This window comes from Aeromonas finlandensis (assembly GCF_000764645.1).
Classification (GTDB): domain Bacteria; phylum Pseudomonadota; class Gammaproteobacteria; order Enterobacterales; family Aeromonadaceae; genus Aeromonas; species Aeromonas finlandensis.
Genome location: NZ_JRGK01000286.1, coordinates 57672 through 169984 on the forward strand (window position 1 = coordinate 57672; position 112313 = coordinate 169984).

The following is a 112313-nucleotide window of genomic DNA, read 5'->3' on the forward strand; positions in this document are numbered from 1 at the left end:
CTTCCCATTCGTTCAGGGGATAAAGCAGCAGACAGGGATGGGCAATATCGATGGTGCAGACCAGCTGGCCGTCGCTTTCATCGCGCAGCCAATCACGGAATTTGGTCGGAATAGCCAGCCGCCCTTTACTGTCCAGGCTGATGGCATGAGCGCCACGCAACAAATTGCAGTCCCTGAAGGTGAGTGAGCAGGCAGATTGCCCCTCTAAAAACCACTTTGATCCACTTTTCCCCACCTTGAAGTTTAAGGACGTGCAGGGGGCTTTTCAAGCAAGTAGATCGGAGAGAGGGAACATATTGACGCAGCATTTGCATACTGCGGATTGAGTGGGTTGATTTTTCAAGAGTTATTGGTGACGCACCAAAAGACGATTAATAAAAATGGCGTCTGTAAGCAGTCACTATCTGGGCGATATGATGAAACGGAACAATACCACTGCACAGAGCAGAATACTGACGCATATCACTGGATAGATGATGTAACCATCTTTCGAACGACGGGCGCGCAGAGATACCAGCTGACAGAGCAACAGATTGTAAATAATCAGCAAAAAAGTCAGCAAAATATTGGTGGTAAATGTCAGCTCGTGAGCATACCCGATGTACAGTCCCATCAGAATGAAATTGGCGAGTATCAGATACAGCAAAAATTTCTGAATCGCTTTACCCGCATTTGGGCTCTTCTTTACTCGTGTTATCATGCTTGTTACGTCCTAGATTACACATGAAAAAGACGACATTAAATTCAAAAAACTGTTGAGATATATCATGTTTTTATTATTGATTAACCTTCATTCAACAATTGCACCATGACCCGGCTCATTGTCTCGCTTTTGAGCGGGATGTTAGTGATATCAACATCTTGTAATGCTTATCACAGTTATCACTGGCAAGCTGGTTTCCCTATTCCAATTCAGGGGAAAGGGGCCGAACTGGTCAGTCAACAACAGCAATTTTTGCTCAATCAGCGCTCCTATCTGCAGCAACGACTCGCGGAGACACAACCTGTCATACGGTGGGTCGCAGAGCAGGTACATGAACGCAAGCTCCCACCTTTACTCGCCTTCGTCCCCTTGCTGGAAAGCAGCTATCGGCTGGATGTGGTCTCTTCCGCTGGTGCTGCCGGCCCTTGGCAGCTTATGCCAGACACCGCGACCCGATTTGCCATTCCCATCACCCGAGAGTTTGATGGCCGTTATTCACTGCCGTTGGCAACGAATGCAGCACTCTCCTATCTGGCATGGCTGCACCGTTTTTTTGGCGAAGATTGGCTACTGGCATTGGCCGCCTATAACGCAGGTGAAGGGCGAGTACTCAATGCCGTATTAAAAGCAGGCACACGTAATATATGGGAACTGGATCTTCCAGCTGAAACCCGGTTTTACGTAGCCCGCTTTATTGCTCTCGCCAAGATGTTCGATATGGCGGATTACTATCGGTTTCAGCTGCCGCCCTGGCGAAGCGGCAATGAATTGAAAATATATACCCATCCAGATGGCTGCTCACTGCAGGCTTGGGCTCAGACCACCGGGGTATCAATGAATGAGGCCAGTCGCTGGAATCCTGCCTGGCAATTGCCAACGGCCAAGGGGATAACCAATTGTCCGATCGTCTACAGCAAGAGCCCGGCTCCCACCGCGAGCCAGAAACGGGAGGCAACCGTCATTGTCAAAGCGGTCTCGCTGGACAGCCTGCATGACCCCCTGTTGCTGAAAGCGGCCAAGGGACTGGATATGAGTCGCGGCGAGATCAGGCTGGAACGCTTGCCCGATCCTCTTGGGATAGAGCAGAAGCGACCACTGATTGCGGTGCCATGACACAGTGGCACCGACGGCTCAATGCTGGAGCCAAATAAACCCCTCCCTCATCAAGCCAGCAAGCACCGTAGAAACAGCGATGCAGATCTATGGCACGACTAATACGAATCCGTGGTGAGAGCGTCACTGTATCGGGTAACACAGAGCGAGTTGGCGCAAGAAAAGCTGCGCCACCCACCCGCTCTCCTGGAGCACTGCACGGCCAATAATCTTGTCAAACAGCAACCCGGAAATCAGCAATCTGGCGCGATATCACCACGTTGTGACTCAAGCAGAGTAGTAACATCATGCAGATATCAGCGCAGCACCTGCTGCGCGGACATTGTGCGAGCTATGCTCAGGCAACTCGATCTCGGCGCTGTCCATGAGAAATCATCTAGTTGGCATGAGCAGTAACTACATGCTTTTGAGAGCTGAACAATTGTTCCAGATTGCTTTCAGCCTGAGTCGTCATAATCAGCAATTCAATACGTCGATTACGGCTGCCTTGTGGATTCTGGGTATCTTCCAGCATGGTATCGGCCATCGCGACAACCTGCCCAACCCGTTCAGGCGGCATGCCCCCCGCCAACAATACTCGCCTTGCCATCATGGCGCGCTCTGACGAGAGTTCCCAGTTGCTGTAGTTGTCACCGGCAAACGGTGTGCTATCGGTATGACCAGAAATCATGACCCGATTCTCTATGCGCTGAAATATGGGGGCCAACGCCATCAACATGTTACGGAAAAAAGGGCTGACCCGGACGCTTCCACGACTATACATCTCCCGATCCGCATCATCACGGATAAGGATCCGCAACCCCTGCGGGACGATTTGAATTTCCAGGTTATTCTTCGCCTGTATCTGCTCCGCAAGATGGTCGATGAATGCGGCCAACTGCTTCATCTGGCCCTCACCTTCAAGCTTGCCGATCAACAACTGTTCATACCCGCCTCCTGGACCGTCAGAAATAATGCTCTGATTGCGATCCAGACGCTTTGACGTCATTTGGCGCCACTGGCCGAACTTGGGATCCAGCTCATCGATAACCGAGGGATTACCACCCAAATCGATGGGATAGGGGCTATTGTGAACATCAAACGGGTTAACTGCACTGTCCATAATGCGGTAGTCACGCAAGCGACTGGCCACGACTTCACGCTCCTCCTGATTGGAGACAGCAAAAATCCATAGCACCATGAATAAAGCCATCATGGCCAAAGCGAAGTCTGCAAACGCAACTTTCCATGCACCGCTCCCTTTGGCGCCACTACTGCGGCGCGGCTGGCGTTTGACAATAATCTGTTCGTGATTGCGCATTACACCGCCCTATTGGTCACCCAATCCTCCAGTTGAAGGAAGCTTGGTTTAACATCCGGCTCCAGCATCTTACGACCTGAGTCGACAGCCAGCAGAGGTGTCTTGCCACGCGACTGGGAAATCAGGATCGACTTGATACACATCAACAGACCGATACGACGCTTGACCATCTCTTCCATGGCATTACTGATAGGATCCAGCACGCAGTAGCAGAGGAAAATACCGATAAAGGTCCCGACCATGGCTGCAGCCACCTGCAAACCGATATTGCCCAGGGGCCCATCCAAATGCTGCATGGTGATGATGATCCCCATCACCGCAGCCAGAATACCAAAGCCAGGACAGGCCTCTGCGGTCTTGTGCATGGCATAAGCAGGCTTGAGCATGTCCTCTTCAATGGCCATGATCTCCTGCTCCAGCAAGGTATCCAGTTCATGGGGTGTGATCTTGCCCATCCCGAGCAGGCGCATGTTATCGATAATGAAGCCAAGCAGCAGGGGAGCTTCCGAGATCTGGGGGTGCATCATAAAGATCGAGCTCCGCTGGGGATCCTCGATATGCTCATCGAGCGCCTTCATGCCCTTTTTGCGAGACTCTTCCAGCAGTTGATGCATCAAAGTCAGCAGCTCGCGATAGACCGCTCTCTCTTCTTTGTTCGAGTTGAAGCAAATCTTTATCTGCTGCCACATTTCATGCATCACCTCTTTCGAGTTGCCCAGAAACATGGAACCCATTGCCGCACCAATAATGATGAACAACTCGGCAGGCTGCCATAACGCAACCAACCGCCCGCCCGCCATCATAAAGCCGCCCAGCACACATATAAAAATGACGCCGATGCCAATCTGTTTTTGCATGAATGTTCCCGCACGATAGAAGAGGAGTCACCAATAAAGGTGAAGCACTACTATATGAAATCGACCAATCGCAGCTTTAGCTGAAGCACACACTGTTTGTGCAACTGACAAACCCTGGATTCGGTTAATCCGAGCACCAGCGCGATCTCCTTCATGTTGAGTTCTTGCTGGTAGTAGAGGGAGAGCAATAACTGCTCGCGTTTATCCAGAGTCGCCAACACCTTGCTGATGGTCATCGCCATATCGATATCATCAGACTCGATTGTTGGTGCCTTGCCGCCATTTTCCAGCCACTCTTCCAGACTCTGCAAAGCTTCAGCCTGGCTGGCGTAGGCAAGCTGGCGGACCTCTCCCACTGAGCAGTCGAGCGCTACCGCAAGCTCCTGCTCTGTCGGGGCCCGCCCCAGACGATTATGCAGCTCACGCTGTGCCTGGTTATGGCCATGCACCTGCTGTCGCAGCTGACGGGGACGCCAATCCATACGACGCAGCTCATCGAGCATGGCGCCACGGACCCGCTTGAAGGCATAGCTTTCAAACTGGGCATCAGGCTCGCTGCCATATCGACGCCAAGCCTCCAGCAGCCCCATCATCCCCACCTGCTCCATATCCTCCTGATCAAAACAGGCACTGACCTGGCTACGCAGGTGACAGGCAGCCCGTTTCACCAGGGGCAGGTAGCGAGTGAGAATGGCCTGTTCACCCGTACGGGGGATGGGTGGCGAATCCACGAACTCTTGAGATTTCCAAGCAGAATCAGTCATATCGTGGCTACTGTACCAACACCTTGGTGATCAGCACTTCGTCCAGAGAGGGCTTGTAGCCATATCCCTGCACTGTGCTGACCAGCTTGTCACGCAACGAGACCTGCAACGTGGAAATACTCTGCAGCTCGACCTTTACATCATCGTGAGAACGATGACTGAAATATTGCACCATGGCATTGCGAAGCAGCGGAGTCAGCTCATCCAGCTTGGCAAGCTGCGCAGGGTTGTAGGTGACCAGTGCCAGCTCCAACACCAGATAATGGGGCTGATCTCCCCCTTCCAGGCTGATCACGAAGCGCTCCATCGGTTTGAACAGCGGGGTACTGCTCAGCTCAGACTTGGGTTCTGCCCACCCGAGCCCGACCTCAATCACATCTCGTTTCAACCAGGCGCCGTATGCCAGCACCACCAGCAGGCACAGGGCAATGACGACAACCATCAACCACTTCATGACTCGCCACATAATGTAAAACCACTCTCGCTATAACGGGTTAAAAATCAGACTAGGGTATTGAGCCAGTCGTGCACGCTATCCCACGCTGGATCACTCTCATCCTGCCACTGGCGCCGACCAGCCAGGATCTTCTCCTGCTGCCAGCGCTCCTGTTGCCCCTGTTCACTGCCCTGCCCCACATTCACCTCAACACCCCCGGCATGATGGGGAGCAAGGCTCATGCGCAAACGCTCCATTGACTGGATCAGCGCATCGCGCACAGCCGGATTGGTCACATTGAGCTGAACATTGAGCCGATCTCCGTCCAGTTTGACGGTCAACTCCAGCCGCCCCAACTCTGGCGGATCCAGCCGAATGTGGGCCTGCTTCACTTGCTGGTTAACCTGCAGCTCCACTTTGTCTCGCAGCAGGCTCACTAACTGCTCTCCCCACTGGGTCTGGTTATCTGACAACCTGACTGGTGCCCACTGATAATCGACAGGACGATTTAGCTGGGGAGAGAGTGACCCGACTGCCAGTTGGCGACCATCCGGCAGCTTGTTTTCCGCCACAGCGGAATCGAGCGCGACATTGCCAACCTCCAAACCGGAGCCCGCCGCAGGCAAACTGAATCGGCCCGGCAATGCACCGGCTTGACCACTGGCGTTGGCAAGCACCATCGCGAATGCCTGTTCTGAAGCAGAAAATGTTACCTCGCGAGGCGACATAACCTCTGGTCCAGCTAATGGCGTAGTGGCCCCCATGAACACCCGAAGAGAAAGGGACAATTTGCTATCCGCCGCCACCTGTTGGCCGCTGATGTCGCTCTCCGTCCAGGGATGACCATTGTTTACACGAAAGCCCTGACTCTCCATGCCCTCCCCCCTTGCAAAGAGGGGGAACATGTTAGTGAACGCCTGTAGCTGCTCAGTCACATCGCTCTCTACCAACTGGCTCTCGCCGTCTTCATCCAGCTCGGCCGAATCTGCAGGAAGCGCAGGCAACGGCACCGCAACCAGCGGCTCCACAACCTCATCAAGTGGTTGATATAGCTCACCTTCACCACCAGCCTTGCCCGTGAGGCGATTGCGGGCGCCAACATCGGCAGTGTGCAGCCCATCAACACCGGAAAATTGAATCAATCCCATTTCTGCACCTCACCATAAGCGGTCAATCCTTCGCGGATCCCTGCAAGCTGCTGCCACTCCAGCTTGCGGGTTTCGGTCTCCTGCTCGCAGAGCAGCAACGCCTGCCTATACAACACGCGAGCCTTCTCTCTCACTGGTTGCAATGCCATCCAGAGTTGAGGGTTCTGGCGCACCTGAGAGACAAAGCGCGAGAAACGTCCATCGGTCAAGCGGACGGCATCCCATTGACCGGCCTGCGCCTGTTGCAACAACAGCGTCCCCAAGCCCAATAACTGACGCTGGCGAGTTTGCAGTTCGGTCTCACGCAACACGGGAGCAATGACTGGCATGACGAACCTCACAAAGAAAATGGACCAGCTCACAAGCAAGGAGTGGGCCAGACAAATAGTTCTTAAATTTCAATGAATAGAGGGGAAGTGACGTCTGGGAGGAGGAAAATCTACTTCCGCATTAACGAGGGTGGCGCGCCATTGCTTCCCACCCCTCTTTCAGCTCTTGCAGAATTTTGCGGACTTCGGTAAACCCTTCAACATTATTGGAAACGCTGATCTCAAACATCTTCTGACCACAGTAGTCATAGAGGCGATGCAGATTTGCTGCCAGCTCGCCCCCCTTATCCATATCAAGCGCGCTATCCAGCCCCCCGAGAATCTGCAAACACTTGTTGATAGCCAACCCTTTACGCTCAAACTGTCTGGCCAGAATATGCCCTTCCGCTCGAGCTATCTCATCCAGCAAACCATCCATCAACATCAATACAAGCTGATATGGATCGGCGCTGGCGGCCTTGGCCTGAGTGGCAGCAAATTGATAGGCATCGTAACCATCTTGTTGTTCAAACATGGGATTTAACTTCCAAAGGTAGGATGCAGCCCCAGGTCACGGGTTAGAGTTCACCCATGCGCTGCATCATCTGTTGCATCGTGGTAAATTGATTAAGGTAACGCTTATATCCAGCGTCCATCTTGCGTTCCAGTGCATCCATTCGTTCGTTGATTCGCTTTTGGCTGGAGTCAAGAGTGCTCTTGCGAGTTTTAAACACGCCGTCACGTTTGGTGTAAGGATCGAGGCTGTTACTCATTCGCTTGAGCAGACCATCATCCCCCAACAGGGCCTTGCCAAGCAATTCGGGGTCCTTATCCAGTGCCGTGTTAAAACTGGTTTCGTTAAACGACAATTTCCCCGTCTTGTCGCTCTTGATGCCGATGCTACTCAATGAAAGACCATTTGGCAGATCACGTACCTTGTTGCCCAGCAAGCTCTTGAGGATACGCACACTACTATCAGAAGAGAGCGCCCCCGGAGACTGCGGGTCACTGGAAGTCATATTGCCGATGTCAGTGAGCAATTCGTTATAGCTGTCGACAAATTTTTTCAGCGAGCCGGTCACGGCCTCTTTGTCCTGGTCGACAACAACTTGTAGCGGTGCATCGCCCTGTTTTTGAGCCTTGGTGAGCTGCAGGGTCAACCCTTCAACCACGTTTTCAAGTTTATTGCTGGCAGAGACAATCGTGAGTGGATTATCTCCCCCCATTTTGAGCCTCGCATCCTGGGCGTTGGTAATATCTGTTTTACCTGCCAACGCCGAGCCCAACATATTGGAAGCATCGCCTGAATAGGAGAGGGTAATGGCATTTTCAATACCGGTATTCTTGCTGGTCAGCACCAGATTGACCTTGCCATCGGTTCGTACCAGGGTCGCATTTACACCCAGATTGGCCTTGTCATTATTTATATGACTGACCAAATCTTTAATTGTTGAGCCTGCAGGTAAACTGCTCATATCAACGGCCATGGTTTTTCCCTTGACCGTAAAAGACAAGCTCCCATCGGTCGGCAATTGGGCTGACTCACTATCAAGCGGAATACCTATCTGGTGTGCCTGTGCCAACTGCTCAACAAAAAAACTGTACTGCCCGGAGCTGGCTTTGCCATTACTGGTCACTGTCATCAACCCCTCTTGCGAGGTGGTCGCTTTCTGGGCTTGCAGGTTAGAGGCCTTGTTCAAATCCTTGAGCATGGTCTGAAAGGTCGACAGCTTGCCATTGAGCGTACTGAACGCACTTTGCTGCCCCTTAATACTGTCCATCTGCTTTTTCAATAACGTATCTATGTTCTTGCGCTCTAGAGCAACAATCTTCGACGCCATGCTGGCTGGATCGATCTGCATCAAATTATCCTTATCAAACTAATTCGAGATGCCAGTTGGCAAATACACCTCGCGATATTTGCCGACTGACATGAGGAGAAGGCTGCCGGGAGGGCAGCCTTCAGGGCATTAATTAACGCAGCAGGGAAGTCACCATGCCGGTCATCTGGTTGGAGTTAGTCAACACGGACATACCAGCTTGCATCAGCATCTGGTTTTTGGTCATGTTGGTGCTCTCCTGAGCGAAGTCGGCATCCATGATGCGGCCATTGGCCATATCGGTGTTCTCTTTCATATTGGAGAGGTTGCTGATGGTGTGCTCCAGACGGTTGATATTGGCACCGAAGGCAGAGCGCAGAGATCCAATCTGGTCAATCAAGCTAGTAGTTGCGGTAATAGCGGCAGATGCCTTGGCTTGATCTGCAATACCAGCAGCAATGGCTGGAGCCGCGATACCGGTAGTTCCAGGAACTGCTTTAGCACCTGGAGTAGCAGAGGGAGTTGAAGCACCGGTCAATTTTTTCATACCGCCTGCTACATCGACTTGCAGCTTCTCAGCCGCAGAGCCACCGATCTGGAATGTCACTTTATCTTCGAAAGCACCGCCCTTAAGCAGTTTTTGGCCACCAAAAGTAGTGTTAGCAACAATGTTACCCAGCTCTTTAGTCAGCTCTTTGAACTCGGCATCCATGGCCTTACGATCGTCGACAGAAGCGGTTCCGTTAGCGGACTGGGTTGCCAAGTCTTTCATGCGCATGGAAATGTTGGTCATCTCCTCCATGGCACCTTCTGCAGTCTGCATCATGGAGATAGCGTCTTGTGAATTGCGCATACCAACAGCTTGACCACGAGATTGCGCCTGCAGACGAGTCGCCATTTGCAAACCGGCGGCATCGTCGGCTGCAGAGTTGATACGCAGACCGGTGCCCAGACGCTGCATGGCTGTGCTCAGCATCTTGTTGGTAGAGTTCAGCTGGCTCTGGGTGGTCAGAGAGGCAAAGTTGGTATGAATAGAAAGACCCATTTTTTCGTTCCTCGTTCATGTAGATATGGCCGGTAGGCCACGTTTATTTCGGCAGAATGAGAAAACGACCCTGAACACGGAAAAATTAAATCCACGCCGCTCTTTTTATTATTTGTTCAGCTGATTGGCACCTATTTTGCTAAATGACGCAGGCATCTGCGCCAACATAACAAAGCAAGGAGAAGGAATGCCCATCACCCACCTAACCCCCCGTTACTATCAACAATTCGCCTGTATTGGCGGTGATTGCGAAGACAACTGCTGTCATGGCTGGAGCATCTCTATAGATAAACAGAGTCTGCGTAACTATCTCGGGCATGCCGACCCATCCCTGAAAAAACTGGCCGCAACGCATATCCGCAAGATCCGCAAAAGTGACACGCAATGGGGAGAGATCAAGCTGGATGAACAGGGAGCCTGCCCTTTCCTCGATCAAGGTGGACTATGCGTGATCCACGCCAAAGCTGGCCCTGATGCACTGAGCCAGACCTGTCAGACTTATCCGCGCACCTCCTATCATCAAGAGCAAGAGCTCAGACACACCCTGACACTCTCATGCCCGGAAGTCGTTCGCTGCGTACTGCTCGACCCCCGTGCCATGGAGATAGCCCTGGAACAGAAAAGAGGGCACAACACGGCAGCTCCGCTTCCGCCAACACACAATCAGTTACAACAGCTGGCACTGCACATCACACTGAATCGTGATTTACCTGTGGAGCAACGGCTCTGGATTATAGGAATGCTGGTTCATCGGAACCCCGAGCCGATTTCCCATGAGGCGTTTCTGAATCAGCTGGCAAGCATTGCGGATACAGGGGGACTGGCTCCCCATTTTGAACAGCTGCCTTACTTACCCGACCTCCATTGGTGGGGATTACGGGCCATGAGCCATCTGCTGCGCAGCGAACAATCGAGCAAAAAGCGTGGTTATCTCGCCATGGAAAAATGTATGGAGCGGGTTTATCGCCACTTCGATGGAGAATGCGATCACGACAAAGTGACCGATCTTTACCGTGAATGGCAAGACAAATGGGAACCCTGGCTGGCGAACCATCCTCATGTGCTGGATAACTACCTTCTCTACTGGCTCTATCACCACGGTTTTCCGCAACAAGGCCGTCCCCCTGCGGAAGCTTATCTGCTGCTGGTTGCCGACTTCTTCTTGCTACGGGCCTATCTCTGCCTGTTAACCATTGAAGGTGAAGAGCCAGACGAGACAAAAATCGTCTCTCTGTTCTATAGCTACCATGCGCGACGACTGCACTCACGTGACTTTACCCGAGTCTTGCACGAGAGCCTCAGCGCAACGGGCTTGAACAGCGATATCTCGCTGTACGCCCTGCTACGCAATAAAAATTAAACAGAAAAACAAAACGCCTTCTGGGATCAGAAGGCGTTTTCATGCCACGCAACAAGATCTTGAATCAGGCACAACCCGCTCATGCCAGCAGGGCGACAACCCCCTGCCGAGTCACATTCGCCTGTGCCAACAACCCGGACATGGTCCCCATATATCCCCCCTGTTGCAACTGAGCAGAGAGCGATGACCGTAGTCGTTGCAGCTCTTCCTGTTCCAGGTTTTGACTGCGGGCCTTGACCCTGTCCAACTGTTTAACCATCTTCTGACGAAACTGTTTCAGATCCCGCACGGACTGTTCAATCTCGCCAAGTACCCGTTTAAGTCGTTGACGCTCCTGAGGAATCTCCCCTTTGCCAATCCCTTCAGCCAGTTGAGTCAGCTGACCGGCTCTCGGCTTGAACTGCACTGGGACCGGATTCCCTGCCGGCACTCGGATCCCTTCTCCACGTAGCAGCACCGGCTCATCCAGTTTGCGACGATAAGGCTCCGCCACCGACAGCTCCAGCTTGCCAAGTTCATCCAGGCGAGCCTGGATATGCTCTTTGCCCAACGCCTGATCCAGTCTGGCAACCACCTCACCCTCCCGAGCACCGGCCGGAAGCGTCACTTCCACTGCACTGCTACTCTGGGGAAAACAGAACACCAACCGCTCGCTGCTGCTCTTGGCACTCAACAGATCCAGATGCTCGGCGCTAAAGTGGGCACGCATCTCATGCGCTGATACGAGTAGCTTGGGTTTCAGCTCGGGCGTCAGCGGGCCTTTGGGCTGAACAACATGCTCTTCAAGCATCTTGAGACGATTGGCGACATCAACACCAGCCTGATCACGCTGCCCCAACTGCCGTTCGAGACGTTTCAGCTCACCCCAAACCTGATTGAGCGCCAGCTCACCGCCCTGAGCATGGGCGATACGCTGCTGGGCCACCCCAATCAACGCCCACCGATCCATCCGGATAATATTGGGATGGCGTTCATTCTGCTTATTCGCAGTTGGAGTATGAGTCTGTGCGGCAGCTCTCCCCTGTAACTTGAGTTGTGCCTGTGACTCGGCGACACCTCCAAGACGAGTCTGCTGGATCTGCATCATCACGCTCCTCATCCTTACTGCATGTAGTTGAACAAACTAAGCGAATTAACCTTGGCGAAGGTCTGCTGCTGTATCTGCAGAGCCATCAGCACATGAGATTGCCGGGTCGCCGCTTCCGCATAATCCAGCGACTCTATCTGGTTGCTCACTTCCTGGCTATAAATGCTCTTTTCTGCATGCCCTTCATCCACCTGATCGAGCAAGTTGATACGAGCGCCGATAGAACTCACCATCTGACTGATGTTGTCCTGCAAGGTGGCGTGGCGATCAAGCATGGCGCGCGCCAGATCCGCTGCATTCGATGCCGCAGTGTCAATTGCAGCGACCATGCTATCGAGTTGCTTGAAATAATCATCCGGGGCCAAAAACAACTGATCAGCAGTCTGGTTCAAAGCAACGGTTACCCCGTTGGCAATACTGACCTCACGCACCAGATTATCCCCCTTGTAGACGTAATCACCTGCGGTCGTCTTCTCCAATGCGGGCTGATCCACCTTGCTACCGCTAAACAGGCTGGACCCGTTTTCATTACGAGCATTGGCAAGGTCCAGCAAACCATCCTTGATAATCGCGACCTCACTTGACACCGCCTTGCGATCATCATCTGACAGGGAACCATTTGCGGCTGTCTGGGTCAGCTCACGCAGCCGCATCATCATATTGGTCATGGTATCCAGCTGCACTTCACCTTGAGAGAGCTGGCTCTTGGCATTGGCAATATTTTTCTGATACTGCTCCATGGCCACCTGCTCTTTCTTCAGCCCGAGCAGGCGCACACTCCCCACCGGATCATCAGAGGGTTGAAGCATGCGCTTGTTGGTGGAGATCTGGCGCTCGAGGCGGGCATACTCACCAAAACCATGTTGTAGGTTGTCGAGCATACTGAGTTGAATCTGGTTGGTACTGATGCGCATAGTCGCTCCGTCAGAACATGTTCAGGATGGAATTGAAAAGTTGCTCAGAGGCGCTGATCACCTTGGCATTGGCCTGATAGGCCTTGGTGTAGGCCATGATCTTGACCCCCTCCTCATCGGTATTGACGCCACTGATACTGCTCAACTTGGCAGCCAGCTGATTCTCCATATTGGCATCTGCCAACATGGTCGCCTTGGACTGCCCACTCTGTACCGCGATCCGGCCAAACAGGGCGCCATATGCCGTGCTCTGGCTATCTTTGAGGGTAATCATCTCCCGCAAATTGCGATTGTCGCCTTTCCCGCCACTGCCCTGTGCAAAGGCGAGATGATCACCGGTAAAGCCATTGGCAATTTTCAAGGTACCGGCAGGATTGAGCGGGTCGTAGCTGAACAGCTGTTTACCCTGATCACCATTCAGATCAATGCCACCAGCCTGCTTGCCATTGAAATCGTCAGCCAGCTTCTTTGCCATCTGGTTGAGTTCGCTGCGCATGGGACGCAGCACATTGGCGCGATAATCCATCACTCCGGCCAGCCCCCCGCCATGCAGCGCAGGGACTTCGAAGGATTGCGGGCCGAAACTCAGGTGGATTTTATCGCCAGCCAGTGAAAGGGTACTGCTGCTCCCGGCCAGCACCAGCGGCTGACCCTGAGGCAAGCTGAGCGAGAACGAACCATCTCTCTGCCTGTTAACCCGCACTTCCATAAAGGTTGAAAGATCGCGCACCACTTGCTCAAGGCCGTCTTCCAGCGCGGAAATATTGACCTCCTTGGCGGCCTGTTCGCTGATTTGGGTATTGAGTTCGGCGACCTGTTTCAGATAGCTGTTGACCTGAGCAATCGTACTGCTCATTTGCTCGTCGATCTGGCTCTCCTGAGTCAGCAGGCTCTCGTCCAACTGACTAAAACGGTTCGCCAGCGCGCCAGCTGAGCTAACGATCTGGCTGCGCTGTGCCGAAGTCTCCGGACTATCGAGTGCCGCACTCAGTGAGGCGAACAAGCTGTCCAGCCCGGTGGTGATTTTCATCGACTCGCTACCCAGCAACTGCTCGGTGGTATTGATGTACTGATGGAAAGCGTATGACGCACCGGTATCCGAACGGCTACGCCAGTGCTGTGACACCAGGTAGTCGTCCGTGATCCTGCGAATACCTGTTACCTCTACCCCCATTCCATTATCCAGACGGCCAAGACCGGACAGACTGCCCATCATGGCCTCCTGACAGCTGTAACCTACGGTATTGACGTTGGCGATATTCTGGGCAGTCAGATTTAATGCGATCTGGGCTGCATTGAGCCCACTGGCGCCGATATTGAGCATTGACATCAGTCAACCTTCTTCATTTTTACCGAATTGAGAGGCTGGCTAAAGGCAGCCAGGGTATGTGGCTCTGAAGCGACCACCCCATCCGGATTCTTTAATGAAGGGGCCAGCTGGTTGACCATCTGCTCACGCAGTCCGATACCGCCCCGCTTGACCATACTCATCGCCAGCTGGCTGTCATACATGTCGCGATAGAGCTCCTGCCCCTTGATAAGCTTGTCATCTTCATCTTGCAGCGCATCGGTGGCTGAACGCATGTGTTTAAGCACGGTTTGCAAAAAGCTCACCTCGAACTGACCAGCGACCGCATCGAGTGCGGCTCGCTGATCCGGGTTGCTTTTGATTTGCTGCAATTCATTGAGATCCTGATAAAAACCAGGGTCAGAGCTAATTCTGGTCATGATGCTCCTTAGATAACTACCAGCTCACCCTCAAGGGCACCGGCCTCATTGAGCGCTTGCAAGATGGCCATGACATCGTCGGGCGTTGCCCCTAGCGAGTTGACAGCCTTGACGATCACTTCCAGAGAGGTGCCATCAGGCCATACAAACATGTTGTTTTGTTCCCGATCGACCTGGATCTCGGATTTGGGTGTCGTGGTGGTCTGCCCATTGGAGAACGCATTGGGCTGACTGACCGTCTGGCTCTCGCCAATCGTCACCGTCAAACTGCCATGACTGACCGCCGCCTTGTGGACTTTGACCCCCTGCCCCATCACCACCGTGCCGGTTCGACTGTTGAAGACCACTTTCGGACGCTCCTGACCCGGGTCGACCTTGATATCTTCCAGCAGGGCCATAAACGCGATGCGCTGGCTCTCGTCTTTGGGGGCTGCAATCTGGATCCGCCCAGCACTCACCGCTCTGGCGACCGGCCCCAACTGGTGGTTGATCGCACGCTCGGCATTGCGGGCCGTCTTGAAGTTGGGTTGATGCAGATTGAGCGTCACTTCCGGTTTGTCGGCGAAATTGCTGCTCACTTCCCGTTCAATGGTGCCGCCATTGGGGATAATGCCGGCTGTCGGCACGTTAATCGTGACCGATGAACCGGATTGGCCTTCCGCCTTCACCCCGGCGACGACCAGATTGCCCTGCGCCACGGCATAGACTTCGCCGTCGATACCACGCAGGGGGGTCAACAGCAAAGAACCGCCACGCAGGCTCTTGGCATCACCGATAGAGGTCACGGTAACATCAAGCAACTGCCCCTTGCCTGCCAGCGCGGGCAACGTGGCCTGGACTGAGACAGCCGCTACGTTCTTGAGCTTGGGATCGAGATCGTCGGGCAACTGCACACCGAACTGCTTGAGCATGTTGGCCATGGATTGACCGGTAAATTTGACCTGGCTCTTGTCCCCCGTACCGGAGAGACCGACCACCAGACCATAACCGACCAACTGGTTGGTTCTCAGTCCCTGCACATCGGCAATATCCAGCAGGGCTCGCTTGGCCGGTGCCGCAGCCTGGCTAAACCAGGGCAGGCAAAGGCAAAGCAGGGTGATAAACCATCTGTTCATGTGAATCCTCAAAATGGCGCAAATGCCGAGCTAAAGAAGCGGCCCAGCCACCCCATCTGGTTGCTGTCGGCAAGGGCACCGCGACCGGCATAGGTAATACGGGCATCGGCGATACGCTGAGACGAGATGCGGTTGCTCTGGTCGATATCGTCAACCCGCACCATCCCCCCCAGACGAATGTATTCATCCCCCTGATTGAGGCGGATCCATTTCTCGCCGCGGATCGCCAACACGCCGTTGGGCATCACCTCCGCCACTGTCACAGTAATGGAACCCGCCAGGGTATTCTGCTGACTGGAGGTCGCCCCTCCATCAAAATCCCGATCGGCACTGAGGCTTGCGCCCCAATCGGGGCGCAGTTTGCCGCCAATGGAAGGGGCGGGCACACTCATGCTGCTGTTCTTGCTCATGCTGGTATTGGCTTTCTTGCTCGACTGGGTGCGCTCTTCGAGCACCACAGTCAGAATGTCGCCAATACGATAGGCACGCCGATCCTGAAACAGGGTCATCATGTAGCTACCCCGATAGAGGCCGCCATCTTCCCCCTGGGTGGTCGCAGTCACCTTGGGACGTGATGGCGCCCACTTCTCATCGCCAGGCTCGGGAACTTGCAGCTCATAGGTGGCACAGCCGCCCAGCAGCAGTACCAACCAGATATAACGCAACATCGACTTCATCATCACAGAGCCTGAGTGACAAACTTGAGCATCTGATCCGCGGCAGAGACGACCTTGGCATTCATCTCGTACGCCCGCTGGGTGGTGATCATGTCCACCATCTCCTCGACCACATTGACGTTGGAGCTCTCCAGCGTGAATTGCTTGATGGCCCCCATCGCCTCTTCTCCCGGCACCCCCTCAATCGCTTCACCGGACGCACCGGTGGCGCGGTAAAGGTTGCCACCGAGCGCTTCGAGACCGGCCGGGTTGGCAAAGTTGGTCAGGGTAATGCGACCCAACTCTACGTTCTCCTGTTGCCCCGGCAGAGAGGCACTGACCGTGCCATCGGTACCGATAGAGATCTTGGTGGCGTTATCCGGGATCTGGATCTGCGGGACCATGGGCAAACCATCGGCGTTCACCATCTGCCCCTCGGCATTGCGGTGCCATTGGCCATTACGGGTGTAGGCAGTCTCACCGTCCGGACGTTCGACACCGAAGAAACCGGCACCGACCACCGCCATATCCAGTTCCTGGTTGGTGTTCTGGAATTGACCGGAAGTGAAGACCTTTTGGGTTCCCACCACCCGCACACCATTACCCATCTGAATGCCGATCGGCGCCAGGTTCTGCTGATCCTGCTGGGCGCCCGGCTGGCGCTGCACCTGATAGAAGAGATCTTCAAACGCCACCCGATCACGCTTGAAGCCGACCGTGTTGACGTTAGCCAAGTTGTTGGAAATGCTGGCCATCTTGGCATCTTGTGCCGACAGACCTGTTTTACTGACCCATAAAGCTGCGTGCATTGTTTTGTTCCATCTTCGTTTATCAAGCCTCATCCCCAAGGGAGAGGACAGGCACCGGACATCTGCCCGATGCCTTCAATATCAAGCCTGACCGGAGATCAGCTTGGCACCCTGGCGAGCCTGATCATCAGCGGCTTTCATCAGCTTGACCTGCAATTCGAAATTGCGGCTCAATGACATGCTGCTGACCAGTTCATCAACCGCATTGACGTTGGCCCCCTCCAGAAATCCGGAGGCCATCACCACCTGTTCACTCGCCTCGGCATCACCACCCTGACGCTTCCGGAACAGGCCATCCTGGCCTTTGACCAGCTCGGCCGGCTCCGGATTAACCAGTTTCAGGCGGCCAACCTCCAGACGAGCACCACCACCGGGAGGGGTAATGCTCAGGGTGCCATCCTTCCCAAAACTGATGTCACGATAAGCAGGCAACACCAGCTCGCCACCTTCCCCCAGCACCGGCCGACCATTGAGGGTCAGCAGCCCGTCGGCATCGGCCTCCAGGTTCCCCGCTCGGGTATAGGCCTCTTTGCCATCCGCAGTCTGCACGGTCAGAAAGCCTTCGCCACGGATTGCTACATCCAGCTTGCGGCCGGTCTGCATCAGGGGGCCCGCCTTGAAGTTGGTGCCCGCCATCTCCTCCTTGGCCATCACCCGGCTCTGATAACCATCCCCGCGGAGGGCGTAAGCAGAGACCCGCTCAAAATCAGCCCGAAATCCGGTGGTATTGACGTTGGCCAGGTTATTCGCCCGAATCTGCTGGGCCATCAGGGTATGCTGCGCCCCGGACATTGCGGTGTAGATAAGCTTTTCCACGGGTTACCCTTAGAAGGAGTTGAACAGAACCTGGGTCATCTTGTCGGCCGAGCTGATGGTCTTGGCATTGGCCTGATAGTTGCGTTGGGAGGTCATCAGGCTCACCAGCTCACCGGTCAGGTCAACGTTGGAACTCTCGTAAGCCCCCGCGGTCAGCTTGCCCATGGTGCCCGTCCCCGGCGCGCCCAGTACCGGCTGGCCGGAGCTGAAGGATTGCTGCCAGGTTGTGTTGTTGGCCTGCAGCAAACCATTGGGGTTGGCAAAGTTGGCCATGACCACCTGCCCCTGCAACAGACTCTGACCATTGGTGAAAGTGGCATAGACACCGCCATCAGCATCAACACGGGCACCAGTCAAATCGCCTGCGGTATAACCGTTGGACTGGTTGCGAGTCGCATTGAAATCGGCGGCGTACTGGCTGACCTGGCTCATATCCAGTTGCAACGCAATCGGAGAGGCGCCAGCAGGCGTCAGAGCCAATGTCGCCGGAATCGTGGAGCCTGCGCTATCCAGTTGGCCATTAGGGGTGAACTTCATTTCGACACCGCCTGCGGGTGTCACATCCGTGCCATTAAAGCTGTAGTGAACCCCCCAGGTGTTGGCCCCTTTTTTCACAAAATACTGGGAAACGGTATGTTCAGTCCCGAGTGAGTCGTAGACCTTGCTGGACTGTGAATAGCTGAAGGTATCCGGCTTGTTCGCATCAAACGTCGAGGCCGGGGGGATGACGCTGGCATCAGCTTTAAGGTTGGCGACAAACTCCAGCTTGTCGGATGCTTTTGCTGGCAGGCTCCCCGCCTTGATCTGGATATCGCCAACCACACCGGACTGCAGCTTGCCTGCATCATTGGTGGTGTAACCCTGCAGCCGTGTACCGCCCGAAGTGGTCAGGTAGTTGGCGTTATCACGCTGGAACATACCTGCACGGGTATAGGAGGTCTGGCCGCTGCCATCTTTCAGCACAAAGAAACCGCTGCCTGAAATCGCCAGATCCAGCCCGCGCCCGGTGCGCATCATGTCCCCGTTGCGATCAAAATTCTGGGAGATGTTGTTCATCTCCACCCCGCCTGCCTGACCACCACCATAAATTGCAGCAAATTCGGCGCGGCTGGATTTGAAGCCTGCGGTGCTGGCGTTGGCCACGTTGTTACTGATAACGCTCAATTCCTGGTTTACGGCGCGCAGGCCGCTCAATCCGATATTGAAAGACACAGTGTCGCTCCTCTCTGATTTACACTGATTTGCCGAACTGGATTGCACTGAACAGCGGGACATCGCCCACGCCAGCAACCTGCAGCATGATTTCACCCGTACCGGGCAGGGCCACACGTTCCACCTTGCTCGCTACATAATTTTTGGTCGCCACCGGGGTCTTGCCTGTCGACGCCTTGACCTCGAAGCTGTATTCCCCGGCAGGAAGGGGGGGCAGCTCATAATCCAGCGATTCCCCCTGGCTTTCCCCCCAGCTCTGGCTGGCCACCAGCACGCCATGCTGGTCATACACCTTGAGATCAACCTGCTCCGCCACACCTTGCAGCTCGATTTGACCGCGGATTTTCTGCTCTTGCTGCTGCGTGAGGGTTTTGCTCGGCACCATGACCTCTTTGTCAACCAGTGCGGTACTCTGCAACACCTGCTGGGTGTCCATCTTGTTGTTGGTCTGGAGCTGAATCTTTTTCAGCCCCTCTACCCCTTCCACCATGCTGAACTGGGCAAGCTGGGCCACGTATTGGGCGCCATCAAGAGGGTTGGTGGGATCCTGGTTCTGGATCTGCGCCACCATCATCTGCAGGAATTCATTGCGCAACTGCATGCCACCATTCTGGTTGCCCTCCGCCCCCTGAGTCGCCCCCTTGTCATTGCTGGCGATCCTGGGATCAGTAGCTGCCTGAGCGGTTCCACGAGCCGTATCCAGGCTGCTGATCTGCGGCAAACTCATGACTTAGACCCCCTGACCAAGGCGCAACAAACCTTGCTGCATGCTGTTGATCCGGTTGATCACTTCCACCGAGGTCTCAAAACCGCGGGAAGCACTCATCATGTCAGCCATCTCTTCCACCGCATTGACGTTGGAGTAGTAGACAAAGCCATCCTGATCGGCCATCGGGTTGGTCGGCTCCAGCCGTTTCTCGACCTGGCGATCGGACTGCACGATGCCTGCGACTTGTACCGATGCAGCTCCGAGGCCATCGGCATCCTGAATATTCTGATAGAGGGTGGAAAAGACCGGCTTGATGGCACGGAAAGCGGCATCTTCACTGGCGGCAGCGCTATCCACGTTGGCCAGGTTGGAAGCAACTGTATCCAGCCGCACTGTCTGGGCTCGCATTGCGCTGCCCGCGATGTCATAAATCTTGTTAAACGACATGATTAACGGCCCTCGATCGCCTTGGCGATCCCGGTAAGTTTCATATTGAGGAAGGTGAGGCTGGTCTGGAAATCAGTGGCATTGTTGGCAAACTTGCCCTGCTCTACACCCAGCTCAGCCGTGTTGCCATCCATGGATACCTGATAAGGAATGCGATACAGGGGGTGACGTATATCATCACGCATAGCTCCCTGGCTGATGGCCTGACTCTCGTCCCCGGCGGCAACTTGCTGCGCGACACGCCCCAGAATCGTCTTATAATCGACGTCCCGGGCCAAATAGCCCGGTGTATCCACGTTAGCCAGATTTCCCGCCAGAATACGTGCCCGTTCAGCCCTGACATCCAGGGCATAAGGGTGTACCCCGAGGGCGCTGTCAAATGAGATACTCATGCTTCATCCTTTATCTATCACTCAGACCGAGATGTTCCTTATCAAGACTCATGCCAATCATGAAAATGCCTAATTTCAAACAGTTACAACACATCACTCCCCTCAAAACAGCGAGGAGTGAGGAAGTACGACTTCCTGTGTGGAAATTGGCCGGTGCGCTTTGGTTGCTATCAGGTGGGCTGGCTCATGGCACGCCACAAGCACCCAGCGCCATACTGGAACAGTTGCTGGAACAGGATGCCCGCCAGAGTCTTGATGACTACATGCAGCAACAGGGATGGCCTGCGACAACCGGCGAGTTTCGCGTCTGGCTTGCCCCTGCGGCCGACCACCTCCCCCCCTGTGCGTCAAGCAACCTCTCGCTACAGGCTGGTGGCCAATATCGACAACCCTGGGGACGCCGTCCCTATCTCATCGAGTGCGCAGATCCCGCCTGGCAGGTGCGGGGGCGGGTTGAAGTGTCATTGCTATTGCCGGTCTGGGTTGCCGCACGAGATATCGCGAAGGGCCACGCCATCGGCGCCAGCGACCTGATAGAAAAAGAGGTGGATGTCAGCCGCATACAACGCGGATTCATCCCGAGCAATCGATCCCTGCGGGGACATAAAAGCAATCGGCATCTGAGAACTGGACAGCTCATCGGTGAGCTTGATTTGCAGAAGAGCTGGTCGGTCAAACAGGGGGAGGGTGTGCTTATCCGCGCCGGGGAAGGTGAGTTCTCCGCGACGACCCGGGGTGAAGCACTCGAAAATGGTGGAATAGGTGACGGGATCAGAGTTAAAAATCTTAGCTCTGGCAAACAGATTCAGGCATGGGTGATTGATACCGGGGAAGTTGAAACCCGTTTTTGAGCACGGACCGCAATATGATTCAAGTTGACCAAATCTTGGGTCGCTTGTCATATAAGTAGACCATCAGGAATAAACGTTATGAAAATTACCCGTACTGACTCTCTCTATATCCAGAACCAGCCAGGTCGCAAGCAGGACGCGGCGACCAAGCAAACCGCCAAGCCGGCACCGCAAGCTGATGCCTTGATCAGCGGCACGGCCCAGTCAGTTGCCAAAGCGCGCAGCCAGCTGGCAGTGACCCCGGATGTCGACATGGACAAGGTCAACGAGATCCGCAAAGCCATCCGCGAAGGCTCGCTGGCGATCGATCTGGATGCGCTGGGCCAAGCCATTCTGGATACGCATCGCCGATGAGTGGGGGTGCCAAAGCCACCGTCAAGGCATTGCTCCTCGGTATCCAGCAGGATAACAGTCACTATACAGAGCTCACCGCATTGCTGCTTCGCCAGCATGCGCTGCTGGCCAGCCATGATGTCGATGGTCTGCAAGTCCATAACGAACAGCAGACCGCGCTGATGGCCAAGGTGACACAACAGGCAAAATTGCGTTGCCATCAACTGCAGGCATTGGGACTCAAACCCGATGAGAAGGGGATGGCAACCCTGATTGCCAAGTTGCCACTCCCCCTGCGCACCACCGTGGCCAACCAGTGGCAACAGCTTGAACAGCTGCTGCACCAGTGTCTGCGCCAGAATGAGTTCAATGGTCGCCTGCTGGCTGGCCAGATAGAGACCATTCACTCACTGCTGGGACAAGATTCGGGTTATCGCGACCCGAACAGCATCACGGATTAACCCTCACCATCCCCTTACTCTCTGCTGGTCAAGTGGCGCAAGCTGGCCAGCTCGTCCATCTGTCGCTGATCCCGCCGTTCCTGCAGTTGACGAGCCAGACCATCACGTCTGGCCAGCAAGAGTTCCAACCCCTTGACCCGTCCAAACTGCCGGACCAGCTCCCCTTCATGGCGCTCAAGGTCCAGTCTGGCCAACGCCGATTGCTGCACCTGATGGGAGAGCAAACGGCGCAACTGGCCATCCATCTTTTGCTTGTTCTGCCATAGCAACGGATGAAACTGGTCGGAACCGGGCCGCAGCGAGGCGATGACATCCTGCAATTTTTGCGCGCGTTGCTCTTCCCGCAACGCCAGCTCCCGCAAGCGCTGACGCTCCGAGCCAAGACTCTCAAGCGCTTCCTGTTGCAACCCCAGATAAGACTTCAGCATAACGAATCCTTACCCCTGCCCCAGCACCTGCTTGAGACCGACCATTACCTGTTCAAAGGCCATCTCTTCATGCAACCCCTGCTGCAAGAACGCAGCAATCCCCGGATAACGCTGAACAGCTTCATCCATCTGCGGGTCAGCCCCCGGCTGATAACCCCCCAGCGGCAACAACTCCCGTACCTGCTGGTAGCGCCCCCACAACTGGCGCAACGTCACCGCCAACTGTTGCCATTCGGCAGGCACGACCTGTGGCATGACCCGACTCACCGAGGCTCCGATATCGATAGCGGGATAGTGCCCCTCTTCCGCCAGACGGCGGGTCAATACGATATGACCATCGAGAATGGCGCGCGCCGCATCGACCACCGGATCCTGCTGATCATCCCCTTCCGCCAGCACGGTATAAAAGGCACTCAGGCTGCCATCCGGATGTGTGCCGTTACCGGCACGTTCCACCAGCTGGGTCAGCATGCTGAATACCGAGGGCGGATAGCCCCTGGTCGCCGGGGGCTCACCGATGGCAAGCGCAATTTCACGCTGTGCCTGGGCATAACGGGTCAGGGAATCCATCAGCAACAGCACATCCTGCCCCTGCTCACGGAAATACTCGGCAATCCGGTGGCATAGCTGGGCGGCTCGTAATCGCATCAGCGGCGATTGATCGGCAGGCGCCGCAATGACCACGGCGCGAGCCAGACCTTCGGCACCCAGACTGTGTTCGATGAATTCGCGCACCTCACGGCCCCGCTCACCAATCAGACCCACCACCACAATCTGGGCGGCGGTATTACGGGTCATCATGCCGAGCAACATACTCTTGCCGACACCCGAGCCAGCAAACAGGCCCAAACGCTGACCCTTGCCGACCGTCAGCAGACCATTGATGGCGCGGATACCCACATCCAGTGGCTCACGTACCGGGGTTCGCAACAGGGGATTTGGCGGAAGCGCAAACAGAGGCACGCTGTCACCGGCCTCCGGTAACGGCCGCCCGTCGAGCGGCTGCAGCAACCCATCGAGCACCCGCCCCAAAAGATGGGGGCCGATCCGAACCGTCTCTTCACCATCGATCGGTTCAACCTGTGCGCCAGCATAGAGTCCGCTCATCGGCTGCAGCGGCATCAGGTAAGAGATATCCCGGTTAAAACCGACTACCTCGGCCAGCAGGGGGGCGCCACCTGCCGTGCTGACACGGCAACGTTGCCCCATCACCAGCTGGCAACCGACAACCTCCAGGGTCAGGCCGGTCACTCGCACCAACCTGCCATAACGACGAAACGCGGGCAACTCATCCAGATTGTCCAGCGCACTGGTCAGTGCCTGCTGCAGGGCATCATGCATCTTGTAGCACTTCCAGTGAACTGTTGAGCTGTTCGATACAGGTTGCCAAGCGGGCGCTGGTATTCACCTCGACCACTGCCGCACTGGTTTCGATGCGGGCATCGCCCACCCCGAGCGCAGCATCAACTTGCAATGGCCACCCTTCACAGCGAGTGACCCCCTGCTCGGCAAGCCGTTGCTTGTCCTCTTCGTTGAGGTAGATAACCAACGCTTCCGATTCGGCAGGCAGAGTGGCCAGTGCCTGCTCGACCTGATGCAACACTTGCTGTGGGTTAAGGGTGAACTCCGCCATGATGACCCGTTTGGCCACCTGCGCCACCAGTTGGGCCAGCAACTCCTTCTGCTGAACCATCCGGGCCCGACTCAGCGATTCCCACTGCGCCTGCAGCTTGGCAAACGGTGCCATCGCCTGCTCAAAGGCTGCTCGCCCCTCCGCAAGACCCTGAGCAAAACCGCGGGTTTGTCCCTGCTGCAATCCGGTACTCTCCCCCTCCTGCAGACCGCTGCTCAATCCCTGCTGATAACCGGACTGATAGCCTTCATCATGTCCCTGCTCCAGTCCCTGCTGGTAACCATATTCAAACTGTTCCTGCTGACTCTGGGCCTCTTCCCCACTCTGACCCAGAGCAGGGAAACGGTATAGTCGGGGCACGCCAGGCACCAATTTACGCACATTGTGACTCATACGTGCCTCCTGTTAGCTGACGGTGGGCTCTTCGAACAACTGGAACTCGATCTCGCCCTGCTGCACCATTTCGCGCACCAGTTGCATGACCTCTTCTCGCGCCTGCTCGACCTTGCGTAAAGAGACGCTGCCCTTGTCCTGGATCTGTTCGTCCAGAGCCTGAGCCATCCGCTTTGGCATGGCGCCCATAATAACTTTGCGGAAACTGGTGTCGGTGTTCTTGAGGGCCAACGCCAGCAGTTCGCCTGGCAGCTCCTGCACCAGCCGCCGCAGGGTCTCGTCGGGCTGACGACGCAGCGCCATGAAGTCGAACATATTCTTCTCTATCTTCTGCGCGACCTCATCATCGTGTTCGCGCAGCAGTGAAAGCATCTGCTCTTTGTCACCCTGATAGCGGTTGAGGATATCGGCCACCTGTCGCACCCCGTCCACCTTGGCACCTGATTGATCCGCCACATAGGCGAGACAACGCTCCAGTGTCAACCTGAGCTCTCCCAGCACATGTTCACTGACACTGCTGAGGCCAGCGACGCGCACCAACAGATCGTCATGCACCGAACCGGGCAACGCATCAAGCACGGCAGACGCCGTCTGGGGAGGCAAAAATGCCAGCAGCACAGCCTGCATCTGGGGATGCTCATTGCGGAAGAAGCGGGCCAATACATCGGCAGGGACCCATTGCAAACGCTGGATATCCTGGCTCATCACATCGCCATACAGGCTGTCGAGCAGACTGCGGGAGAGCCGTTGACCCAACGCAAGATCCAGCGTCTGTTCCAGATACTCCCGCGAAGCACTGCCAATCCCGCTCTGCTCGCGGTATTGATTGAAAAACTGTTGCAACGTCCATTTCGCCTCGATCGCACTGACCCCCGAGAGGACAGCCATCTGGGAGATCAACCGCTGCACCTCGTCGCGGGAGAGCTTTTGCATCACCTTGGCAGCAGACTCGGTCCCCATGCTCAGCAGCAAAATGGCGGCCTTTTCAAGGTTGTCGATCTCGATATCGACGGCACTCTGATTCATGTTAACGCTGTTCATTGCTGCTCACCCACGCTCTGACAACCTCCGCCACCCGGGCGGTATCTTTTTCAACCAGCAACTGCAAATGCTTGAGTTGCACCTCCAGTTCAGATCCCGGCTCTGGCAGTGATGCCATATCCAGCGAAGAGAACTGTGGCTCTGCCCTGTTATCCGCCCGGATCAGGCCATTTGACAGTGCTGCAGCCAGATGAGTGTCATCGTCACTACGAATGGACAACCCAACCGTCGGCTCCAGCTCTTCATCCGCCTCATTGACTTCCATATCCGGCTGTTGCTGGGTACGGACCAAATGTTTCACCAACGGACGAATACCGAAGAAGACCAGCGTCAGGCCAAGCAAACCGCCGACCAGATAACGCAAGGAGTCTTGCCAGTACGTGCTTTCCCACCAGCCGGATTCGGGTGCAACTACCGGTACCGCGCCATTGAAATCAAAGGCCTGCAGACTGAGCTGATCCCCGCGCGTCTCGTCGAAACCGACCGCACGCTCCACCATCTGACGGATCTGTGCCAGTTGCTCGGCACTCCAGCCACCTTTGGGCGCTATCTGCTGGTTCAGCAGAATGGACACGTTAATTCGCTCCAAACGTCCCTGTTGGTAACGGGTGTGCACTATGGTGCGACTGTTTTCGTATTGCTTGCTGGCCTCCTGACGCTCGGTGCGAGTGTCATTGTGTTGTGAGACTTCGTTACCTTTGGCTGTACCGGCCTTTTCATCCGTTGGCGCCGTCTCGGGCGGACGGTTGGAGAGCGCACCTGGGATCCCCATCGCCAACGCATCGACCGTCTTGTCCGATTTGTTTGACTCACTAGTCACCACACCCTGCGGATCAAGCTGCTGCTGGGTCTCTTCAACGGCGTTGAAGTTAACGTCTGCCGCAATCTGCACCTTGAAATTGGGACTGCCCAGCATGGGGTAGAGCATGTCGTTGGCACGCTGGCGGATGTATTGCTCCAGCTTGCGGACATACTCCATCTGCTGGACGCTCTGCTTGCCAAAGCCTGCCTTGTCACCCAATTCGGCGCTCAGCAGCTGACCGGCTTGATCCACCACAGTGACGGCACCGGGCTTCATCCCCGAAATGCTGCCCGCGACCAGATTGGCGATCGCCTCGACCTGGCCTGTCTCGATGGATTGGCCCGGTTGCAGGTCGAGCATCACTGACGCACTGGGTTTCTCCTCATCGCGCCCCACAAACAAGGTGCGTTTCGGGATAGCCAAATGGACGCGGGCACTGCGCACCGCATCCAGCGCGATGATCGTTCTGGCCAATTCACCTTCCAGGGCATGGCGATAACGTGCCCCTTCCATAAATTCGCTGGTGCCCAAGCCGGTTACGTTGTCCAGACCTTCCAGGCCGGATGGCATGGCGGCACGCACACCTCGTGCGGCCAGCGCCATTCGCACATGAGCCAGCTGACTCTCTGGCACCAACACCTGACCGGTGCTCTTTTCCAAACGGAAAGGCACCTGCTCCTTCTCCAGCAACTCCATGATGTTGGCGGTATCGTATAGCTCCTGCTTGCCATACAAGGGGACATAGTTTTTGCTAGAGGTCCACAGGATCACCACAATGGTGCCAGCGACAATCGCCGCCAATAGAGCAATCGTCAGGATCGATTTGTTGTCACGGGACAGAGTGCGCCAGTTGCGCAGCCCCTCCTGAAATTTGATCTTGAGCGAATCGGAGGCAGTCCCCTGATGGGATGTTACAAGTTCAGTCATCAGTTACCTCAGAGCGGCATGCGCATGATGTCGTCAAAACCGGTCATCAGCTTGTTGCGCACCTGCATCAAGGCTGAAAAACTCAGGCCCGCTTTCTGACTCGCCACCATGGCGCCCACCAGATCGTCACTCTGCCCGGCATCGACGGATGCCATCATTTTTGAGGCAATATTCTGCTGTTCATTTACGCGCCCGACCACATCGTGCATGGCATCTGAAAACGATGCTTCCGATACATCGCTATTGGATTCGATAGAAGGAGTCTGACTGGCGACACGTTGCATCTCCTGCATCTGTTGCAGTAGCGCCACCTGAGATGGCATCATTTGAATCTTCACTATATTGTCCCTATGCTTGAATCTGCTGTTCAATGTCAATGCCGTTCTCACGCATCGCCGCAAGCTTGTAACGCAATGCTCGGGTCGTCATGCCCAAAGCATCGGCTGTACGGGTACGATGGCCACGAAAGCGGCGCAAGGTCTCTAATACAAATTGGAATTCGGCATTCCGACGGGTTTCACTTAACCCCTCAGGAACATGCCATGCGTCTAATGTCACAGTTTCTGGCTCAATGATACAATGCGGTAACATCAAATCGACGGCTTGAATATGCAAACCACGCGCCATAATTAATGAGCGTTGAATGACATTATCAAGTTCTCGCACATTTCCTGGCCACTCATACGACAACAATAACTGACAGGCACGCTCACTCAGGCGATAACCCGGCTGGGATGCATAGCGCTCAATAAAGTAGGTGGCCAGGGGAATGATATCGTCAGGCCGTTCACGCAGGGCTGGCCAGCTCACTGGTAATACATCGAGACGATAGAAAAGATCTTCCCTAAATAGGCCATCAGCGACCAATCTGCGCAGATCTTTATTACTGGCAGCAATGATTCTGACATCTAGAAAAATAGTTTGATTACTGCCAAGGCGCTCAACTTCTTTCTCCTGCAAAACCCTTAATAATTTTGCTTGAAGGTTCAAAGGGAGCTCAGATATTTCATCCAGCAACAGGGTTCCCCCCTGTGCCAATTCAAACTTGCCCGGTTGGGCGGAGGCAGCTCCGGTAAAGGCGCCTTTATTGTGGCCAAAAAGAATCGACTCCAGCATGGCTTCTGGAATAGCTGCACAGTTAATAGCCACAAATGGCTTTTCTGCCCTGGCTGACATGTCATGAATATAACGTGCCAACCGCTCTTTACCGGTACCGGATTCCCCACCAATGAGAATGGTGGCAGACGTTTTAGCCGCTCGTCGAGCCAACTGCAACACCTGCAGACTCATGGGAGAAACGGCGATCAAATTGGGGATCGCCTGACGAAGGCGCAAGGCACCACGCACCGTATCCAGCAGTTGCTGCTGGCCGAAAGGTTTAACAATATAGTCGATGGCGCCGGCACACATCGCCTCCGCAGCAATCTCGGCCTGATGCTCATTGACCATAATGACACAATCGAGCCCATCAAACTCACGTAAAATACGTGGCCCAAGCTCAGTCATTGAATCCATATCAAGCAAAATCAAATTTATATTATTGCCTGCAATAATATTCCTTGATTGTTTGACTGAATTCACACTGGATACATAATAGCCCTCTTCCGATAGAATGGTTTTGATATTATTATCATCAGCCGTCGTAGGCTGCATCAATAATATATGTGGAGTAATACTATGACTACACAACCCGTGAGTTGTATTTATAGGTAATCCAGAAAACATAGGAATCTGACACCTGCGACTGTGGATAAAACAATCAATCGATCAATGTGAAGAGTCAGAATCATGAACGCTATACAAGATCGCACTGAATCAACAGTGCGATCCTATATCGATGTTGTAACAAGGATATGTCTAAATACACCTTGGTAACCCCGCTATCATTAGCTTTCCCGCTTTTAGACCGGAGGCTTTGCGTCCTGACTTTTCAGTTCAGTTTGCCATTATCATGTGATAGTCCATCTCTGGACGGCACGACCAAATTTTACAATTGGTCGTTGAATACACACTCATTGTTATAAACAATATTATTGACTTAACACTGCGTCAATAATAGTCACATCATATAATATCTATTCGGCAATTCAAGCGGAAGTGCGGAAAAAACACTTCCATTCAGGATATATATTCACAGTAATTAACCGAGTGTACCAATCACCTCCACCCGTAACTCTTCGGGAATTTCATTATATGAGAGAACTTTGAGACCCTTTGCAAATGATCGAGCATAACGAGCCATCAACGGCCTTAGCTGCGGCATGACGACCAGAACCGGTGCATTACCCATCTGCTGCAACTGTTCCTTCACCAGCGGCATATTCTGCTGCAATTGAGCCAGCAGTTGCGGATCGACAGGGAAGCTATCCAGCTGGATCTTTCCTTGCTGCTGCGACTGATTCATCGCGGCCAATAGCGTCTGCTCGAGTCGATCATCCAGCGTAAATGTGGCTAACACATCGCGATTGCCAATCGCCTGCCGGACAATCTGTCGCTTCAAGGCACAGCGGATATCGGATGCCAGCAATACCGGATCTTTGGTCAACTCGCTCGCATCCAGCAGCGTCGTTGCAATGGTACGTATATCCGTCAGACTGACCTGATCCTTGAGCAATTGGCGAAAAACTCTCAATTGCTGGATCTGGGTCAATGCCAGATTGAGCTCTTCAGCAAGTCGAGGCGACTGACTGGCCAGATATTGGCCCAGCTTGCCAACCTCATCATGACCAAATAGGGCATCAAGTTGTTCACGCAACAACTTGCTGGCGTGAGTGGCAATCACGGTGGCCGAGTCCACCACCGAATAGCCGAGGTTCAGCGCTTTGGCCTTGTGCTCGGGGGAAATCCAGACCGCACTCATGCCGTAGGCGGGATCCTGGGTCAACTCGCCATCCAGTACCCCATAGGTTTCACCACTGCTGATCGCCATCAAACGCTGACAATCCACATTCCCCATGGCCAAAGCAACCCCGGACAACTTGATCCGGTACTGATCCGGCTGTAACTGCAGATTGTCGCGCACCCGGATCTCGGGCAGCAGAAAACCATACTGCTCAGAGAGGGTTTTGCGGATCCCCCGTACCCGGGCAAGCAATTCTGCACCTTTATCCGCTTCAGCCAGTGGTACCAGACGATAACCCAGCTCAATGGCGACCGTGTCTACCGGCGGCAAGTCCTGCCACTCCAGACCCTGCGGTTCAGGCTGAATCATTTGGCGAGTCAGCTCTTGTGCAGCATCCAGATCCGGCGCATTCACTGCTCGCTTACTGACACTCCAACCGGTCCAGGCCAGCACGGCAGCGAAACTGAGGAACGCCAACATCGGCATGCCGGGTACCAGACCCAGGATCAGCATGATGGCTGCCGAGGTATAGATGACACGAGGTGATGCCAGGATCTGCTGGCCAACCTGATCCGCCATCTCCCCCTCATCACTGACCCGAGTCACGATGATAGCGGCAGCTGTCGACATCAGCAGGGACGGGATCTGGGCAACCAGACCATCACCAATGGTCAGCAGGGCATAGCGCTGGAATGCTTCGGCGACGGGCAAGGCATGCTGGAAGATACCAATGGCCAAACCACCCACCAGGTTGATGATCAGCACCAACAGGCCCGCGATGGCATCACCACGAACGAACTTGGAGGCGCCGTCCATCGCGCCATAGAAGTCCGCTTCTCGCGCGATCTCCTCACGACGGGCACGGGCTTGATGTTGATCCATGGTGCCGGCATTCAAATCGGCATCGATGGCCATCTGTTTGCCAGGCATGGCATCCAGGGTGAAGCGGGCGGATACTTCCGAAATGCGTTCACCACCCTTGGTGATCACCACAAAGTTGATGACCATCAGGATCACGAAGACCACCAGACCGACGACATAGTTGCCACCGATCACCACCTCACCGAATGCCTGAATCACCTTACCGGCCGCTTCATGCCCTTCGTGACCATGCAACAACACCACTCGGGTCGAGGCCACGTTCAGCGACAAACGCATCAAGGTTGCGACCAGCAACACGGTAGGGAATACGGAAAAATCGAGCGGTCTGCGGGCCGAGACGGATACCAGCAATACCAGCACCGCCAACACGATGTTGAAGGTAAATAGCGCATCCAGCAGCCAACCGGGCAGAGGCAGGATCATCATGGCCAGAATGGCCAATAACATCAGCGGAATTGCGGTATAGGATTGGGTTAATACACGCCAGTTCACAACTTACCTCTCAGGTTGACGTAACTCGGGCGGGACATATAACGGAGCAAGAGGGGTTGGTTTCCTCCCCTGCCCTGCCTCATACGCCCTTAACTGCAATACATGGTTCAATACATAGGCTACCGCCGTGTACAGCCCTGCGGGAACTTCCTGATCCACCTTGGTCGAGTGATAGATGGCTCGCGTCAATTCAGGCAAGCTCATCACCATCTTGTCATGCTGCTTGGCAACCTGACGGATCCGTTCGGCCATGCTGTCGACCCCCTTGGCAATGACAAAGGGGGCATTGGCACGGGCCGCATCATATTTTATGGCCACCGCATAATGGGTCGGGTTCACGATGATCACATCGGCCTGCGGCACCCGCAGTTCGATGCGAGCCCGAGCCAACATCCCCTGAACCTGGCGGATCCTGGCCTTGATCTCGGGACGACCTTCGCTGTTCTTGTGCTCATCCTTGACCTCCTGCTTGGTCATTCTGAGCTGCTTGTTGAGCGACCAACGCTGATAAGGCACATCAAGGACGGCAATCAGCATCTGCACGCTCCCCAGCAGGATGAATGCCTGGGAGAGGATCCGTAGCGCCTGTTCGAGGGCCGCCTGAGGTGGCATCCGGTTCATCATCAGCAAGACGGGCCACTGATGATCCAACAACAACGCCAGCGTGCCGCCAATCAGCACCACTTTGAGCAGTGATTTCAGCAACTCCATCAGGCTACTCTTGGAGAACATGCGACCGAGTCCCTTCAGAGGGTTCATCTTCTCGCCACTGGGCAGCAGCTTTTTCCAGGTCAGCGCCATTCCACCAGGCACAATGCTGAGCAACACCAGTATCAGGGCCAGAAACCCGAACAGGGGCAACAGCACCCACAGCATGTTTATCAGGGCTTCACCCAGCCAGTGGAGCATCATTTGCGGATCACGGGCACCTTGCCAGTCAAAGCGCGAAGGACGCTTCATCAACTCGGCAAAAAACTGACCAAATCCTGGCACCATCCACTGCATCACCAATCCACCAAGCAGTAACAGACCGGCAGAACTGAGCTCTTTTGAACGGGCTATCTGCCCCTCATCTCTCGCTTTCTGCCGTTTCTGACTGGAGGCCTCTTCGGTTTTGTCCTGCGCACTGTGTTGACTCATGCCGGGGTCAAGGCTCGTAGTTGTTCAAGAACATGGGTCACCAGATCCAGATAACGGGAGGGCACACCACTGATAGAGAGCGCCATGGTGAGCAACCCCAGCAACAGGGTCATGGGAAAACCAAGGGAGAAGATATTGAGCGACGGGGCGGTCCGGTTCATTACCCCAAAGGTAAGGTTAACCATCAACATGGCAACAACGGCAGGCAGCGTCAGCAACAGTGCTGCCCCTATCGACCAGCCAAACAATCCAATAACACCGTTCATATCGAGCAAGTTCAGAGATGAGCCCGGCGGCCAGCTACGCAGGCTCTGCACCAGAATGTCCAGTACCACCAGGTGGCCATTCAGACCCAGAAAGAGCAACGCACAAAACACCATCATCACCTGGCTAATGATGGGGGCGGAATCGCCATTGACCGGATCATTCATCACCGCCATCGCCAGCCCCATCTGCATGGAAAGGATCTGCCCTGCCGTGGTCATCACCATATAGAGCAGTTGCACACAAAGACCAAACAACAACCCGAACATCAGTTGCTCGACGGCCAATATCAATGCCCCGGCACTAAAGGGATCGACTACCGGCATATCTTTCATCATGGGAGCAAGCAGCAGGCTGATAATAAAGGCCAGCATCAGGCGGACTTGTGCAGGAACCCGCGAATCCCCAAACACCGGCATCACCCAAAAGGCCATACCAATACGGATAAAGGGCCACCACCACTGTCCCAACCAGGCGGTCAGGTCGGCAGCACTGAGGGACAACAGCGAATTCATCCGATCAGCCCGGGAATTTTTAAAAAGAGATCCTGAAACAGTGTGGTGATTTGCGACAACAGCCAGTTACCCGTAAAGATCAGCGTCATCAAGGTCACGATAAAACGGGGGAGAAAGCTGAGTGTCTGCTCCTGGATCTGGGTGGCGGCCTGAAAAATACTGACCACCAAGCCCACAATAAGGCCCGGCACAATCAGCACCGAGACCATGGTCACCACCAGATTGACCGCACCACCGACCAAGGCAACGCTCTGTTCCGGGGTCATATCAGCCTCCTCCACCGAAGCTGGCGGCCAGAGTACCTACCGTCATCGACCAGCCATCTACCAGCACAAACACCATCAGTTTGAAGGGTAACGAGATGATCAAGGGAGATAGCATCATCATCCCCATCGCCATCAAGACGCTGGCGACCACCAGATCGATCACCAGAAAGGGGATAAACAGCATAAAACCGATCTGAAAAGCGGTATTCAACTCACTGAGTACAAACGCCGGCAATAACACACCAAAAGGAACATCTTCCTTGGCGACGGTTGTCGGTTCACCAGCAATGCGCAACATCTGCTCCAGATCCGGCTCTCGGGTCTGGGCCAACATAAAGGTTCGCAGTGGTTTTTCTGCCCGGGCAATCCCTTCTGACAGGGTTATCTTGTCCTGGTCATAAGGAACAAATGCATTCTGGTACATATCCGTCCAGACCGGACGCATGATCACCATGGTGAGGATCAGGCTGATGCCGATCAACACCCGGTTGGGAGGGCTCTGCTGCAAGCCAAGGGCCTGCCTCAATATGGCCAGTACGATGATGATCCGGGTAAAGCTGGTCATCATCAACAGCAGGGTCGGAAGCAGACCAAGCAGGGTCATGAAGAAGAGGATCTGCAACTTGATGTTGTAATCCTCTCCCCCCGCCGCACCCGGTGAAACCGAGAACAGGGTCATGTCCGCGCCCCAGCCGGGGAGCGAAAATAACAGCAGCGTCAGCAGCAGATAACGCATCAGTCGTCCATGCCACCCAGCAGATTGGTATCAATCACATCAACCAGACGCAGGCCATATTTACCGTTGACGACAACGACCTCCCCCTTGGCAAGCAGGCGACCATTGACCCGTACGTCCAGCGGTTCGCCCGCCAACTTGTCCAGCTCAATCACAGCCCCCTCTTCCACTCGCATCAAATCGCCGAGGGGGACTTCGGTGCTGGCCACTTCCAGCGTTACCTTGACTGGGATCTGGCGGAAAAAGGAGAGATCCCGCTGCTTGCTGCTACTGGTAGGAGCCATATAGTCTGCCGCGCTGGGCATGCTGATGTCGTCACCAAACAGTTGATCCAGTCCATCCAGATCCAGCGGATCATTCATATTGTGTTCGTTCATGATTCGATTTACTCCTCTACAACCGTCGCAACCTGATAGACCAGGCTGCCTTTGTGTTCTGCGATTCGTCCACTGAAGCAGGGACGGCTGCCAACCAATGCGGGTACCACTTCAGGAAGGTCCAGTGACAACACGTCCCCCACCTGGAGACACTCCAGATCGGCCAGCGTCATGGGCAGCTGTCCCATGACTACGCGCAAGCGCACAGGGATATGGGCCAAAACCTGCTCCAGCTGACCTGCCGGCAAGCTATGAATCACCGGAGAAATGGACTCCTCGGGAGGAAGCAGCCACATCTGCCACTGATGGGTACAGTGACCGGCCTGCAAGGTGGCGACAGTGGTCCACAGTTGACCTGCAGCCAGGGAATCCTGCGGCACGACATGCAACTGCCACTTCAAATCCCCCAACCCGAGGCTGGCCGACCAAATATCAACCTGATACTGGCAAAGCCGTAACAACAATCGTTGCTCGGTATCGCTCAGCCCTTTGCCAGACTGAACGGGGTCCTCTTTTTGCTGCAAAGTGCCGCCAAAAAAGAGGACTGCCAGGCGATAGATAACCAGAGGTGCGATCGAGAAATAGACGGCACCCTGTGGTTCCAGTGGCGATCTCGCCTCTACCCAGATATGGCTTTCGGCAACCTCAGCCAAACTGGAAGAAGCAAACTCGCCATAGTTCAGTTCGCAGTCAGCACTGTTGAATAGCTGCGCCATACAACTTGCAGCCTGCTGGAAAAATGTACTCAACTGGCTGTTAACCTGCTTCAAGCGGGCTTGATTAACCCGGTCGCAGCCTAACAGGTCATAATGAGGTAGGGTTCTGCCCCGCTCTGCATTGAGCAGCCGGGAAGGTGTGAGCATTGCGCTGCTTGATGACATTAAAAATCTACCTTAACCATTTCATCTCGCCTTACTGCTACGGGGACTCTCATCAGGCCAGCAGTGTGATAGATACAGACAGTCCAGCCGAGCTATAGCGACCAAGAAGGGTTAGAACTTTATTACAAATTCCAGAAAGCCGTTATGTAGGGCATTTAGGCGTAAAAAATAAAAATCCCGGTGCCGTTAGGCACCGGGATTTTGGCGTGATGAGTCACGCGGAATGAGGTCGGAGTCGGCCTGTAAGCCGGGTTCTGTACCGGGTTGCCCCGGGTAGCAATCATTCCTCTAGGCCAGCAATCGCTCGCTGGCTCAAGCAACCTACCCGCCCCCAACGCGGGCCGCGCCAATAGGGGCCTATTTGGTCTTGCTTCGGGTGGAGTTTACCGTGCCACGAACTGTTGCCAGTCGCGCGGTGCGCTCTTACCGCACCCTTTCACCCTTACCTGATCCCTTGCGGGCCATCGGCGGTCTGCTCTCTGTTGCACTGGTCGTGGGCTCACGCCCCCCAGGCGTTACCTGGCACCCTGCCCTATGAAGCCCGGACTTTCCTCCCCTCCGCCCGTCTGTCCCGAGGGACACAACGACGAAGCAGCGATTGCCCAGCCAACTCCGAGGCGCAGATTATAGCCTTGCGATATGTACGGGGTAAACCGGCAATTCCTGTTTACAGCCATTTATCTTGCTTCGCCCCCCAATTTACGGGCTTAACGCTCGTAACAACAGGAGATTGTGCTGGCCAAAAAGCAGTCAGCAGACCAATTTAACCGATTAATAGTGCTCGAGACCGTATTTGTAGAGGGCATTCTTCTTCACGCCGTGGATCTCGGCAGTCAGGGCTGCCGCTTTTTTCAGTGGCAACTCGGTCACCAGCAGTCCCAGGGTACGGATTGCCTCGGCTGGCAGCGCCTCTTCATCTTTAGAGGCGCCAGCCACCACCAACACAATCTCGCCGCGGCAGCGGTTGTCATCTTCACCGAGCCAAGTCAGCATTTCAGAGGCTGGCAAGCCGTGGATCGACTCAAAGGTCTTGGTCAGTTCGCGGCACACTACCACCTGACGCTCGCCGAGAATGCGAGCAATCGCTTCTACCGTATCCTGCACCCGGCGTGGCGATTCGTAGAACACCAGCGAGCGGGTATCTTCGATCACCGCTTGCAGCCGATCGTCACGGCCTTTGCTCTTGGCGGGCAGGAAGCCTTCAAACGCAAAACGATCGGTGGGTAGACCGGCCGCGCTCAAGGCAGTAATAGCGGCGCAGGGGCCAGGCAGCGGCACGACCTTGACCCCGGCCTCACGACAGCGGGTGACCAAGTGATAACCGGGATCGCTGATGAGCGGGGTGCCAGCATCGGAGACCAACGCGACACTCTTGCCCTCTTTTATCCGGCCGATCAGCACGTCAGCCTTCTGCTGCTCGTTGTGATCGTGCAGGGCGAAGGTCGGCACCGAGATTTGGTAGTGGCTGAGCAGGATACCGGTATGACGGGTATCTTCGGCTGCCACCAGATCGACACTGCGTAAAATGTCCAATGCACGCTGGGTGATGTCCGCCAAATTGCCGATCGGAGTGGGGACTATATACAGGGTTGGGATGTCACTCATGGGATCTCCGAGTGCCCCGACAATTGTGTCGCCATATTGGCCCGTTTACACTATGGGGAACTTCAACACTGGTCGGGGAATGAACTTGAACCGGGTTACAAAGCAGCTAAGTGTATCACGACTCTTCGGCATCATACTCGCGGCAGTACTGCTCGCCGCCTGTGCGTCGGAGCCCAATCAACCGTCAGGGCAGTCAGGCATGCCCTCTGCGTTCTCCAATCTGACCAAGAATGCCCAGTGGTATCTTGAGCAGGTGGACCCGGCCAAGCCGGCCGAAGCCTTTACCTGGCAGATGCTGGCGGCACGCAGCTATCTGGCGCTGGGCCAGGCCAAACCGGCCTCGGCACTGTTCCAGCAACTGCAGAAGCAGGCCAAGGACCCCGCCCAGAAGGCGCAGCTGCAACTGCTGCAAGCCCATCTGTTGCTGGCACAGGGCCACGCCAATCAGGCACTGATCCTGCTGGAAGGCAAACCCGAGGTGGTGCTGGATGCCGATACCCAGAAGGATTGGTATCGCCAGCGCGTCGTGCTGCAGCTCGATATCAACAACAAGTTTGGCGCAGCCAAGTCGTTGATTGCACTGGAGCCCTACCTCAATCAAAGCGAACAGGCCACCAACCATCAGCAGATCTGGTCGCTGCTCAAAAGCATGACCCCCTCCACCCTGCAAGCGCTGGAAGAGGCGCCGGCCCCTGACGTGACTACCGGCTGGTTGCGACTGGCGGCACTGGTCAACGAGTTTGGCGCCCAACCGAACCTGCTGGCCCGTCAGCTGGCTGGCTGGAAGCGCGACTTCCCCAACCATCCGGCCCAGAAAGATATGCCGGCAGGATTGGGCGATCTCGCGACCACCACTACCGGCACCTCGGTACAGCAGATTGCGGTGCTACTCCCTCTCTCCGGCAATCTGGAGCCACAAGGTGCCGCCATCCGCAACGGTATGCTGATGTCCTATAAGGAGAATCAGGGGCAATTTACCCTGAACTTCTACGATACCCAGAGCAAGTCGACCGGCGATCTTTACAAGCAGGCCATTCAGGAAGGGGCGGACATGATCATCGGCCCGCTGCTGAAAGACCGGGTCGAGGAGCTGCTCAAGGCCAATCCGACTGTGCCGGTGCTGGCGCTCAACGAGCTGGACAAGCCGATCGTCAACGACACCACCTACTACTTCTCTCTCTCTGCCGCTGCCGATGCCGCGCAGGCAGCCCAGCATCTTTACGCTCAGGGCTACCGCAAACCGCTGCTGATCGCCGCCCAAGGGCGGATCGGTTACAGCAGCATCAAGGCGTTCGAGCAGAGCTGGGCCACCCTGAGTCAGGAGAAGCCGGTCGTTGCCACCTTCGGTGCCCGCAACGAAGTACAGGGGATGGTCAAAAACGCCCTGAGCGGCCGCTCTACCGCCCGTGCTGGCGAGGTGGTGCAACTCTCTGATGCCGCACCGCGCAGCATAGATGCCGTTTATGTGGTGGCCAACAGCCTGGAAACCCGGATGATCAAACCCTACGTGGATGTCTCGGTCAATCCGATGGGCAGCCTGCCCATCTACACCAGCTCCCGTGGCTACGACAGCGCCGCCACCGAGGTCGCCTCCGAGCTCAACGGCATGCATATCGCCGACATGCCGCTGCTGCTTGGCGGCTACGAGAAGCAGCGCGAGCAGATTACCCTGCTCTGGCCACAGACCCAGGGTGACCTGCTGCGTCTGTTTGCCATGGGCTATGATGCCGTCAGCCTGGCTGAGAACCTGCAGCAGATGCGCAAGGTGGGTGGCATGCAGCAAGCTGGCATGAGCGGTCAGCTGAGCGTTGATGCCCAGGGCAATATTGTGCGGATGCTGAGCTGGGGCACTTACCAGAACGGCAAGCTGGTCGATGAGAACGCCGTTCAGCAACTGGAGGAGCCCTCCAATGAAGGAACTATGGAAACGGATGCGCCAGCAGTTGCCGAGCCTGTTCCCCTCACCAACGAGCAAGGGACAGCACTTTGAACAAGTCGCTGAACGCTGGTTGCAGGCCCAGGGCCTGCAACCGGTAGCTCGCAACTACCGCTGTCGTGGCGGCGAGATAGATCTCATCATGCACCAGGGCCAGACCCTGGTGTTTGTTGAGGTGCGCTACCGGGCCACCGGCAGCCATGGCGGGGCCGCCAGCTCGGTCACCCGCAGCAAACAGCACAAGATCATGCTGGCAGCGCGCCACTATTTGAAGCAACATGCCATCAACGAGGCCCATCAGGCCTGCCGATTCGATGTGATTGCGTTCGAGGGTGACCAGCCAGCCTGGATCCAGAACGCATTTTAAGAGGACCCTATGACTGACCGCATCAAAGAGAACTACACCGAAAGCATCCAGACCAAGATAGCCGCCGCCGAGGCGCTGCCGGATGCCATCCATACTGCAGCACAGATGATCACCATTTGCCTGCTCAATGGCCACAAGGTGCTGGCATGCGGTAACGGTCCTTCTGCCGCACTGGCGCAACTGTTCATCTCCGAGCTGGTCAACTGCTACGAGACCCAGCGCCCCTCCCTACCGGGCCTGGCGCTAACCGCCGATATGGCGACCATCAGCGCCATCGCCACCGACCACGGTTTTGAAGAGGTCTATGCCAAGCAGATCCGCGCACTGGGCCAGCCTGGTGACATCCTGGTGGTCATCACCACTTCCGGCCACAGCCGCAGCCTGATCAAGGCCGCTGAAGCTGCCCTCTCCCGTGACATGACCATCGTGGTGCTAAGCGGGGGGGACGGTGGCGAAATGGCGGGTCTGTTAGGTCCGAACGATGTCGAAATCCGCGTGCCATCCGCCCGCCGGCCTCGCATTCTGGAAGTGAACCTGTTGACCCTGCACTGCCTGTGTGATCTCATCGACCAGACACTTTTCCCGCAACAGGAAGATTGAAACCATGAACAAGCATATCCTCATTCTTGGCCTGCTGGCCGGCTCCCTGCTGCTGCAAGGCTGTGCAGCCGTAGTGGTAGGCGGAGCGGCCGGTACAGCCAAGGTTTCCGGCGACCGCCGTACCATGAGCGCCCAGTGGGACGATCAGGCCATCGAGCTGAAAGCCGCCAATTTGCTCGCTGACAACAAGCCACTCAGCGCTGCCAGCAAAATCAGCGTCTACAGCAACAACGGCCGGGTACTGCTGGTTGGCCAGACCCCCGCTGATGTCTACAAGCTGGAAGCTGGCAAAATTGTCGGGCGCATCGAAGGGGTCCGCCACGTCTATAACGAATTGCGCATCGGACAACCAGCCAGTTTCACCACCCGCAGCAATGACTCCTGGATCACCTCCAAGGTGAAAGCAGATATGTTCGGTACCAAGAACTTCGACAGCGCCAAGGTCAAGGTCGTTACCGAAAACAGTGAAGTGTTCCTGATCGGTCTGGTGACTCGTCAAGAAGGCGATCAGGCAGTGGAGATTGCCCGCCACGTCGATGGCGTGAAACGTGTTATCAAGGCCTTCGAGTTCGCCCAGAACTAGGTCAATCGGCATAAAAAAACGCAGCCAATCGGCTGCGTTTTTTTATTTGATCACTTTCAGGTTCGGACGACCGCTGGGACGCGGTGGTTCCGGCTCTGGCTCCACCGGCGCCTCGGCCTGCTCCAGCCAAATGTCATAACCGGGCTCAGGCGGGAACATGGTGCCCACGCCGTTCTCCCGGGCATGAATGGCCAAGACGGCCGCCATCGGGATATAGACCTGCTGGGAGACACCGCCAAAGCGGGCACTGAAGCTGATGGCTTCATTATCCATGTGAAATTGCATCACGGCACGGGGCGCGATGTTGAGCACAATCTGGCCATCCTGGGCAAACTGCATTGGCACCATCACATGGGGAATGTTGACGTTGACCACAAGATGGGGGGTCAGATCGTTGTCCAGCAGCCAGTCAAAGAACGCCCGTAACAAGTACGGGCGGCTCGGGGTCATTGTCGGTTCCATGCTCATACGCCAGCACGGATCTCGCGCTCGGCTTCGGTCAGGGAAGCCTGGAAGGATTCGCGCTCGAACAGACGAACCATGTAGGCCTTCAGCTCTTTGGCGCCACGACCGGTCAGGTCGATGCCAAGGCTCGGCAAACGCCACAACAGCGGGGCCATGTAGCAATCCACCAGACCGAACTCTTCGCTCATGAAATAGGGCATTTCACCGAAGATCGGCGCGATGGCCAGCAGGTTGTCACGCAGTTCGTTGCGCGCCGCTTCAGCATCGGTACCGGCCATGATCTTGTCGGCCAGCGAGTACCAATCCAGCTCGATGCGATGCATCATCAGACGGCTATTACCACGGGCAACCGGATAAACAGGCATCAGGGGCGGATGCGGGAAGCGCTCGTCCAGATACTCCATGATGATGCGTGAGGTATAGAGTGCCAGCTCACGATCCACCAGGGTCGGTACAGAGTTGTACGGGTTCAGCTCGGCCAGCTCATCCGGCAGATTGGCTGGGTCAACCTGGCAGATATCCACGCTAACACCCTTCTCCGCCAGGACAATACGCACCTGATGGCTGAACATATCGTTGGCACCGGAAAACAGCGTCATTACCGAACGCTTATTGGCAGCTACAGCCATTGAACCCTCCCGTCATAAAAAAGCAGAAACGGCAATGAAGCATCTTGGTCTTCATTGCCGTGCATTATATTACCCGGATCTGGTCGCTTAGTGAACGTCGCGCCAGAATTCCTTCTTCAACAGCACAGTGAAGATGAAGAAGATCACGATGAATCCAAGCACCCAGAAGCCCATGCGTTCACGCTCCTGTTGTACCGGTTCAGCCGAGTAGACCAAGAAGTTTACCAGATCCAGCACCGTCTGATCATACTCTTCGTTATTCATTTCACCATTGCCGTCAGATTTGATGCTGACAACCTGCTGGGTTTCCACCCCATCGACAGTATGAGTAGCAAACTCGGCACGCGGGGTTCCCTGCAGCGGCTCCAGTACATGGGGCATACCCACTGACGGGAACACCACGTTATTCACGCCGAATGGGCGGGTCGGATCCACATAAAACGAACGCAGATAGGTATAAATCCAGTCTGCACCACGCACACGGGCAACCAGCGTCAAGTCGGGAGGCGGCGCACCAAACCACTTGGCTGCATCCTTGTCATGTACCGAGTTCTCCATCAGATCGCCGATTTTGGCGCCATTGACGATCAGATTGGCAGACATCAGATCGGCCGGGATCCCCAGATCCTCAGCCACCCGGTTGTAACGCTGGTATTGGGTGCTGTGGCAACCAAAGCAGTAGTTCATGAAGGTGGTAGCACCACGCTGCAGGGACGCTTTGTCATTCTGGTCATAGTTGGCTTTGTCCAGATGCACGGCTCCGGTATTGGCAAACACCAGAGATGGCAGCAGGGTCAGCACTGCGAATATTATTCTTTTCATTTAAATGTCACCCTCTCCGGCAGCGGCTTGGTGCTTTCGTTCTTGCTATAGAAGAACAGCAGGACAAAGAACCCGAAATAACCCAAGGTACAGATCTGGGCAATCAGCGTCAGTGTCGGCGTCGATGGCAGCACCCCGAGGATCCCCAAGATGATGAAGCAGACCACAAACTGGGCAATGTTCAGCTTGTGCAGCGCACTGCGATAGCGAACCGAACGCACCTTGCAGCGATCCAGCCAAGGCAGCAGAAACAGCACAACGATGGAAAGCCCCATCATGATGACACCCAGCAACTTGTCGGGTACTGCACGCAGAATGGCGTAGAAGGGGGTGAAGTACCACACTGGCGCAATGTGTGCCGGTGTCTTCAGGCCGTTGGCCACTTCAAAGTTCGGCTTCTCGAGGAAGTAACCCCACATGTCCGGCTTGAAGAAGATGATGGCGCAGAACAAGAACAGGAAGCCCGCCACACCGATCATGTCCTTGACGGTGAAATAAGGGTGGAACGCCACCGCATCCAGCGGCCATCCGTTTTCGTCCTTGTGCTTCTTGATGTCGATACCATCCGGGTTGTTGGAGCCCACTTCATGCAGCGCAAGGATGTGCATGGCAACCAGCATCACCAGCACCAGCGGCAGCGCGATGACGTGCAGCGCGAAGAAGCGGTTCAGAGTCGCACCGGAGATCACATAGTCACCACGGATCCACAGGGTCAGATCGTCACCGATAACCGGAATCGCACCGAACAGCGAAATAATGACCTGAGCCCCCCAGAAGGACATCTGGCCCCAGGGCAGCAAATAGCCCATAAAAGCCTCAGCCATCAGCACCAGGAAAATCAGCATGCCGAAGATCCAGAGCAGCTCACGGGGCTTCTGATAGGAGCCATAGATCATGCCGCGGAACATGTGCATGTAGACCACGATGAAGAAGGCTGACGCGCCGGTGGAGTGCATGTAGCGCAGCAGCCAACCGTACTCGACATCCCGCATGATGTACTCCACAGAGGCAAATGCACCTTCGGCGGAGGGGTTGTAGTTCATGGTCAGCCAGATGCCGGTGATAATCTGGTTAACCAGCACCAACATGGCCAGCGAGCCGAAGAAGTACCAGAAGTTCAGGTTTTTCGGTGCCGGGTACTTGGCCATGTGGTCGTTGTACATGGCAGTGAGCGGGAAGCGATAGTCGATCCAGCCCATCAGTTTACTCAACATGGTCAGGCCTCCTTGCCATCGGCACCGACCAGAATGGTGGTGTCGCTAAGATATTGGTACGGCGGAATGACCAGGTTCAAAGGTGCTGGCACGCCCTGAAACACACGACCAGCCATGTCGAACTTGGAACCATGGCACGGGCAGAAGAAGCCGGATGTGACCCCCTGAACCTGCTCGCCAAAGTTGTCCGGCAAATAAGATGGCGAACAGCCCAAATGGGTACAAATACCGACCGCGACAAAGATCTCTGGTTTGATCGATCTGTAGCCGTTATGGGCATAATCGGGCTGTTGTGGCTCTTCAGATGAGGGATCCCGCAGCTTGTCATCATGTGTAGCCAGAGCATCCAGCGTCTGCTTGGTGCGCTTCACCACCCAGACAGGTTTGCCTCGCCACTCGACACGGATGAGCTGACCCGGTTCCAACTTGCTGATATCGACTTCAACCGGAGCACCGGCTGCTTTGGCCTTGGCACTCGGATTCCATGACTTTATAAACGGCACTGCGGTAAACGCAGCTCCTACCCCACCAACGGCAACCGTTGACCAGGTAAGAAATCTGCGGCGACCGGTATCAACTGGCGCATTGCTCATCCAAAAACTCTCCCATGTGGACTCCGCACATTCTTATAGTGTCCCTGTTCCCCATTTTTCCCGTGACAACAGCGGCGGAAGCTGGATTTACAATTGCCACAGAAAACAGGGGAAATTTTAAAGAAAAGATAACAACTTGACAAGAAAGAGAGGCGAGCAATGAAAACAATAAAGATACAATTTTTTGTCTTTTGTGACGCGTGGTTAGCATTGATGTCGGTAATGTTACCAATAAAAAAAGCCTGGCAGTTGCCAGGCTTTTTTGACACTCGAAAGAGTGAGTACAGAAAGCGAATTAACGCTTGGAGTACTGCGGACGCTTACGAGCTTTGTGCAGACCGACTTTCTTACGCTCAACCTTACGGGCATCACGAGTAACAAAGCCAGCTTTACGCAGTTCGGAACGCAGGGTTTCGTCGTACTGCATCAGAGCACGAGTAATACCGTGGCGGATCGCACCAGCTTGACCGGAGATGCCACCACCGTTAACGGTGATGTACAGGTCCAGTTTCTCGGTCATCTCAACCAGTTCCAGCGGCTGACGAACTACCATACGGGCAGTCGGACGGCCGAAGTACTGCTCCAGGGAGCGCTGGTTGATTACGATTTTACCGCTACCCGCTTTGATAAATACGCGAGCAGTGGAGCTTTTGCGACGGCCGGTACCGTAGTATTGATTTTCTGCCATGTTGCCAGTTCCCGATTAGATATCCAGTACTTGAGGTTGCTGAGCAGCATGAGCATGCTCGGCGCCTGCGTAAACTTTCAGTTTACGGAACATGGCACGGCCCAGAGGACCCTTCGGCAGCATACCTTTTACGGCAGCTTCGATTACCATTTCCGGCTTACGCTTGATCAGCTTGTCGAAGCTGATTGACTTGATACCACCCGGGAAACCGGAGTGAGCGTGGTACATTTTGTCGGTAAATTTCTTACCGGTTACGTGTACCTTCTCAGCGTTTACAACGATGATGTAATCACCGGTGTCAACGTGCGGAGTGTACTCAGCTTTGTGCTTACCACGCAGACGAGCAGCGATCTCGGTTGCGATACGACCCAGAGTTTTACCTTCTGCGTCCACAATGTACCAGTCACGTTTTACGGTTTCTGGCTTGGCAACGAAAGTTTTCATTAAGTTAAACCCAATTACCTGTTACAGACCCAATTGCTTATGGGGGCTCTCCCACAAACAACAAACGATGGCCTACCTGTACCCCTTCGAATACAAGTAAAGCTTAAAGTGTTGCTGTCTTATCGACAGCTGTAACGTGGGCCGGGCGATTATAAGTGAAGTTGCCTTAAATATCACCTGCTAATTTCACTGCCATGAAACCAGCAAATGTCGCCCGGCCCTACCTGCCGCAGATGCCCATCCGACTGGCAGGCGCGGTATTGTGACTAAGGAAGGTGCACTCTGGCAAGGTATTCGTGCGATTGCATTTCCTGAAGCCGCGAAAGACAGCGTTTGAATTCGAAATTCAGCAGCCCTTCGCCATAGAGTTCTGCCATGGGAACCGCCGCCGACATGATGAGCTTGACGTGCCGCTCGTAGAACTCATCGACCATGGCGATGAAGCGGCGGGCCGCGTCATCCGTGCTCGTGCCCATGGGCTGCACATTGGCCAGCAGGACGGTGTGGAACAGCCTGGCCAGCTCGATATAATCGTTCTGGGAGCGGGGAGTACAGCAAAGTTGCGCGAATTCCATATAGAGCACCCCTTCACCCATCCCCAGCGACGTTAACTGACGATGATTGACCTCGAATACCCCCTCGCAAGCCGAGTGACCACCGGTTAATTGCTGAAAATAGTGGTCGAGATTGGCTTTTGCCTGCAAATCCAGCGGGCAGTGATAAATCTCGGCTTGCTCCAGTGTACGCAGGCGATAGTCGATACCGCCATCCACGTTAAGTATCTCGCAATGGCGTTCGATAAGCTCGATAGCAGGCAGAAAACGGGCTCGTTGCAGCCCGTTGCGATAAAGATCCTGCGGCGGAATATTTGAGGTGGCAACCAGCACTACACCGTGGCCAAACAGCTCCTGAAACAGCGTGCCAAGCAGCATGGCGTCGGTGATATCGGAGACAAAAAATTCGTCGAAACAGATGATGTCTGTCTCGCTGGCAAGCTTGCTCGCCACCAGCTTGAGCGGATCGGACTGCCCGCTCAGCCCCTGCAGTTCATCGTGGATCCGGTGCATGAAACGGTGGAAATGGCTGCGCATCTTGCGCGTCCCCGGCAGGCTGTCAAAAAAAGTATCCATCAGCCAGGTCTTGCCTCGGCCCACTCCGCCCCACATATAGATACCCTGGACAGGCTCCGGCGGCTTGGGCTTTTGCAGCCAGCCAAACAGCCCCCGGGATCTGGTCGGAGTCGGGCGCCGTTGCAAATCCTGATACAGTCGCTCCAGCCTGCTAATGGCCATCCCCTGTGCGGGGTCGGCCACAAAGCCGGGGCGCAGCAGATCCTGCTGGTATTTTTGCTGCGGTGTCATCCTTGAGCGCCTCTCCAAGTCCCTGAATCGAGGACAAAATGGTATCACGGCCTCAGGACGCACGGTATAGTGCCATCAAGGCATGGCGGTTATGACGACCGCATAAACCCACTCTGTTTTAGCTGTAACAAGGAGCATCTATGAGTCTGTTAACTGGGATCCTGCTGGCTGTCGCGGCCTTGATTATCGGTGTCGTTCTCGGCCGTTTTTCGGTACGTAGCCGCGATGCCGGCCGTCTGGAACAGGAGCTGAAAAAGGCCCACAAGGAGCTCGAAAGCTATCAGGGCCAGATCAACACCCATTTCGCCGACAGTGCCGCCCTGATGGAGCAACTGGCCGAGCAGTATCAGACCCTCTATCGCCACATGGCCGAGCAGAGTAAATTCCTTGCCAAGGCGCAGGAACCACTGTTCCGCGAATCATTGGTAGAAGAAGCCCCTGCCAATGTCGCAGAAGAGCCGGGCGTCCCGCCTCGCGACTATGCCGGCGCCTCTTCCGGACTGCTCAAACAACCAAACTAGTTCCTCGCGGAACTAATCGACCAGTCCCGTAGTCTGACCTTGACGATTGCAATGCAACTTTTTCTGGGAGCTGTTTTTCATATGCGTAAACCTCTTTCCATGCTCAGTGTGCTAGCCCTCAGTGTCGGTATCGCCATGTCTGCGGCCCCTGTTCAGGCTGCACTGCCTTCCCTGTTAGGCTCAAATCAGGAGATGCCAAGCCTGGCGCCTGTTCTCGAACAGGTCACCCCGGCTGTGGTCAATATCTCTGTCTCTGGCAAAAAAATTACCCGCCAGCGTCTGCCGGAACAGTTCAAATTCTTCTTCGGCCCCAACATGCCCGACGAACAGGTGAGCGAGCAGCCGTTCCAGGCGCTCGGCTCCGGTGTCATCGTCGATGCCAAGAAGGGGTATGTGATCACCAACGCCCACGTGGTTCACGAGGCGGACGAGATCAAGGTCAACCTGAAGGATGGTCGCGAGTATGCGGCCAAGAAGATCGGGGAAGACAAGCAGTCCGACATCGCCCTGCTGCAAATCAAGGCTGAGGACCTGGTACAGATCCAGTTCGCCGACTCCGACGAACTGCGAGTGGGTGACTATGCGCTGGCCATCGGCAACCCCTTTGGCCTGGGTCAGACCGTCACGTCAGGTATCGTCAGCGCGCTGGGCCGTAGCGGCCTCAACATCGAGAATCTGGAGAACTTCATCCAGACTGATGCGGCCATCAACTCCGGCAACTCCGGCGGCGCCCTGCTCAACCTGCGTGGCGAGCTGATCGGCATCAACACCGCGATTCTAGGCCCGAACGGCGGCAACATCGGCATCGGTTTTGCCATCCCCTCCAACATGGTGCGGGATCTGACCGAGCAGATCGTCAAGTACGGTGAAGTGCGTCGTGGCCAGCTGGGTATTACCGGCACCGAGCTCACCTCCGATATCGCCAAGACCTTCGGTTACAACAAGAAGGATGGTGCCTTCGTCAACCAGGTCATGCCTGGCTCGGCAGCCGACAAGGCGGGTATCAAGGCGGGCGACATCATTGTCAGCATCGATGGCAAAGCGGTTCGTTCTTTCGGTGAGCTGCGTGCCAAGATCGCCACCATGGGGGCTGGCAAACAGGTTGAACTGGGCCTGATCCGCGATGGCAAGTCACAAACTGCCAAGGTGACCCTGAAGCAGGCCGATGACAGCGAAGTGCGCGCCAGCGCGCTGCATCCGGCACTGGAAGGGGCCAAGCTGAGCACCACCACCGACCCGGTCTCCGGCGTCGCGGTGGCCGACATTGATCCTCGCTCTGCGGCAGCCGCTTCCGGCCTGCAGAAGGGTGACATCATCATCGGTGTCAACCGCCTGCGCATCAACACCCTGGGCGAGCTGACCAAGGCGCTCAAGAACAAGCCTGACGTACTGGCGCTCAACATCCAGCGCGGCGACTCCTCGCTCTACTTGGTGATCCGCTAACGCTCCGGTTGTTTGCCAACCCCTCTGTCACCCGCGGCCTTCACCGCGGGTGATTTTTATCCATCGATAATGTTATTCTCTGCCCGCAGCCTGTACGGATGAGAATGACATGAAAATCCCCCCTTTAGTGAGTTACTTGGGCAAGTCTGTCGGTTTCGGTTTGACCGTCGCGGCGCTGCTGTTGCTGCTGTTTCCCAACTTTCGCGGAGGTGCCCAGCTGCCCGGCATTATCACCAATGCCCGTGAGTTGAGTTTCTCCTATGCCGCCCATCGGGCAGGCCCTGCCGTCGTCAACATCTATACCCGCAGCTTTGCCCCCAATCAGGGCAATCAGGGGGAACTGCGCCCGCAAGGGTTGGGTTCCGGCGTGATCATGAACCAGCGCGGCTATGTGCTGACCAACTACCACGTCATCGCCGATGCCGACCAGATCATCGTCGCATTGCAGGATGGCCGGGTCTTCAGCGCCGAGCTGGTCGGTACCGATCAACTTACCGACCTCGCCGTACTCTATATCGAGTCAGACAACCTGCCGGTGATCCCGCAGGACCCGGAGCGGCTACCCGAGGTGGGGGATGTGGTGCTCGCTATCGGCAACCCCTACAACGTCGGCCAGACCATCACTCAGGGCATCATCAGCGCTACCGGTCGTACCGGCCTATCCAGCATGGGGCCAGACAGCAATGGCCGCCAGGATCTGCTGCAGACCGATGCTGCCATCAATGAGGGGAACTCGGGCGGCGCCCTGGTCAATGGCCGCGGCGATCTGGTGGGCATCAACACCGCGACTTACCACCTCAACGGCAGTCAGGAGAGTTACGGCATCAGCTTCGCCATCCCCTACCGGCTGGCGAAACGGATCATGGATGAGCTGATCGCCAACGGCCGGGTGATCCGCGGCTACCTCGGGGTCTCCAGCGTCGAGATCAATCCCATCGTTGCGCGGATGATGAACCTCGGCGACCTGCGCGGTCTGGTGGTGGAGAGTCTGGATCCCAACGGCCCGGCGGCCAAAGGCGGTTTGCAGCGAGGGGATGTACTGCTCAAGATCAACGGAGAAGCCATCAGCGGCGTGCGCAGCGCCATGGACAAGATTGTCGAGAGCCGTCCCGGCACCCAGCTGACTATCTCGGTTTTCCGCTCCGGCAAGCCGCTGGAAGTGGTGGTCACCATAGAGGAAGATTTACGCTATCAGAAGCAGATGGCCAGCTCGAGCGCAGCATCGGCCAGCTAGCGCCACTCCTTTATTACAAGGGCGGGAAACCGCCCTTTTCCACATCTGTGCCTTCGGCAACGCCTCTTACCGTGAGATGGCTCACAGTTTCCAGCAACACTTGCCCTACCCCTTTCCATCGATTAGTGCGCTACAGGTCACACAAAACCAGTCCCAATAAGCACTCTTTTTACCTTTCCATCATCCAAACGCTCACTTTGGGGCCATTTCCTCAGGAATTTCCGCTTCGAATCGGAAAAAAGCTGCCTCCTCTGCATCGCCGCGCAGGCTTAGGGTAAGTCCATACCTTCTGCCAGCCTTGGAGAGCAGACATTGCAAACAGAGACTCACGACCAGACCCTGACCACGAACAGCCCGGAGTTGCTGCGCCAGACCGACCACATCCTGGCACGCATCCATCCCCTGCTGGCCGAGCAGGGCATCATCCCCAACGAGGTGCAGCGGCAGATGCTGGCCTCCCATGTCAAAGCCATGGTGTGGCGCTCCTGCAGTGGCGAGCCCCTGCCAGAGGTTGACCTCAGTCTGTTTGACGAGATCTCCCCCCTCTCGCTGCGTCTCGCCGAACAGGTCGTCAGCTGGCTGGATCAGCTTGCTTATGAGGAGGCACACCTCTTGTCCGTCCATTTTGAAGTCGCCAAAGAAAACGAACTCAGCTCAGTACAGAACCAGTAACTCAAGGAGAAATCGATATGACAGCCATCAAACTCGTGATTGGAGACCGTCTCGGCAAGGGCCAAAAAGTCGGGGCAGGCGCAGAAACCGCTGGCGCCACAGTGACCATCATTCCCGGCATGGCCGCCGACATGAAGCTCGGTGACGTGATGAACAAGGAGCAGGCAGATCTCGGTATCTCCTTCTGCGGCAGCGGCGGCGCCGGGGCGATCACCGCCCAGACCAAGTACGGCTACAAGTGCCGTTACGGTATGCGATCTGTTGAAGAGGGTGTCACCGCCATCAACGAAGGGTGCGTAGTGCTGGGCTTCGGTTTCATGGACAAGGAAGAGCTGGGCCAGAAACTGGTCGAAGCCTTCGCCAAGAAACACGGACACGCCTGATGAAAGAGAACTTCACCACCCAGATCATCGTCAACGGCAAGGGGGCAACCCGCCAGCAGGCGTTTGCCTCCGCCCTCAGCCAGGTGCAACCCACACTGCTCAAGGACAACCCGCTGGTGATGCTGCGAATTGAGCCGCTCGAGGTACAGGTGCTCAAGGCAGAAGAGTTGGTCCGGGTGGAGAGGTTCCTGTTCTTCTTCCTGCCGCGCCAGCGCCGCGAATACCGCGTCCAGCTGGAGATCAAGGTTCAGGTCACCAGTCTGGATGTCGCCAAAGTGACATTCACCCAAGTGTGATGCCTGCGCAGGCACAACCCCACAAGAAGGATACGTTGGATGTTTCTAATCATTTTTATCAAGTCTCTCATCATTGGCGGCCTGGTTGGCGTCGGGGTGGGGGCCGGCGCGGCGCGGATGTTCCACGCCCCGACCGTGCAGGGCATGGGCGCCTTCCGTACTCTGGGCGAACTCAACTCCTGTGAAGGGGATCCCGCCTCCCACTTCTCGTTCGGCCTTGGCTTCTTTTTCAACGCCTGGGCTTCAACCGTAGCAGCCGGGGCCTTCACCCAGGATGTGGATCACCGCATCATCCCGCACTGGGCCACAGCGGCGCTGCTGTTCAAAAACCGGGATCTCGCCGCCACTTTGCACGACCCAAAAAAGATGGCGATCGCTGGCGGCATCATTGGCGCCATCGTGGTGGCCTTCCTCAACAGCACGGCGGCTGCCGTTCCCGCAGCCCTGCAGGTCACCGCGGTCAAGGTACTGGTGCCAGCGGCCAACCTGTTGGTCAACACCGTCATGCCGGTGATCTTCTGGCTGGCAGCCATCGAAGCGGGCAAAAAATCCGGTTTCTGGGCCACCATCTTCGGCGGTCTGGCGCAGCTCATCATGGGCAACGCGGTACCGGGTCTGGTGCTCGGCATCCTGATCGGCAAGGGCGTGGAAGAGAGCGGCTGGAACCACGTCACCAAGGTGATGATGACAGCCATCGTCCTGCTGTTCGTGCTGAGCGGCTTCTTCCGCGGCTTCGACATGAAACTGATTGAATCCTTCCATATGGGTGTCCCCCTGTGGTTGGAGAGCGTCCATAACCTGCTGAGCGGCAAATAAGGGGTCACACCATGGATGAGAAACTGAAAAACAACTTCTGGTATGCCGACTGGTCATTCCCCATCTTCGTCGGCCTGCTCTCGGCCGGGGTCTTTGCCGGAACCCACATGTTCTATCTGTACGGAGTGGGAGCCTTCAACGAGGTGGCCTTTGTCGCCATGCTGAAAGCCGGGATGGACACTGGTGCCTACGGCGCGGTCGCCGCTTTCGGGGCCAGCTTTCTGTTTGCCCGAATCATCGAGGGATCCCTGGTAGGGATCCTCGATATCGGCGGCGCTATCCAGACCGGCGTCGGGCTGGGTGTTCCCGCCCTGTTGCTGGGAGCCGGGATCGTCTATCCGGTGGAGAACTTCGGCGCCTCGCTGGCCACCGGTATGGGGATTGGTCTGGCCATCGGCTACGTCATCATCTTGGCGCGCAAGTTCACCATCAACCAGAGCAACTCAACCTACGGCGCTGACGTGATGATGGGGGCAGGCAATAGCTCGGGCCGTTTCCTTGGCCCCCTGATCATCCTCTCCGCCATGGGCGCTTCCATTCCCATTGGGATTGGCTCTCTGCTGGGGGCTCTGCTGTTCTACGTGTGGGGCAAGCCCATCACCGGCGGCGCCATCCTGGGAGCCATGCTGCTCGGCACCTTCTTCCCGGTTGCGCTTGCATAACTATCCGCCGCCCTGCGGGGCGGCACGCTAGAGACCATCAGCATGTACGACATCATCATCAAAGCGGGGCGCCAGGGAGATGGCCAGCTCGTCGATATCGCCATCAGGGAGGGCAAAATCGCCGCCATCGGCTCCCTGCCGGAGACGGCAACGGCGCGGCAGATCCTGGATCTCGCCGGCAGGATCCACGTCAGCGCTGGCTGGATCGATGGCCACACCCACTGCTACCCCGCCTCCCCCATCTATCAAGATGAGCCAGACAAGGTGGGCGTAGGGTCCGGTGTCACCACCGTCATCGACGCGGGTAGCACGGGAGCAGATGACGTGGATGACTTCCAGCGGATCGCCGCTGGCTGCAAGACTCGGGTGCACGCCCTGCTCAACCTCTCCCGCATCGGCCTGCTGCGCCAGAACGAACTGGCCGATAGCCGGGATCTGGATATGGATCTCGCCTCGGCAGCTATTCGTCGCCACCCCGAGTTTATCGTCGGCATCAAAGCGCGCATGAGCGGTAGTGTGGTGGGTGAAAACGGCCTGCAACCGCTGCGCATGGCCAAGGCGCTGCAACAGGCCCACGGCCAGCTACCGCTGATGGTACACGTGGGCAACACACCGCCGGATCTGGACGAAATCGTGACCCTGCTGGGAGATGGCGACCTGCTGACCCACTGCTTCAACGGTAAGCCCAACCGCATTCTGACCCCGGCTGGCGAGTTGCGCCAAGCGGTGCGTGACGCGATGCAGCGGGGGATGTTGCTCGATATTGGCCACGGTGGTGCCAGCTTCAGCTTTGAAGTGGCGGAGCTGGCCATTGGTCAGGGGATCCTGCCCCACACCATCAGCTCCGATATCTACTGCAAAAACCGCATCAAGGGGCCGGTCTACAGTCTGGCTCATGTGATGTCGAAGTTTCTCGCCATCGGCATGACCCTGGAGCAGGTGCTCGCCTGTGTCACCCATCAGGCAGCAGATGCCCTGCGCCTGTCCGGCAAGGGGCGGCTTGAGGTGGCCGCCGATGCCGATCTGACCCTGTTCGAGGTCGCCAGCGGCCCGACCCTGTTTATGGATACCGAAGCCCAGTCCCGCGGCGGTGACCAACAACTGCTACCTCTCGCCACCCTGGTCGGTGGGGAACTGGTTCTGACTCACTATGGGAAATCACACCATGCCTTCTATTTATGAGAAATATCAGCTCAAACCGGTGATCAACGCCTCCGGGCGCATGACCATTCTCGGCGTCTCCACCCCCGAGCAGGAAGTGGTCGACGCGGTCAACTTCGGCCTCGGCCACTACTTCGAGGTCAAGGATCTGGTCAACAAGACCGGCGCCTATCTGGCTGGCTTGCTGGATGTGGAAGATGCGGTGGTGGTCTCCTGCGCCAGCGCCGGCATCGCCCAGTCGGTGGCCGCCATGATAGTGCGCGGCGATCCTTACCGCCTTGAGCAACTGCATGCCCATTCCCATGACGTGCCGAGTGAAATCGTGCTGCCCAAGGGGCATAACGTTAACTTTGGCGCCCCCGTCGGCACCATGGTCAATCTGGGTGGCGGCAAGGTAGTGGAAGCCGGTTACGCCAACGAGTGCTCTCCCGCCCAGCTGGCTGCTGCCATCAATTCCAACACTGCTGCCATCCTCTACATCAAATCCCACCACTGCGTGCAGAAGAGCATTCTGTCGGTAGCCGAGGCCGCCGAGGTGGCCCGAAAGCGCAACCTGCCGCTGATCGTTGATGCGGCCGCCGAAGAGGATCTGCGACTCTATTACAACCTGGGTGCGGATCTGGTTATCTACAGCGGCGCCAAGGCCATCGAAGGGCCCACCAGCGGGCTGGTGCTCGGCAAGCGTCAATACGTGGAGTGGGTGAAGCAGCAAGCCAACGGAATCGGCCGTGCCATGAAGGTGGGCAAGGAGGGGATCCTCGGCCTGACCCACGCTATCGAGCGCTATCTGGCCAAAGAGAAAGAGAGCGGCACCGCCATGGTCGCCAAGATGACTCCCTTCATCGAGCGCCTCAACCAGCTGCCCGGTGTCACCGCCAAGGTGGTGTGGGACAGCGCGGGACGGGACATTGCCCGCACCGATATCTCCTTCGACCACCAGCAGATCGGCATGACTACAGTGCAGGTCGTCACCCGTCTGCAACAGGGCACGCCTGCAATCTACTGCCGTGGCTACAAGGCCAACGAGGGGCACATCGAGATCGATGTGCGCAGTGTCACCATCCCCCAGCTCGACCAGATTCATACCGCCATTGCCAACCTCGTACAGGAGAATCGCTGATGTCCCTTACTCCCAACTACTACCGTGATCGCGTCTGCCTCAACGTGCTGGCAGGTTCCAAAGAGAATGCCGTCGCGGTGTACGACGCAGCCGAAGGCCATGTGCTGGTCGGTGTGCTCTCCAAAAACTACCCGGACATCCCCGCTGCGGTCGCCGATATGAAGGAGTACGCCGCCCTTATCGACAACGCTCTCTCAATTGGGCTGGGGGCCGGCGATCCCCGCCAGTCCGCCATGGTGGCCGAGCTGGCTCGCCAGCTGCAGCCCCAGCACGTCAATCAGGTGTTCACCGGTGTCGGCGCCAGCCGGGCGCTGCTCGGCCAATCACAAACGCTGGTGAATGGGCTGATCTCCCCTACCGGTACGCCGGGCATGGTAAAGATCTCCACCGGTCCACTCAGCGCCGGGCAGCCGGATGGCATCGTGCCCATCGATACCGCCATTGCCCTGCTCAAGGACATGGGCGGCAGCTCGGTCAAGTTCTTCCCCATGGGTGGGCTGGCCTGCCGCGACGAGTATCAGGCAGTGGCCGAGGCTTGTGCCCGCAACAACTTCTGGCTGGAGCCCACCGGCGGCATCGATCTGGAAAACTTCGAGGAGATAGTGCAGATCGCGCTGGATGCAGGGGTTGAGAAGGTGATCCCCCACGTCTACAGCTCTATTATCGATGGTACCAGCGGCCAGACTCGGCCAGAGGATATTCGAACCCTTCTGGCTATAGTGAAGCAACTGTTAGCCGACTAAGTAGGTAAAGACTGACATGCAAGCAGGCACTGACTGATAGACCAGTCAGTGCCTGGTTTGTTAATAATCCAGTAGTTAACATTGATCCCTCATTTCCCGACAAGAGTCTTGCATCCCCCCATGATCAAGCTGCCACACCCCAGGCTCCATCAACTGCTGACCCAACTTCATGCCGAACCACTGCCACAGGAGGAGCTGGCTCGCCGCCTCAATGTCTCCACCCGCACAGTGCGCACCGATGTGGCGACCCTCAACGAACTGATTGCCACTCATGGTGCCCACTTGATCCATCAACGTGGCAGCGGCTACCAGCTGAAAATCTACAATCAGGGACTGTTCGAGGCTCTGCTGGCGGCCCAGGGTCAGGATAGCGGCCTGCCACGCACCAGCCGGGAGCGGGTGCTGCACCTGCAGATCCTGCTGTTGACGGCAGAGCAGGGGATCAAGCTCGATGAGCTGGCTGATACCTGGTACCTGAGCCGGGCAGCACTGCAGGGGGATATGGCGGAAGTCCGTGAGCAGCTCAGCAGCTTCAGGCTCAGCATCGAGAGCAAACCCCGCCTGGGGATGCGCATTCAGGGAGACGAGACGGCGATCCGTGCCTGTCTGACCCAATTGCTCTATCAGGAGTTGTTGCACAACAACCAGTTGCAAACCCTACTGCCCAACCTTTGCCCGAGCAAGACGATGGAGGTGGTGGGCAATCACATCCATGCCCAGCTTGCCCGCCATCAGTTGCGTCTTGCCGACGAGAGCCTGCAGCAGCTCGCGATCTACTGCGCCGTTGCCCTGCTGCGCCAGGCATTCGGCCACGAGTTGCGCCAGTTTGCCAGCGAGGATCTGACCACTCCGCTGCTGGCAGTGGCTCGCGATATTTACGAGGTGCTGCCAACCCTGACGCCCCCCGTAGACGACGAGATCGCCGGTCTCGCCATCCAGATCCAGGCGCGCCTGATTGCCGATACTCCCCAGCTCAGCCCGGCGATGGCCGCCGAAAGCGAGCAGCTGGTGGAACATCTGCTGGCCTACATTCATCAGCACTACCCCTATGACCTGCGAGGCGACCAACAGCTGCGAGCCGACCTGCAAACCCACATCAGCGCCATGCTGCTGCGGGTAAAATACCAGATCGGCAACCACAACCCGCTGGCTGATCACATAAAGCAGTACTACCCCCTCGCCTACGACATCACGCTTGCGGCGATTTCGGAGTGGATAAAGCAGACCCCATACCGACTGACCCACCACGAGATCGGCTATCTGGTGATCCATATCGGTGTCGGGCTGGAGCGCCATTACGACATCGGCTATACCCGCCGCCCACAGGCGCTATTGCTTTGCGATGCGGGCAACGCCACCTTCCGAATACTGGAAGCACGCATCAAGCGGGAGTATCCCCAGTTACAGCTGACCACGCTGGAATCGGTTCGGGATTACGAGGGGCTGGCGCAGATCACACAGGACTTTGTCATCAGTACCGTCAAGGTGAACGAAAAAAACGCTCCCGTGGTACTCGTTGCCCCCTTCCCGACCCTGTACCAGCTGGAGCTGCTCGGCAAGCTGGTGCTGATCGACCGCACCCGCCCCTACATGCTCGACAAATATTTCGATGCCGACCACTTCATGGTGGTCAAAGAGCCCCTCACCCAGGCCGAACTGTTTGCCCGTATCTGTGATCAGCTGGAGGCGGAAGATCTGGTGGAGAGCGGCTTCAGAGCCTCACTGCAGGAGCGGGAGCGGATCGTCTCCACCATGTTGGGAGAAGGGATCGCCCTGCCCCACTCCCTCGGTCTGCTGGCGCGCCGCACTCTGGTTTACACCGTGCTGGCACCGCAGGGGATCGACTGGGGCAACGGGGAAAGCGCGACGCTCATCTTCGTGCTGGCCATCAGCAAGGCGGACTACGAGGAGGCGATGGGGCTCTACGACCTGTTTCTGGCGCTGATGAACGAAAGAGCCAGCAGGAATCTGCTGGCTTGTCGGGATTTTGCAAGCTTCAAAGCGCTGGCGCGTACCGGTTCATAACATCGAACGAGGAGTGACTACTCCTCGTTGAAGCCGGAGGTGAACAGCTCCACCACGGCAGCCAGGGCCTCCACCTCTTCGGGGCCCTCAACCTGAACTTCCACCTGCCGCCCTTGCGCGGAATCGAGCATCAGCAGGCCGATGATACTGTCTGCATCGGCCTCCACACCATCCTCATTGCGTAGCAGGACGTGGGCATCGAAACCCTGCACCAGCTCGAACAGCATCATGGCCGGTCTGGCATGAATGCCAAGCTTGTTTTTCACTTCAACCGAGGCGGAAACAGTCATCGGGTCGTCCTATTGGTCCGTCAGGATTGGGGGGCACTCTTGTCGAGAGTGCGGTGGCGGATCTGCACGTTCTTGCCAAGCAAACGGAAGGCACTTGCCAACCGCTCTGCGATAAATACCGAGCGGTGCTGACCACCGGTGCAACCGATGCCCACCGTGAGGTAGCTGCGATTGTTGCGCTCCAGATGGGGTAACCAGGTCGCCAGCATGTTTTCAATCTGCTGGGTAAACAGCATCACATCAGCCTGCGCCGAGAGATAGTTGGCGACCGGCTCATCCTTGCCGGTGAAGGGCTTGAGTTCCGGGATCCAGTGCGGGTTTGGCAGGAAGCGGGCATCGAACACGAAGTCGGCATCCTTGGGTATGCCGTATTTGAAACCAAACGACTCAAACACCAGAACCAACTCGTTCTCTTTCTTGCCGAGCACCCGGGTCTTGATGAGCTCGCTCAGCTCGTGAATGCTGAGGGTGGTGGTATCGATGCGCAGGTCAGCCGTCGAGGAGATGGGCGCCAACAGGTGGGTCTCCTCCCGAATGGCCTCATCCAGCGACAGCTTGTTGCGTGACAGGGGGTGCAAGCGGCGGCTCTCACCATAACGCTTGAGCAAGGTGCCATTATCGGCATCGAAGAAGAAACTGGAGAACTCCACCCGCCCCTCATTGCGCACCTGAGCCAGCAGATTTTCCAGTTTCTCCGGATCGCTCGGCAGGTTGCGCACATCGATGCTGACCGCCAGTTTGTCGTACTGGCTCTCGACCGAGACAATCAGCTGGGGCAGCAGGTTGACCGGCAGGTTATCCACACAGTAGTAACCCAGATCCTCCAGCACTCGCAGGGCTACCGTTTTACCGGAGCCCGAACGTCCACTTACCACGATTAACTGCATCTTGTTCCCTCACGCCAAAACGGGTGTGTCAACGTCAGCCTGAATGTCAGGCCGAGGTCATGATCTGATAGAGCTCTTCATCGCTGGTTGCCTGACGCAACTGGCGGCAGACCGCTTTGTCGCCCAGCTTGGAAGCCATCAGGGAGAGGGTCTTGAGATGCTGCTTGCACTCGCTTTCCGGTACCAGCAAGGCAAACAGCAGGTCAACCGGTTGATTGTCAATGGCATCAAAAGGAATGGGATCAGCAAAGGTCATCAGAATCGCGGTTGGTGCAAATTCATCTCCAATGCGACCGTGAGGGATCGCAATACCGGCACCGATCCCGGTACTGCCCATTTTTTCGCGGGCCAGCAAGCATTCAAACAGCGCCTGACGGGAGGTGCCAAGGCGTTCGGCTGCCAACTCGCTGATGATTTCGAGGGCGCGTTTCTTGCTGGTACAAGGGACTGCACTCTTGGTGCAGTCCCGACTCAATATGTGTTCAAGTTGCATAGTTATTTTTTATTTAATTTATCTTTGTGCTTGATGATCTGCCTGTCCAGCTTGTCGAGCAAGATGTCTATCGCAGCATACATATCAGCATGCTCAGAGTTGGCGAACACTTCACCACCACTGACATGCAGTTTGGCTTCCGCTATCTGGTTCAGTTTTTCCACGCTAAGCACCACATGCACATTGTTGATGTGGTCAAAGTGACGCTCGAGTTTGGCAAATTTGTTATTCACATAGTCACGCAGAGCTTCGGTGATCTCGACATGGTGTCCGGTCAGGTTAATTTGCATAACATCATCCTTTTGTTTTGCCTAAACCAGGCGTTTGCGCTGATTGGAAGGTGGGATAAACAAGGATTCGCGATACTTAGCGATCGTGCGTCTCGCCACCATAATACCCTGTTCGGCCAGCAAATCCGCGATCTTGCTATCACTTAACGGCTTGGCAGGATTCTCTGCCGTGACCAGCTTTTTGATGAGCGCGCGGATTGCGGTCGATGAGCACTCTCCTCCTCCTTCGGTGTTCACATGGCTGGAGAAAAAAAACTTCAGTTCGAAAATGCCACGGGGGGTATGCATATATTTCTGGGTAGTGACCCGGGAAATGGTCGATTCATGCATCTCCACCGCTTCGGCGATGTCATTGAGCACCATGGGCTTCATCGCCTCTTCACCATACTCGAAAAAGCCCTGTTGCTGCTCGACAATGCAGCTGGCCACTTTCAGCAGGGTATCGTTGCGACTCTCCAGGCTCTTGATGAACCACTTGGCTTCCTGCAAATGGGAGCGGATAAACTGGGTGTCGGTGCTGCTGCGGGCGTTGCGGGCCATGGCGGCATAGGCCTCGTTGACCCGGATGCGGGGAGCGGAGTCGGGATTAAGCTCAACAACCCATTTGTTGCCCTTCTTTACCACGGAGACGTCGGGGATCACATACTGGGAGTCGCTCTGGATGATGCCGTTACCCGGACGCGGCTCCAGCAACTGGATCAGATCCAGCACCTCCTTGAGGTCGCTCTCCTTGAGTTTGGTTTTGCGAGCCAGGGTGCGGTAATCGCGATTGCCGAGCAGCTCCATGTGCTCGAGGATCACCTCCTTGGCCTCGTTGAGCCAAGGGGTCTGCGGGTCGTACTGCTCCAGCTGGATCAGCAGACACTCCTGCACCGACCGAGCTGCGATGCCAACCGGATCGAAGTGCTGCACCCGCTTGAGCACGGCCTCAATCTCGTCGAGTTCAACCTCCAGCTCATCGCTGCTCACCGCCTGCTGGATATCTTCCAGCGCAACAGTCAGGTAGCCGGACTCGTCGATGGCATCGATGATGGCGAGCGCGATGGCGGCATCCACATCGCTGAAGGGGGTGAGCCGCATCTGCCAGAACAGATAATCCTGCAGGTTTTCGGTGGTTTCCCCCTGATAGACGCTATCTTCCCCATCGTGGATGGGGCCTGCGCTCTGGGCGGTACCGGCAGAGTAGACCTCGTCCCAAGTGGTATCCACCGGCAATTCGTCCGGCATCTGCTCCTGAGCCATGGCATCGCTGGAGTCGATCTGACTGGCATCGACCGGCTCTTCCGGGCTGGTCTCCTGCGCATCGCTCTCCTCCTGCTCCAGCAGAGGGTTGTTTTCGAGCGCTTGCTGAATTTCCTGCTGAAGTTCCAGAGTGGAGAGCTGGAGCAGACGAATCGCTTGTTGTAATTGCGGCGTCATGGTCAGGGACTGACCGAGACGCAACTGTAATGTCGGCTTCATCTACGTCGGGATATCCTTATGTTCAGCGAGGCACTCGTCAAAGGAAATGAAGACATGCCCCCTTACTATAGACTGAATTGATCGCCCAAATAGACGCGCTTGACCTGTTCATCGGCGAGGATGTCAGCCGGAGCACCTTCGGCAATCATCTTGCCGTGACTGACGATATAGGCCTTCTCACATACGTCCAGAGTCTCTCTGACGTTGTGGTCGGTAATCAAGACGCCAAGGCCTCTATCTTTCAGATGCTGGATGATCTTCTTGATGTCTATCACAGAAATCGGGTCAACCCCTGCAAAAGGTTCATCCAGCAGGATAAAACGCGGCTCGGCCGCCAGCGCGCGGGCGATCTCGACCCGACGGCGCTCACCGCCGGAGAGGCTCTGGCCCAGGTTGTCGCGAATGTGGGTGATGTTGAACTCTTCCAGCAGTTGCTGAACCTTGTCCTCACGCTCCTCGCGGCTCAACCCCTTGCGGGTCTGCATCACTCCCATCAGGTTGTCGAACACCGACAGACGACGGAAGATGGAGGCTTCCTGCGGCAAGTAACCGATACCGTTGCGAGCCCGCACATGCATGGGCTGCAGGCTGATATCCTGATCGTCGATGGTGATGAGACCGGCATCGCGCTGTACCAGTCCCACAATCATGTAGAAGGAGGTGGTCTTGCCCGCCCCGTTGGGGCCGAGCAGGCCGACAATCTGGCCGGTGCCGACCTCCAGGCTGACGTCACTCACCACCATACGGCGCTTGTAGCTCTTCTGCAGGCCCACTGCTTTTAACACTGCCATGGCTTATTTTCCCTGCTGCTTCTGGTCGGCGGGCTTGTCGAAATTCTCGACCTGAGCGGGCAGGAATTCAGTCCTGACTTGCTGCTTCCCATCTTTGCTTTCAGCAATCATCTTCTGCTTGTTGATGTCGTAGCGAATCAGATCACCTTTAACGACGCTATCTTCCTGCTTGAGCTGACCGTTGCCGGTGATGATCACCAGCCGGTTCTTCAGTTCGTAGCGGATGGTGTTGCCGTGGGCATTGACCGGCTTGCCGTTGTCCAGGATCTGGAAGAAGGTGGCAGGCTTGCCATAGGCGGTCATCACCTCGGCCCCTTTCTCGCCGGAACGGGTCACCACCACCTTGTCGGCGTGGATCTTGATGGTGCCCTGAGTGATGATGACATCCTGCTCAAAGGTGATGCGGTTGTCCTGCATCTCGGCCACCTGTTTGGCGGCATCGACGTAGACCTTCTCGGCAAAGTCGGACTCTTTGGCGGTCACCGCCCCACACAACAACAGGGCTGCGAGGGCCAGATTAGCGTTTTTCATTGAAATAGATGGCATGGCCTTGATCCAGTAACTCAAAATATTTGCGATCCAGATGGCCCTTGAGGCCAACCCCTTGGGTCTGGAAATCACGACCCAGAATGTTCACTTCCCGGTTGCTGCGCACATCCTGCGTCACCAGATCCAGCTCCAGATAGGGCGTATCCAGCGTGGAGATGAAAGAGGTTGGCAGCAGACCATCCAGATGCACCTTGTCCCGCAGGATCACGTTGTCATCCGTGTTGAGCACACCGCTTTCGGCAGTCACCTTCCACTCGGCATCGCCCTGCTCATCAAACATGTAGACCACCGGTTTGTCGAAAGTCGCCTGTTCGAGAGTCTGGTAATACTCGGCATAAGTCGACTCCAGCCGCTCGGTACGCTTGCCGTTGACATCAAAACGGGTGGTCACCAGATCTCTGGCGACAAAATCCGGCTGATAGTGTTCGGTTTTGACAGCGGTTTCCGGTACCAACTCCACCTTGCCAAGCTGCCAGGCAACCAGTGCGACCAGCAGCAGCAAGGCAAACAACAGGGTTTGTCTGCTCATACCGATGCCTCGGGCTGGTAATCGTCATGGCCCTGCGCCTGCAGGATCAGATCGCACACCTCGCGTACCGCCCCCATACCGCCACCCAGACGAGTGATCAGGTCGGCACGGCTCAGCACCAGCGGATGGGCGTCGGCCACCGCGATGCCAAGGCCACAGGCGGCTATCACCGGCAGATCGATGGTGTCATCCCCCATATAGGCGGCCTGTTCCGGGGTCAGCCCCAATTTGGCCAGCAGCGCTTCGAAGTGAGGCAGCTTTTTATCTGCCCCCTGCACCACATGGGCCACACCCAGACTTTTCATCCGATCGCTGACGATGCGGGAGTTGCGCCCGGTGATGATGGCGATCTCGATCCCGGCATTGAGTAGCGCCCGCATGCCCGCACCATCGCGGGTACAGAAGGTTTTCAGCTCTTCGCCGTTGTTTCCCATGTAGATGAGGCCATTGGAGAGCACCCCGTCCACATCGCACACCAGCAGGCGGATTTGCGCCGCCTTGTCGTACTGGCTGCGCGTCACCGGACCATAGAGGGTCGGTACGTTTTGCATCAAATTACTCCGGCTTTCAGCAGGTCATGCATGTTGAACGCGCCGAGCGGGCGCTTGTCACCATCCACCACCAGTAATCCGTTGATTTTTCTCGTTTCCATCAGCTTGACGGCTTCTGCAGCCATCATCTCTGGACCTACGGTAACACAGTTGGCTGTCATCACGCGGCTGATGGGGGTGTGATGAATATCGATCTGCTGGTCAAGAATGCGGCGCAGGTCGCCATCGGTAAACAGCCCGGCCAGCAGGCCATGCTGGTCCACCACGGCTGTCATGCCGAGCCCTTTACGGCTCACTTCCAGCAGTGCTTCGCTGATGGTGGCATCGATCCCTACCCGGGGCAACAACTCGCCGCGGTGCATCAGGTCGCCGACCCGCAGCAGCAGACGCTTGCCCAACGACCCGCCCGGATGAGAGAGCGCGAAATCGTCGGCAGTGAAGCCACGCGCCTCCAGCAAGGCGACCGCCAGAGCATCGCCCATCACCAGGGTTGCCGTGGTACTGGAGGTAGGCGCCAGACCCAGCGGGCAGGCCTCTTTCTCTACCTTGATGCACAGGTGCACGTTGGCCTCTTTGGCCATGGTGGAAGCCGGATTGCCGGTCATGCAGATCAGCGGAATGCCGCGGCGCTTGAGCACCGGCAGCAGGGCGAGGATCTCGTCACTCTCGCCGGAGTTGGAGATGGCGATAATGAGGTCGCCGCTGGAAACCATCCCCAGATCGCCATGACTCGCTTCCCCGGGGTGGAGGAAGAAGGCCGGGGTACCAGTGCTGGCGAGGGTCGCGGCAATCTTGCTGCCGATATGGCCCGACTTGCCCATCCCTGTAACCACAATCTTGCCACCGCAGCGCAGCACCATCTCACACGCCCTGTCGAAGGCGTCGTTCAGATACTGATAGAGTCCATCAATGGCTTGCTTTTCTGTGTCCAGCACCGCGCGGGCACTGCGACGAAAATCGAACAGTTCAGACACTTTCTCAGGCTTTACAGACATAAAGACACAGCTCCGGGCCGAAATTAGCTGCGGGATTATAAAAAAGTCTGTCCGGATAAGCGAATCGGATGGTGAACCCCGAAACGGATGACGCACTTTGTTACAGAAAACTGTCGTGCAAATAGGCTGGCAGCCTGTTCAATAGTTGTTCCTTGCTGTTGCTTAGACCTAGACTACCCCATAAAATTCGCACCTCATTTACACCGGATGGACAATTGTTTGAACAATGACCTGATCACCATCTCCGATCTGACCTTCAGTCACGGAGATCGGCTGTTGTATGACGGGATCAACTTGACCATTCCCCGTGGCAAGGTGACCGCTGTCATGGGCCCGAGCGGCATCGGTAAAACCACCCTGCTGCGGCTGATCGGTGGCCAGCTCAAGCCGGAGTCCGGTCACATCCTGTTTGACGGGGAAGATATCCCCGCCCTTTCCCGTTCGCGCCTCTATGAAGTGCGCAAGCGGATGAGCATGCTGTTCCAGAGCGGCGCCCTCTTCACCGGCATGACGGTCTACGACAACGTGGCCTTCCCGCTGCGGGAGCACTCCGGCCTGCCGGAGGAGCTGATCCACACCATCGTCATGATGAAGTTGCAGGCAGTGGGCTTGCGCGGGGCGGCGAAACTGATGCCCTCCGAGCTCTCCGGCGGCATGGCGCGCCGGGCGGCGTTGGCACGGGCCATCGCCCTTGACCCCGACCTCATCATGTATGACGAGCCATTTGTCGGGCAGGACCCCATCACCATGGCGGTGCTGGTCAAGCTGATCAAGGAGCTGAACGATGCCCTCGGCATCACCTCCGTCATCGTCACCCACGATGTGAAAGAGGTGCTGAGTATCGCCGATTACGCCTACATCATCGCCAATCGCAAGGTGGTGGCGCATGGCACGCCGGAGCAACTGCGCGAGGAGCACAATCCCGAAGTCGAGCAGTTCCTCAAGGGATTGCCCGACGGTCCTGTTCCGTTTCATTTTCCGGCAGGCGATCTGCTACAGGATCTCTGATGTTGATAAGTCAAATAAGCAAGCTGGGGCGGGTCGGAGTGCGGTTCATCAGCTCCGTCGGCCGCGCCACCATCATGTTGTTTCATGCGCTGGCGGGCAAACCCGAGCCGCGCAAGCACTTCCCGCTGCTGATCCAGCAGCTCTATGTGGTGGGCGTGCAGTCGGTAGCCATCATTCTGGTCTCCGGCCTGTTCATCGGTATGGTGCTCTCGCTGCAGGGTTACAACGTATTGAAGGATTTCGGCGCCGAGCAGAGTCTGGGGCCGCTGGTCTCCCTCTCCCTGCTGCGGGAGCTGGGCCCGGTGGTCACAGCGCTGCTGTTTGCCGGCCGTGCCGGTTCGGCCCTGACCGCTGAAATTGGCCTGATGAAGGCCACCGAGCAGCTTTCGAGCCTCGAGATGATGGCGGTCGACCCGCTGCGCCGGGTGGTCGCCCCCCGCTTCTGGGCTGGCGTCATCAGCATGCCGCTGCTGGCCTTTATGTTCAGCCTGATCGGCATCTTCGGCGGCAAGCTGGTCGGCGTGGATTGGCTCGGCGTGGACGAAGGGGGCTTCTGGTCTGCCATGCAGGCCTCTGTCGACTGGCATGAAGACATCATGCAGGGCGCCATCAAGAGCCTGATCTTCGCCCTGGTGGTTACCTGGATTGCGCTCTTTAACGGCTATGATGCCAAGCCAACCTCGGCCGGGATCAGTCAGGCCACGACCCGTACCGTGGTCCACTCATCCCTCGCCGTGCTCGGCCTGGATTTTATACTCACTGCAGTCATGTTTGGATAAGGTAAAGATGAAGTTCAGCAAAGTAGAATTCCTGGTCGGCACCTTCATGCTGGCTGGCATCGGTGCCATTCTGGCACTGGCACTGCAAGTGGCCGGTTTGAGCTTCAAACCGGAAGGAGAAACCTATACCCTGCGCGCGCATTTCGATAATATCGGCGGCCTGAAAGTCCGTTCACCGGTCAAGGTCGGCGGCGTGGTGGTGGGTCGGGTCAGCGACATCGTACTGGACCCGAAAACCCAGGTGCCCGAAGTCACGCTGATGATGCAAAAGAGCGCTGGCGAGTTCGCCGATACCAGCACCCTCTCCATCCTCACCTCCGGTCTGCTCGGCGAGCAGTACATCGGTCTGGCCCCCGGCTTTAGCGATGAGGAGATGGGCACCGGCATGCTCAAGAATGGCGACCTGATTGAAGACACCAAATCCGCCATCGTGCTGGAAGATCTGATTGGCAAGTTCCTCTACAGCCAATCCTCCGACAGCAAATCAGACAGCAAGAAGGAGTAATCATGTTCAAGAAAATCGCCCTGCTGCTGGGTCTGATGACCAGCATGCTCTTTTCCCTGTCTGCCCAGGCGGCGGTCGATGCGACCGATCCCAACGCGCTGGTCGACATGGCTGCCAAGCAGACTTTTGCTCGCCTGAAGGCCGACCAGGCCCAGGTGAAGAGCAATCCGGATCACCTGCGGGTGATCATCCGCGAAGAGCTGCTGCCCTACGTGGACAACCGCTTCGCCGCCTACAAGGTGCTCGGCAACCAGATCAAGCAGACCACAGAGGCGCAACGCAATGCCTTTGTCGAAGTCTTTACCGAGTACATGGTGAGCTCCTACGCCGACGCGTTGGCCCATTTTGACAAGCAGACCGTCAAGGTCGAGCCGGGCAAAGGGCCGGGCGACAGCAATATCACCGCCGTCAACGTCAGTGTGAAAGAGGCTGGCAAGCCGGATATTTTCCTCGAGTTCAAGCTGCGCAAGAACAACAAAACCGGCGAGTGGAAAGCCTTCGACATGGTGGCCGAGGGGATCAGCCTGCTCTCTGCCAAGCAGAGCGAGCTCGGCGGTTTGATCCGCCAGAACGGCATCGATGCAGTGATCGCCCAGCTGCGCGAACACAATGCCAAGCCGCTGGTGCTCAAGCCATGACCCTGAGCGGTGATCTGCAGGCGCCACAGGTCAATGACCTGTGGCTACGCCGTGCCGAGTGGTGGCAGGACGATCGGCTCGATCTCGGCGGTGTTGCCACCCTCGACTCCGCCGGACTGGCACTGCTGGTCAAATGGGCCAAAGCCGTATTAGCGCGAGGCGCCACACCGCAACTGGTGGGCGCCTCCAGTGATTTCTATACCCTGGCCAACCTTTACGGGGTGGCCAGGCTGTTTCAGTCAACCCCGCTCACAACTGAGGACGCATAATGCAAGTCTCTGAAATTGAAGCGATACTCCTTGAGGCTCTGCCATTGTCCGAAGTCCATGTCAAAGGGGACGGTAGTCACTACCAAGTGATCGCCGTCGGTGACATGTTTGACGGCATGAGCCGGGTCAAGAAGCAGCAGGCCATCTATGCCCCGCTGATGGACAAGATCGCCAGCAACGCCATTCACGCCCTCTCCATCAAGGCGTTCACCGACGCCGAGTGGAAACGCGAACGTAAATTCCTATTGCCCTCCTGATTTGGTAACGAAGTAAAAATGGACAAATTCAAAATCGATGGTCGTTGTACTCTCAACGGCGAAGTGACCATCTCTGGCGCCAAAAACGCCGCCCTGCCGATCCTGTTCGCGACCCTGCTGTGTGATGAAGAGGTGCACCTCTCCAACGTGCCGCGCCTGAAAGACGTGGGCACCACCATCAAGCTGCTGGAGATGCTGGGCGCGACCACCAAGGTCAACGGCAACGTCACCGTACTGACCGGTGCCGTGAACAACCACGTCGCTCCCTACGAGCTGGTGAAGACCATGCGCGCCTCCATTCTGGCGCTGGGCCCGCTGGCCGCCCGTTTCGGCGCTGCTGACGTCTCCCTGCCCGGCGGTTGTGCCATCGGTGCCCGTCCGGTCAACCTGCACGTCCACGGCCTGGAGCTGATGGGTGCCAAGATCACCATCGAAGATGGTTACATCAAGGCCCGTGTCGATGGCCGCCTGAAAGGCGCCCACATCCTGATGGACATGGTCTCCGTTACCGGTACCGAAAACCTGATGATGGCCGCCACCCTGGCTGATGGCCGCACCGTGATCGAAAACGCCGCGCGCGAGCCGGAAGTGGTCGATCTGGCCAACTTCCTCAATACCCTGGGCGCCAAGATCCAGGGTGCGGGCACCGACACCCTGACCATCGACGGTGTCGAGCGTCTGCACGGCGGCAGCTACAGTGTGCAGCCTGACCGCATCGAAACCGGTACCTTCCTGGTGGGTGCCGCGGTCACCGGCGGCAAGATCACCTGCCGCAAGACCGACCCGACCCTGCTGGAAGCGGTACTGGTCAAGCTGGAAGAGGCTGGCGCTCTGATTGAGAAGGGTGAAGACTGGATCACCCTCGACATGACTGGTCGCACCCTCAAGCCGGTCACCATCAAGACCGCCCCCTACCCGGCCTTCCCGACCGACATGCAGGCACAGTTCACCGTGCTGAACGCCGTCGCCAAAGGCACCGGCATGGTCACCGAGACCATCTTCGAGAACCGCTTCATGCACGTGCCCGAGCTGGTACGGATGGGCGCAGACATCGAACTGCAGGGCAACGTAGCCATCTGCCGTGACACCGAGCAACTCAAGGGTGCCCAGGTGATGGCGACCGACCTGCGCGCCTCTGCCAGTCTGGTGCTGGCCGGCTTCGTGGCTGAAGGCTCCACCATCGTCGACCGTATCTATCACATCGACCGTGGCTACGAAGACATCGAGCAGAAGCTGCAGGGTCTGGGTGGCCGCATCGAGCGCATCAAGGGCTGATAGCCTCCTGATCGCAGGCCGATAAAAAGGCCCCCTCGCGTTGGCGAGGGGGCCTTTTTCATGGTTTCGGTTCCGTTGGGAGGGGGATCAGTGGCCAGCCAGCTTCATATTTTCAACCAGCACCGAGCCGGTCTTGAGGCTGGAGCGCTCATCCTCGTCACTGCCCACCGCCACGATATGGCTGAACATCTCGGCCAGATTGCCGGCAATGGTGATCTCCTCGACCGGATAGGCTATTTCGCCATTCTCGACCCAGAAACCGGCAGCGCCGCGGGAGTAGTCGCCATTGACGATATTGACCCCCTGCCCCATCAGCTCGGTCACCAGCAGACCGGTGCCCATCTCTTTCAGCATGCCCTGAAAATCCTGACCGGTCGTGGAGACCTGCCAGTTGTGGATGCCACCGGCATGACCCGTAGTGGTCAACCCCAGCTTGCGGGCGGAGTAGGAGGTGAGCAGCCAGCTCATCAGCTCGCCGTTACGGATGATATCCATGTCGCGGGTACGCACCCCTTCCCCATCGAACGGGGTACTGGCGAGCCCGCCCAGCAGGTGGGGGAACTCCTGAATGGTGAGCCACTCGGGCAGGATCTGCTTGCCCAATTTGTCGAGCAGGAAGCTCGACTTGCGATAGAGGTTGCCACCGCTGATCGCCATCACCAGATGGCTCCACAGACCGGATGCGGTGTCAGGGTGGAACAGTACCGGCGCATGGCGAGTGGAGATCTTGCGGGCGCCGAGGCGGGAGACGGTACGCTCCACCGCCTCGTCGGCGATGCGCTGCGGGCTCCAGAGCCCGTCGAGGGTACGGCTGGAGGAGTAGCCGTAATCCCGCTGCATGTCGCCATCCTGCTCGCCGATCAGCACGCAGCTCAGGGAGTTGCGCGAGGCCGCGTAGCCTTTGACGAAGCCGTGGCTGTTGCCATAGACCTTGATGCCGAGGTGGCTGGAGAAACCGGCACCGTCGGAGTGCTTGATACGGGCATCGCGACCCAGAGCCAGTCGCTCGCACTCGATGGCCAGCTCAATCCCGCGCTGGGGATCCAGTTCGATTTGGTGGCACAGTTGCAGATCGGGGGCATCCCAGGCCAGCAGCTCGGCCTCTGCCAGCCCGGCACAATCGTCCGCCGAGGTGTGGCGGGCAATCTCGATGGCCGCTTCAACGGCAGCGCGAATGGCAGGTTTGCTCAGATCGGTGGTCGAGGATGATCCCTTGCAACCATCGCGATAAACGGCGATGCCGAGCGCCCCATCCTTATTGAATTCAATGCTTTCCAGTTCACAACCCCGGGTATTCACCGACAACCCGGTCTGCTTGCTGATGGAGACTTCGGCCAGCGAGGCGCCCAGTCCTTTGGCTATCTCCAGGGCTTCGGCAACCACGGCCTCGAGATGGGCTTGATCCTGGCGGATTTGGTCTTGCTGATCCATAACTCACATCTGTATGAAGGAAGGAAAGGGGGTAAGCATATCAGACCCCTGCGCCCAGCGGGAGAAGCTGGTAACATATCCACCAAACGTGAATGACAGGAATCAAAAGACCGATGAGTCAATATCAAGACGACAACGAATGGGAAGATTGGGGCCCGAGCAAGAGCCAGCTCAAGCGCGACGCAGAAGCTCTGCAGAAGATGGGTGATGAGCTGGTCAATCTGAGCCATAGCGAACTGGAAAAAGTTCCGATGGACGAAGAGCTGGCTGATGCGATCGAGCTGGGGCGCAAGCTCAAGCCGAAGAAAGACGAATCCTACCGTCGCCATCTGCAGTTCATCGGCCGTCTGATGCGCAGCCGCGACCCGGAGCCGATCGTCGAAGCCCTGTCGATCTTCAAGAATCGTCACTCCACCGTGAATGCCCGCCTGCATCGGCTGGAGCAGTGGCGTGAGCGCCTGATCACCGAGGGTGACGGCGCCCTCAACGAGCTGATGGCCCAGTTCCACGAGCTGGACCGCCAGAAACTGCGCCAGTTGATCCGCAATGCCAACAAGGAGCGGGAGCTGAACAAACCGCCCGTTGCCTTCCGCGAGATCTACCAGTATCTGCGCGGCGAGATCGAAGATCAGCTGTGATCCCCGACACACGCCTCCCCCTGCGGAGGCGTGCTTCTATTGAACCCTTTGCTCCTTCCCCTCTCCTTGTGCGTTTAATATATCCACCATTCTGGCGACCCGGTCATGAAGGCCCATTTTATCTATCCCGTTAAATCGCCTCTTCAGAGCAAACTAAAATAAACCAGTTAACAACTTTGTATCATTTTGTTTGACATATTGAACGGCCTTGGCAGACTGAGGAGAGGATCCAGGCTGTCGCTGCCCAGGCTGACCGATGATTCTGCCACCCTGCCCGACGCGGGATCCCATGACCATGCCTTGAGGCATGCCCTTGCCCTGCCGGTTTGCAAGGGCCTACCCAAGGCGCAGGATGAGAATTCAACGCCAAGGATAATCAAGGTGCCCTATGCCAAATCCCCAGCCTCCCGCCACCCGTAAGCCTGTCGTGCTGATGACCATGGGAGCCCAGCCCCGCAACGGCCACGCCTATCAGGTGATGACCCACAAATACATCATGCCGCTGGTGGAGATCAGTGGCTGCGTCCCGCTACTGGTGCCCACCTGTTGTGGTATCGAGGATCTGGCGCAATATCTGGATCTGGCCGATGGGGTCTATCTGAGCGGCGCCGGTTCCAACATAGATCCGGCCCTCTATGGGCAGCAGAACCTCACCCCGGAGAAACAGCAGGACAGGGATCGCGACCTGTTCGACCTGCCCCTTATCAAGGGTGCGCTCACCAGGGGCTTGCCAATCCTCGGGATCTGCCGCGGCATGCAGGAGATCAACGTCGCGCTGGGCGGGGACATCCACCAGAAGGTCTACAACGAGCCGGGTTATGACGATCATCGGGAAGATGCTGACGATCCGGTCGACGATCAGTATGGTCCGAGCCATCAGATTGAACTGTTGCCGGGCAGCTGGTTTGCCGAGCTGATGGGGGAAGCGCGGATTGCGGTCAACTCACTGCATGGACAGGGCATCAACCGGTTGGGTAACGGACTGGAACCCTTGGCTCACGCCGAAGATGGGCTGGTCGAGGCGATCCATGCCCCCACTCTGTCACCCTTTCTGCTGGCGGTGCAGTGGCATCCGGAGTGGAAGGCCAACGGCAACCCCCACTCCATCAAGATTTTTCAGGCCTTTGGCGATGCCTGCCGCCAGCGCCGTACGCTGATGGCTAAAAGCTAGCCCAAGCCAACAGATCAGTCGCCAAAACCCCGCGCCTTGAGCTTGGGTGTGCTTCCCCGTTCGGGGCGCAGGGTACGGCAGACTTCCATCCCCTTGAGACCACGCTGGATATGGTCGGGGGACTGACCAAACACCATGCCGTTGCTGCGATAGAGGTTGTTGTCGTCAAGCTCGAACCGCTCGCCACCGATCAGCAGCTGCTCCCGGCCATTGACGGTCTGGCCCCGTTTTAATGGCACCTTCATGTCACTCAACACCTCGCCGGTGGCACACCCCTCGCGCCAGCGCGCCTCGCTGGAGAAGGGGGTAATGGCAATCTCGCGCCAGGATCCATCCCTGAATTCGACCCGATATCTATCCACCAGCAGATCGCAACCGGCCAGTGGCAACAGGGCCATCAAACAGATGATTTTATTTGATAATTTCACTTAATCGCGCTCCTTTGCCCGGTTCTGCACAGGATAAATAATTTGCCGCACCAACGCACCATTTCCCCGCACCGCAGCAGCTATGCTGGAGGTAAACCACAATAAGGTGCTGCTATGTCTGGCGAAAATCTCACTGCACTACCGACGCTGCTCTGGATTGGCGAACACCCGTTCTGGACCCTGCTCACCCTCTCCCTGATGCTGATCCACTTCTTGCGCCGTCCGGGCGAACGGCGGGAGCTGCTCTCCGAGCTTGGCTTCGTGATGATGAGCATCGTGGTCATCGCGCTGATCCAGCTGGAAGGGGGCTGGTTCAAACTGCCACTCCCCCACCATTTGCTGGTGGAGATCTCCACCCTGCTGGCTGGTCTGGTGCTGGTGAAAATCTGGGGGATCCTGCTGTTCGAATTTCTGCTCCCCCTCTGCCATGTCAGGATCCCGCGGATCATCGCCGACATCGTCATCACCATCGGCTATATCAGCTGGGGGCTGTTTCGCCTCTATGCCTCCGGCATGGCACTGGGGGAGATAGTGACCACCTCGGCAGTGATCACCGCCGTCATCGCTTTTGCCATGCAGGATACCCTGGGCAACCTGCTGGCCGGGGTATCGATCCAGCTCGACAACTCCATCGCCATCGGAGACTGGCTGCAAGTGGACACCACTCAGGGACGGGTGGTCGAGATCAACTGGCGTGCGACCACTATCGAGACCCGAAACTGGGAGACTGTGGTCATCCCCAACAGCCATCTGCTCAAGCAGCGCTTCACCGTGCTCGGACGCCGCCGTGGCGAACCGCTTCAGTGGCGCCGCTGGGTCTGGTTCGATCTGACCCTGGATACCCTGCCGACCCAGATCATCGCACTGATCGAGAAATCCTTGCGGGAGACCAAGCTCCCCTGTGTCGCCAAACATCCGCAGCCGGACTGCCTGCTGATGAACGTCGAGGGAGGGATCGCCCGCTATGCAGTGCGCTACTGGCTCACCGATCTGGCCCGCGACGATCCGACCGACTCCATGGTGCGCAGCCTCATCGACGCCGCCCTGCGCCGCAACGACAGACGCCTTACCCCACCGATCTTCAACGTCTTCATGAGCAAAGAGAAACAGCATCAGGATGCACGCCACAAGCGCCATACCGCCGAACGCACCACCACCCTGCGCAAGCTGCCGCTATTTGCCATGCTGCAGGAGAATGAGCTGATCCAGCTGGCCGATCAGGTGAAGTTCGCCCCCTTCGTCAGCGGCGACATCATGCTGGAGCAGGGGGATATATCCAGCTGGCTGTTCGTGCTGGTCAAAGGGGAAGCCGAGATGGTGGTCAACGTGGAGGGGCGGGAGCTGAAACTTGGCACCCTGAACGCAGGGGACTTCTTTGGCGAACTGAGCCTGCTGACTGGCGAGCCCAGCTCATTCACCGTACGGGCGGTGGCAACCGTCGAAACCTATCGCATCAATCAAGCGATGTTTCAGGAGCTGGTAATGCAGCGCGAATCGCTGGTCGAGCCCCTTTACCGGGTGCTGAGCGACCGTCAGCAAGAGCAGCAGGCGCTGCTGGTGCGGGAGGCGGAATCCATGAAACAGCCACCACAACAGCTTGATCTGCTTGATAAACTGATGAAGCTGTTTGGCGGCAGATGACGTAGCATGGAGCGAGTGTCATGAAGAGAGAGCAGAAGCCATGTTACTGACCACCCTGGCCCTCGCTGCCAGCCTGCAATTTGATTGCCCGCCCAGCATAGAAGATCGCCAACAACTGCTGACCCCGCAGAAGGGGTGGCAGACGGTTATCCGCAATACCATTGGGGAGCAGAGCGAGCCCCTTAGCCACCCGCTGGATCATCTCGCCCTGTTCGACGGCGATCCTGACGGGCAAGCCCAACTCAAACCGGACAATGGCGACAGCGACGAGGTCCACTACTGGAGTCTGCTGGATAGCAGCCTGCGCCCCCTCTTTCTGGTCTGTCACTATCAGAACAGCGCCATCACCCTGCAACAGGCGCTCCCCAGAGGCATCAGCTACTGCCGCGTCAATCAGAGCGATCGCTACACCCTGCACGGGCTTATTTGCCGTAAATAGTGGCCGAACATGGCCATGCACCGGTAGCCATTGCCACCTGAGCCGAGCAACCCGCCATCGCCATCAGAGCAGCAGCTCGGCCAGCTCCGCCAGCCCTTTTAACTCCACATCCGGCAGCAACTGCAGTTGCTGCCACGGCTGCTGCTGCTCGTTGAGCCAGGCGGCGCGAAAGCCGTGCAGACGGGCCCCCAGCACATCGGTCTCGGGATGATCCCCGACATGGAGGATCCGCTCTGCAGGTAACTTGAGGGCGCTGCGAGCCTGCTCAAACATATCCGGCGCCGGTTTCATTCTGGTGCCCATCCCCGCCTTGCAGACCAGCGTGAAGTAGCGATCCAGCCCCGCCTGAGCCAGATCCAGATTGCCGTTGGTAATGACCACCAGCGGGTAGCGTTTGGCCAGCCTCGCCAGCAGCTGATGGGTTGACTCGCTCACCTCGATCTTCGAGCGCTCCGCCAGGAAAGCGGCAAACACCTGCTCCGCCTCGCGGCTGGCCTGCTGGTCAGCCATGCCCCCCGCCACCATGGCGGCGCGGATGGTCTGCTGGCGCGCCAGACTGACATCGTGCCGCAGCTCGGGCGCGCCGTTCAGCACCGTGTGCTTGAGCGCCAGCCAGCGTGGCTTGTCGAGCATGGCGGTGGCCAGATATTCGCTGCGCAGATGGCTCAGCATCCACTGCTCGGCGCGCACAATGGCGGGGCCGTTGTCATAGAGGGTGTCATCGAGGTCAAACGAGATGGCAGCAACCGGCTGCCAGCGGCGATAGAAGTGCATGGACTCTCCTCTGCAACGGGGGCTCAGGGCCCGTTATTCATCTTCCGGCTCATCCGGGTCACGCTTGGCCCTCGGGTGAGCGCTGTCGTAGACCTTGGCCAGATGCTGGAAGTCGAGGTGGGTGTAGATCTGGGTAGTTGAAAGGTCGGCATGGCCCAGCAGCTCCTGCACCGCCCGCAGATCGCCGGAGGACTCCAGCATGTGGGTAGCAAAGCTGTGGCGCAGCTTGTGGGGATGGACATGGGCATTGAGCGCCTGCTTGTTGCCCCAACCATCGAGGCGAGCCTGCACCGAGCGGGCCGACAGCCGCTGCTTGCGACTGGAGACAAACAGCGCTTCACTCTCGTCCCCGGCCAGCAGCGGGCGTACCTTGAGCCACTTCTGCAGCCACTCGACCGCCATCCGGCCGATGGGCAACACCCGCTCCCGCGAGCCCTTGCCGGTCACCTTGAGCTGGCGATCGTCCAGCTTCAGGTCCACCAGATTGATCCCCACCAACTCGGCGAGACGCAGTCCCGACGAATACATCAGCTCCATGATGGCGCGATCCCGCACCGCCAGTGGATCCTGCTCGTCGGTGATGTTGAGCAGTTGGTACATCTCGTCCACATCGAGGTTTTTCGGCAGCGGCCGCCCCTGTTTGGGGGTGACAATGCCGCGGGCCGGATTGGCGGTCAACCGCCCTTGCCGTACCTGCCAGTCGCAGAAGCTGCGCAGCGCAGAGACCTTGGTGGCCAACGATCGGGGCGCCAGTCCCCCTTTGTGCATCCGGGTCACCAGAGTGCGCACCTGGCTCGCCTCGAGCTGGCCCCAGTCAGCCAGACCCAAGGCCACCAGCTCGGCGGTCATCGCCTCCAGATGGGCTTGATAGTTATTGCGGGTATGAGGGCTGAGCTGACGCTCGACCCTCAGGTATTCGATAAAAGCCGCCAGCTCATCTGCCAGTGCAGCGGGCAGTGGCGGCGCGACGACGGGAGCCTTGGCGGGCGCCCTAGCCATGAGTCAGCTCGGGCAGACGCAGTTGCAGCAAGCGCCCCAGTTGGCCCAGCAACAGGGTGTCGTTGTGGGGGGAGAAGTGGCTGGGATCCGAGCTGGCAAAGGCCAGCACACCGAGATCGCCGATCCGCATCAGGGCGACCGAGTTGACCAGCACATCGTGGCCAAACAGCGCCTGCTTCTCGCTCTGGTTCAGGCGACCAAAGTAATAATCCTGCCCCGGCAGACGCTGACCCAGCAGGGATTCCAGCTGCTTGCCCTGCGCCAGAAAGCGCTGCTCGGGCCCGCTCAGGGCAAACTTCTTGGGATTGAGCCAGAGCCGCAGCCCGGTCAGGCGCAGCCGCTGGACAAAGGCTTTGCCCATCACGGCACTCACCTCGAACAGGGTCTGGCAACCGTACAGCTCGCCGTAGAGGTCGGCATAGACCCGGAAGATCCGCTCATTCTCGCTGGCGATCCCCATCAACTCGGTGATCTCCTGCTCCAGCTGTTCGATCCGCTCACGCTGACGCTCCAGCTGGCGCTCTACCAACGAGACCGACCCTTTGCGTTCATGGGGAATGCGGATCCGGTCCAGCACGGCGGCATGGCGTTGGAAAAACTCGGGATAACGGGCCAGGTACTCCAGCACAGTGGCTTCATCCACCGTTTGCTCCTGCCGTTTGAGTTCGCTCATAAATTGATTGATCCATCAGAGAAATGGGGCTCGCAGCCCCGACATCATGGGTAAAGGGGGCCTGCGCCCCCCATACCTGAACCTTTATCCGGCTAAACCTCTATCTGGCCGTCAAACACATGCTCGGCGGGGCCCGTCATATAGACTGGCTGACCCGGCCCCTTCCAGGCGATGGTCAGCTGGCCGCCCGGCAGGCTGACGGTGACCCGCTCCTTGAGCTTGCCCTGACTGATGCCAATCACCGCAGCCGCACAGGCGCCGGTGCCACAAGCCAGGGTCTCGCCACAGCCCCGCTCGAATACTCGCAGCTTGATCTCGGTGGCGTTGACCATCTCCATGAAACCGACGTTGACCCGCTCGGGAAAGCGCTCGTTGCGCTCCATAATGGCACCCAGCGTCTCGACCGGCGCATCGGCGACCGAAGGCACCTCGATGACGCAGTGGGGATTACCCATGGAGACCACGCCACACATCACGGTGTGCTCTTGTGCCCGCAACAGATAGGTTTTCTCTGCCTTCTGGGCCCGGAACGGGATCTTGCCCGGCTCAAACTGGGGAACCCCCATATTGACCGTGACCTGATTCTCCCCCTCCAGTTGCAACACGATGCGACCCCGGGCGGTGCTGACCGCGATGCGATCCCGGTTGATCAACCCCTTGAGGCGCACGAAACGGGCAAAACAGCGGGCGCCGTTGCCGCACTGCTCCACCTCGCTGCCATCGGCATTGAAAATGCGATAGTGAAAGTCGAGTTCAGGGTCATAGGGCGGCTCCACCAGCAGCAGCTGGTCAAAACCGATCCCGAAGTGGCGATCTGCCAGCTTCTTGATGACGTCATTGCTGAAAAATACCTTCTGGGTGACGCCATCCACCACCATGAAGTCGTTGCCCAAGCCATGCATCTTGGAAAAATCTATCAACATCGTGCATTCCTGTGCTGTTAGGGCTGTAAAAATTCACCGACCCAAGGGTCGTCAAGCGCCATGAAGTCGTTGTCCAAAGCCCCATGCATCCTGGAGCAATCTATCCACATCATGCATTCCTGTGCTGTTAGGGCTGTAAATACTCACCGTCAAGCGTTATGAAATCATTGTCCCAAACTGCGCCATCAGGGCAGCAGGTGCTCACCGCGCCAGAGATCGGCCAACTGCTCACGCTCGCGGATCAGGTGCGACTCGGCACCATCCACCAGCACTTCGGCAGCACGGGGACGGGTGTTGTAGTTGGATGACATGGTAAAGCCATAGGCACCGGCCGAGCGCACTGCCAGCAGGGAGCCCTCGGCAATGGCCAGGGCGCGCTCCTTGCCGAGGAAGTCGCCGGTCTCGCACACCGGGCCCACCACGTCATAGAGCGCGGGTGCATGACCGGCACGGCTATCCACCTCGATGATGTTCATCCAGGCGCCGTAGAGCGAGGGGCGCAGCATGTCATTCATGCCAGCATCGATCAGCGCAAAGTTGCGGGTCTCGCCCGGTTTCAGGTACTCGACCCGGGTCAGCAGCACACCGGCATTGGCGACGATAGCGCGGCCCGGCTCGAACAGCAGGGTCAGATCCCGACCCGCCAGCTTCTGCTTGAGCGCTTCGGCGTATTCGGTGGGATGGGGTGGCTGCTCGGCGCCATAGTTGACCCCGAGGCCGCCGCCCACGTCCAGATGGTGGATATGAATGCCTTCCGCAGCCAGCCCGTCGATGAGCCGCAGCAGCTTGTCTGCCGCTTCCATAAAGGGATTCAATTCAGTGAGTTGCGAGCCGATATGGCAATCCACCCCGACGATCTCGATGTTCGCCATCGCCGCCGCCTTGCGATAGATGGCAGGCGCCAGCTCAATGGGAATGCCGAACTTGTTCTGCTTGAGGCCAGTGGAGATATAGGGGTGAGTACCGGCATCGATATCCGGATTGACCCGCACCGAGACACGGGCCTTCTTGCCCATGCTGCCCGCCACCCGATTGAGGCGCTCCAGCTCGGCTTCCGACTCCAGATTGAAACAGAGGATCTCTTTATCCAGCGCGAGGCGCATCTCAGCCTCACTCTTGGCCACTCCGGAGAAGACCACTTTGCCCGGATCACCGCCCGCCGCCAGCACCCGCGACAGCTCGCCACCGGAGACGATATCGAACCCTGACCCCAGACGGGCCAGCAGGTTGAGCAGCGCCAGGTTGGAGTTGGCCTTCACCGCATAGCAGATCAGATGGGGAATATCGCCCGCCGCCTTGTCGAAGGCGTGCCAGTGGCGCTCGAGGGTCGCACGGGAGTAGACGTAAAGCGGGGTACCGTACTGCTCGGCAAGCTGTTGCAGCGAGGTTTGCTCGGCCTGAAGCTGGCCGTCGGCGTCGTAGTTAAAGTGATCCAAGGGGGCGGTTCCTTCCTAGAATGGGTGCGACATTAGTGCGGCGCGGCCTCGGTGGCAGCCTCGGAGGTCGCAGGCGGTGCTGCTTGCGGTGTACTCTGGCTCTGTGGCTGCTCGGGGGGCGGCATATAGAGCGGCCCCTTCAGACCGCACGCGGCCAACCCGAGGGACAGAAGAGTGGCAAGCAGACACTTGGTGAACTGGGTGATCATAATGGTTCGCTGCGAAAAAATTTTTGGCCCTCTATAATCGCACTCACATTGTTAAAAGCAACAGGATAAACCGATGAAGGATCACGAGTATCACGCCCTGACCGACGCCTTTTTCCAATATGTGGAAGACACCCTCGACGAGGGGTATCCGGATATCGACTGCGAACGCAACGGCGGCGTATTGACCCTCTCTTTCGAGAACAAGACCAAGGTCATCATCAACAAGCAGGAGCCACTGCACCAGATTTGGGTCGCCACCCGCGAGAACGGCTTCCACTTCGAACTGCAGGATGAAACCTGGGTCGACAACCGCTTCGGCCACGAGCTCAAGGCGCTGCTGAGCAAGTCCTGCTCCGCCCAGGCTGGCGAAGAGGTGGTGTTTCCATGATCGACCTGCACCCGCAGGGCGCCCGTCATGCGGTGATCTGGCTGCACGGACTGGGTGATTCCGGCGCCGGTCTCGCCCCGCTGGTGGAGGCGCTGGACCTGCCCGCCGAGCTACCGGTGCGTCACCTGCTGCCGGATGCCCCCGAGCGCCCCATCACCATCAACATGGGCTACAAGATGCGCGGCTGGTACGACATCAAGAGCTTCGAGGATCCCGCCGAGCGGGCCGTGGAGTCCCATGTCCGGGAATCGGCCGACCAGATTGCCGCCCTGCTCGATCAGCTGGTGGCCGACGGGTTTGCCCCCGAGCATATCGTGCTGGCGGGCTTCTCCCAGGGCGGGGTGATTGCCTCCTTCACCGCCCTGCGCTATCAAGCGAAGCTGGCTGGCCTGCTCTGCATGTCTACCTATCTGGCCGCCCCCGATGCGCTGCTCGGCGAGATGAGCGAGGCTGCTCGCACTCTGCCTATCTGCTACATGCACGGTATCTATGACGATGTGGTGAGCCTGTCGCTGGGTTGGGATGCCAAGAACCGGCTGGAAAGCGCCGGTCTCGCCCCCGAGTGGCACGAGTACCCGATGCGCCACGAGATCTGCCGTCCGCAGCTCGGTGATATTCGCCGCTGGCTGCTGGCCCGTCTCGGCGCCTGAGCTACCCCGATAAAGCAAACGGCCTGCATCTGCAGGCCGTTTTTTATGGCAATGCCAACTGGCGGGTCAGCCCACTTCCCGGGTGGGCGGCGCCTGTTCGCGCAGGCCCCCCTGACTGCGATAGGGGATCACCGCCAAGTCGCCACCCTGCTGCACTATCTCGTAGTACTGGGGCAGGTTGAAGTTGATGAACTGGCCATCATCGCTGAAACGCTCGTGATTGGAGGTGTAGAAACGGTTGACCCCCGCCACCAGCTCATCCTTGTTGCCGGCGAAGTGCTGGTAGATCTCCACCCGGTTCGCCTCATCGAGGATGTAGATGTTGGTGCCCGCATCCCGGGTATCGAAGAAGAACTGCACCAATCCCTCGCTGGCGTAGGCATCGACGATGCTCGGCAGATGCTGGCTGTGGGTCTTGTCGAGCCGCAGCGGCAGGTGATCCAGCTTGTTGTGGGAGATGTGACGGTAAAAATCGATGGCGTTTTCCAGCTTCTTCACCGACACCCCGCGTCGTTCGAAGAAGATGCCGTACTTCTCGCGGCCGAGCGCCATGGTCTTGACCAGCTGCTGCTTGTCGCGGGCAAGGCGCAGGTCGATACACTCCGCCACCAGGCTCTGGAAACGGGAGCGCACCAGGGAACGGAAGTGCTGGCTGTAGCAAAACACCTCGATCATCTCGGGGGCGGCGGCATCCTGATGCATCTTGCCAAGGATGGTGGTGAGGGCATCGACCACCGCTTCATCCCCCTGGAAGTGCAGGGTGCGGATCTCGCTCCAGGAGTTGCGATAGACCAGATCCACCGAGCCCACCAGACACTCCTGATTGCGACCAAATGAGAAGACATCCACTGTGTTGGCGTCAAATTCGATCACCTGACCGACCCAGTGACTGGTCGGATCCATCTCCAGATTGAGGAAAATGGAGAGCTGACGGATCTCGCACGGGCGGCTGAGGGCCAGGTTGGTAGCCAGCGGGTACTTCTCGGGGAAGCAGCCGGAGAGATCACGGCAGAACTGGTGCAGATTGTCGATGTGCAGATCCGAGCCCTGATTGAACAGGTGCACCCGCGACTGGGGCGTCAGCAGATCGTTGAAGTAGGCCCAGGAGACCAGCTTGCTGATGTAACCGTTGAACTCGAGCGGCGCGCGGCCAATGATGTCCACTGGCTCCAGTGAATGTTTGTAGAGATACCAGCCAGCACGGTTGAGGCGACCGTGGGGCACCTGCACGAAGCTGAGATCCGGCTCGCTGAGGTCCGGCGCAATCTTGAGGTTGATGCGCTGCACCTTGCCCGGCAGGCTTTCAAACGCGGCATAAAGCTTGCGCGACAGAATGCCGATATCTTCCGGGTTGATCGACTCGCTTATGTTGTTGCGACGGGCGAACTGGATCAGGTTGCGGTAGCTCTGCATCAGGGCTTCCAGCAGCTCGGCGTGGGCGATCTTCACCTCTTCGATCTTCCACTCATGGCGATGATCGAGTTGATAAAGCTTCTCCTGACTCCAACCCCAGTAGGAGACCAGCTGGCTCATCTGCTCGCGACGCCACTCGGGGGAGTGATCATCCTTGGGATGGCTGAGACCGTCGCACACCTTGAGGTAGAAGCAGCGACGCACCAGATCGAGCCGCACCATGTCGCCGATGGACTTGAGGTAGTTGGTCACCTTGTCCAGCATCAGGCAGTAGTTGTCGAGCCGGTAGTGCATCCCGTCATTGTGCTGGAACCAGTCGCGACCAATCATCGACAGCAGACGGGTATTGGGATACTCGTGAGAGTAAGCCTCCATCAGCACCGACTTGAGCACCGCCTTGTAGGGGGAGTCGATCCCCTTGTAGAGCTGCCACAGGGCTGAGCCGAAATACTCTTCCGCCGGAATGCGGTCAAAACTGCCCAGATCGAGCCAGTCTTCCTGCTTGAGCTTGCCGCTCTCGAACAGCTCGTTCACATAGTTGTCGTAACGTTCGTCACACTCGATGGGCACCAGATACCAGATCAAGCGTTTGCCCGCGATATGCATGGCACTGCGGTAGAACTCGTCGAGCAGCAGCAGGTGCTGGGCACTGCCGCAGCTCTCTCCCTGCATCTGGGCATCGTTGGTCTGGCGGAACTTGTCTTCGGGGATCAGGAAGAAGTTGAGATCGACCCCGCGCTGTTCGGCCCACTTGGAGAGCTGCTGGCACTTCTGCTCCAGCAGATCGAGCCGCTCCTGCGACAAACCGGCTACGTGACAGACCCAGATATCGAGATCCGAGTGACAGCACTGGCCAATGGAGGAGGTGCTGCCCATGGAGTAGAGCCCCTGAATGGCTCGGTCATGGGTTGTCAGACCATTCAGACAGTTGGCGTTGCGACAGAGGTCATCGATAAAGGCTTGCTGCTCTGCGGTAGCGCTGAAGCTCCAGATGCCATGAGGGACATCACCGGAGACATAGCCAGGCAGCAGGGGATGATTGAAGTGCAGCATGACAGGCAGCAGTTGAAATACCTGCTGCCCATAGCGACTCATGAGGCCTAACGCCCGTTGCGTCTTGAGACGGGTAACCTCGTCATAACGCGCAACCAGCGTATCGATGTGTTCCTGCAATGCCCTGCCTATCACCTAAGTGAAAATGACGCACCAAAAGGGGGATACGTCAAAAAAGTGTGATCATGTTAACAATGCAAACAGCGGTGGTAAACAAGCCTTCTGCTAATCACCAGATTATTTCTGGCATGATCACAAAAAGTATCAGAGGAAATCGTTAAATTCCAATATATTCAATGAATTAATCTCATTAATTCACTTGAAATCACTTAATGAAAATCATTTTCAGCGTACAACTTTGAGCTTGGCCCCGCTTTTGCGGGCTCCGCCATGAAAGCCCGGGCAAAGGATGGTAATATCGATTTCCTTCTAAAAATGAAACAACTGATTGATATGGCAGCCAGAACCCTGAAAATTGCCACTCGCAAGAGCCCACTGGCCCTGTGGCAGGCCAACTTTGTCAAAGACCGGCTCGAAGCCCTGCACCCGCAGTTGCAGGTCGAACTGGTACCCATGAGCACTCAGGGTGACAAGATCCTCGATACCCCGCTGGCCAAGGTCGGTGGCAAGGGGTTGTTCGTCAAGGAGCTGGAGACCGCCATGCTGGAAGGACGGGCCGACATCGCCGTTCACTCCATGAAAGATGTGCCGGTGGAGTTCCCCGAGGGGCTCGGTCTGCACACCATCTGCGAGCGGGAAGATCCCCGCGATGCCTTCGTTTCCAACCGTTTCAAGGCGATTGCCGAGCTGCCGCAAGGGGCCGTGGTCGGCACCTCCAGCCTGCGTCGCCAGTGCCAGCTGCGCGCCGCCCGCCCGGATCTGGTAATCCGCGACCTGCGTGGCAACGTCAACACTCGCCTCGCCAAGCTGGATGCCGGTGAGTATGACGCCATCATCCTCGCCGCCGCCGGTCTGAAACGACTGGAGATGGCGCAGCGCATCACCGCCTTTATCGAGCCGGAGCAGAGCCTGCCAGCCAACGGCCAGGGTGCGGTCGGCATCGAATGCCGCCTCGACGATGTTGAGCTGCACGCCCTGCTGGCGCCGCTGGAGCACGCCGAGACCCGCGCCCGGGTACTGACCGAGCGCGCCATGAACCGCGCCCTGCAAGGGGGATGTCAGGTGCCTATCGGTGCCTACGCGCTGGTCGAGGGTGAGCAGATCTGGCTGCGCGGTCTGGTGGGCAGTCCCGATGGCACCCAGGTGATCCGCGACGAGATCCGCGGCTCGCTGGCCGATGGAGAGGCCCTCGGTGAGCAACTGGCCCAGCGCCTGCTGGCCTCCGGTGCCGACGAAATCCTGGCCGAGGTCTACCGCGTATGATCCCGCTGGTGGTGCGTCCGGCCGCTCAGGCCGCCGAGCTGGTGCAGTTGCTGCGCCAGCACGGCCATGCACCACTCTGCTGCCCGCTGCTGGAAACCGTGGCGGGCAGTGAACTCCCTCTCCTGCCCGACCTGCTGCACAGTGCCGACATCGTTATCGCGGTCAGTATCCATGCCGTTCATTTTGCACACGATTTTCTGTTGCAAACTGGTCAGACCTGGCCACATATTGGGTACTTTGCGGTGGGTCAGGCCAGCGCAGATGCGTTTGCCACCATCGGCATCACTGCAATCTGCCCAGATGACCCGCGTAGCGAAGGGCTGCTGGCCCTGCCCGCCCTGCAGCAGATGACAGGCAAACGGGTGCTGATCCTGCGTGGCAATGGCGGACGGGATCTCATCGCCAGCACGCTGGCCTCACGCGGTGCGCTGGTGCACTATTGTGCGGCCTATGAGCGCCACTACCCCGAGTTAGACGGGGACACATTGACCCACCACTGGCAGGCAGCGGGGCTGGACAGCCTGCTCATTACCAGTGGTGAACTGCTGCAACGGCTGCTGGAGCTGGTTCCCGACCACCAGCGACCCTGGCTTTTTGACCGCCTGCTGGTGGTCCCCAGCCCGCGCGTGGCCGAGATGGCCAGCGCAGCGGGCTTTATCCATATCACGATTGCCCAAGGTGCATCCAACCAGGCCCTGACGGCCGCACTGGAACTGAGGAAGATGGAATGACAGAACAACAAGAATCCCAGGTCAAACCGCAGCCGACCGCTGTGGTCAATGGCAGCAAGAGCCGCTCCGGTGCCGTACTGGGAGGGGTCGCCATCCTGCTGGCCCTTGGCCTGACCGGCGGTCTCTACCTGCACGGTCACAAGAATGCCGTAGCCCAGCAGGCCGAACTGGCCCAGCTCAAGCAGCAGCTGGCGAGCGCCCTGAGCAAGATCGACCAGACCAGCAACAAGGATGCCGAGCAGCTGGCCGCGCTGGATCAAACCCAGCAACGGTTGCAGGGGGAGATGCAGGGTCTGCAGAACCGGGTACTGGATCTCAACGACAAGCGTCCCAACGACTGGATGCTGGCCGAATCCGAGTATCTGGTTCGGATGGCGGGCCGCAAGCTGTGGCTGGAGCATGACCTCATCTCCGCCATCACCCTGCTCGGCAATGCCGACGAGCGCATCGCCGCCCTCAACGACCCCAGCCTGATGCCGATCCGCAAGGCGCTGGCCGAAGATATCGCCAAGCTCAAGGGGATGCCACGCATCGACCGCGAGGGGCTGACCCTCAAGCTGGCCGCGCTGTCCGACCAGATCGAACTGCTGCCCCTCTCCACCGTCAGCATGCCGGAAGCCAAAACCGAGCCGGATCAGGCGGTCAGCACCAATCCCGACGAGTGGGAGAGCAACCTGAAGAAGAACTGGGTCAAGTTCACCGAGAACTTCGTCACCATCCGTCGCCGCGATGGCGCGGTCGAGGCGCTGCTCTCGCCGCAGCAGGAGATCTTCCTGCGTGAAAACCTCAAGACCAAGCTGCTGCAGGCCCAGCTCTCCGTCTATCGCGAGCAGCAGGCGCTCTACGAAGACAGTCTGGACAAGGCCCAGCGCTGGCTGACCCAGTATTTCGATACCGACAACAGCGCCACCCGCTACATGCAGGGCGAGATCGACAAGCTCAAGGGCGAACAGATCCAGATCGACTATCCGGCCCAGTTCAAGACCCAGGCCATGCTGGAGCAGGTGCTGACCGAACGCCTGCAACGCATTCTGGCCAGCAGCTGAGGAGGGCACCATGATCCGTATAATCATTCTGGTTGCCGTGATGGTCGCAGGGCTGATCTTTGGCCCGCAAGCCTCCGGCAACAAGGGCTATGTGCTGATTGCCCTTGGCAATTACACCATCGAGTCTTCCGTCACCAGTGCGGTGATCCTGGCCGTGCTGTTCTACGGCGCCCTGCTGATCGTCGAGTGGCTGCTGGGCCGGGTATTCGGCCTGCGCCGCAAGACCCTCGGCTGGTACGGCTCGCGCCGCCGCCGCAAGGCCAATCAACAGACCGTGGCTGCCACCCTGGCGATGGCCGAAGGGCACTACAGTCAGGCGGAAAAGCTGATGATCAAGGGGGCCAGCAACAGCGACACCCCGCTGCTCAACTACCTGAGCGCCGCCAAGGCGGCTCAGGCCCGTGGTGACGACGCCCGCCGGGATCAATACCTGCAAAAAGCGCAGGAGGAGAACCCCAAGGCAGAGCTGGCGCTCACCCTGACTCAAACCCAGCTGCAGATAGAGCAGGGCCAGTACGATACCGCACTGGCGATGCTGGAGTCGGTCTACGCCCTCAACCCGCGCCACCCCATGGTGCTGGATCAGCTGCGTCAGGTGCATCTGGCCCGTCAGGACTGGAGCGCCCTGTGCGACCTGATCCCGGCGCTGCACAAGGTGGGCAAACTGACCCCGAAACAGGAAGAATATCTGCTGCAACAGGCCTGGAGTGGTCGCCTGCAACAGGCTGCCGGCAGCCTCGAAACCCTCAAGGCCGTGTGGCAGGATCTGCCGCGCAAGCTGCGCCTTGAGCCGGAACTGCTGGCCTGCTACGGCGATCTGCTGCGCCAGCTGGGTGCCGATGGCGAAGCCGCCACCCTGTGGCAGGAGGCGCTGCGCAAACAGCCGATGCCGCAGCTGCTGGCTCGCCTGCCCAAGCTGAAACTCGACAGCTACCAGCCGCTGCTGGCGCTGCTGCAAAAACAGCAGGGACAACCGGAGGTCGACACCGCACTGGCCCAACTCTATCTGCTGGCCGGTCAGCTGGACGATGCCCAGAAGTTGCTGGAGCAGGAAGTGGAGCGGGCGCCGAGCGCCGCCGCCTACCACGCCCTCGGCCAGCTGATGGACAAGCGCCGCCTCACCAACAAGGCCAACGAGTACTATCGTCAGGCACTGGAGCTGGCGGGGGTCTGATCCCCGGCGAACAGAAACGCGAGAGGCCGCATGATGCGGCCTCTTTTTTATCTCTTCGTTTTATATCTTCGCCCTGCCCTCGTCAGGTGGTGAGCCGCTCCAGCTCGCCGATCAGCCAGATGGCCTCGGCGCGGTGGCTGCCGCACACATCCATCATGGGGCGAAAACCGCCGCACACCGCCGGCCGCTCCGGTTGACCGAAGATCTTGCAGCCGAGGGCGCTATCGAGCTGGATACAGGGGACGCCAGCCGGCTTGCCATCTGGCATACCGGGAATGGCACTGCTGATACTGGGGGCGATGCAACAGGCAGCGCAGCCGCTACGACACTCCATACACTCCACTCCTTTGGGACGGTCTGAGCCACCATAACCGAAGCAGCGGCACAAACGTAGCTGGCGCACAATAAAAAGCCCGACCGCACGGGCGATCGGGCTTGAGGCAACACAGCCGGTTCAGCGAACCATCATCACAGGATGATGTCACGTACCACGCTGTCTTTGCGTTCCAGGTAATGGATCGACTTGATGCGGCGGCACATAGTACGGGACTTGCCGCCGACCAGCATTCACCACATCACAGGATGATGTCGCGTACCACGCTGTCTTTACGTTCCAGGTAATGGATCGACTTGATGCGGCGGATAGTACGGGATTTACCACGGATCAACAGGGTTTCGGTGGTCGCCATCACGCCATCACTGGTGATGCCGTCCAACAGATCACCCTTGGTGATGCCGGTGGCGGAGAAGATGACGTTGTCATTCTTCGCCATGTCTTCCAGCTTGAGCACCTTGTTCACGTCGATGCCCAGCGCTTCGCAGCGGGCAATTTCCTGCTCGCCCAGCGCACGCACTTCCGGGCTGTCGCCCTTGACGCGGTGACGCGGCACCAGACGGGCCTGCATGTCGCCATCCAGCGCGCGGATCACCGCGGCCGAAATCACCCCTTCCGGTGCGCCGCCGATGCCGTAAAGCATGTCGACTTCGCTGTCCGGCAGACAGGTGAGGATGGAGGCGGCAACGTCACCATCAGGAATGGCGAACACCCGCACGCCCAGACCCTGCATCTCCTTGATCGCCTTGTCATGACGCGGCTTGGCCAGAGTAATGACGGTCAGACGGGAGAGCGGCTTGCCCAGCGCCTTGGCCACGGCCTTGAGGTTCAGTTCGAGAGCCTGATTCAGGTCGATGGCGCCTTTGGCTTTGGGGCCGACGATCAGCTTTTCCATGTACATGTCAGGCGCCTTCAGGAAGGAACCCTTGTCGCCCACCGCCAGCACGGCCAGCGCATTGGCCTGACCCATGGCGGTCATGCGGGTACCCTCGATGGGATCGACCGCGATATCCACCGCGTCGCCGTGTCCGGTACCGACCTTCTCGCCGATATAGAGCATCGGCGCTTCATCAATTTCACCTTCGCCGATAACAATCTCACCATCGATCTCGATCTGGTTGAGAATGTGGCGCATGGCCGCTACGGCCGCCCCATCAGCGATATTCTTGTCACCACGTCCGAGCCACTTGTAGCCAGCCAGTGCAGCCGCTTCCGTCACTCGGGAAAACTCGATTGCCAGTTCACGTCTCATCGCATATCCAACCTATGGAGCTCGAAAACGGGCGGCATTCTACCACAAGGGCAAACCTTTGCGCACAAAAGTAGCCGCTGCGAGCAAGAATGTAGCCAATTCATCCAATTGCAACCCAATTGCCATCGACTCTTCATCCAACTGTCACCCCGCTGTCATCCCTGCTGCCTAGCATGACCCCGTCTTCAAAACAAAAGCTTGCAACACAAGGGATTAAGATGAAAAAGCTGACTGTAGTGGCACTGGCTCTGACCGCCGCCTTCCAGGCTCAAGCCGTTGAAGTGTATAAAAATGACTCCTCTTTGCTGGATCTCTATGGCCGTGTTTACGCCGGTCAATTCTTCGGCGACAAGAAAGAAAACGTCGATACCGCCAACCCGAATGGCACCAAGGATTACAGTGCCAAGCAGGGGGCCAACCAGTTTGTCCGTTTCGGTGCCAAGGCCGAGACCCAGATCCAGAGCGGTCTGAAGGCGCTGGCCCAGTACGAAGTGCAGATGTATATCAACGACAGCGAAAAGACCCTTGCGGGTACCGTAGATTCAAAAGGCCAAATTAAAGAGAGCGAAAACCTGCGCACTCGCCTTGCTTTTGCCGGCGTGGGCGCCGACTGGGGTTCCGTGACCTTCGGTCGCCAAAAGGGTGCCCCAGGCTTCCTGGCCGACTGGACCGACGTTGCCCTCTCCGACGGCTACGGCAACGATGCGCTGGGCGCCAAAACCGACACCTTCGCCACCAACCGTGCCGGTTCCGTGTTGAAATACTCAGACCTGTTCAATGGCTTCCAGTTTGATGCCAGCTACAAATTTGATGGCGGCAAAGAAGAAGATAAAAGCAGCTCCGGGATTTCCCCTGCAGACCCGGCCTATGGCGCAGCTGTGGCCTACACCTTCCCGTTCAACCTGTCACTGGGTACCGCCTACAACGTCGGCCAACGTCAGGAAAAGAATACCGAAGATGCCAAGTTGTGGCTGATCTCCGCCAAATTCGACAACAAGGCCGCCTACGCCGCCCTGAGCTACGCGGATGGATCTGACTTTGTCCAAAGCGGCACCGACCACACCGGCTGGGAAGCGGCGCTGGGCTACAACTTCGAGAACGGCTTCGGCCTGATGGCCCTGTGGAACAAGCAGGAACAAGAAGTTACTGGCGGCAAGAAAACCGATACCGTTGACTACTACACCCTGGGTGCCCAGTACAAGTTCAACAAAAACCTGCGGGTGATTGGCGAGTACCGCATCAACAATCTGGACAGCGTTGCCGGTAAAGCAACCGCCAACAAGGATGACTTCCAGCTGGCCGCCCGCTACGACTTCTAATCGAGGTTTTGCGGATACCCAAAGCGCGATGGCTTGCCATCGCGCTTTTTGCTGGGCGTCGCTCACGACCGGAGAAAGTGGCCTAGGCTCATCAGACAAGGGACTGTACGGGAGGAGAAAATGATGGCTCAGCTGTTTGTCGTGCTGTTGATGCTGCTATCCCTGCCGACTCATGCCCTCACCATCGCCATGGTGCTGTGGCGCGGTGAAACCTCAGCCGAAGCGGGGTTTAGGGCAGAGCTGATCCGCCTTGGCTATCAGGCCACCATCACCACCTACAACGCCAATCAGGATCGCGCCACACTGGCAGCCATGCTGCGCCAGCAGCTGGAGCCCAAGCTGGCCGAGTACGACTACATCTACACCTTCGGCACCACGGCCACCGCCATGACCAAGAGTCTGGTGGCTAACCGCAAACCCCTTATCTTCAGCGTGGTCTCCGATCCGGTCGGGGCCGGTTTTTGGGCTGAAGACAAGCGCCAAAACAAGATGGTGGCAGGCACCAGCAACATGGTACCGATGGCGCTGCAGCTGGCCAACGCCAGCAAATACCTCCCCACCGGCAAACGGCTGCTGGTTCCCTTCAATCCACGGGAACAGAACACCCGCCTTGTCACCGACATGCTGATCGCCGAAGCCAAACGCTACCACTGGCATGTCGCAACCTGGCGCATTGCACCGGACCCCAAGCGGCTGAATAACGAGTTGCAGCGGCTGCAGGTGGATGCCAAAAACGACATCGTCTTTCTGGCGGCAGACAGCTATCTGCTCTCCATCGCCCCCCGTCTGCTGGCGGCACTCAATGATGCGGGCATCCCCACCATCTGCAGCGCCGAGCTGTTCGTCGAACACGGCTGCACCGTCGGTACCATCAGCAGCTACACATTGCTGGGCAAGATGGCCGCCAACATCATTCACCTCAATCAGCAGGGAACACCACTGCAGGATATTCCGCTGCAGCTCGATGCGCAGCCAAAGCTGGTACTGGGCCCACTCGGCGCACTGCGCGATAACCAGCCATAATGCGACTCACTTCAGCGATCCCTTGATGAAGATCCCAGCATAGAAGGTGCCAATCGAGGTATGCTATTCGATCCCGAGATCGAGGCACTTCCCTATGAGCACCACCGTCTTTTTTGCCGTTCTGCTGGCCGCCCTGCTTCACGCCAGCTGGAATGCGCTGGTCAAAATTGGCGAGGAGCGGCTGGTGGGTGTATCGCTGGTGGCGCTCTTCTCCGGACTTATCGCCGCCGTGGCCCTGCTGCCAATGGGGCTTCCCTCCTCGACTGAGCTCCCCTGGCTCGCCCTCTCTATTCTGCTGCATACCGGTTACTGCCTGTTTCTCAGCCGCGCTTACAACCACGGGGAGTTTGGCCAGATCTATCCGCTGGCCCGTGGCAGCGCACCGCTACTGGCGATGCTGCTCAGCGCCCTGCTGTTGGCCGACTATCCGGGGCTGCACGGCATGCTGGGGGCTGGCGTCTTGATTCTGGGGGTCTTGCTGATGGCTTGGCGGGGCGGAAGCGAGCGGCTCGGCAACAAGGCGATCAAGGCCGCGCTGATCACCGCCATGTTTACCGCTGGCTACACCCTCTCGGACGGTGCTGGGGCCCGGGCTGGCGGTGAGCCTGTCCGTTACACCCTCTGGCTGTTTGCCTGCAACGGGCTGGTAATGCTGGTGGTGCTGATGATCCACCAGAAGCGCAATGCCTGGCGCCAGATCCGCCAGCACGCACTGGTCGGTGTCGCCGGAGGGGCCATGTCCCTGCTCGCCTATGGCATTGTCATCTGGGCCATGACCCAAGCTCCCATTGGCGTGGTCGCGGCCCTGCGCGAAAGCAGCGTGCTGTTTGCCATGCTGCTCTCGGTCTGGCTGCTTAAGGAGCCGCTGGGGCGAGTGCGGCTGACCGCGGCAGCCATCATCACAGGCGGCGTACTGCTGACTCGTCTGGGATAATGAGGCCTGTCGCCATTGGCACTTGTTTATCTCGCAGGATGACGTGATTCACCTCTGCCAAATATTCCGAGGGTGAATAATGGAAATAAGTTACGGCGATGGCGTAAATATTTACACCCATAACGTATCAATGAGCTGGCAATTCTATTTTTTCCTGCTGCCTCATCCGGACAACTTACCAGCTGAACAGCATTAATGATAAATTGTTCACAGTTAATGTCTGGCAATTCTGGCCCAATACGGCTCATGGTAATCGCCATGAAACTCCATCCAAACATTGATTAACTACCTGACGGGTTCAACTTTGCGGTCAGGGCAGGCAAAACCTCGCCCATCAATGGCAGGATGAGATCACCAGCCCCGGGTTATTACCTGACCCGGAGTTACCCGTTTAATTATTGATTACGTTAAATCCAGCACCATCAGGGAGTATCAAATATGTCGGCAAAAAAGCTGAAGTTGGGTGCCTTTATATTGATGATATTAACATCGGTATTTGGTGTCACTAATATCGGGATCGGTTTTTACCGAATGGGATATGCAGCCATTCCGATGTTCGTGATCGGCGGACTGTTCTTCTTCATTCCGTTCATCCTCATGATGATCGAGTTTGGTACCGGCTTTCGCAAAGAGGCAGGCGGAATCTTTACCTGGATGCGCCATTCGGTCTCGACCCGGTTCGCCTTTATCGGCCTGACCATGTGGTTCGCCTCCTACGTCATCTGGATGTTTGGCAAGGCGCTCTCCATGTGGGTGCCCCTCTCCTTCATGCTGTTTGGTCGCGACATCACCGTTATCCCGGTCACCCTGGGCACCGGCATCGACTTTGGCCCCTTTATTCTGGGTGTGGTCGCCATCGCGCTGGTTGCCACCGTCACCAAACTCATCACCTTTGGTAGCGCCCGCTTCGCCAAGGTGGCGGCCATCGGTGGTCTCTCCGTGGTGGCGCTCAACGTATTGCTGCTGGTAGGCGGCGTCTTCACCTTCGCGGTGAGCGGCATGACCCTGCAGGAGCCTCTCACCGAGGCCTCGCTGACAGCCTCCCCCAATGCCGCCTTCAACGACATCATTCCCTTCCTCGGCTTCATGGTATTCGCCATCTTCGCCTATGGCGGGGTCGAGGCGATGGCCGGGGTGGCTGACGAGCTGGAAGATCCCGAGCGCGACCTCAAGCGCGGCATCTTCCTCTCCGGCGCCTTCATCGTGCTCTGCTACATCATCGGTTTTCTGGCTGTCGGCTCCATCATGCGCTGGAGCGACTTCCCGGCCGAAGGGATCACCTCTCTCTCCGCCCTCTTCATCATCATGCTGGAACTGGGGCGTCATCTCGGTGGCGAGTGGTTGGGGCAGGTGTTCATGCGCTTTGCCGGGTTGGGCATGTTCCTGAGCTATCTGGGTGCCTTTATCGCCCTCTCCTACGCACCACTGCGCCAGTTCATCACCGGCACTCCGAGCTACTTCTGGCCGGAGCGTTTCCAGCGCGAGAACGAGAATGGCGTGCGGATTGAAGCCCTCAAAGTGCAAGCCTGGGTGGTCTGTCTGTTCATTGCCGCCAAGTCCATCTTTACCCTGATCAACCCGGAAGGTGCCGCCGCCCTCTATGAGCTGATCATCACCATGACCAACGTCGGCATGACCCTGCCCTACATGTTCCTCATCTACGCCTGGTATCGCTATCGCAACAACCCGGCGCTGGGCAAGGATCTGATCTTCTTCAAGAGCGCCGGCTCCGTGCTGCTGGCCACCATCATCAGCCTGATCCTGGTCGCCTTCGGCAACGTCTTTACCGTGGTAGCCCCCTTTATCTCCGGGGATATCTCAACCGGCGTCTGGACCATCATTGGCCCGCTGCTGTTCGTGGTGATCGCCATGCGCTTCAAGATCAAGCAGGAAGATACCCACTAAACGGGGAACAATGCACCATGCCAATCGGGACCGTTCTGGTCCCGATTTTTTGTCTCCCCCAGCCCGACCGGGCACAAAAAAGCTTCAAAGGAACCCTTTTCGCCCCTATCTGCGCAGCCAAACCGCTCTTTACGCCGTAAATTATCAATATCAAGATGAGAATGATTGTGAAGCGCCAGTTCACGTCATATAACTTAGCGAGATATCCCTGTATTTCGTCCGGTAGAGCTGATCATGATGATGCGTTCCCTCCTTCCCCTGTTGCTTGGCGCAGTCATGCTGCCAGCGGCTATGGACAGTGCCCATGCCAACCCCTTTTCCGCAAGCAACCAGAGCAGCAGCGGTTTTCTCGAGCGACGAGAGATCCCCAATCTGAACTCTGCCGCCTTCGTGGTGGCCAATCATAGGACCGGCGAGGTGATCTCCGAACACAACGGCAACCGGGTAATGCCCATCGCCTCTCTCACCAAGCTGATGACAGCGCTGGTGGTACTGGATGCCAACTTGCGTCTCAACGAGACCCTGACGGTGACCAATGCCGATATCGATCGCATCAAGGGCACCGGCTCAAGACTGGCTATCGGCTCGAAGCTCAGCCGCGCCGAGATGCTCCATATTGCGCTGATGTCGTCGGAGAACCGCGCGGCCTCGGCGCTGGGACGCAACTACCCTGGCGGCCTGCGTGCCTTTGTCGAGGCGATGAATGCCAAGGCTCGCATGTTGGGGATGTGGAACACCCACTATGCCGATAGTACCGGCCTCAACCCGCGCAATGTCTCCACCGCTCAGGATCTGGCCAAGCTCGCCGCTGCAGCCGCTGCCTACCCGCTGATCCGTCAATACTCCACCGACGATCAAAGCTATGTGCGTACCAACAAGAACCAGCTCCACTACCGCAACTCCAACCGTCTGGTGCGCGAAGGCCAGTGGGAGTTCACCCTCTCCAAGACTGGCTATATCCGCGAAGCGGGCCGCTGTCTGGTACTGGGTACCAAGGTCAATCGCGAGCCGGTGATCATGGTGCTGCTCAATGCCGAGACCACCAACGATCGGGTCGCCGATGCCAAACGGATCAAAACCTGGCTGGAGAGCTCGGGCAAAACCACCCTGGCAGCCAATCAGAGCAGCATGCAGACCCACCAGTAAGCCAGACACCACCATCAAAGCGAGGCGCCCGCCTCGCTTTTTTTATCTCTGTGACCGCGCCCAAAAAACGGGAGCCAGCTCCCGTTACAGGTAACTCCTTGCGCCATCCCGTTACAAAACGTAACTACTCAATAATGTGACTCACACTAATAAAATCAACTAGTTGTAAGTTGGCGGTGCAGGTTCTAGCGTGCAGTCACAACCCCTGTAACGACGAGCCACCATGCGTATTTCCAGTATCGAGTGCGGGCGGGTACTGGCCATTCTGGCCGTGATGACCATTCACGTATCCCCCTTTGCCAACCCGTTCAACCCAGCCCTGTGGGGAGGCGGATCCTGGCTCTGGCTGAGCGGTATCATCAACCAGCTATGCCGCTTTGCCGTGCCGCTGTTTTTCCTCTGTGCCGGTTACTTTCTGCAGCCAAGGCTGAGTCGCGAGGCGCCGCTGACCGTTGCCTGGTGCTACTGCCGCCCCTTGCTGCTGCTCTGGCTGGTGTGGAGCCTGGTCTATCTGCTGGTGCCGTTCAATCCGCTGGATGCCGTGCAGCAAGGCTATCTGGCCTCCCTGCGCGGGCAGTGGCAGTTCCAGCTCGCCGATCCTCTCAACGGCTGGCTGGTGGGCGGCATGATCCACCTCTGGTTTTTGCCTGCCCTGATCATGGCGGTGATCCTGCAGGCGCTCTGTTACCGGCTTGGCAGGCCAGCGCTCGCCCTCTGGCTGGGTCTTGGCCTCTACCTGCTGGCGCTGCTGGGGGGCTCCTATGCCAAACCGCTGCTGGGCGCCGAGTGGCCACTGCTCACCCGCAACGGCCCCTTTTTCTCCCTGCTGTTTGTGGCGCTGGGAGCCCTGCTGCGCCAGCGTCAGTGGCAACCCGATGCCCGCACCGGCGGGCAACTGCTGCTGCTGGGCGTGGCGCTCTATGGCTGTGAAGCCTGGGCGCTGCAGCACTTCGCCGCGGTACCGCTCACCCGCCACGACTTCCTGCTCGGCTCCCTTCCCTGGGCCCTCGGCCTGTTTGGCCTGCTGCTGGCCAACCCCGAGTGGGGCAAGGGCAGCTGGCTGGAGCACCAAGCTCCCAAAGTGCTCGGGATCTACTGCCTGCACATGATGCTGGTGGTCTGGCTCTTCATGTTCGGCCCGCAAAGCGCATCCATCCCCTGGGAGATCGCCAAGGTGCCGCTGCTGCTGGGATCGTCTCTGCTGGCCTATCGCCTGCTGGCGACACTGCCTCTCACCCGCCGACTGCTGCGCACCCACTGATCCCGTATCCGGCCCGACACATCGGGCCGGATATCCCTCCACACTCCCCCCTTTTTACCCCGCTTCGCCCTTTTTCCTCTCGCTGTTTGTTGCAGGGGAGCTGCGTTTCTGCCGCGCTCTTCCAACCGCAGAACACCACACCCACACGTATCCTCTATTTTCACCTTGCCAGCTGAATGAAAATCAATATCATTGGCATCCCGTTCAGGCGGGGCAGGCTAATTACAATTAAATCAATATGATCGAGCCGTCAGGTCGACATCCAAAGAGTCAATATTGAATATGCAGCACCCTCACTTTCGCAGAACGCTGGTCTCGCTGGCACTGCTGGGCACCGGCTTCACCGCCCAGGCCGCCGATGAAACCATGACAGTGGTTGGCAAACGCTCCCAGCATCAGGAAGTCGCCACCGCCACCCGTACCAATACGCCGGCCAAGCTGGTTCCCCAGACCATCGACAGCGTCAAGGTCAGCGAGCTGACCGCCTTCGGCCAACCGACGCTGAGTGAAGCCCTGAGCGGCATTCCCGGGGTCAACGCCAGCGGTGATACCCGCTTCGACGGGGTCAATATCCGCGGCTTCAGCGCCAGCAATGACTTCTATCTCGACGGGTTCCGCGACGACATGCAGTACACCCGGGATCTCGGCAACATCGAGCGGGTGGAAGTGCTCAAGGGCCCGGCAGCCGTGCTCTACGGCCGCGGCAGCACGGGGGGCATCGTCAACCGGGTCAGCAAGAAGCCGCAGAAAGGAGAGGAGTCCAGCGTTACCGCCCGGGTCGGCAGTTTTGACAGCCAGCGACTGGCCGCCGACCTCAATGGCGAGGCAAGCGAACAGGTACAGCTGCGCCTCAACATGGCGCAAGAGGACAAAGATAGCTTCCGCAACGGCGTGAAGAGCAAGCGCACCCTGCTGGCCCCCTCCGCCAACTGGGAGATCAGCGACAACCTCAACTGGCTGGTGCAGTACGAGCGCAACGAACATGACCGCACCCCGGATCGCGGCATTCCCGGGGTCAATGGCCGTCCGGCCGATGTGCCGCGGGAGTATGTCTACAGCGACACCAGCCGCGACTTCATCGATGACGTGGCACAATCCACCCGCTCCCGCCTCTCCTGGGATATCAACGACCAGTGGCAGCTGCGCCAGCAGCTCGGTTACTCCACCCTCGACAGCCAGTTTGACAACACCTATGTCACCAGCGTCAAAGGGGATCAGGTGACCCGCTCCCGCTGGCAGCAGGATCTGAAAGCGAAGAACCTGATCAGCAACACCGAGGCCGAAGGTCTGTTCCAAACCGGCCCGGTGGAACATCGCCTGCTGGTCGGCTTCGAGCAGAACTGGCAGGAGCGCACACCCAAGCTCTACCAGAACGCCACCGCCATCCCGTCCGGCAACCTCTACGATCCGGGCTCACTGCCCACCTACAATGGCGCCATGAAGCTCTCCAGCGACGCCAAACACAAGGTGCGCGGCAATGGCCTCTATCTGCAGGATCAGCTCAGCCTGGGTGACTGGCATCTGGTTGGCGGGCTGCGCCGTGACGACTTCACCGTCACCAGTCGCCGCTACGACCTCAACAAGGAGGAGAGCGTCTCGGTCAACAGCCTGAGCCCGCGCCTCGGTCTGGTGTGGAATCCCCTCGAGGATCACGCCTTCTACACCTCCTACAGCAAGACCTTCACCCCGGTGGGCGGCGAGCTGATCGGCATCACCCCGGGCGACAAGAACAACGGGCTGGAACCCCAGCACACCCGCCTCTACGAGGGGGGGGTGAAGAGTGACTGGCTGAACGGCAAGCTGGCGACCACTCTCTCCCTCTATCGACTGGAGATGTACAACAAGCGCACCAAGGATCCGCTGGATCCCACCAAGGTGATCCTCACCGGCCTGCAGCGTACCGAAGGGGTCGAACTGAGCGCCCGTGCCGAGCTGACCGACGAGATCTATCTGCGTGGCGGCTTTGCCATTCAGGATGCGGAGCAGGTCAAGGCGGATGCGGATCTGCAGGGCAAGCGCCCGATGAACGTCTCCCGCCAGAATGGCCAGTTCTATCTCGGCTACAAGAGTGGTGAGCAGGGCTGGTTCGGTGAAACCGGCGTGACGGCGGTGGGCGATCGCTTTGCCGACAACGCCAACACCACCACACTGCCCGGTTACGCCCGCTTCGATGCGCGCGCCGGTTATCGCTGGCAACAGTGGGAAGCCGAGCTGAGCGCTGAGAATCTGACTGACCACGAGTACTTCGTCAGCGCCACCAGTGCCAACCAGATCATGCCGGGTACACCCCGTCAGCTGAGCCTGACCGGTACCTACCGTTTCTGAACTCTGTGACAACCACCCCGACTGGCCAGCCCTTGCTGGCCAGTTTTTTATGAAGCAACCACGATGAAACGCAGAAGAGTTCCCCTTCACAACAACAAATGGGTACGCCGCCTCCATGCTTGGGCCGGTTTTTTTACCCTCGCCCTGATGCTGATGTACGGCATCACCGGTCTCTGGCTGCAACACCGTGCCGTGTTGCCCATCCCCGGCCCCCACACCGACAAATCGAGTGAAGAGATAGTGCTGGAGGGGCCACTCGCCAGCCCGGAGCAGCTGAAAAGCCTGCTGCAACAGCGCTATCCCGATACCTTTGCCGACGGGCGAACCATGATCACCCCGGCCCAGACCCTGCCCACCCCGAACGGCCCGCTCATCCTGCCCGCCATGTGGGAAATGCGCGGCGTTACCCTCAGCCAGAGCGTGGCCGCCAGCTATGTCGAGGGTACCTTGCTGGTACGTACCGACCTGCAGCAAGCCAACTTTGCCGCCAGCCTCAACCGGCTGCACCGCGGCATGGGCACCGGCCTCGGCTGGCAGCTGTTTGGCGATATCGCCGCCCTGGCCCTGCTGCTGCTGGCCCTCACCAGCCTGTTTATGTGGACCAAGCTGCACGGCACACCCAGAGCCATCATCGCGCTGACACTCGCTGGCAGCCTCGGCACCCTGCTGTTTGCCCTGCTGGGATAGCGCGCGACCATGCTACTGCGTAGCAAGGAAATGAAAGAAAACCGCAATAGAAACAGACCGCTGGCGGTGATGCCGTCAGCGGCTATATCAAGGAAATGAAATAACGGAGAGCGGGAAAAGAGAAGGGATACCAAGAGGTAACGGGAAGTACTGCCTGCTCAGCAGCAACGCACCAATGCGCAGGAACGCCAAAAAAACAAAAGGCCATCATTGCTGATGGCCTTTTGTCATGAATTTGATGGTGCCGGGGTCTCTATCGAATTAAGCAGGCAAGTCATTGTTTTTAAAGGGCCTGCAATGGTGGAAATTTCGTTTATACCCCCAAAAATACCCCCAAACTGTACGCACTGGGGTGATATGCTATGACACAAATAACGCCCAAATAAATTTCAGGATGCGGGCTTTCGCTGCAGTGGGTGACCTAGAAGCCCCCACATCCTCTCTCATTCCTCGTTATTCGGTTCCGGCAGCATGAGCCCTCTTTCAACGAGAAAAGCGATCACCTCATGCCGGCGCCAAAGAGCCCCACCTTTTGCCATCCAGTTGAGAGACTCTGGGAACGGGGTTCCCTGTGCCGCCCATTCCTGCCGGCGGCGATAAAAGGTGGTTCTGCCGATCCCACCGAGCAGTTGCTCAATGTCGCAACGGCGGATCAACGCAGGCACCTGAACATTTTTTGCCATATAACCCCCATACCAAAAACATAACCCGTATTGGAGCCACCACAGATCATGATGGCCATGGCAATACTTTATAACTCAGTCCGTCTCAATCCCTGATAGGGACTCGATCTCGAGTGGCAGATATAAACATAAATTCCACTTCCAGCGCACACGCAGATATCAAAGATCGCGCGGTCAATGCCCCCGCAGGGGTGCCCCCCCGAGGAAGGACCCAGCCGAAAATTATGTGGTAGGCCATGAATTCACCCGCCCAGCTTGCTGCGCGTTGTAGGCTCGCTCACTGACTAAACCTACCCCCACTGCTCCGGCGGAAGACAGTGTGGGTGAGTGGAGAGACAGCCCACCAGCAAAGTCTCGGCAAGACACATTCCCCAAAACGGGGAGACATTCCCCCAAACAGGGAAGATTGCTTCCCCGAAACGGGGATCCTGGCGTGATGCGGAACGGGCGTTGAGCACAGCGACTGCCTTCTCAGTACCAATAACTTCCGCCACCTTTTTGAAGCGCTTGGACATCAGCGCAATTGAAGCATCGTCATCGGCTTTCTTCTGGTCCGGCACTTCTTTACCTGAAATGCTTAATAACGGCTTGCGCTCAGGTTATTGTGGAGGGTTGGTGGAAACTTCAGTTCTTGTGGGGCTGGGTGGTAGACCTTGCGGATTAAGCGCAGGTTTATACCCTGCTACCGATAAGGGTTCGCGGGTAGGCTTGCCGAGTTTGGCGCCGAGTTTCCACACCGAGAAGGTGACTACCGGCAAGCAACAGCGTAGGTGGGGCATATGTCACACATCACGCGGGGTATCCGCAAATGCGCTGAGGAGTTCCACCTATCTTGTATGAAAGACCTCGGTATTTAGAGGCGAAAAACATGCTTTTTGATTGTCAGGTGTCATTGATGGCGGCAGAGCTCGCAGACTCCTTGTATGAAACACCGAGTTCCTTCATACAAGTATTCTATGTGAAAACAAGGAGCCCCCAATAGGAAGGCCCCTGGCCGCAGCATCCCACTGGGGCCAAGGGAAGGGCCGATTATTGAGGTATCATTCCTTCCGTCATCATGCTGCGCTGACGAACACCCTTTTGCGCTTCAAGTTCGGCGGCCAGCCGCTTGGCAAATGCCTGATCGCTTTCACCGCGGCGCGGGGCTATGTGAATAGTTATCTGACTTTGGTCGTAATACGGTCTGCCTTTTCCACCACCTCTGGCAGAGGCGATCGCCGGGAGAGATGGCAACGCTGGCACAAGATCATTGGGTCTTGGTGATGCCAGACCTGATGTGTCGCTGGCAAAGCCAAGCGTTGATCCGATAGAGCTCGGCATGTTGTTAATCACCCACGTAATGCTCTCGATCAGCCATCTGATTGGGGTGTATAGCGAGTCAATCGCCTTACCGAGCACTACGCCGAAATTCTTTCCTGCCGCACTGGCCTTGCCCAGCTCATCTTTGGTGTAGGTGACCGGCTCCAGCAGTTTTTTGAACCCTTCCCATAGCGCGGTCACCTTGTCAGTAATGCCAAGCGCCTCGCCAAGTCCCTTCCATGCGGTGATGGCTGGTTCCAGTCCGACTTTGATGCCGTCGAATACTCCCCCCATGAAAGCTGAAACACCATCCCAGTGCTGATAGATGGCAAGACCGGCAAGGGCCACGCCTGCGAGCAAGGCGCCGATCCCTGTCGATACAAAGGCAAGGCCGATGCCACGGATGCCAGTTGCTACGAATGGGAGGGCCCGACCTGCAAGCAGGGCGCCGGCTCTCATCTTCTCCATCACCCCAGCCCCACCCAGCAACCCTCCGCGAAGGAATGTGAAGGCGAATTTAGTGCCGAGCACGGCAAGTCTCAGGGTGGTGAACGCTGCAGCGGAAGCGATCACCCCGCCCACCAGCTTGGGGTTTGCCTTTACAAAGTCTCGGGTAGCCGTAACCACCGGCATTAATGTGTCGGCGAGCTTCCCAACAATTGGATCAAGAGCGCCACCTATAGCCTCGGTCAGGCCCCACACCGAATTTGATAGCCGCTCTGTCTTTTCCTTGCTGCTGGCCATGACGGTTGCCCAGTCACGCTCCACAACGCCTTGGGAGGCAAGCACCTTCTGCTTGATCTTTTGGTACTCTTCGAGGTTCTGCAGCATGGGGCGGATAAAGTTTTGCACCTGCATGTCGCCGAACAGCTTGGTTATCAGCTCCTGATCGCCACCCTTGGTGATGCGGCTGATCTCGGCAATAGCGGCCTCGATGGGGTTAGCTCCGGCCGCCTGGGCATCCCGGATCACCTTGGATATATTACCGCCCATCTTTGCCGCTTTCTTGGCAGTTTCCTCTGTCATCAATTTGGCGAGGAAGTTGGACATGTTGTTGGCGGCTTCTGACTCTGATTTTGCGCCCTTGATGGCGATCTGCAGCGCAGAGCCCATGGTGGCAACAGCTTCAGTGCCGGTCATCTGCAAGGCTTGGAATGAGGAGCCAAGCCCCGGCAGCTCGGCGGCCATCGCCTTGAATTCAAACTTACCTTCTTTGCCTGCTGTCACCAGCATGTCTAGCGCTTGCAGCATGGAATCTGGCTTCACCTTGAGCGCGTCACCCATGGTGAATGAGGCTCTTGCCACATCCTCAATATCTGACCCGGTCGCCTTTGCCGTTTTTCCAATGGATTTCAGGTTTTCTTGCGCTTCACCAACACCCTGGCCAGCGGCAACCAGAAAGCCGAAGGCGTTCTTCATGTTCTCCTGGCTGACACCGGTTTGGTCTGAGAGGGTGACCATTGTGCCGCCGAGCGCGCCAATCTCCTTCTTGGTCATTTCGGCAGTCAGGCCAATCATCATCAGGTCATAGCTGAACTGCGATGATTGCTTGAACATGGCGAAAGATGGCAGTGCGATCGCAGCACCTGCGGTAGCTGTATTGGCTATCTTCCCGCCGAGCTCACGGCGATTGGCCCCGTTTTCCTGCTGCTGACGCCGTACCTGGTTAAGACGCTGATGCGCCTCGCGCAACCGGTCAATCTGGCTGGTGATAGCCACGTATTTTTGACGCAACCCATCCACATTGCGGCCTTGCTTGCCGAATGTCTGGATTGACCGAGAAAGGAGCTTTTGCTGCCGTTCGGCATTGCGAATAGCGGAGCCAACCTCGTTGACACCGCCCCTTACCGAACCAAATGCAGATTTGAGACTGGAGGCAACCGCGCCGCCGATGGTGATAGTTGCCGAGAGTTTTTTATTAGCCATCGTCTTTGGGCAGCCCCTTTATCCACCAGATAAACCGTGACGTGCGCAGGGCGCTGATCTCTGCCAGTGACCAGCCCGTGTGCAAGGCCAGTGCTAACACCCCTTGGCGGATGTGTTCAGGTGTTAGTCGAGAAAAACAGTGTAAGTCCGCTGCAGACGGCCATAGTCGCGCAACGGCAGCTTGCGGATATCGTCCGGCGCCAGACCGCACAGGTTGGCAAAGGCAGTGATCTCGCGGGTTGCATCGTTGCCAGTCATCTGTGCTGTGATCTCTTGATCACCCACAGTCGGCTCGCGCATGCGCAGCACAGACACTTTGGTACCGCCAATGCTCGCTGGGCGTGACAGGGTGATATCAGCGCTGCCGTCATCGTTGATCTTCAGATATTCAGGAAGTTTGTTTTCCATGATCTCACCGTATTGAATGGATGAGCTGGCAGGCTTACCTGCCGGCAGGATTGACCTCGATTCCATGCAGAAATGTTTCGGACATGTGCTTGGCACCGATGGACACTGTTTCAAATCGTGCCGTTATCATGGCTTTGAGGTGTCGTCCCCTCCTCTTGGGGGATTTCCAGTGGTGGCAGCCACCAGCTGGCAATGGGTCACCTGATCAAGTTTTCCAAGATCCGGTCTGCCTCTGGCCACCCTTTACGCTCGCAACCCATCAGGTATCGAAGGGTTGCCAGAGACTCCTCCCGGCTGCGTGGTCGAAGTTCAGCCAGCAAGCCAAACACAAATGCTTCTCTGGCCCATGCCTCCATTCTGCTCTCGTAATAACCGCTGGCATCGCAGGCACGGCGCAACCGGTATAGATCGTCCCAGTAGGCCAGCTCATGCAGGCAATCACTCAGGGTGTGCGGCATCAACTCCGGCAGAGCTTTGAACCGCCCAGCCACCAGCACTGGCGGATACTCACATTTGACCAACTCCAGCCCGCGGAGCGCTTCCAGGCAGAACGCCTCTGCCGGTGTATCTTTCCACAACGCATCCCCGAATCGTCCGATGGCCTCGGCCCCTCTGGCTCGCCGGGTAATAGACTTCTCGGCCAGCCCATCCAGATCGGCAAACCCGATACTGCCAAGGCCTGCCATGATGTTTCCCCCTCTGGCCACCAGCCAGTTGCCGTAACGCTTCTCCAGCTCATCCGGTGGGGTAGTGATCCGCCCTGCTGCTTCTCTGGCTTGTTCAATTCGGGCGGGATCCCCGGTCTCTATCACCTGGCGCAACCAAAGCAGGGCATCGATCTCCCTGTCCCCTGTAACAACCTGCTGGGGTGGCAGCTCTTGAACCGCTGGCAATGTCTCCCCGCTGCGCTCTATGGGAGGCAATGTGAACATGGCCCGGTGCGTTGGGTTGTCAGTGAACAGCCCAGAGCGGCTGATGATGGCTTTCACCGTTCCCAGAGGGAGGCCAGCCAGAGAAGACACCTCACGAAGTGAATGATGGCGGCGCAGTTCAATCACCTGCTCTCGTTGTTCGTTGCTCAATCTCAATGCAACCCCCTGTTGCCTGAAAACTGTGATGTTGATCGCCGGCTCACGCTCTATAGCTTCAAAAAAGTGGTGGGAACGGTGGGAACGAGGGAACAATGCCCGCTAACCCGCGCCATGACTGGGTTTCCATGTTCCCACCAAGGCCATAAGGTAGTGGGAACAGGTGGGAACAACCTCAACACGGGGCCTTTTTGTTCCCACTGTTCCCACCTTGTTCCCACCATATAGAGGGCTAGGTGGGAACAGCTCTAACCCTTGATATACAAGGCCTGTAGGCTCACTGGGTAATCTTGTTCCCACTGTTCCCACCATTTTTGCTTTGTTCCTTACGCGCGCGCATGAGGCAGGAAGTAAAAGGGCTACACTCGGCAGCCCTCTGTTTTCTTCTGGCTGGCGTTACTCGTCCTCCAACCCCTCCGCCTCGTCAGCCAGTACGCGCTCTGTCAGCAGATACGCCCACACCGAACCACTCATGCCGGGTAGCCTTGCCTTGCGCTGGAGCCGCCTCTTGTCCTTGCCTGTCAGCAGATAGCCAGCCTCGAGACACAGGAGCGCCGCCCGCTTGGGATCTCGTCCCTTGGTGATCTCGGCCCACCCCGGGGGCAGCACAAAGAAGCTCACTCCGTCAGACTCAGCCTTACGGTATCCAACCATGTTGGCCGGACGGTGGCTGGTGTCGAACCAGTCAGCAAAGCGGGTGTATTGGTGGGCGGTGACGAACCCGCGCACCTGCTCCAAGGTCGCAGCGTCCTCCTTGTTGCCAAGGTGGCCACGCTCTGCCAGCCACGCCTTGAGGCAGACCCGCACCGCTCGCAGCGCCTCCCCATCGGGCCAGCCTGTGACCCCCAGCCGGGTTGCCAGCTCACCGGCAGCCGCCACCAGCGCGAACCGGTTGATGGCGCGGCCTACCTGATTGCCCGCCCCCTTCGGCGTCAGTTCGGCGGCCAGGCGCTTTATCTCGCCCCGCAGGCGCTCGCTGTGCGCATCCAGATCCCCGGCCAATGCCTCGGCATAGGTTCGAAACGCGCTGCCGTGTTGGCTGTCGCTGTTGGCTTTGAGCGTGTCGGCGAAGGTGCGCCCGCTCTCCATACCATGTAGCCACTCAAACGCCCCGTGGTGACCGGTGTCGCTCGGGATCTGGATTGTGCGCACCTCCATCCCCGCCTGGGTGCGCTGGCCTGCGCTGGCGGCGTGATCTTCAAGGCTCAATTCCCCGGTGGAGAGGAACAGCAAGCGCCATGCTTTGCGCTCCCTCAACTCCCCATCCTGCTTGCTACGGCCTTTGCCTTGCCCGTTCGCCAGCATGTAGGCCACTTGCCCAGCCTCTTTGCCGTCCAGCTCTCCCAGCTCATCCAAGCAGAGCAAGGCATCATTGCGCCGGCTGGCGATCCCCTCGATGGCATTACCGGTTGCTCGCCATGTCTGGCTGTAGCGATCCGGGTTGCCGTAGACACTGGCCGCGGCCTTCATGATGGTGGTCTTGCCGTCTGTGCTCTCCCCCTTGAGGTGGAACCCACCACCCTCCATGCCTACCAGAGTCAGCAGTGGGGCAGCGAAGGCGAGCGACAGCGCAAAGCACAGGCGGGAGTTACCCACGGCCAGTGCCGCAACCCCCTGTTGCCACTCGGCCAAGATACCGCGTTCGGTAAAGTCGCTGGCTGCGTAGCCAGTTGTTTGCAGGATCACCCCATCGGCGTCAGGTCCTATTGACCCTTGAGGCAGTACATAAGCCCGCCCATGCCAGCCGGTACGCTCCACACAGGTGATCCGGCGCTCAGGCTGACAGCTCATCAGGTAGGCATTCAGCTTGCGCTTGTGGCCCAGTTCGATGAATGGCAAGCCCGCATCCAAGAGTGCGGCAAATACCTCGTCACCGTTGCGCGGTACCAGGGAGCGGACAGGCATTGCCCACTGGCGAGATCGCCCAGCACTATCCAGCCACTGCAGTAAGCGGCCATAACCCCGGCCTTGCTCGTCAGAGGTTTCAGCCAGTACCCAGATCGGACTGGAGATCGGTACCCACTCCTGGTGCGCATCCTCACCCCGACCAACCATCATCAACGCACAGAGGCGATCACCCCGGATCTCGAACCCCTCCGGCAACCTTTGCCCGCTCACCGTGCTGGTGGCTTGCTGCTCGGCGTGAAGCGGGATCACCTCTGCCGTTTCCTTCTGGCTGGCGCCTTGGGCCTGCGGTGCGGTTTCGCCAAGGTTCTGCTCAATGGACAGACCCTTTTCGCTCATCTGATTGCTGGTGGCTGGTGCTGTGCTGGCGCTCATGATGGCCTCTTGTGTCTTGGTCAGCCCATGGGCTTGGTGGTAGTCGTTCCAGTCACCGGCAACCGGTGGCAAGGCCACCAGCCCGCCTACGGCTGCAGCTGCTTGTTCGGCCTTGGTCTTGCCGGGGTTACCCTCGGTTCCTTCGTCATTGTCGCCACAGAGCAGGACCCGGGCCTCTGGGTGCTGGCGGCGGGCAATCTGGGCCACGGCCTGCAGGTTACCGGCGTCCATGGCGCAATAGACGGTCGATCCAGTTGCCGCCTGGACAGACCGCCCCGAGGCATATCCCTCCACCACGGCCACCAGCTCACCGCCATCGATACGGTGGAAAGCCCCGGCCTTCTGGCCGCCAGGCAGGTAACGCTTGTCCCCCTCGGTGTTGATGAGCTGAACGTTAACCAGCTCCCCCGCCTCATCCCACAGGGGCACCACCAGCGAACCGGGTTGGTATGTCAGTTCGCCCACTGCGATGACCCGCTGAGTGAGCGGCATAGGCAAGCCTGACAGCGCCTTACGTTCCAGATATGGGCTGACCCCTTGCTTGATGTCTGCCGAGATGCTGGTGGCCCTTCGGGCGGCCTTGCGCCGTTGTTGCTCCGCCTGCTTGTGCTCTTGCTCCGCCCTGGCCTGTTGTTGCTGGTGGATCTGCTCACGCGCGGCATGGTCAAGACCGCTATCCGATAAGCCCACCAGCGGGGCGATCAGCTCGGCGGCCTCTTTGGGCTGCCTGCCGGTCACCTTACCCACCAGATCCAGCCCATCCCCATTCCCGCACTGGTTACAAATCCAGGTGCCACGCCCAGCCTTGTCATCCAGCCGGAACCGGTCCTTACCTCCACAGGCAGGACATGGACCATGCTTGCCACGGCGCGGGATGTCGATGCCTACAGCAGCCAGCAGATCGGGCCAGTGGCCACAGGCCGCGGCGACCACATCAGAGACAAAACGAGGCCCTGTGACCCCCCTGATCGCCGAGGTCATCGTTCACCCCCTGTCAGTACGGCCACCAGCTCTTTGAAAGCCCGTTCATCCAATCCGGCTTTGAGTTCCCGCGCTTGCTTGGCTGTCACGGCTACTGCGGCGCCGTTGGCTTGGGCAATAAACCGATCTCGGTCTGTTCGCCAACTGAATGCGCTCAGGCTGCCGACTTGTGAGCGCTTGCCGGTGCGTGGGTTGATAGGGCCTGTGAAGGTGGGCTGCTCACTACCGCTGGCCCATGCGAAGTAGATCATGCCTTGCCCCCCTTATTGGTTGGCTGGTGGGGGTGCTCATCAGGCTGGCTGATCAGTGTCACCATAACCGGCTTGCCATTCACTATGCGGCGCACACGGCGCAGGGAGAGGTCTGCCAGTTCGGCCAAAAACTCGGGGCTCGCCTTCTGCTTGGTCGTTCTCATGCTTGGGCCCTCCCTGTCGGAGTGCGGGACATGAATACCAAAGGCAGTCCAGCCAGAGCAGTACGGGCTTGTGCTTCGGTGTCAGCAACGGCGGTAATGGTGCGGATACGGCGCAGGTCTGCCAGTCGGCAGGCGCTCGAGGCGATCAGGAAGGTGAAGATTTTGGATGTAACAGGGGTTGGGACAGTAGCCATGATGGCAGCCTCCAAGGTCAGCAAATTGTCGCTGTCACAGAGAGACGCCAATCTTCTGGTGACAGCCCGAACGAGGTTGGCGTAACTGGAGACCTTGGGATCCAGCGCTCCTTGCGGAGCCCTCGCTCGAGCCGCCATAACACGGTAGGCACTGCCAACCAAGTAGGCCAGCAGCACCCCAAGAAATGAGGGACGAGCGCCGACAAAAAACCACGCAAGAGCGTGGGTCGGCTCCAAGACTCTTTCCGAGACGCCAATCTCGGCAACGGATTTTGCCGCTGCGAGATGAATCGTACCGTGTCGTACTGCATCGAACAAGCCTGCTTGTCTGAATTTTGGCAAGGCTTCGCCCTGGGCTATGCGCCCATTGGTTCTCATGTTCATGGTTTATCCCTTACGCGGCGGGCTGGTGGTTAGATGCTGGCGTCTTCGTCGGACATGGAAAGCGTGCGATATAGCTGGACACATGCCCCTGGCTCAATGGCTGGGCCCCGCGCTGCCTGCGCTTGAGGTTCACCAGTTCAACCAGCTTTCTGGCCTGAGCACGGTCGGCGATCCAGTAACGCTTGAAGCGGGCCACGCCATCGCCACTATGCTGGTGGCTGAAATACTCATCGAGAATAGTGATCCCGTGATGGCGGCGCAGGTCGCTGATCGAGTTCCGTGGATTGAGGTCATGTAGCCCAGCCAGAGCCGACAGTGAGCTGATCCCATCGGTGCCATTCTCAACCAGATGGAGGGACACCAGCTCGAGCTTGGTAGCGTCTCTGGCAGGCTTGGTGGTAAGATCCCAGTGCTGACTGAGGGTCGTGCCGTTCTGCGGTGCGGCCTTTCCTTTTTTGCTCATCATCGCCTCCTTATGCCGCCCGGCCTTGAGCATCCATCCACCGGCGCACATCCTCCGCCCGCCAGGCAGTTACACGCGCCCCGAGCTTAACCGGCTTCGGGATTTTGCCATCTGCGGCCCAGCGCCATAGAGTCACCTCGGCGATCCCCAGCATGGGGGCCAAGATTTTTGCTCGGACATAACCCTCTGCGGGCAGAACTCGAGGTTGATGAGATTGATGTTTTGACATGGCTTATTAGCTCCCGTGGTGTATTACCCTATCGAGAGCGATTGAAGCATGAGGAAGCGCGTTCTCTATGTACGGTACAAGTTACCTCACGGGAGGTGCTGGTACCGTACAGTCTGTAGACCCACCAGCATCACAGCTTAGCCACGCTTATAAACTTCGTTTCTACCCTCCGCCGCACTCAATAAACGCTGGATAGATTCCCGTGATAGAGGAGCGTCATTCCCCCCAAACAGTTCGTTCGAGTGATCCCACAAAGCATTGGCCCAAGCAACATAGGTCACGCATTCATCAGGCCATCTACTGCGCGCATGAAGGGCTGCAACAAGCACGCGCTCTCTGGTAGAAGCATGGTATTCCGCGGTTGGATGTGGCTGAGACTCTCCTGCAGCGGCCGCAGCTATTTCAGCCAACGCACTCTGCGCATTGGCATCGGCACCTATAGGAAGCGGCTGCCCGCTGTGGATGTGTCGTTGTAGTAACGCCAAGTCCTCACGCAGGACCCACAGATGATCCGCGATGTTAGGAAACCTCACATCAGCCCATACTGGGGATGAATTATCGGAAAAATCAGAAGATAGCTCGAAAATATCCCCATCACGGGCTGTTAGCACCCCATCCATCTCCCAGTGCTCAAAATGCAACCGCCGTATTGCCCAAAATCCTGAGATCGTCGCCTTCCCGTTACACCAATCATTGCCTAGCTCTTCGTCAAGCGAAGCGGCAACGAATGAAGCTCCGAATTTCAGCGGGTTTGACCGGCCCAAATAGGTAAGATATTGGTGCTTTTTCACGTAAATATGCGATGGTCTTTCAGCCTTCTGGGCCATTACATATAAACGGATTGCCCCGATAGCGGCCCAGTGGAATATATCCTCAACATTACATCCCAATAAGTCAGCCGCTCGCTCTGGACGGCAATACTCGAGCGGGAGTAATGGCTTTGGGGGGTCGATTTCTGGCTTGGTTTTTTTGGTCATAGCTCGCGTCACCTTCTAACGCGCCTTGAATTGATTGCCGGGCCAGGTGGGCAAGGATCCCCGCTTTTCTCTCCGTCGAGATAGGCCCGGCAAAGTCGTTATACAGCTCGGTTGAAATTCACAGGGCGAACATTGCCCCCTTGTTGGGATTCGTAGAAGTCAGCAAGCCACTGCAACAGCTTGCGGCGGTCATCCAGGTACTCGGCCCGGTGATAGGCAGCCCGCACCTTATTGCGTTCAGCATGGG

125 protein-coding genes, 1 other RNA gene and 1 riboswitch (2 of these 127 cut by a window edge) are annotated in these 112313 nt (G+C 57.7%); of the genes, 46 read left to right on the forward strand and 80 right to left on the reverse strand.

The genetic code is table 11. The features are described 5' to 3' along the window. Positions 1-163 carry the 5' portion of a division/cell wall cluster transcriptional repressor MraZ gene (gene mraZ, locus LD28_RS0117150; protein WP_033138141.1) on the reverse strand. Its footprint begins 296 nt before the window's first position, so the window shows 163 of its 459 coding nt (coding positions 1-163); its start codon is at positions 161-163; its stop codon lies beyond the left edge, outside the window. 645 nt (positions 164-808) lie between these two features. Between mraZ and LD28_RS0117160 the strand changes: the two genes are divergently transcribed. Continuing rightward, complete coding sequence (locus LD28_RS0117160) at positions 809-1816, forward strand: lytic transglycosylase domain-containing protein (protein ID WP_241462311.1); 1008 nt, start codon at positions 809-811, stop codon at positions 1814-1816. 376 nt (positions 1817-2192) lie between these two features. On the opposite strand, the gene lafU is transcribed toward LD28_RS0117160, so the two are convergent. The 9 genes from lafU to lafA all read right to left on the reverse strand — a co-directional run bounded on the left by lafU (position 2193) and on the right by lafA (position 9494). Further along, positions 2193-3116, reverse strand: coding sequence for a lateral flagellar motor protein LafU (gene lafU, locus LD28_RS0117165; RefSeq protein ID WP_033138143.1), 924 nt, complete (start codon positions 3114-3116; stop codon positions 2193-2195). Further along, on the reverse strand, positions 3116-3973 hold the full coding sequence (gene lafT, locus LD28_RS0117170) for a lateral flagellar motor stator protein LafT (RefSeq protein ID WP_033138144.1): 858 nt from the start codon (positions 3971-3973) through the stop codon (positions 3116-3118). Before lafT ends, lafU begins: the two co-directional genes overlap by 1 nt. A gap of 50 nt (positions 3974-4023) precedes the next feature. Beyond that, positions 4024-4737: a lateral flagellar system RNA polymerase sigma factor LafS gene (gene lafS, locus LD28_RS0117175; protein WP_033138145.1), complete on the reverse strand. Its 714-nt coding sequence runs from the start codon at positions 4735-4737 to the stop codon at positions 4024-4026. A 7-nt stretch (positions 4738-4744) separates the two neighbouring features. Further along, positions 4745-5191, reverse strand: a complete 447-nt coding sequence (gene lafF, locus LD28_RS0117180) for a lateral flagellar basal body-associated protein LafF (protein WP_277619824.1) — start codon at positions 5189-5191, stop codon at positions 4745-4747. 47 nt (positions 5192-5238) lie between these two features. After that, the gene (locus LD28_RS0117185) at positions 5239-6321 is read right to left on the reverse strand and encodes a flagellar hook-length control protein FliK (RefSeq protein ID WP_033138147.1); all 1083 of its coding nucleotides are present in this window, start codon (positions 6319-6321) and stop codon (positions 5239-5241) included. Further along, positions 6312-6650 (reverse strand): hypothetical protein, encoded by a 339-nt coding sequence (locus tag LD28_RS0117190; protein ID WP_033138263.1) that lies wholly within the window; start codon positions 6648-6650, stop codon positions 6312-6314. Before LD28_RS0117190 ends, LD28_RS0117185 begins: the two co-directional genes overlap by 10 nt. Positions 6651-6771: 121 nt before the next feature. Next, positions 6772-7164, reverse strand: a complete 393-nt coding sequence (gene lafC / locus LD28_RS0117195) for a lateral flagellar export chaperone LafC (RefSeq protein WP_033138148.1) — start codon at positions 7162-7164, stop codon at positions 6772-6774. Positions 7165-7207: 43 nt separating this feature from the next. Continuing rightward, positions 7208-8491 carry a lateral flagellar capping protein LafB gene (gene lafB / locus LD28_RS0117200; RefSeq protein WP_033138149.1) on the reverse strand — a complete coding sequence of 428 codons (1284 nt, stop codon included), beginning with the start codon at positions 8489-8491 and terminating at the stop codon, positions 7208-7210. A 112-nt stretch (positions 8492-8603) separates the two neighbouring features. Continuing rightward, positions 8604-9494, reverse strand: a complete 891-nt coding sequence (lafA, locus tag LD28_RS0117205) for a lateral flagellin LafA (RefSeq protein ID WP_033138150.1) — start codon at positions 9492-9494, stop codon at positions 8604-8606. 187 nt (positions 9495-9681) lie between these two features. Between lafA and fliB the strand changes: the two genes are divergently transcribed. Continuing rightward, positions 9682-10854, forward strand: coding sequence for a flagellin lysine-N-methylase (gene fliB / locus LD28_RS0117210; RefSeq protein WP_033138151.1), 1173 nt, complete (start codon positions 9682-9684; stop codon positions 10852-10854). Between the two features lie 79 nt (positions 10855-10933). On the opposite strand, the gene LD28_RS0117215 is transcribed toward fliB, so the two are convergent. The 12 genes from LD28_RS0117215 to lfgB all read right to left on the reverse strand — a co-directional run bounded on the left by LD28_RS0117215 (position 10934) and on the right by lfgB (position 20739). Further along, positions 10934-11941 (reverse strand): hypothetical protein, encoded by a 1008-nt coding sequence (locus LD28_RS0117215; protein ID WP_241462313.1) that lies wholly within the window; start codon positions 11939-11941, stop codon positions 10934-10936. 14 nt (positions 11942-11955) lie between these two features. Continuing rightward, positions 11956-12855, reverse strand: a complete 900-nt coding sequence (lfgL, locus tag LD28_RS0117220; protein ID WP_033138152.1) for a lateral flagellar hook-associated protein LfgL — start codon at positions 12853-12855, stop codon at positions 11956-11958. Positions 12856-12865: 10 nt separating this feature from the next. Then, the gene (gene lfgK, locus LD28_RS0117225; RefSeq protein ID WP_033138153.1) at positions 12866-14185 is read right to left on the reverse strand and encodes a lateral flagellar hook-associated protein LfgK; all 1320 of its coding nucleotides are present in this window, start codon (positions 14183-14185) and stop codon (positions 12866-12868) included. Beyond that, positions 14185-14583, reverse strand: coding sequence for a rod-binding protein (locus LD28_RS0117230; RefSeq protein WP_033138154.1), 399 nt, complete (start codon positions 14581-14583; stop codon positions 14185-14187). The genes lfgK and LD28_RS0117230 overlap by 1 nt, the downstream gene beginning before the upstream one ends. An 8-nt stretch (positions 14584-14591) precedes the next feature. Next, positions 14592-15698: a lateral flagellar basal body P-ring FlgIL gene (gene fgIL / locus LD28_RS0117235; RefSeq protein ID WP_033138155.1), complete on the reverse strand. Its 1107-nt coding sequence runs from the start codon at positions 15696-15698 to the stop codon at positions 14592-14594. 8 nt (positions 15699-15706) lie between these two features. Beyond that, positions 15707-16378: a flagellar basal body L-ring protein FlgH gene (gene flgH / locus LD28_RS0117240; protein ID WP_033138156.1), complete on the reverse strand. Its 672-nt coding sequence runs from the start codon at positions 16376-16378 to the stop codon at positions 15707-15709. Then, a complete protein-coding gene (gene lfgG, locus LD28_RS0117245) occupies positions 16378-17163 on the reverse strand; it encodes a lateral flagellar basal-body rod protein LfgG (RefSeq protein ID WP_033138157.1) in 786 nt (261 codons plus the stop codon). The genes flgH and lfgG overlap by 1 nt, the downstream gene beginning before the upstream one ends. Positions 17164-17244: 81 nt before the next feature. Further along, a complete protein-coding gene (gene lfgF, locus LD28_RS0117250; RefSeq protein WP_033138158.1) occupies positions 17245-17979 on the reverse strand; it encodes a lateral flagellar basal-body rod protein LfgF in 735 nt (244 codons plus the stop codon). Between the two features lie 9 nt (positions 17980-17988). Beyond that, positions 17989-19191: a lateral flagellar hook protein FlgEL gene (gene flgEL, locus LD28_RS0117255; RefSeq protein WP_033138159.1), complete on the reverse strand. Its 1203-nt coding sequence runs from the start codon at positions 19189-19191 to the stop codon at positions 17989-17991. Between the two features lie 19 nt (positions 19192-19210). After that, positions 19211-19918 carry a flagellar hook assembly protein FlgD gene (locus LD28_RS0117260; RefSeq protein WP_033138160.1) on the reverse strand — a complete coding sequence of 236 codons (708 nt, stop codon included), beginning with the start codon at positions 19916-19918 and terminating at the stop codon, positions 19211-19213. Positions 19919-19921: 3 nt separating this feature from the next. Next, a complete protein-coding gene (gene flgCL / locus LD28_RS0117265) occupies positions 19922-20347 on the reverse strand; it encodes a lateral flagellar basal body rod protein FlgCL (protein WP_033138161.1) in 426 nt (141 codons plus the stop codon). Positions 20348-20349: 2 nt separating this feature from the next. Further along, the gene (lfgB, locus tag LD28_RS0117270) at positions 20350-20739 is read right to left on the reverse strand and encodes a lateral flagellar basal body rod protein LfgB (RefSeq protein ID WP_033138162.1); all 390 of its coding nucleotides are present in this window, start codon (positions 20737-20739) and stop codon (positions 20350-20352) included. 50 nt (positions 20740-20789) lie between these two features. Here lfgB and flgA point away from each other — a divergent pair, with 50 nt between their 5' ends. The 3 genes from flgA to LD28_RS0117285 all read left to right on the forward strand — a co-directional run bounded on the left by flgA (position 20790) and on the right by LD28_RS0117285 (position 22384). Then, positions 20790-21590 (forward strand): flagellar basal body P-ring formation chaperone FlgA, encoded by an 801-nt coding sequence (gene flgA, locus LD28_RS0117275; protein ID WP_167334788.1) that lies wholly within the window; start codon positions 20790-20792, stop codon positions 21588-21590. 78 nt (positions 21591-21668) lie between these two features. After that, complete coding sequence (gene flgM / locus LD28_RS0117280; protein ID WP_033138163.1) at positions 21669-21944, forward strand: flagellar biosynthesis anti-sigma factor FlgM; 276 nt, start codon at positions 21669-21671, stop codon at positions 21942-21944. Next, positions 21941-22384, forward strand: a complete 444-nt coding sequence (locus LD28_RS0117285) for a flagellar protein FlgN (protein ID WP_033138164.1) — start codon at positions 21941-21943, stop codon at positions 22382-22384. Before flgM ends, LD28_RS0117285 begins: the two co-directional genes overlap by 4 nt. Positions 22385-22398: 14 nt before the next feature. On the opposite strand, the gene lfiJ is transcribed toward LD28_RS0117285, so the two are convergent. The 16 genes from lfiJ to rsmI all read right to left on the reverse strand — a co-directional run bounded on the left by lfiJ (position 22399) and on the right by rsmI (position 37608). Continuing rightward, positions 22399-22812 (reverse strand): lateral flagellar protein LfiJ, encoded by a 414-nt coding sequence (gene lfiJ, locus LD28_RS0117290; protein ID WP_033138165.1) that lies wholly within the window; start codon positions 22810-22812, stop codon positions 22399-22401. A 9-nt stretch (positions 22813-22821) separates the two neighbouring features. Further along, positions 22822-24153 carry a lateral flagellar FliI-like assembly ATPase LfiI gene (lfiI, locus tag LD28_RS0117295; protein ID WP_033138166.1) on the reverse strand — a complete coding sequence of 444 codons (1332 nt, stop codon included), beginning with the start codon at positions 24151-24153 and terminating at the stop codon, positions 22822-22824. Next, the gene (gene lfiH, locus LD28_RS0117300) at positions 24146-24838 is read right to left on the reverse strand and encodes a lateral flagellar assembly protein FliH (protein ID WP_033138167.1); all 693 of its coding nucleotides are present in this window, start codon (positions 24836-24838) and stop codon (positions 24146-24148) included. The genes lfiI and lfiH overlap by 8 nt, the downstream gene beginning before the upstream one ends. Before the next feature lie 12 nt (positions 24839-24850). Further along, entirely contained in the window at positions 24851-25879 is a 1029-nt protein-coding gene (gene fliGL / locus LD28_RS0117305; RefSeq protein WP_033138168.1) for a lateral flagellar motor switch protein FliGL, read from the reverse strand. Further along, complete coding sequence (gene fliFL / locus LD28_RS0117310) at positions 25866-27608, reverse strand: lateral flagellar M-ring protein FliFL (protein WP_167334789.1); 1743 nt, start codon at positions 27606-27608, stop codon at positions 25866-25868. Before fliFL ends, fliGL begins: the two co-directional genes overlap by 14 nt. 8 nt (positions 27609-27616) lie before the next feature. Next, complete coding sequence (gene lfiE, locus LD28_RS0117315; RefSeq protein ID WP_033138169.1) at positions 27617-27946, reverse strand: lateral flagellar hook-basal body complex protein LfiE; 330 nt, start codon at positions 27944-27946, stop codon at positions 27617-27619. A 10-nt stretch (positions 27947-27956) separates the two neighbouring features. After that, entirely contained in the window at positions 27957-29333 is a 1377-nt protein-coding gene (gene lafK / locus LD28_RS0117320) for a lateral flagellar response regulator transcription factor LafK (protein WP_050514360.1), read from the reverse strand. 142 nt (positions 29334-29475) lie between these two features. Continuing rightward, positions 29476-29563: riboswitch (cyclic di-GMP riboswitch) on the reverse strand. 185 nt (positions 29564-29748) lie between these two features. Continuing rightward, positions 29749-31824, reverse strand: a complete 2076-nt coding sequence (gene lfhA / locus LD28_RS0117325) for a lateral flagellar biosynthesis protein LfhA (RefSeq protein ID WP_033138170.1) — start codon at positions 31822-31824, stop codon at positions 29749-29751. 3 nt (positions 31825-31827) lie between these two features. Beyond that, the gene (gene flhB / locus LD28_RS0117330) at positions 31828-32964 is read right to left on the reverse strand and encodes a flagellar biosynthesis protein FlhB (RefSeq protein ID WP_033138171.1); all 1137 of its coding nucleotides are present in this window, start codon (positions 32962-32964) and stop codon (positions 31828-31830) included. After that, entirely contained in the window at positions 32961-33743 is a 783-nt protein-coding gene (gene lfiR / locus LD28_RS0117335) for a lateral flagellar biosynthetic protein LfiR (RefSeq protein WP_033138172.1), read from the reverse strand. The genes flhB and lfiR overlap by 4 nt, the downstream gene beginning before the upstream one ends. Next, positions 33740-34009 (reverse strand): flagellar biosynthesis protein FliQ, encoded by a 270-nt coding sequence (fliQ, locus tag LD28_RS0117340; RefSeq protein WP_033138173.1) that lies wholly within the window; start codon positions 34007-34009, stop codon positions 33740-33742. Before fliQ ends, lfiR begins: the two co-directional genes overlap by 4 nt. Position 34010: 1 nt before the next feature. Further along, entirely contained in the window at positions 34011-34745 is a 735-nt protein-coding gene (gene fliP / locus LD28_RS0117345) for a flagellar type III secretion system pore protein FliP (RefSeq protein WP_033138174.1), read from the reverse strand. Next, a complete protein-coding gene (gene lfiN, locus LD28_RS0117350) occupies positions 34745-35122 on the reverse strand; it encodes a lateral flagellar motor switch protein LfiN (protein ID WP_033138175.1) in 378 nt (125 codons plus the stop codon). The genes fliP and lfiN overlap by 1 nt, the downstream gene beginning before the upstream one ends. An 8-nt stretch (positions 35123-35130) precedes the next feature. Then, positions 35131-36003: a lateral flagellar motor switch protein LfiM gene (gene lfiM / locus LD28_RS0117355; protein ID WP_167334790.1), complete on the reverse strand. Its 873-nt coding sequence runs from the start codon at positions 36001-36003 to the stop codon at positions 35131-35133. Positions 36004-36230: 227 nt separating this feature from the next. Beyond that, an RNA gene (rnpB, locus tag LD28_RS22005) (RNase P RNA component class A) lies at positions 36231-36617 on the reverse strand. 157 nt (positions 36618-36774) lie between these two features. Beyond that, positions 36775-37608 (reverse strand): 16S rRNA (cytidine(1402)-2'-O)-methyltransferase, encoded by an 834-nt coding sequence (rsmI, locus tag LD28_RS0117360; protein WP_033138176.1) that lies wholly within the window; start codon positions 37606-37608, stop codon positions 36775-36777. A gap of 199 nt (positions 37609-37807) precedes the next feature. On the opposite strand from rsmI, the gene LD28_RS0117365 reads away from it, so the two are divergent. Genes LD28_RS0117365 through dolP form a run of 4 tightly spaced genes read left to right on the forward strand, consistent with a single transcriptional unit; the run spans position 37808 to position 41094 of the window. Next, the gene (locus tag LD28_RS0117365) at positions 37808-39598 is read left to right on the forward strand and encodes a penicillin-binding protein activator (protein ID WP_033138177.1); all 1791 of its coding nucleotides are present in this window, start codon (positions 37808-37810) and stop codon (positions 39596-39598) included. Further along, positions 39540-39911 (forward strand): YraN family protein, encoded by a 372-nt coding sequence (locus LD28_RS0117370; RefSeq protein ID WP_033138178.1) that lies wholly within the window; start codon positions 39540-39542, stop codon positions 39909-39911. The genes LD28_RS0117365 and LD28_RS0117370 overlap by 59 nt, the downstream gene beginning before the upstream one ends. A 9-nt stretch (positions 39912-39920) precedes the next feature. Then, positions 39921-40511, forward strand: a complete 591-nt coding sequence (locus LD28_RS0117375; RefSeq protein ID WP_033138179.1) for a D-sedoheptulose-7-phosphate isomerase — start codon at positions 39921-39923, stop codon at positions 40509-40511. Positions 40512-40515: 4 nt separating this feature from the next. Further along, positions 40516-41094, forward strand: a complete 579-nt coding sequence (gene dolP / locus LD28_RS0117380; RefSeq protein ID WP_033138180.1) for a division/outer membrane stress-associated lipid-binding lipoprotein — start codon at positions 40516-40518, stop codon at positions 41092-41094. 42 nt (positions 41095-41136) lie between these two features. Here the strand turns inward: dolP and LD28_RS0117385 are convergent, their stop codons facing one another. From LD28_RS0117385 to zapE, 8 genes are all read right to left on the reverse strand, one after another. Further along, the gene (locus LD28_RS0117385; protein WP_033138181.1) at positions 41137-41562 is read right to left on the reverse strand and encodes a ClpXP protease specificity-enhancing factor; all 426 of its coding nucleotides are present in this window, start codon (positions 41560-41562) and stop codon (positions 41137-41139) included. Further along, positions 41559-42188 carry a stringent starvation protein SspA gene (gene sspA, locus LD28_RS0117390; protein WP_005336279.1) on the reverse strand — a complete coding sequence of 210 codons (630 nt, stop codon included), beginning with the start codon at positions 42186-42188 and terminating at the stop codon, positions 41559-41561. The genes LD28_RS0117385 and sspA overlap by 4 nt, the downstream gene beginning before the upstream one ends. 87 nt (positions 42189-42275) lie before the next feature. Beyond that, complete coding sequence (locus tag LD28_RS0117395; RefSeq protein ID WP_033138182.1) at positions 42276-43010, reverse strand: cytochrome c1; 735 nt, start codon at positions 43008-43010, stop codon at positions 42276-42278. Beyond that, the gene (locus tag LD28_RS0117400; protein ID WP_033138183.1) at positions 43007-44224 is read right to left on the reverse strand and encodes a cytochrome b; all 1218 of its coding nucleotides are present in this window, start codon (positions 44222-44224) and stop codon (positions 43007-43009) included. The genes LD28_RS0117395 and LD28_RS0117400 overlap by 4 nt, the downstream gene beginning before the upstream one ends. Before the next feature lie 2 nt (positions 44225-44226). Continuing rightward, complete coding sequence (gene petA, locus LD28_RS0117405) at positions 44227-44817, reverse strand: ubiquinol-cytochrome c reductase iron-sulfur subunit (protein ID WP_033138184.1); 591 nt, start codon at positions 44815-44817, stop codon at positions 44227-44229. 295 nt (positions 44818-45112) lie between these two features. After that, positions 45113-45505 carry a 30S ribosomal protein S9 gene (rpsI, locus tag LD28_RS0117410; protein WP_005336286.1) on the reverse strand — a complete coding sequence of 131 codons (393 nt, stop codon included), beginning with the start codon at positions 45503-45505 and terminating at the stop codon, positions 45113-45115. Positions 45506-45520: 15 nt separating this feature from the next. Beyond that, positions 45521-45949: a 50S ribosomal protein L13 gene (rplM, locus tag LD28_RS0117415; protein ID WP_033138185.1), complete on the reverse strand. Its 429-nt coding sequence runs from the start codon at positions 45947-45949 to the stop codon at positions 45521-45523. A 266-nt stretch (positions 45950-46215) separates the two neighbouring features. Next, a complete protein-coding gene (gene zapE / locus LD28_RS0117420; RefSeq protein ID WP_033138186.1) occupies positions 46216-47310 on the reverse strand; it encodes a cell division protein ZapE in 1095 nt (364 codons plus the stop codon). Positions 47311-47450: 140 nt separating this feature from the next. Here zapE and LD28_RS0117425 point away from each other — a divergent pair, with 140 nt between their 5' ends. The 12 genes from LD28_RS0117425 to LD28_RS0117480 all read left to right on the forward strand — a co-directional run bounded on the left by LD28_RS0117425 (position 47451) and on the right by LD28_RS0117480 (position 58386). Continuing rightward, positions 47451-47831 carry a Z-ring associated ZapG family protein gene (locus tag LD28_RS0117425; RefSeq protein WP_005355138.1) on the forward strand — a complete coding sequence of 127 codons (381 nt, stop codon included), beginning with the start codon at positions 47451-47453 and terminating at the stop codon, positions 47829-47831. An 81-nt stretch (positions 47832-47912) separates the two neighbouring features. After that, positions 47913-49274: a Do family serine endopeptidase gene (locus LD28_RS0117430; protein ID WP_033138187.1), complete on the forward strand. Its 1362-nt coding sequence runs from the start codon at positions 47913-47915 to the stop codon at positions 49272-49274. Positions 49275-49383: 109 nt separating this feature from the next. Then, a complete protein-coding gene (gene degS, locus LD28_RS0117435) occupies positions 49384-50508 on the forward strand; it encodes an outer membrane-stress sensor serine endopeptidase DegS (RefSeq protein WP_033138188.1) in 1125 nt (374 codons plus the stop codon). A 312-nt stretch (positions 50509-50820) separates the two neighbouring features. Then, positions 50821-51180, forward strand: a complete 360-nt coding sequence (locus LD28_RS0117440; protein ID WP_033138189.1) for a transcriptional regulator — start codon at positions 50821-50823, stop codon at positions 51178-51180. A 17-nt stretch (positions 51181-51197) separates the two neighbouring features. After that, positions 51198-51563: a glycine-rich SFCGS family protein gene (locus LD28_RS0117445; RefSeq protein WP_033138190.1), complete on the forward strand. Its 366-nt coding sequence runs from the start codon at positions 51198-51200 to the stop codon at positions 51561-51563. Next, the gene (locus LD28_RS0117450) at positions 51563-51859 is read left to right on the forward strand and encodes a DUF4312 family protein (RefSeq protein ID WP_033138191.1); all 297 of its coding nucleotides are present in this window, start codon (positions 51563-51565) and stop codon (positions 51857-51859) included. The genes LD28_RS0117445 and LD28_RS0117450 overlap by 1 nt, the downstream gene beginning before the upstream one ends. Positions 51860-51898: 39 nt before the next feature. Continuing rightward, positions 51899-52675, forward strand: a complete 777-nt coding sequence (locus LD28_RS0117455; RefSeq protein ID WP_033138192.1) for a DUF4311 domain-containing protein — start codon at positions 51899-51901, stop codon at positions 52673-52675. Between the two features lie 11 nt (positions 52676-52686). After that, complete coding sequence (locus LD28_RS0117460; protein WP_011707606.1) at positions 52687-53337, forward strand: DUF4310 family protein; 651 nt, start codon at positions 52687-52689, stop codon at positions 53335-53337. 42 nt (positions 53338-53379) lie between these two features. Beyond that, positions 53380-54519: an amidohydrolase/deacetylase family metallohydrolase gene (locus LD28_RS0117465; RefSeq protein WP_033138193.1), complete on the forward strand. Its 1140-nt coding sequence runs from the start codon at positions 53380-53382 to the stop codon at positions 54517-54519. Continuing rightward, positions 54503-55618, forward strand: a complete 1116-nt coding sequence (locus tag LD28_RS0117470; RefSeq protein ID WP_033138194.1) for a DgaE family pyridoxal phosphate-dependent ammonia lyase — start codon at positions 54503-54505, stop codon at positions 55616-55618. Before LD28_RS0117465 ends, LD28_RS0117470 begins: the two co-directional genes overlap by 17 nt. Then, positions 55618-56361, forward strand: coding sequence for a 2-dehydro-3-deoxy-phosphogluconate aldolase (gene dagF, locus LD28_RS0117475; RefSeq protein WP_033138195.1), 744 nt, complete (start codon positions 55618-55620; stop codon positions 56359-56361). Before LD28_RS0117470 ends, dagF begins: the two co-directional genes overlap by 1 nt. Before the next feature lie 120 nt (positions 56362-56481). Beyond that, positions 56482-58386, forward strand: coding sequence for a BglG family transcription antiterminator (locus LD28_RS0117480; RefSeq protein ID WP_033138196.1), 1905 nt, complete (start codon positions 56482-56484; stop codon positions 58384-58386). Between the two features lie 17 nt (positions 58387-58403). Here LD28_RS0117480 and npr read toward each other — a convergent pair whose 3' ends face one another. The 10 genes from npr to LD28_RS0117530 form a co-directional block, all read right to left on the reverse strand. Next, positions 58404-58676: a PTS phosphocarrier protein NPr gene (npr, locus tag LD28_RS0117485; protein WP_005336318.1), complete on the reverse strand. Its 273-nt coding sequence runs from the start codon at positions 58674-58676 to the stop codon at positions 58404-58406. Positions 58677-58696: 20 nt separating this feature from the next. Next, on the reverse strand, positions 58697-59563 hold the full coding sequence (gene rapZ / locus LD28_RS0117490; RefSeq protein ID WP_033138197.1) for an RNase adapter RapZ: 867 nt from the start codon (positions 59561-59563) through the stop codon (positions 58697-58699). A 46-nt stretch (positions 59564-59609) separates the two neighbouring features. Further along, entirely contained in the window at positions 59610-60056 is a 447-nt protein-coding gene (gene ptsN / locus LD28_RS0117495; RefSeq protein WP_033138198.1) for a PTS IIA-like nitrogen regulatory protein PtsN, read from the reverse strand. 2 nt (positions 60057-60058) lie between these two features. Further along, entirely contained in the window at positions 60059-60346 is a 288-nt protein-coding gene (hpf, locus tag LD28_RS0117500; RefSeq protein WP_033138199.1) for a ribosome hibernation promoting factor, read from the reverse strand. Between the two features lie 21 nt (positions 60347-60367). Further along, positions 60368-61807 carry an RNA polymerase factor sigma-54 gene (locus LD28_RS0117505; protein WP_033138200.1) on the reverse strand — a complete coding sequence of 480 codons (1440 nt, stop codon included), beginning with the start codon at positions 61805-61807 and terminating at the stop codon, positions 60368-60370. 65 nt (positions 61808-61872) lie between these two features. Next, on the reverse strand, positions 61873-62598 hold the full coding sequence (lptB, locus tag LD28_RS0117510) for an LPS export ABC transporter ATP-binding protein (protein WP_005336333.1): 726 nt from the start codon (positions 62596-62598) through the stop codon (positions 61873-61875). A gap of 3 nt (positions 62599-62601) precedes the next feature. Then, complete coding sequence (lptA, locus tag LD28_RS0117515; RefSeq protein ID WP_033138201.1) at positions 62602-63129, reverse strand: lipopolysaccharide transport periplasmic protein LptA; 528 nt, start codon at positions 63127-63129, stop codon at positions 62602-62604. Beyond that, positions 63116-63676 (reverse strand): LPS export ABC transporter periplasmic protein LptC, encoded by a 561-nt coding sequence (lptC, locus tag LD28_RS0117520; RefSeq protein WP_033138202.1) that lies wholly within the window; start codon positions 63674-63676, stop codon positions 63116-63118. The genes lptA and lptC overlap by 14 nt, the downstream gene beginning before the upstream one ends. Then, positions 63673-64227: a 3-deoxy-manno-octulosonate-8-phosphatase KdsC gene (gene kdsC / locus LD28_RS0117525; protein WP_033138203.1), complete on the reverse strand. Its 555-nt coding sequence runs from the start codon at positions 64225-64227 to the stop codon at positions 63673-63675. Before kdsC ends, lptC begins: the two co-directional genes overlap by 4 nt. Continuing rightward, complete coding sequence (locus LD28_RS0117530; protein ID WP_033138204.1) at positions 64227-65222, reverse strand: KpsF/GutQ family sugar-phosphate isomerase; 996 nt, start codon at positions 65220-65222, stop codon at positions 64227-64229. The genes kdsC and LD28_RS0117530 overlap by 1 nt, the downstream gene beginning before the upstream one ends. Before the next feature lie 207 nt (positions 65223-65429). Here LD28_RS0117530 and mlaF point away from each other — a divergent pair, with 207 nt between their 5' ends. The 7 genes from mlaF to murA are packed head-to-tail and all read left to right on the forward strand — an operon-like array spanning position 65430 to position 69953. Then, the gene (gene mlaF / locus LD28_RS0117535; RefSeq protein ID WP_033138205.1) at positions 65430-66230 is read left to right on the forward strand and encodes a phospholipid ABC transporter ATP-binding protein MlaF; all 801 of its coding nucleotides are present in this window, start codon (positions 65430-65432) and stop codon (positions 66228-66230) included. Further along, positions 66230-67009, forward strand: a complete 780-nt coding sequence (mlaE, locus tag LD28_RS0117540) for a lipid asymmetry maintenance ABC transporter permease subunit MlaE (protein ID WP_005355158.1) — start codon at positions 66230-66232, stop codon at positions 67007-67009. The genes mlaF and mlaE overlap by 1 nt, the downstream gene beginning before the upstream one ends. 7 nt (positions 67010-67016) lie before the next feature. Beyond that, on the forward strand, positions 67017-67514 hold the full coding sequence (gene mlaD, locus LD28_RS0117545) for an outer membrane lipid asymmetry maintenance protein MlaD (protein WP_033138206.1): 498 nt from the start codon (positions 67017-67019) through the stop codon (positions 67512-67514). Positions 67515-67516: 2 nt separating this feature from the next. Further along, positions 67517-68152 (forward strand): phospholipid-binding protein MlaC, encoded by a 636-nt coding sequence (gene mlaC / locus LD28_RS0117550; protein WP_033138207.1) that lies wholly within the window; start codon positions 67517-67519, stop codon positions 68150-68152. Then, entirely contained in the window at positions 68149-68421 is a 273-nt protein-coding gene (locus tag LD28_RS0117555) for an STAS domain-containing protein (protein WP_033138208.1), read from the forward strand. The genes mlaC and LD28_RS0117555 overlap by 4 nt, the downstream gene beginning before the upstream one ends. Continuing rightward, the gene (gene ibaG, locus LD28_RS0117560; protein ID WP_005306001.1) at positions 68421-68678 is read left to right on the forward strand and encodes a BolA family iron metabolism protein IbaG; all 258 of its coding nucleotides are present in this window, start codon (positions 68421-68423) and stop codon (positions 68676-68678) included. The genes LD28_RS0117555 and ibaG overlap by 1 nt, the downstream gene beginning before the upstream one ends. An 18-nt stretch (positions 68679-68696) precedes the next feature. Then, the gene (gene murA / locus LD28_RS0117565) at positions 68697-69953 is read left to right on the forward strand and encodes a UDP-N-acetylglucosamine 1-carboxyvinyltransferase (RefSeq protein WP_033138209.1); all 1257 of its coding nucleotides are present in this window, start codon (positions 68697-68699) and stop codon (positions 69951-69953) included. A gap of 87 nt (positions 69954-70040) precedes the next feature. Here murA and pmbA read toward each other — a convergent pair whose 3' ends face one another. Further along, positions 70041-71384: a metalloprotease PmbA gene (pmbA, locus tag LD28_RS0117570; RefSeq protein WP_033138210.1), complete on the reverse strand. Its 1344-nt coding sequence runs from the start codon at positions 71382-71384 to the stop codon at positions 70041-70043. A 113-nt stretch (positions 71385-71497) separates the two neighbouring features. Here pmbA and yjgA point away from each other — a divergent pair, with 113 nt between their 5' ends. Both yjgA and LD28_RS0117580 read left to right on the forward strand, forming a co-directional pair. Further along, complete coding sequence (gene yjgA, locus LD28_RS0117575; RefSeq protein ID WP_050514361.1) at positions 71498-72022, forward strand: ribosome biogenesis factor YjgA; 525 nt, start codon at positions 71498-71500, stop codon at positions 72020-72022. Positions 72023-72410: 388 nt separating this feature from the next. Beyond that, positions 72411-73193 (forward strand): gamma-glutamyl-gamma-aminobutyrate hydrolase family protein, encoded by a 783-nt coding sequence (locus LD28_RS0117580; protein WP_033138212.1) that lies wholly within the window; start codon positions 72411-72413, stop codon positions 73191-73193. 14 nt (positions 73194-73207) lie between these two features. On the opposite strand, the gene LD28_RS0117585 is transcribed toward LD28_RS0117580, so the two are convergent. Beyond that, entirely contained in the window at positions 73208-73591 is a 384-nt protein-coding gene (locus LD28_RS0117585; RefSeq protein ID WP_156120292.1) for a hypothetical protein, read from the reverse strand. Positions 73592-73735: 144 nt separating this feature from the next. Here LD28_RS0117585 and LD28_RS0117590 point away from each other — a divergent pair, with 144 nt between their 5' ends. Together LD28_RS0117590 and LD28_RS0117595 are read left to right on the forward strand one after the other, a co-directional pair. Next, positions 73736-75262, forward strand: a complete 1527-nt coding sequence (locus LD28_RS0117590; RefSeq protein WP_033138214.1) for a cyclic nucleotide-binding domain-containing protein — start codon at positions 73736-73738, stop codon at positions 75260-75262. 40 nt (positions 75263-75302) lie between these two features. Next, positions 75303-75701: an STY0301 family protein gene (locus LD28_RS0117595; RefSeq protein ID WP_033138215.1), complete on the forward strand. Its 399-nt coding sequence runs from the start codon at positions 75303-75305 to the stop codon at positions 75699-75701. 63 nt (positions 75702-75764) lie between these two features. On the opposite strand, the gene LD28_RS0117600 is transcribed toward LD28_RS0117595, so the two are convergent. The 6 genes from LD28_RS0117600 to lptM all read right to left on the reverse strand — a co-directional run bounded on the left by LD28_RS0117600 (position 75765) and on the right by lptM (position 80715). Continuing rightward, complete coding sequence (locus LD28_RS0117600; protein ID WP_033138216.1) at positions 75765-76475, reverse strand: HAD-IA family hydrolase; 711 nt, start codon at positions 76473-76475, stop codon at positions 75765-75767. Between the two features lie 33 nt (positions 76476-76508). Continuing rightward, positions 76509-77474, reverse strand: a complete 966-nt coding sequence (gene xerC / locus LD28_RS0117605; protein WP_033138217.1) for a tyrosine recombinase XerC — start codon at positions 77472-77474, stop codon at positions 76509-76511. After that, on the reverse strand, positions 77467-78147 hold the full coding sequence (locus LD28_RS0117610; RefSeq protein ID WP_033138218.1) for a DUF484 family protein: 681 nt from the start codon (positions 78145-78147) through the stop codon (positions 77467-77469). Before LD28_RS0117610 ends, xerC begins: the two co-directional genes overlap by 8 nt. A gap of 92 nt (positions 78148-78239) precedes the next feature. Further along, positions 78240-79070 carry a diaminopimelate epimerase gene (dapF, locus tag LD28_RS0117615; protein ID WP_033138219.1) on the reverse strand — a complete coding sequence of 277 codons (831 nt, stop codon included), beginning with the start codon at positions 79068-79070 and terminating at the stop codon, positions 78240-78242. Between the two features lie 185 nt (positions 79071-79255). Then, positions 79256-80506, reverse strand: a complete 1251-nt coding sequence (gene lysA, locus LD28_RS0117620) for a diaminopimelate decarboxylase (protein ID WP_033138220.1) — start codon at positions 80504-80506, stop codon at positions 79256-79258. A gap of 32 nt (positions 80507-80538) precedes the next feature. Then, positions 80539-80715: an LPS translocon maturation chaperone LptM gene (gene lptM, locus LD28_RS22610; protein ID WP_074045189.1), complete on the reverse strand. Its 177-nt coding sequence runs from the start codon at positions 80713-80715 to the stop codon at positions 80539-80541. Positions 80716-80788: 73 nt separating this feature from the next. On the opposite strand from lptM, the gene cyaY reads away from it, so the two are divergent. After that, positions 80789-81103: an iron donor protein CyaY gene (gene cyaY / locus LD28_RS0117625; protein ID WP_033138221.1), complete on the forward strand. Its 315-nt coding sequence runs from the start codon at positions 80789-80791 to the stop codon at positions 81101-81103. Then, a complete protein-coding gene (locus LD28_RS0117630) occupies positions 81100-81753 on the forward strand; it encodes an alpha/beta hydrolase (protein ID WP_033138222.1) in 654 nt (217 codons plus the stop codon). Before cyaY ends, LD28_RS0117630 begins: the two co-directional genes overlap by 4 nt. 66 nt (positions 81754-81819) lie before the next feature. On the opposite strand, the gene LD28_RS0117635 is transcribed toward LD28_RS0117630, so the two are convergent. After that, entirely contained in the window at positions 81820-84339 is a 2520-nt protein-coding gene (locus LD28_RS0117635) for a class I adenylate cyclase (RefSeq protein ID WP_033138223.1), read from the reverse strand. Between the two features lie 333 nt (positions 84340-84672). On the opposite strand from LD28_RS0117635, the gene hemC reads away from it, so the two are divergent. Genes hemC through LD28_RS0117655 form a run of 4 tightly spaced genes read left to right on the forward strand, consistent with a single transcriptional unit; the run spans position 84673 to position 88553 of the window. Continuing rightward, on the forward strand, positions 84673-85602 hold the full coding sequence (gene hemC / locus LD28_RS0117640) for a hydroxymethylbilane synthase (protein WP_156120294.1): 930 nt from the start codon (positions 84673-84675) through the stop codon (positions 85600-85602). Continuing rightward, positions 85599-86333: a uroporphyrinogen-III synthase gene (locus LD28_RS0117645; protein WP_033138225.1), complete on the forward strand. Its 735-nt coding sequence runs from the start codon at positions 85599-85601 to the stop codon at positions 86331-86333. The genes hemC and LD28_RS0117645 overlap by 4 nt, the downstream gene beginning before the upstream one ends. Continuing rightward, positions 86330-87379 (forward strand): uroporphyrinogen-III C-methyltransferase, encoded by a 1050-nt coding sequence (locus LD28_RS0117650; RefSeq protein WP_033138226.1) that lies wholly within the window; start codon positions 86330-86332, stop codon positions 87377-87379. The genes LD28_RS0117645 and LD28_RS0117650 overlap by 4 nt, the downstream gene beginning before the upstream one ends. 10 nt (positions 87380-87389) lie before the next feature. Next, the gene (locus LD28_RS0117655) at positions 87390-88553 is read left to right on the forward strand and encodes a heme biosynthesis HemY N-terminal domain-containing protein (protein ID WP_033138227.1); all 1164 of its coding nucleotides are present in this window, start codon (positions 87390-87392) and stop codon (positions 88551-88553) included. Between the two features lie 82 nt (positions 88554-88635). On the opposite strand, the gene LD28_RS0117660 is transcribed toward LD28_RS0117655, so the two are convergent. Together LD28_RS0117660 and glpX are read right to left on the reverse strand one after the other, a co-directional pair. Beyond that, the gene (locus LD28_RS0117660; protein ID WP_005336384.1) at positions 88636-88887 is read right to left on the reverse strand and encodes a YkgJ family cysteine cluster protein; all 252 of its coding nucleotides are present in this window, start codon (positions 88885-88887) and stop codon (positions 88636-88638) included. A gap of 241 nt (positions 88888-89128) precedes the next feature. Beyond that, on the reverse strand, positions 89129-90139 hold the full coding sequence (gene glpX, locus LD28_RS0117665) for a class II fructose-bisphosphatase (RefSeq protein ID WP_033138228.1): 1011 nt from the start codon (positions 90137-90139) through the stop codon (positions 89129-89131). A gap of 218 nt (positions 90140-90357) precedes the next feature. Here glpX and LD28_RS0117670 point away from each other — a divergent pair, with 218 nt between their 5' ends. The 3 genes from LD28_RS0117670 (at position 90358) to LD28_RS0117680 (ending at position 93415) form a co-directional block, all read left to right on the forward strand. Next, the gene (locus LD28_RS0117670; RefSeq protein WP_033138229.1) at positions 90358-91458 is read left to right on the forward strand and encodes a porin; all 1101 of its coding nucleotides are present in this window, start codon (positions 90358-90360) and stop codon (positions 91456-91458) included. Between the two features lie 123 nt (positions 91459-91581). Then, the gene (locus LD28_RS0117675; protein ID WP_156120295.1) at positions 91582-92481 is read left to right on the forward strand and encodes an ABC transporter substrate-binding protein; all 900 of its coding nucleotides are present in this window, start codon (positions 91582-91584) and stop codon (positions 92479-92481) included. A 94-nt stretch (positions 92482-92575) separates the two neighbouring features. After that, positions 92576-93415 (forward strand): DMT family transporter, encoded by an 840-nt coding sequence (locus tag LD28_RS0117680; protein ID WP_033138231.1) that lies wholly within the window; start codon positions 92576-92578, stop codon positions 93413-93415. Positions 93416-93441: 26 nt separating this feature from the next. Here LD28_RS0117680 and LD28_RS23170 read toward each other — a convergent pair whose 3' ends face one another. Further along, positions 93442-93675: a hypothetical protein gene (locus LD28_RS23170; RefSeq protein ID WP_156120285.1), complete on the reverse strand. Its 234-nt coding sequence runs from the start codon at positions 93673-93675 to the stop codon at positions 93442-93444. Positions 93676-93853: 178 nt separating this feature from the next. On the opposite strand from LD28_RS23170, the gene yjeM reads away from it, so the two are divergent. From yjeM to LD28_RS0117705, 5 genes are all read left to right on the forward strand, one after another. Beyond that, positions 93854-95320, forward strand: a complete 1467-nt coding sequence (gene yjeM, locus LD28_RS0117685; RefSeq protein WP_033138232.1) for a glutamate/gamma-aminobutyrate family transporter YjeM — start codon at positions 93854-93856, stop codon at positions 95318-95320. A 234-nt stretch (positions 95321-95554) separates the two neighbouring features. After that, positions 95555-96466 (forward strand): D-alanyl-D-alanine endopeptidase, encoded by a 912-nt coding sequence (gene pbpG / locus LD28_RS0117690; RefSeq protein WP_033138233.1) that lies wholly within the window; start codon positions 95555-95557, stop codon positions 96464-96466. A 223-nt stretch (positions 96467-96689) separates the two neighbouring features. Continuing rightward, the gene (locus LD28_RS0117695) at positions 96690-97727 is read left to right on the forward strand and encodes an acyltransferase (RefSeq protein WP_033138234.1); all 1038 of its coding nucleotides are present in this window, start codon (positions 96690-96692) and stop codon (positions 97725-97727) included. 282 nt (positions 97728-98009) lie between these two features. After that, on the forward strand, positions 98010-100052 hold the full coding sequence (locus LD28_RS0117700) for a TonB-dependent receptor (protein WP_033138269.1): 2043 nt from the start codon (positions 98010-98012) through the stop codon (positions 100050-100052). Positions 100053-100073: 21 nt separating this feature from the next. Then, a complete protein-coding gene (locus LD28_RS0117705) occupies positions 100074-100739 on the forward strand; it encodes a PepSY-associated TM helix domain-containing protein (RefSeq protein ID WP_338151473.1) in 666 nt (221 codons plus the stop codon). A gap of 443 nt (positions 100740-101182) precedes the next feature. On the opposite strand, the gene LD28_RS0117710 is transcribed toward LD28_RS0117705, so the two are convergent. The 12 genes from LD28_RS0117710 to LD28_RS0117765 form a co-directional block, all read right to left on the reverse strand. Next, complete coding sequence (locus LD28_RS0117710; protein ID WP_033138236.1) at positions 101183-101422, reverse strand: hypothetical protein; 240 nt, start codon at positions 101420-101422, stop codon at positions 101183-101185. 1029 nt (positions 101423-102451) lie between these two features. Then, complete coding sequence (locus LD28_RS22000; RefSeq protein ID WP_050514362.1) at positions 102452-104647, reverse strand: phage tail tape measure protein; 2196 nt, start codon at positions 104645-104647, stop codon at positions 102452-102454. A 123-nt stretch (positions 104648-104770) separates the two neighbouring features. Continuing rightward, entirely contained in the window at positions 104771-105055 is a 285-nt protein-coding gene (locus tag LD28_RS0117725; protein ID WP_050514363.1) for a phage tail assembly protein, read from the reverse strand. 197 nt (positions 105056-105252) lie between these two features. Beyond that, on the reverse strand, positions 105253-105948 hold the full coding sequence (locus LD28_RS0117730) for a hypothetical protein (protein WP_241462312.1): 696 nt from the start codon (positions 105946-105948) through the stop codon (positions 105253-105255). A 591-nt stretch (positions 105949-106539) separates the two neighbouring features. Then, the gene (locus tag LD28_RS0117735; RefSeq protein ID WP_033138238.1) at positions 106540-109404 is read right to left on the reverse strand and encodes a DUF927 domain-containing protein; all 2865 of its coding nucleotides are present in this window, start codon (positions 109402-109404) and stop codon (positions 106540-106542) included. Continuing rightward, entirely contained in the window at positions 109401-109655 is a 255-nt protein-coding gene (locus LD28_RS0117740; protein WP_033138239.1) for a hypothetical protein, read from the reverse strand. Before LD28_RS0117740 ends, LD28_RS0117735 begins: the two co-directional genes overlap by 4 nt. After that, on the reverse strand, positions 109652-109819 hold the full coding sequence (locus LD28_RS23175; RefSeq protein ID WP_156120286.1) for a hypothetical protein: 168 nt from the start codon (positions 109817-109819) through the stop codon (positions 109652-109654). The genes LD28_RS0117740 and LD28_RS23175 overlap by 4 nt, the downstream gene beginning before the upstream one ends. Further along, positions 109816-110397, reverse strand: coding sequence for an ash family protein (locus LD28_RS0117745; protein ID WP_033138240.1), 582 nt, complete (start codon positions 110395-110397; stop codon positions 109816-109818). Before LD28_RS0117745 ends, LD28_RS23175 begins: the two co-directional genes overlap by 4 nt. A gap of 10 nt (positions 110398-110407) precedes the next feature. Then, positions 110408-110863, reverse strand: coding sequence for a hypothetical protein (locus tag LD28_RS0117750; protein WP_156120287.1), 456 nt, complete (start codon positions 110861-110863; stop codon positions 110408-110410). Positions 110864-110870: 7 nt separating this feature from the next. Beyond that, complete coding sequence (locus LD28_RS0117755) at positions 110871-111089, reverse strand: helix-turn-helix transcriptional regulator (RefSeq protein ID WP_033138242.1); 219 nt, start codon at positions 111087-111089, stop codon at positions 110871-110873. Between the two features lie 137 nt (positions 111090-111226). Further along, positions 111227-112066, reverse strand: coding sequence for a hypothetical protein (locus LD28_RS0117760; protein ID WP_033138243.1), 840 nt, complete (start codon positions 112064-112066; stop codon positions 111227-111229). 98 nt (positions 112067-112164) lie between these two features. Then, positions 112165-112313, reverse strand: the final stretch of a protein-coding gene (locus LD28_RS0117765; RefSeq protein ID WP_033138244.1) for a tyrosine-type recombinase/integrase. It continues 1060 nt past the right edge of the window; 149 of the gene's 1209 nt are visible here — the last part of the coding sequence; its start codon lies off the right edge, out of view; its stop codon occupies positions 112165-112167.

Coding starts and splice junctions, on each gene's coding strand:
- LD28_RS0117160 (WP_241462311.1), top strand. CDS start 809: ATGACCCGGCTCATTGTCTCGCTTTTGAGCGGGATGTTAGTGATATCA.
- lafU (WP_033138143.1), bottom strand. CDS start 3,116: ATGCGCAATCACGAACAGATTATTGTCAAACGCCAGCCGCGCCGCAGT.
- lafT (WP_033138144.1), bottom strand. CDS start 3,973: ATGCAAAAACAGATTGGCATCGGCGTCATTTTTATATGTGTGCTGGGC.
- lafS (WP_033138145.1), bottom strand. CDS start 4,737: ATGACTGATTCTGCTTGGAAATCTCAAGAGTTCGTGGATTCGCCACCC.
- lafF (WP_277619824.1), bottom strand. CDS start 5,191: ATGAAGTGGTTGATGGTTGTCGTCATTGCCCTGTGCCTGCTGGTGGTG.
- LD28_RS0117185 (WP_033138147.1), bottom strand. CDS start 6,321: ATGGGATTGATTCAATTTTCCGGTGTTGATGGGCTGCACACTGCCGAT.
- LD28_RS0117190 (WP_033138263.1), bottom strand. CDS start 6,650: ATGCCAGTCATTGCTCCCGTGTTGCGTGAGACCGAACTGCAAACTCGC.
- lafC (WP_033138148.1), bottom strand. CDS start 7,164: ATGTTTGAACAACAAGATGGTTACGATGCCTATCAATTTGCTGCCACT.
- lafB (WP_033138149.1), bottom strand. CDS start 8,491: ATGCAGATCGATCCAGCCAGCATGGCGTCGAAGATTGTTGCTCTAGAG.
- lafA (WP_033138150.1), bottom strand. CDS start 9,494: ATGGGTCTTTCTATTCATACCAACTTTGCCTCTCTGACCACCCAGAGC.
- fliB (WP_033138151.1), top strand. CDS start 9,682: ATGCCCATCACCCACCTAACCCCCCGTTACTATCAACAATTCGCCTGT.
- LD28_RS0117215 (WP_241462313.1), bottom strand. CDS start 11,941: ATGATGCAGATCCAGCAGACTCGTCTTGGAGGTGTCGCCGAGTCACAG.
- lfgL (WP_033138152.1), bottom strand. CDS start 12,855: ATGCGCATCAGTACCAACCAGATTCAACTCAGTATGCTCGACAACCTA.
- lfgK (WP_033138153.1), bottom strand. CDS start 14,185: ATGTCAATGCTCAATATCGGCGCCAGTGGGCTCAATGCAGCCCAGATC.
- LD28_RS0117230 (WP_033138154.1), bottom strand. CDS start 14,583: ATGACCAGAATTAGCTCTGACCCTGGTTTTTATCAGGATCTCAATGAA.
- fgIL (WP_033138155.1), bottom strand. CDS start 15,698: ATGAACAGATGGTTTATCACCCTGCTTTGCCTTTGCCTGCCCTGGTTT.
- flgH (WP_033138156.1), bottom strand. CDS start 16,378: ATGATGAAGTCGATGTTGCGTTATATCTGGTTGGTACTGCTGCTGGGC.
- lfgG (WP_033138157.1), bottom strand. CDS start 17,163: ATGCACGCAGCTTTATGGGTCAGTAAAACAGGTCTGTCGGCACAAGAT.
- LD28_RS0117260 (WP_033138160.1), bottom strand. CDS start 19,918: ATGAGTTTGCCGCAGATCAGCAGCCTGGATACGGCTCGTGGAACCGCT.
- flgCL (WP_033138161.1), bottom strand. CDS start 20,347: ATGTCGTTTAACAAGATTTATGACATCGCGGGCAGCGCAATGCGAGCC.
- lfgB (WP_033138162.1), bottom strand. CDS start 20,739: ATGAGTATCTCATTTGACAGCGCCCTCGGGGTACACCCTTATGCCCTG.
- flgA (WP_167334788.1), top strand. CDS start 20,790: ATGCCAATCATGAAAATGCCTAATTTCAAACAGTTACAACACATCACT.
- flgM (WP_033138163.1), top strand. CDS start 21,669: ATGAAAATTACCCGTACTGACTCTCTCTATATCCAGAACCAGCCAGGT.
- LD28_RS0117285 (WP_033138164.1), top strand. CDS start 21,941: ATGAGTGGGGGTGCCAAAGCCACCGTCAAGGCATTGCTCCTCGGTATC.
- lfiJ (WP_033138165.1), bottom strand. CDS start 22,812: ATGCTGAAGTCTTATCTGGGGTTGCAACAGGAAGCGCTTGAGAGTCTT.
- lfiI (WP_033138166.1), bottom strand. CDS start 24,153: ATGCATGATGCCCTGCAGCAGGCACTGACCAGTGCGCTGGACAATCTG.
- lfiH (WP_033138167.1), bottom strand. CDS start 24,838: ATGAGTCACAATGTGCGTAAATTGGTGCCTGGCGTGCCCCGACTATAC.
- fliGL (WP_033138168.1), bottom strand. CDS start 25,879: ATGAACAGCGTTAACATGAATCAGAGTGCCGTCGATATCGAGATCGAC.
- fliFL (WP_167334789.1), bottom strand. CDS start 27,608: ATGACTGAACTTGTAACATCCCATCAGGGGACTGCCTCCGATTCGCTC.
- lafK (WP_050514360.1), bottom strand. CDS start 29,333: ATGTTTTCTGGATTACCTATAAATACAACTCACGGGTTGTGTAGTCAT.
- flhB (WP_033138171.1), bottom strand. CDS start 32,964: ATGAGTCAACACAGTGCGCAGGACAAAACCGAAGAGGCCTCCAGTCAG.
- lfiR (WP_033138172.1), bottom strand. CDS start 33,743: ATGAATTCGCTGTTGTCCCTCAGTGCTGCCGACCTGACCGCCTGGTTG.
- fliQ (WP_033138173.1), bottom strand. CDS start 34,009: ATGACCCCGGAACAGAGCGTTGCCTTGGTCGGTGGTGCGGTCAATCTG.
- fliP (WP_033138174.1), bottom strand. CDS start 34,745: ATGCGTTATCTGCTGCTGACGCTGCTGTTATTTTCGCTCCCCGGCTGG.
- lfiN (WP_033138175.1), bottom strand. CDS start 35,122: ATGAACGAACACAATATGAATGATCCGCTGGATCTGGATGGACTGGAT.
- lfiM (WP_167334790.1), bottom strand. CDS start 36,003: ATGTCATCAAGCAGCGCAATGCTCACACCTTCCCGGCTGCTCAATGCA.
- rsmI (WP_033138176.1), bottom strand. CDS start 37,608: ATGAGTGACATCCCAACCCTGTATATAGTCCCCACTCCGATCGGCAAT.
- LD28_RS0117365 (WP_033138177.1), top strand. CDS start 37,808: ATGCCCTCTGCGTTCTCCAATCTGACCAAGAATGCCCAGTGGTATCTT.
- LD28_RS0117370 (WP_033138178.1), top strand. CDS start 39,540: ATGCGCCAGCAGTTGCCGAGCCTGTTCCCCTCACCAACGAGCAAGGGA.
- LD28_RS0117375 (WP_033138179.1), top strand. CDS start 39,921: ATGACTGACCGCATCAAAGAGAACTACACCGAAAGCATCCAGACCAAG.
- dolP (WP_033138180.1), top strand. CDS start 40,516: ATGAACAAGCATATCCTCATTCTTGGCCTGCTGGCCGGCTCCCTGCTG.
- LD28_RS0117385 (WP_033138181.1), bottom strand. CDS start 41,562: ATGAGCATGGAACCGACAATGACCCCGAGCCGCCCGTACTTGTTACGG.
- sspA (WP_005336279.1), bottom strand. CDS start 42,188: ATGGCTGTAGCTGCCAATAAGCGTTCGGTAATGACGCTGTTTTCCGGT.
- LD28_RS0117395 (WP_033138182.1), bottom strand. CDS start 43,010: ATGAAAAGAATAATATTCGCAGTGCTGACCCTGCTGCCATCTCTGGTG.
- LD28_RS0117400 (WP_033138183.1), bottom strand. CDS start 44,224: ATGTTGAGTAAACTGATGGGCTGGATCGACTATCGCTTCCCGCTCACT.
- petA (WP_033138184.1), bottom strand. CDS start 44,817: ATGAGCAATGCGCCAGTTGATACCGGTCGCCGCAGATTTCTTACCTGG.
- rpsI (WP_005336286.1), bottom strand. CDS start 45,505: ATGGCAGAAAATCAATACTACGGTACCGGCCGTCGCAAAAGCTCCACT.
- rplM (WP_033138185.1), bottom strand. CDS start 45,949: ATGAAAACTTTCGTTGCCAAGCCAGAAACCGTAAAACGTGACTGGTAC.
- zapE (WP_033138186.1), bottom strand. CDS start 47,310: ATGACACCGCAGCAAAAATACCAGCAGGATCTGCTGCGCCCCGGCTTT.
- LD28_RS0117425 (WP_005355138.1), top strand. CDS start 47,451: ATGAGTCTGTTAACTGGGATCCTGCTGGCTGTCGCGGCCTTGATTATC.
- LD28_RS0117430 (WP_033138187.1), top strand. CDS start 47,913: ATGCGTAAACCTCTTTCCATGCTCAGTGTGCTAGCCCTCAGTGTCGGT.
- degS (WP_033138188.1), top strand. CDS start 49,384: ATGAAAATCCCCCCTTTAGTGAGTTACTTGGGCAAGTCTGTCGGTTTC.
- LD28_RS0117445 (WP_033138190.1), top strand. CDS start 51,198: ATGACAGCCATCAAACTCGTGATTGGAGACCGTCTCGGCAAGGGCCAA.
- LD28_RS0117450 (WP_033138191.1), top strand. CDS start 51,563: ATGAAAGAGAACTTCACCACCCAGATCATCGTCAACGGCAAGGGGGCA.
- LD28_RS0117455 (WP_033138192.1), top strand. CDS start 51,899: ATGTTTCTAATCATTTTTATCAAGTCTCTCATCATTGGCGGCCTGGTT.
- LD28_RS0117460 (WP_011707606.1), top strand. CDS start 52,687: ATGGATGAGAAACTGAAAAACAACTTCTGGTATGCCGACTGGTCATTC.
- LD28_RS0117465 (WP_033138193.1), top strand. CDS start 53,380: ATGTACGACATCATCATCAAAGCGGGGCGCCAGGGAGATGGCCAGCTC.
- LD28_RS0117470 (WP_033138194.1), top strand. CDS start 54,503: ATGCCTTCTATTTATGAGAAATATCAGCTCAAACCGGTGATCAACGCC.
- dagF (WP_033138195.1), top strand. CDS start 55,618: ATGTCCCTTACTCCCAACTACTACCGTGATCGCGTCTGCCTCAACGTG.
- LD28_RS0117480 (WP_033138196.1), top strand. CDS start 56,482: ATGATCAAGCTGCCACACCCCAGGCTCCATCAACTGCTGACCCAACTT.
- npr (WP_005336318.1), bottom strand. CDS start 58,676: ATGACTGTTTCCGCCTCGGTTGAAGTGAAAAACAAGCTTGGCATTCAT.
- rapZ (WP_033138197.1), bottom strand. CDS start 59,563: ATGCAGTTAATCGTGGTAAGTGGACGTTCGGGCTCCGGTAAAACGGTA.
- ptsN (WP_033138198.1), bottom strand. CDS start 60,056: ATGCAACTTGAACACATATTGAGTCGGGACTGCACCAAGAGTGCAGTC.
- hpf (WP_033138199.1), bottom strand. CDS start 60,346: ATGCAAATTAACCTGACCGGACACCATGTCGAGATCACCGAAGCTCTG.
- LD28_RS0117505 (WP_033138200.1), bottom strand. CDS start 61,807: ATGAAGCCGACATTACAGTTGCGTCTCGGTCAGTCCCTGACCATGACG.
- lptB (WP_005336333.1), bottom strand. CDS start 62,598: ATGGCAGTGTTAAAAGCAGTGGGCCTGCAGAAGAGCTACAAGCGCCGT.
- lptA (WP_033138201.1), bottom strand. CDS start 63,129: ATGAAAAACGCTAATCTGGCCCTCGCAGCCCTGTTGTTGTGTGGGGCG.
- lptC (WP_033138202.1), bottom strand. CDS start 63,676: ATGAGCAGACAAACCCTGTTGTTTGCCTTGCTGCTGCTGGTCGCACTG.
- kdsC (WP_033138203.1), bottom strand. CDS start 64,227: ATGCAAAACGTACCGACCCTCTATGGTCCGGTGACGCGCAGCCAGTAC.
- LD28_RS0117530 (WP_033138204.1), bottom strand. CDS start 65,222: ATGTCTGTAAAGCCTGAGAAAGTGTCTGAACTGTTCGATTTTCGTCGC.
- mlaF (WP_033138205.1), top strand. CDS start 65,430: ATGGACAATTGTTTGAACAATGACCTGATCACCATCTCCGATCTGACC.
- mlaE (WP_005355158.1), top strand. CDS start 66,230: ATGTTGATAAGTCAAATAAGCAAGCTGGGGCGGGTCGGAGTGCGGTTC.
- mlaD (WP_033138206.1), top strand. CDS start 67,017: ATGAAGTTCAGCAAAGTAGAATTCCTGGTCGGCACCTTCATGCTGGCT.
- mlaC (WP_033138207.1), top strand. CDS start 67,517: ATGTTCAAGAAAATCGCCCTGCTGCTGGGTCTGATGACCAGCATGCTC.
- LD28_RS0117555 (WP_033138208.1), top strand. CDS start 68,149: ATGACCCTGAGCGGTGATCTGCAGGCGCCACAGGTCAATGACCTGTGG.
- ibaG (WP_005306001.1), top strand. CDS start 68,421: ATGCAAGTCTCTGAAATTGAAGCGATACTCCTTGAGGCTCTGCCATTG.
- murA (WP_033138209.1), top strand. CDS start 68,697: ATGGACAAATTCAAAATCGATGGTCGTTGTACTCTCAACGGCGAAGTG.
- pmbA (WP_033138210.1), bottom strand. CDS start 71,384: ATGGATCAGCAAGACCAAATCCGCCAGGATCAAGCCCATCTCGAGGCC.
- yjgA (WP_050514361.1), top strand. CDS start 71,498: ATGAGTCAATATCAAGACGACAACGAATGGGAAGATTGGGGCCCGAGC.
- LD28_RS0117580 (WP_033138212.1), top strand. CDS start 72,411: ATGCCAAATCCCCAGCCTCCCGCCACCCGTAAGCCTGTCGTGCTGATG.
- LD28_RS0117585 (WP_156120292.1), bottom strand. CDS start 73,591: ATGGCCCTGTTGCCACTGGCCGGTTGCGATCTGCTGGTGGATAGATAT.
- LD28_RS0117590 (WP_033138214.1), top strand. CDS start 73,736: ATGTCTGGCGAAAATCTCACTGCACTACCGACGCTGCTCTGGATTGGC.
- LD28_RS0117595 (WP_033138215.1), top strand. CDS start 75,303: ATGTTACTGACCACCCTGGCCCTCGCTGCCAGCCTGCAATTTGATTGC.
- LD28_RS0117600 (WP_033138216.1), bottom strand. CDS start 76,475: ATGCACTTCTATCGCCGCTGGCAGCCGGTTGCTGCCATCTCGTTTGAC.
- xerC (WP_033138217.1), bottom strand. CDS start 77,474: ATGGCTAGGGCGCCCGCCAAGGCTCCCGTCGTCGCGCCGCCACTGCCC.
- LD28_RS0117610 (WP_033138218.1), bottom strand. CDS start 78,147: ATGAGCGAACTCAAACGGCAGGAGCAAACGGTGGATGAAGCCACTGTG.
- dapF (WP_033138219.1), bottom strand. CDS start 79,070: ATGTTGATAGATTTTTCCAAGATGCATGGCTTGGGCAACGACTTCATG.
- lptM (WP_074045189.1), bottom strand. CDS start 80,715: ATGATCACCCAGTTCACCAAGTGTCTGCTTGCCACTCTTCTGTCCCTC.
- cyaY (WP_033138221.1), top strand. CDS start 80,789: ATGAAGGATCACGAGTATCACGCCCTGACCGACGCCTTTTTCCAATAT.
- LD28_RS0117630 (WP_033138222.1), top strand. CDS start 81,100: ATGATCGACCTGCACCCGCAGGGCGCCCGTCATGCGGTGATCTGGCTG.
- hemC (WP_156120294.1), top strand. CDS start 84,673: ATGGCAGCCAGAACCCTGAAAATTGCCACTCGCAAGAGCCCACTGGCC.
- LD28_RS0117645 (WP_033138225.1), top strand. CDS start 85,599: ATGATCCCGCTGGTGGTGCGTCCGGCCGCTCAGGCCGCCGAGCTGGTG.
- LD28_RS0117650 (WP_033138226.1), top strand. CDS start 86,330: ATGACAGAACAACAAGAATCCCAGGTCAAACCGCAGCCGACCGCTGTG.
- LD28_RS0117655 (WP_033138227.1), top strand. CDS start 87,390: ATGATCCGTATAATCATTCTGGTTGCCGTGATGGTCGCAGGGCTGATC.
- LD28_RS0117660 (WP_005336384.1), bottom strand. CDS start 88,887: ATGGAGTGTCGTAGCGGCTGCGCTGCCTGTTGCATCGCCCCCAGTATC.
- glpX (WP_033138228.1), bottom strand. CDS start 90,139: ATGAGACGTGAACTGGCAATCGAGTTTTCCCGAGTGACGGAAGCGGCT.
- LD28_RS0117670 (WP_033138229.1), top strand. CDS start 90,358: ATGAAAAAGCTGACTGTAGTGGCACTGGCTCTGACCGCCGCCTTCCAG.
- LD28_RS0117675 (WP_156120295.1), top strand. CDS start 91,582: ATGGCTCAGCTGTTTGTCGTGCTGTTGATGCTGCTATCCCTGCCGACT.
- LD28_RS0117680 (WP_033138231.1), top strand. CDS start 92,576: ATGAGCACCACCGTCTTTTTTGCCGTTCTGCTGGCCGCCCTGCTTCAC.
- LD28_RS23170 (WP_156120285.1), bottom strand. CDS start 93,675: ATGGCGATTACCATGAGCCGTATTGGGCCAGAATTGCCAGACATTAAC.
- yjeM (WP_033138232.1), top strand. CDS start 93,854: ATGTCGGCAAAAAAGCTGAAGTTGGGTGCCTTTATATTGATGATATTA.
- pbpG (WP_033138233.1), top strand. CDS start 95,555: ATGATGATGCGTTCCCTCCTTCCCCTGTTGCTTGGCGCAGTCATGCTG.
- LD28_RS0117695 (WP_033138234.1), top strand. CDS start 96,690: ATGCGTATTTCCAGTATCGAGTGCGGGCGGGTACTGGCCATTCTGGCC.
- LD28_RS0117700 (WP_033138269.1), top strand. CDS start 98,010: ATGCAGCACCCTCACTTTCGCAGAACGCTGGTCTCGCTGGCACTGCTG.
- LD28_RS0117710 (WP_033138236.1), bottom strand. CDS start 101,422: ATGGCAAAAAATGTTCAGGTGCCTGCGTTGATCCGCCGTTGCGACATT.
- LD28_RS22000 (WP_050514362.1), bottom strand. CDS start 104,647: ATGGCTAATAAAAAACTCTCGGCAACTATCACCATCGGCGGCGCGGTT.
- LD28_RS0117725 (WP_050514363.1), bottom strand. CDS start 105,055: ATGGAAAACAAACTTCCTGAATATCTGAAGATCAACGATGACGGCAGC.
- LD28_RS0117735 (WP_033138238.1), bottom strand. CDS start 109,404: ATGACCTCGGCGATCAGGGGGGTCACAGGGCCTCGTTTTGTCTCTGAT.
- LD28_RS0117740 (WP_033138239.1), bottom strand. CDS start 109,655: ATGATCTACTTCGCATGGGCCAGCGGTAGTGAGCAGCCCACCTTCACA.
- LD28_RS23175 (WP_156120286.1), bottom strand. CDS start 109,819: ATGAGAACGACCAAGCAGAAGGCGAGCCCCGAGTTTTTGGCCGAACTG.
- LD28_RS0117745 (WP_033138240.1), bottom strand. CDS start 110,397: ATGAACATGAGAACCAATGGGCGCATAGCCCAGGGCGAAGCCTTGCCA.
- LD28_RS0117750 (WP_156120287.1), bottom strand. CDS start 110,863: ATGATGAGCAAAAAAGGAAAGGCCGCACCGCAGAACGGCACGACCCTC.
- LD28_RS0117755 (WP_033138242.1), bottom strand. CDS start 111,089: ATGTCAAAACATCAATCTCATCAACCTCGAGTTCTGCCCGCAGAGGGT.
- LD28_RS0117760 (WP_033138243.1), bottom strand. CDS start 112,066: ATGACCAAAAAAACCAAGCCAGAAATCGACCCCCCAAAGCCATTACTC.